Source organism: Roseicella sp. DB1501, from assembly GCF_013112485.1.
Lineage (GTDB): Bacteria > Pseudomonadota > Alphaproteobacteria > Acetobacterales > Acetobacteraceae > Paracraurococcus.
Window position 1 is genome coordinate 1 of record NZ_JABFHG010000017.1, and the last position, 82,148, is coordinate 82,148.

The following is an 82,148-nucleotide window of genomic DNA, read 5'->3' on the forward strand; positions in this document are numbered from 1 at the left end:
ATCGTGCCCTTCCGACCGTCATAAGAACCCGCTCCGAGCGGTTCCGCCACGTCAGCTTCGTCCGTCATGCCCGCTATCTCGGCAGGCAAGCCCGGGCATCTCAAGGCCACTGATGGCTGACGCTTACAGGGAAGGCGTCCGCTTTCGAGAAGCTCGAAATCTGCGTAACCTACGGCGCGCAATCGCTCCCTCAACTGGCGATTCTCTTCGCTGATGACCGCCAGACGCTCTCGCAGGCGCTGGATTTCCCGGTCCCGTTCCATGTCGCCCGGCTCGCGGTATCCAGCTGCCCGGCGCTCGAGCGCTTCGTCCCTGGCGGACCTGCCTGACCCTCTACGCGCAAGCAAGGCGATCAGGTGATCGTCAACCATCCCCGCGAGAGATGCCGGGGGAGCACCTCCCTCCAGCACTGCCAGTATGGCACGGACCTTGGGATTTTGCTGGAAAGTGGAGCGTGAGAAGGCGAGTTGCTCTGAGACCCGGGTGCGGCTGAGTTTCCCGCTCTCCAATTCTAATGTGCCCGTCTCAAGGCCGGTGCGGAGGTAGTCGGCGAACCTTCGGGCGTTCACATCACCAAGTTGTGCCCTGCTGAGCCCCCTCGGTACGTCGCCCATCCCACAGCTTCCAATGCTGAATGAGGCGCAGCTTATCGGACGAGCTACCCACGGACACAGAACCCATTCGTGCGAAATGAGGCCCCGATATTTCTACCATTTGGCGGTGGGATGCCGCAGCACCCGTTGGTGCCCGGGTGCCGGAAGGCGAGCCCAAGCTGGGCGTGCGGAAGCACGGCATCCTTTGCCGGAGCTGGCATCAAGTCTTGTCGCCCAGCTCCGCCGCGAGCGGAGTCCGATTGCGGGGCTGGGCTACGCGCTCTGCTTCCTCTTCGTCTGCCCATATCGATCACCGGAATGGAGTAGACGTAGGTGAGTCAGGTGGTTGCATGTCCCTCGTGGCCGTTCGTAAAGCCGAAGCCGATGTTGCACGCCTTCAGCGCGTCCTGCGCATCCTCGACCTTGTTCCTGGCGCGGATAGAAACTACCTCGGCCCCGAGGTTGAAGCCTCACAGTTCCCATTACGTGCTGCGTCACGGTTCTTGTGGAGGCGTGTCACAGGTCGCGGCGCGCCATGCGTCACAGTGCCCGACCTGTTCACGTCACAGGTCGTCGGCCAAGCCAACGCCACGGTTCGCAGCTTCCACCTCCCGGTGCGATGGGCAGGTTGGCGCATCGCCCGGCTCGGATCACGCCCCGGGAACGGGGCTCTCGCGTGGCTGTCCCGGCCAGGTACGGCATCTCGCAGGCGCCGGAAACCTAGCCTTCGTCGGGCCTTTTCCCTGCCTCCGTTCCCGGCGAGCTTCGTAGCAAGTACAGCGCGATCCGTAGGGGAATAGATCTGCAACCCCTTCGAACCACAGGCCAACTCGGGTCCGAATTATGGAAGATTACAAGGGCTTCTGGCGACCGGCTTCGGACCGGCTACGCGCGGGAGGCGAACCAAAACGTCCGTGCCGCCGCGACCGCAGCTGACCGACCAGCCCCAGCCGTCAGACCGCCCGGCCACCCCGGAAGCGCATGAACACGCGGCGCCCATCGCCGCCGTCGAAGGCGACGACGTCGTAGGTGTCGTCCGGCTCGCCCGGCACCTCCATTCCCGGCGAGCCGGTCGGCATGGCTGGGACAGCGAGGCCGCGCACGCCAGCCGGGCGCTCGGCCAGCAGGCGCCGCACCGCCTGGGCTGGCACGTGGCCCTCCAGCGCGTAGCCGTCCACCGTGGCCGCGTGGCAGGAGAGCAGGTCCGGCGGGATGCCGAGCATCCGGCGGACGGGGGCAGGGGAGGCGACGAGGTTGTCCTCGACGTGGAACCCGGCCGCCCTCATGTGGTCCACCCAACCGGTGCAGCAGCCGCAGCTCGGGTCGCGCCAGACCTGCAGCAGGGGCTGCGCGGATTGCTCTGGCTGGGCGGAGGCGCCGCCCGCGGAGCCGGTCGCGGCCAGCGCCGCCAGGAGAAGCCGTCGTCTCATCCGTGTTTCCTTGTTCGTGCGGCCGGGTCGGCGCGGGGCAGGGGATGTCCCCACGGTCAGGAAGATGGGAATGCACCGCGCGAGTTCGAGCCGGTCGCGCGGTGTGTCGGAGGTGGACGCGACCGCGCGGGCAACGCCTCCGCAGGCTCCGACCACCTTGCAGGCGAACCACCGGGCCGTTCATCATCTCCGGCTAGAGCGGGGGCCGGACCCGGCGCCCCAGGGACCAAGACATGCAGATCTCGACAGCCGCCCCGATCTCCGGCGGAGCGGGGGCCAGCGCGCCCGATCCCATAACCTCGCTGCTACTCCGCTGGCGGGACGACCCCGGCGGCACCTACCGCACGTGGTTCCTCTGGGATGAGCGGGTCAAGAACTTCCGCTCCATCCGCCGCGGCATCCAGCAGGTCGTCGCCGAAATCAGGGCTGGCACCTTCGGCGTCACCTACCGCAACTCCTCGTTGGAGACCGTCGTCCACTCCGTCGCCGAGCAGCGCCAGATCTTCAAGGGCGCCGACCACGCCTTCCTGTGGAAGCCCAAGCTCCGCATCCCGGACATCTACGAGAGTCCGGAGAATCAGCGCGCCTTCGGCCGCCTGCTCGACACCTGCGTGTGGTGCATGACGGAGCACCAGGTCCTCGCGGCCATCCGCGAGATCGACGCCAAGGCCATCAAGGGCCTCGGCCCGGCCGTCGCCAACCTCCTGTACTTCCTGCACCCGACCATCGCGCCGCCGTTCAACACCGCCATCGTCAACGGCTACAACGCGTTGACCGGCGCCCGCGTGAAGCTCGGCCGCTGGGACGAGTACATCGCCATGCGCCAGGGCATCCTCGCCTTGAACGCCAAGCACCGCGGCCTGCTCTCGAACGACCTCGGCGCCGTCGGCGGCCTTCTGTTCGACGTCGGCAGCGGTCGCTACCCGGCGCCGCCACGCGAGGACGACACGGGCGCACGGGCCGCGTGGGAGGCGGACCTCGCCCGCGTCCGGGACGAGGGTGCCAAGGCAGCCAAGGCGCTGGCCGCGGCCCGCGAGGAGGACGAGACCCACACCGCCGTCCAGGGATGGCTGCGCGACCTCGGACTGTCGCTCGGCTACGACGTCTGGGTGGCCGCCAACGACCGCAACCGCCCGCTCGGCGGCGGCAAGCTTGGCGATGGCTGCCTCGCCACGCTGCCGGGCTTCGACACTGGCGCGGGCGCCGACGCCGTCCGGCTCATCGACGTGCTGTGGCTCGATAGGGACTCGAAGCGCATTGTCGCCGCTTACGAGGTGGAGCACACCACTTCCATCTACTCCGGCATCGTGCGGATGCTCGACCTCGCACTCGGACCCGAGGCGCATGCGCTCGAGGGGATGTTCCTCGTCGCGCCGGATGGCCGCGAGGGCGAGGTGCGCGAGCAGCTGGCGCGGCCCGCCTTCAGCCGGGTGGCCGACCTCAAGGTGCGCTACCTACCCTACGGCGAGCTCAAGGCGAACCGGGAGACTATCGCCAGGTTCGGCCACGGCATGAAGCCGATCCGGGCCATCTCGCGGGAGCTCGCCTAGGCCCCCCACGCGAGCCGGATCCAGCGGTTGGCGCGGCCGCCGGGCCGCGCCCCGATGGCTCGCTAGTACGGGCCGGAGCGGCCGCGTTGGGCGCCCATGGTGTGGTCCATGTGCTGGCAGTAGGTCGCCATCCGCTGCATGTCGGGCGACATCTGCGCGCCCTGCCTCATCTGCTGCCGCATCTCCGCGCAGTGGGCCATCATCGCCTGGTGGTCACCCGGGGCCGGAGCCGTCGCCGCGGTGCTGGCGGGAGCAGGCGCCGCGGCCACCGGGGGCGCGGCCTGCTGCTGCGGCGCGCAGGCGGAGAGGCCCGCCGCCAGGACCACCGCCAGGCCCATCCCGGCATTCTTCAATACCCTCATGCGGTTCTCCTCTCTCCGAAGCGGTTGCCCCGAGGCAACCCATGCCACCGCCGCGCGGTGTCGAAATCGGGCACGTTCCATCCTGCCGGACGCGCGCCGATGCGGCCTTGAGCGAGATCAATCGCGTGCTCCGCCCTGTCCGGCACATGCGGCCGCGCGGGCGAGACGTGCCTCGTCCACCGAGGGCGGCTTCGGACAGGCGCAGCGCATAAAGCTCTCAGATGGGCAGGTGACACAGGCGGCGAGCAGCAGCGCGGCCAGCGCCCGCCGCGCCCGGTGGTGCCTCACGTGCAGCGCGTTCGGCAGGATGCCGAGCTCCGCGGCCACGACCTCCCGTGGCTCGCCGCGCAGGTCGAGGCGTCGGATCAGCGCCGCCTGATCCGGCCGCAGCGCGCCCAGCAGCGGCTCGATGCAATCGCAGGCCCACTGGGCAGGCTCCGGCTCCGGGGCAACCAGCGTCTCCGCGAACTCCCGCGGGTCCTCGAGGCACTCACGTCGGCGCGCGAGCTCGCGCCCGTGGTCGGCGAGGGTGGAGGACAGCACGCGGCCCAGCCAGCCGTGAACCCGCGCCGGGTCGCGCAGCTCCCCGGCGCGCTCCAGCGCACGCAGCGCGAAACGCTGCAGGACGTCGTCGGCGCCGTGTCGGTCGCCGTTCAGGTGCCGGAGGACAACGCCGCGCAGCCTGGCTTGCGCCTCGCCGATGGCGCCTCGCACTGCGGCTTCGGCGCACAGGAAAGGACCGTCATGGTCGCGCATGGGTGCTCCCCGCCAAGCGTTCGGCGGCGAGGCGGCACGACATCCCACCGGCCACCCGCCGACCCGGCGGCAGCCAGGCCCGTGCCGGACAGGGCGAGCCAGGACCGCCGCAACCGACTTAGGAGACGGCCGTAGGCGAGGCCACCGTTTCGCGCGCCCGCGAGACGCCGAGCAATGTTTTGTCGCAGACCTGCGGCCAACGAGGCAGATGAGGCGTGGGCCGAGTTCCCGCGGTCTGGCACCCAAAGCTCCTGGCATCGGCCTCTCCGGTTGGGCTGCGTCGGACTCATGGAGGCGACCGTGCCATGCAAGGACGCTCGTGACGGTGAAGCCTTACAGATCCCGGCCGACAGCCAGTCCCGCGCTCCCGCTGTAAGGCTGGTTCACCTTCAGCGTCTCACACGAGACGCGGGTCGCACGGCGTGCCAGCGCCCGGCGCCGCCAGCAGGGGGAGGACCACCAGCATGTCGAGACTTCAGCCAACGCTCGCCGCCGCCGCGCTCGCAGCCATCTTGCCGCTCCTCCCGCCAGGGGCAGTGGCGGCGGACCGCGATGCGCCCGTCCTGCTCGCCATGATGGACATGATGCCGATGGGCGGCACGCCTCAGCAGGCATCGCCGATGCCGGGCATGCCAGGCCCGCAGGCGGGGACGCCAGCGCCGGGCGGCATGATGGACGACGATACGATGGGGATGGGCGGTGCCCCGGGAAGCGGCCACGCGCAGTCCCAGACGCCGATGGGCGGCGCGCCCGGGCAGGCACAATCCCAGATGCCGATGGGCCAAGCGCGGCAGCCGATGCCCGGGTGCGACATGATGGCGATGATGCGGGACATGATGATGCGTCGGGGTGCCATGTCGCAGGGGATGCAGCAGGGCGGCGCCGCGCCCGGCACGGGTTCGATGGGCGGCGACCAGCCGATGGGTAGCTCCGCGGCACGCCTCGAGGGGCGTATCGCCTTCCTCCGCACGGAGCTGCGCATCACGGACGCTCAGGCGCCCGCCTGGGACACCTTCGCCAACACGCTCCGCGCCGGGCGCGAGCACCTCGACGCCGCCCGCGCCGCGCTGCAGGACAGCGGCCGGGCGGCCGACCCCATGGCCCGCCTCGCGTCCTTCGAGAGCCACCTGCGGGAGCGCACCGAGGCCATCCACATGACGCGGATGGCGTTCGACACGCTCTACCGCCAGCTCGACGACGCCCAGAAGCGCACGGCGACCGCCACCATGCTGCCCTTCATCGGAGCGTTCTGAAGGCGTGCGGCGGAGCCTGAAGCGCACTGGTCGGTTCGCGGCGCTTGTTGGTGTGGCCCTGATCGGGACCGCGGTCGCGCAGACCGACCCTGGGGACCACAGCGCGCACCACCCCGGGCAGGCATCCGGAGCCGCTGCACCAGCGGCGCCTCCGGCGAGCGTCCCCGCGATGCGGTCGATGCCCGGTGCCATGCCCGCTCCGCAGGCGGGGGCAGGGTGCGGCGGCATGATGGGCTGCATGGGCGGCCCGGGGCGCCCGTTCTACGCATCGCTGCTGGACATGCCAGCGCTCACGGCCGAGGCGCGCCGCGCCATTGAGGCCGAGGCCGAGCGGCGCATCGGCTGGGGCACCCAGGCGATCACCTCTGGCCAGGCGCGGCTCCATCACGCGCTCGCCGCGAACGACCCAGTGGCCGTGCAGCAGGCCGCGGCAGGCGTCCGCGAGGGGCTGCTGCTGCTCGAGAGCGGGACGGCGGCGCTGCGCGCCGTCGACGCTGGAATGCCGCCGCGGCAACTCGCGCTGACCTGGTTCAGGGACCAGCTCGGCCTCCCGCCCGCCGAGGCGGCGCCGATGGCGATAGACGGCGGTCCCTGGGGCCTCTCCTGGTACCACCTGACCTCGATGGCGTTCCTGGTCACGTTCCTGGTCGGAACTCTGCTGATCCAGCACGCGCGCATGCGGCGTATCAACGCGCTCGTCGGGCGGCTCTCGGCCGCCCCCGCAGGTGGGCCCGCCCCTGGCCCGGCGCCCGCGCCCGGCAAGCCATCTGAGCCGCCCACCGACGGTCCCTCCGGTTCCCCGGCGAGGGTGGTGGGCACGGCCCCGGTCACACCAGCGCCCGCCAGCGCCGCGCCGTCGCCCGCCGCGGCCACGGCGGCCGCGCGGCGGCCGTGGTCGGGCGCGCTGCGGGTCGCGGCCACCTTCCGCGAGACGCCCACGGTGAAGACCTTCCGGCTGGTGGAGCCCGGCGGCGGGGACGTCCCCTTCACCTTCATGCCGGGCCAGTTCCTCACCGTCTCTGCCGAGCTCGACGGCCGGACGGCCAGGCGCTCCTACACCATCGCCTCCTCGCCGACCCGACGGAGCTACGTCGAGGTCACCGTCAAGCGCGAGGAGCAGGGGCTCATCTCGCGGCACCTGCACGACCGCGTCGCGGTCGGAGACTCCGTGGAGGTGTCGGCGCCCCTGGGCGTCTTCACATTCATGGGTGAGGAGACCAGCATCGTGCTCATCGCGGGCGGCGTCGGCATCACGCCCATGATGAGCGTCGCCCGCTACCTCACCGACCGCTCCTATCCTTGCGAGATCTTCTTCCTCTACGGGGCGCGCAGCCCCGAGGAGTTCGTCTTCCGCGAGGAACTCGAGTACCTGCAGAAGCGGCACGCGAACCTACACGTGGCGGCGACGATGTCCCGCGCCGAGGGAACCGCCTGGATGGGCGCCACCGGGCCCATCTCGAAGGAGTTCATTGCGCGCTCCGTCCCCGAGATCGCCAAGCGCCGGGTCCACCTCTGCGGCCCGCCGCCGATGATGGAGGCGGTCAGGGCAGCGCTCGCCGAGCTCGGGGTGCCGAAGGGGCAGGTCAAGACCGAGGCGTTCGGCCCAGCCAGGGGCGTGGCCCCCGGAACCCCGGCGCCCTTGCCGACATCCGCTCCAGCGCCGTCCCCCGGACCGGCTCCCGCAGGCGATGCCATCCCGCGGGTCGCCACGGCGGAGGTGCGGTTCACGAAGTCGGGCAGGACCGGGGCGCTGGCGCCGGACCAAACCGTCCTGGAGGCGGCCGAGGCCATTGGGGTCGAGATCGACTACTCCTGCCGTGTCGGCATCTGCGGCGCCTGCAAGGTGCCCCTCGTCCAGGGCGCGGTGACGATGGAGGTCGAGGAAGGGCTGCCGCCGGAGGAGAAGGCGCGCGGCGTCATCCTGGCCTGCCAGGCGAAGTCCGTCGGCAACCTCGTGGTCGAGGCGTGACTCGTGAATCCTCGTGAGCGGCTCGCGGTCAGCCTGCTGGTGGCGATGGTGGCCCTTTTCGCGCCGGGTTTCCTGCTCCACGCGGCGCCGCGCTTCCCGGGGAGCCTGGCCGGAGGAATCCTTGGGATTAGCGGCGCCGTGGGCATGCTCCTGCTGCTCGCCTACACGCTGGCGAAACGCGTCCCCTGGCTGCGGCGCCGCGCCGCACTGGGGGCGATGCTCTCCTTCCACGTCTACGCGGGCGCGGTCGGCGCCGCGCTCGGGATGCTCCACACCGGGCACCAATACCGGAGCCCGCTCGGCATCGCGCTGGTCTCGGTCATGCTGGTCGTCGTGCTGAGCGGCTTCGTCGGCAGATACTACCTGGCGCAACTCGGGACCGATGTCCGCGACCAGCGACAGGAACTCGGGGCGCTCCGGGCCCGCTACGACCGGCTCGCCGCCGAGGGCGCCGCTGGTTCCCTCGCGCTCTTGGGGCCTCCGGACCTGTCCGTGCGCGCGCTGGTGTCGGGCATCGCCGACCTGGAGCACGCGATCGGGCGACGCGAGGCCCTGAGGCGTGCCCTTTCGCGCTGGACGGTGCTGCACGTCGCGGCGGCGATCGCGCTCTGCCCACTGCTCGCCCTGCATATCTGGAGCGGGATCTACTACGGCCTGAGGTGGCTGCGGTGAGGCCAGCGACCTTGCTCTACGCCGCGCTGGCGGTGGTCGGCATCGCGGCGGTCGTGGCGGTGCCGGTGGCGGTGCATCGCGCCGGGTCTGAGGGCGTGCCGCTCTGGGTGGCCGCAGCCAGCCCGGGGCGCCTCTCCGCCGCCCACGAGTTCCTTGGGGGCCAGTGTGAATCCTGCCACGTGCCGACCCGCGGGGTCGAGGCGGCGCTCTGCCTTACCTGCCACGTCACGGCGGCGCCCGACCTGGTGACGAAGCCCTCGACGGCATTCCACGCCACGGTCGGCGAGTGCGGCGGCTGCCACGTCGAGCACCAAGGGCGCGGGCGCCGCCCTGTCAACATGGACCACGCGGCGCTGGTCGCGGCTGGCCACGTCGGGGCCGCGTTGCGGGGTGGGGGCGCAGGCGGAGAAGGATTCACACACAGCATGGCGCGGCTGCGGGCGCTGCTCGGTGTCAGCGGCGCGGATCTGATCGGCTCGACGCTTGCGCCGCACCCGCTTCCCGCGAGGGAGGCGAACCAGCTCGACTGCGGGGGATGTCACGCCAACCGCGACCCGCACCGTACGCTGTTCGGGCGTGACTGCGGGGGCTGCCACAGCACCGCGGCCTGGGCGGTGAGCGGCTTTCGGCACCCGTCGCCACGCTCGCGCGACTGCGTCCAGTGCCACCAGGCGCCGCCCAGCCACTACATGATGCACTTCGAGATGATGGACCGAACCATCACCGGGCAGGAGCACGCCAACGTGGGCCAGTGCTTCCTGTGTCACCAGACCGACGCGTGGAACAACATCCGCGGCGTCGGCTGGTACAAGCACCACTGAGTGCCGCGCCCGCCGGGGTCGGCGAGCGCGACGCCCGTTCGGCTACCGCCGTTGCGCGGGAGCTGGCGCGGGGGCGGACGTGCGGCCGTGCTGCACGTCGGGACCGCTGCCGGGGTTGCCGGTGATCGTGCCGCCCGACGGGCCGCCCATGTTGCCACCGCCCATGCGGCTGTGGTCCATCTCGGCGTTGCCGCTGCCGCCCTGTGGCGTGAGCGTGGGTGCCGGTCCACCCGGCCGCTGACCCTGACCCTGGCCGCCCATCCGGCTGTGGTCCATCTCGGGACCGGCGCTGCCGCCCTGCGGCGACAGGGTGGGCTGCGCCAGCGCGGTGCCAGCGGCAAGCGTGGCGGCCAGTGCGCCGATGGCGGCGAGCCGTGCGATCTTCAGAGCCATGGTGACATTCACTCCTTCAGTCAGCCGCATCCGCGTAGCGCCGGGTTCGGCGCCACGAACGCGGCTCTCGAGATGACGCGGAAGGGCAGGGCGCCTTACAGGCCGTTCCGCAGCCGGGGTGGCTATGCCTGACGCACGCCAGGGGGCGTCACCGGCGGGGGGGTGCGCTCGCCGACGCCTCCCACGCCGTCGCGCCCGGTCGCGTGCGGGTGCGGCAGTCGCACGGTCGCCACCAACCCGCCCCCCGGGCGGTTGGCCAGGGCAACGCTGCCGCCGTGGGCGGTCACCACCTGACGGGCGATGGCGAGGCCGAGCCCGGTGCCGCCGGTGCCCCGGTTGCGGGAAGCGTCGAGGCGCTGGAACGGCTCGAACACGGTCTCCAGCGCCGCCTCCGGGATGCCGGGGCCGTCGTCCTCGACCCGCACCGTGACGCATCCCGGTCTCTCCTCGAGGGTAACGCGCGCCCCGCCCCCGTGCTTGACCGCGTTGTCGACGAGGTTCGCCAGGGCGCGCTTGATGGCGACCGGCCGCAGCCGCATCGGGAGCCGGTCCGGCCCGGCGTAGGTGGCTGCGGCGCCCCGGTCGGAGGCGTCGTCGACGAGCGTGGCCAGGATGGCCGCGAGGTCGGCCTGGCGCGGCTCCTCGCTCTCCGTCTCGCCCCGCAGGTAGGCGAGGGTCGACTCGATCATGCGCTCCATCTCGTCGAGGTCGCCATCGATCGCCCGCTGCGCCTCCAGGTCGTCGAGGAATCCGGCGCGCAGGCGCAGGCGCTGGATGGGGCTGCGCAGGTCGTGGCTGACGGCCGCCAGAGCCTGCGTGCGGTCGGCGACGAGCCGGTGAATCCTTGCCTGCATCGCGTTGAAGGTCCGCGCCGCCTCCTGGACCTCGCGTGGCCCGTCCTCCGGCATGGGCACAGGCGCCGCGCCCTTGCCGAAGTCCTCCGCCGCCCTGGCCAGGCGCCGCAGCGGCTTGGTGATCCAGTGCACCACGAGCAGCGAGGCGAGCACGATGCCGAGCGCCATCGCGCTGTGCGAGGCCAGCGAGGCGTGGGCGGGCACCGAGGCCACCTCCAGCCCCGTGGCGGAGAACGCCACCCAGGTCCCGTCGGCGAGCCGCACGCTGCCCTTGATGAGCCGCGGCTCTCCCTGGGCGTTCGGGTCGTACCCGATGCGCATTCCCGCCAGCTCCGGCGCCCGCTCCTCCAGTCGCTCCCGCAGCGGGGCCAGGGGCGCCTCGTCCAGGGTTTCCGCAGGCTCCGAGCGCTCCCAGGTGACCTCGAAGCCGCGGGCGGAGAACGCCTTCGCGGCGCGCTCGCGCGCCTCCTCGGGCAGCGCGGCGACGACGCGCGCGGCCGCGGAGATGTGCTCGGCCGCCTGTATCTCGCGGCCCTCCTCCATCGCCCCGTGCACGCCCTCCTGGAGGAGCCACACGCTCCCGAAGTGGAACACCAAGAGCCCGGCCAGCAGGATCAGGGTGGTCCTGCCCGCCAGGCTCGAGGGCCAGAGCCAGCCGAGCCCGCGCCTCAACCCACGCGCTCCACGGCGGGCAGGAACATGTAGCCCGCGCCGCGCACCGTCTTGATCATCGCCGTCCCGCCCTCCTCGCCCTCGAGCTTGCGACGCAGCCTGCTGACCAGCACGTCAACGCTCCGGTCGTTCGGGTCCGCGAGGCGGCCGCGCGACAGCTCGAGGATCTGGTTCCGCGCCAGCACCCGGTGCGGGTGCTCGAGGAACGCCAGCAGCAGGTCATACTCGGCGCCGGAGAGGTCAACGACCGTGCCCCCGGGCGACAGCACCTCGCGCCGCGCCAGGTCCACGGTCCAGCCATCGAAGCGAAGCTGGTGGACGGTGGCCCGGGCGGCGGGATCCGCGGGCGCCGCAGCCGCCGGACGGGCGCGGCGCAGCACCGCGCGGACCCGCGCCAGCAGCTCCCGCCGCCCGAACGGCTTCGGCAGGTAGTCGTCCGCGCCGAGGTCGAGGCCGAGCACGCGGTCGGCCTCGGATCCCTTGGCGGTCACCATGACAACCGGGAGAGCGCCCCGTTCGGCCCGCAGCTCGCGGAGGAGCTCGATGCCGGAATCGCCAGGCAGCATGACGTCGAGCAGCACCAGGTCCACCTCGGTGTTCCGGAGCGTTTCCCACATCTCCCGACCGTCGCGGACGCCGGTGGAGCGAAACCCGTTCTCGCGCAACAGGCGGGCGATGAGGTGACGCATCGAGGCGTCGTCCTCGACGACCAGGACGTGCGCCTCCGGGTCGAGGCCGCGACGGCCCGGCGGCTCGCCGGGCGGGCCGCCGCCGCGGACCGCGCTCATCCGGGGCCTCGCGCGGGTGCCGGGCCGATCATCAGGTGGCGAGCCTCTCGCCCTCGAACCCGGCCTCGCGCAGTGCCCGAGACAGGACGGCCGCGTCCGCCGCCGCCTCTACCGTGACCTCGCGGCGTCCCAGGTCAACCCGGACCTCGGCCGCCGGGTCCACGCCGCGCAGGGCGGACGTGACCGACCGGGCGCAGCCGCCGCATCTCATGTTCGCAACCCTGAAGACCACCATGTCACCCTCCTGAAACTCGGGGAGGCACCCCAAATGGGGTCTCCCAGGATGGGAGGGTCAAGCCCGGTCAAGGCAAGGCTGACGCGGGAAATGGCCTTGACCTTCCCACGATGGGAAACCCCATCTTGGCCATCAGACCCCGCACAGGGGGGGCGGTCGGGAACGGAGGCAAGCATGAACATCGGGCAGGCGTCGGCGGCCTCGGGCGTGTCGGCCAAGATGCTCCGCTACTACGAGGAGATCGGTCTCCTGCCGAAGGCGGCTCGGACCGAGGCGGGCTACCGGGTCTACTCGGCCAAGGACGTGAACACGCTCTGCTTCATCCGGCGCGCGCGCGACCTCGGGCTGTCCATCGAGCGCATCAAGCTGCTGGTCGGCCTGTGGCAGGACCGGGAGCGGTCGAGCGCCGACGTGAAGCGCGTCGCCCAGGAGCACGTGGCCGAGCTCGACGCCAAGATCCTCGAGCTCACGGCCATGCGGGACACCCTGCAGGAGCTGGCCGACGCCTGCCACGGCGACCACCGGCCCGACTGCCCCATCCTGCACGACCTCGAGGGCGGCCGCCCCTCGCCGTCGCGCCGGAGCATCGTGACAAATGATGTCGGCCGCGGGGAAGTCACCGCCGCCGGGCTCCCGGCCCAGTGCCACGCGAACTAAGTTAAAGACGCCGAGCGCGCTCAACCATGAACGGCAGGAACCAGGGATGACTTGGGGCATGGGTGCATTCAGGAGGGTCGTCGCGGGCTTGCTCGCGCTGGTCCTGCTTGCCCTGCCGGGTCCCGCCATGCGGCACGCCTCGGCGGCCACACCCGTCCAGCAGGCGGCCGCCGAGCACTGCGGCGCTCACATCGACGCCGCTGCGCTGATGCAGGCCGCGCCCATGCACACGGCCTCGGGGCACACGGCCTCGGGACACGCGTCCGTCTCCGCTGAGGAGCTGGGCCAGCCTTGCGGCCGGTCGGGTGGAGAGCAGGGCTTGCCCTGCTGCGTGGCCGCCCAGTGCGCGTCCGCCGTCGACGCCCTGCCGCACGCCCAGGCCGGTCCGCTCCCGTCGCCCGGCGCCGTCGTCCGCGACCTCGCCCCGGCGCACGCCCGCTTCGGCATCGAGATCCCCCCGTCGCTCCCGCCGCCCCGACAGGTGGCCTGACCGGCGCCTGCGCGCCCGGTCGCGCCCGCGGACGACCCGGCGTCGTCCCGGCGCTCCACCACACCGAAACCAAGGAATCACGGCCCCTCCGGGGGCGCCGCGATCGACGTTGCCAGACGCACGCGGTCGCGGGGACAGCGACAGGACCAAGCACATGTCTTCGACGAACCAGACCGGCGCCAGCATGCGCCTCACGCTCCGCCTGACCCTCGCCGCCGCCGTCGCCGCGACTGCGCTCGCGGTCGGTTCACCCGCGCGGGCCATGGTGGGTGAGCAGTACGAGCCGGGCACCTCGCCGGTGACCACGACCTCCTACTCCGTCATGTCCCCGGAGGCTCTCGCGGCCGCGGTCAAGGCCGACCGTGACTACGTGACCGGCATGCGGGCGCACCACGCGGGCGCGCTCTCGATGTCCGAGGAGTACCTGGCCGACCCGAACGCCAGCAGCCCGGCCCTCAAGGAGCTGGCGCAGGCCATCGTCCACAACCAGAAGTTTGAGATCGGGCTTCTCGACGAGGTGGCGCGGAACCTCGCCAGGCCCGCGCGGGTGGTGAACCTCGGCTTCGCCCGGCTCGCCTTCCAGCCTGGCGCGACGGAAGGGTTGGGCCAGCGGGATCGCTTCATGAAGTACCCGATCCCCGGCCCGCTGGCGGCCGTGTTCTCGGAAGGCGCGCCGGTCACCGAGCGCGACGTCCAGTTCGCCAAGGCCATGACGATCCACCACCAGGGCGCGCTCGACATGGCGCGCGCCTACCAGGCGGACCAGAACGGCCGGAACACCTTCCTCGGCCTGCTGAACGTCGACATCGTCACCGACCAGACCCAGGAGATCGCGCTGATGCGTCGGGTCATCGCCGCCTACGCGGGCGACGCCGACGCCGTGCAGGTGCCCGCCTCCATGGTCCACGGTATGGAGGGCATGTCGCACGCTGGGCACGGCGCCACCGGGGCCACCCAGGTGTCGACCGCCGACGCCCATGCGGGCCACGGCGCCCCGGCCGCTCCGGCTCCCGCCCAGCGGCCTTCCGCGTCCGCGGGGCACGCCGGTCACGGCGCCGCGCCCTCGCCGCAGGCCCAGGGCGGCCACACGCACCACGGCCACTGAGTGATCGGCCCGGCGGCGGCGCCCTCTGCCGCCGGGCCATTCATGCTAAGGGCATCGAGGAATAAATGATTGCGATGAGCGGCGCCCCCAGATGGGTCGCTACTCTAATGCCCGCTTTGCGCCCATGCCGGTCATGGGCTGGGCGCGGCCGATTTCCAGAAAGCGGACAAAGCATTCGCAGCTCGGATCGAGCGAGAAGGGCGCGAAGCGGACTCTGCAAGTCTCCAAACGGCCGAGTTCTTCGGGTTAAGACGGATCAGAGCGCCAGTGTAGACAGCGACTAGGGGCCGCTTGGGCTTCCATCCAAGGCCGGGGACACGATTGAGGCGATCGGGCAGCCATCGATGGTTCCGCAGCAGGGCGCGGCGCGGGCGAACGCCTTGTGGAACTCCGCCTCAAGCTGCTCCTGGCCGGAAAGCGCAAGGACGAGCAGGCGGGCTGCTTGTGCGTGACTGCCGCATGCTTTGAGGACAGCTGGCGTCACCGCCGTTGTGCACGGGCAAGACCGACGGAGGTTCGCGACGGATTCGCTGCCGTCCTTCAGAGCGAAGAGGCGCTGCCTGGCCCTGTCTAGGCGGATGGAGCGCCCTACCCGGCGGGTGGTCAGCCGACCGGCGCGTAGATCGGCTAGCAACCATGGCCCAAAGAGGCTTGCCAGCCACTCGGCATAGAACTGGAGCAGGGCGGCGTCGTGCCCGTGCGCCCTCTCCCTGCCCTTGGGCCAAGCCCGCCGTACCTCAGCATACCGCTGATACCCGAGGAAGACGAGGAGCGTCGTCCACCACTCCCGGGCGCCTGCAACATCGGTCACGGCGGACGGATCCTCCGTGTCCCAGCCGAGGCAAAAAGTTCCCCCCGGGTTGATGTGCCGCGTCGGGCAGGCAGCGGGTAATCGACGCGCCGCCGGGTCCTCCCGGACCGATACGCGTCCCCCCTCCTCACCGATGATCAGACGGAAGTCGTCGCGGCCGCCCCCGTGGACGTGCGGCGAGACGACAGCCACCGCCGCGCCGGGGCGCCGCTCGGCCACGACGGCGCCGAAGTCATCCGCGACGGCGATGATGGCGTCGAGCCCGACGAGGTGGCTGACGCCCGGGGTTGCAGAAACCTGGACGTCAGACACGGAGGAAGGGTCGGCGCTCCTGACCAAAGGTCGCAGCCACGGCCGGAGCCGCCCACACCTTTTCGGCTGCCTCCGCCTCCCTCGCGGTCGCATCCCCATCCGTGGTCAAGACAACCATCGCGGCGGCGTAGTCGAGATGCTGCGCGATCCGTTCCTTCCCGAACAGATTGCGAACGGCGGGGGTGGCCTTGTCGTACGCGTTCTCGCCGATGGCAGTCTGCCGACCCGAGCACCGCGACTGCTCGGCCTCCGAGGCGAGCACGCCTCGGCTGACCGAGCACCGCGTTCTGCTGCCCTTGAGGCCGAGGCGGGTGGCCGTCATCGGCCCGAACTCCAGCCCGACCGCGAGGCCGAGTCCCGCGGTGTCCACGCCCTCCTCTCCGAGTAGCTCTAGGCAGAGCCTAAAGCTGCTCCGCAGCCCCCCCGCGCAGAGCACCGCGTCGGAGATCGTGGCCTCGGCGTCCGTCGTCTGCGCCGTACCCTCGGCCATCAGCCCGTGGACGCAGTCGCCAATGAACCGGATGCGCCTGCCCTCGAATTCGGTGGAGAGCACCGCCTCCAGCTCAGAGCGGATGATGTGCATTGCCCGGACCACGTCCTCAGGCTCGTCGTCGATGTGCCTCCCAACGTAGGCGGTGAAGCCGTCGAGGTCGGCGTAGAGAGACAGGGCGTCCTGACGCCGGGAGTTGCCCGGGGTCAGCGCCGTGAAGTCGAGGTTCCGCATCGGCGGGGTGTGTGACGAGAAGGAGAATGCGCCGATCGGGTTTTTCTCCAGGTCCTCCCGCCACTGCCTGACGATCGTGTCCTTCGACACGCCGAGTTCGGCTTTCTCCTGCGAGGCCGCCACCTCCTCCGACGTGAGCGGGGTCGCGTCGAGCTCCGAGGCCTTCAGCTGCTTCAAGCCAATGGCCGCCCGCGCCTCGTTCGTCAAGAAGATCCCCGCATCCTTCCCGCCCGCAGCCCGCTTGGCCGCGTGGTTGGCTGCGGGGCCGAGGAAGAGGGGCTCGCGGTTGCCGCTGCGCCCGTTGTTCACCGCGAGGGTCTTGCTCGTGTCAATGCCCACCCGCACCACCGCGTCGGGGATATGCTCGTCGTCATCGCCGGTTTCGGCCAGGGCGTCGGTCACAAGCTGGGCGACGGCGACCGCGCGGTGCACCCGCATTGCCTCGTCGTCGTAGGGCTTCGTGACCAGCGCATGAAGACGCTGGTTTGCGAAGTCCACCCGGCGGAGGTCACACTCGTTCAGAATGCGGTCCACTGCGCGGTAGTGCAGATTGAGGAAACGCAGTGTGCGCCTGTGGCAGGTCTCACCTTCCAGCTGCGTGCAGTTCAGCATCTCCTCGAGATTGAGGATGTCCGCGTAGAGGTGGACGCCGTCGACGCGGTAGGCCTTGTTACGGGGAATATTCTCAAGAGAGAGATCCCGCGTCCAGTCGACGATCTCGACGGTCTTCACCTCGTCAAGGCGCGCCCTGATCCGCTTCCGCGCCCTGGCCTCGTTCCAAGTGTGGACCATGGGGCTTCCTACTCGGGCTTGCGGTGGATGAAAGTGACAAGATCGGTCTTCACCTTGACCGTCGCCCTGTCAGGCAGTGCGGAGAGGTGCCGATCGTCCAGGAGCTTGGCAAGTTCCGCGCTAGCCCGAAGGTGCCCATAGGCATCCGCCTCGCCCTCAGGCGGCTTCGCGCTCTCGATCCGAGCGGCCAAGTTTACAGGCTGCCCGATGAGCGTCACTGCCCACCGGCGGTCGGAGCCGAAATTGCCATAGTGAGCCTGCCCGATGTGGAGCCCGATGCGCACCCTTAGCGGCTGGCCCGTCAACGGGTGGGACACTGCCGCGACCCGGCCTGCGGCAGCGACCGCGGCATCCAGCGCCGCATTGGCTACGCGCCGACGTTCACCGGGGGCGTCGGACTCCGGCAGCCAGTACGCCATCAGGCCGTCGCCCATCATCTTGTCCACGAAGCCGCCGTGCTCCTCGACGACGTCGGCCTGGGCGGACATCGCGGCCCGGATCGAGTCGGCGACCTCCTCGGGCGAGGCCTTTTCCGCCATTGCGCTGAAGCCGACGAGGTCAGAGAACAGGATGACGGCCTCGCGCCGTTCATAACCCCCTTGCCCATCCGCACGGATCCGGCCAAGGGCGTCCTCGTTAACGAAGCGGCGAAGCAGCGCCTCGCGCTCCTCGCCCATGAGGAGGGCGCTTGTGCGGGCGGGCACGGTGGCGGCCAGCTTCCCGGCAACGTGGACGGCGAGCCCCTGCCAGATCCCGAGGCGGTCCTCACACTGCAGAGCCTCAATCGCCCTCATGCTGAAGCAGTAAGCCTCAGTCTGATGGTCGAGAGCCCTCACGGTAGCGCTCCGACGCGAGCCGAGCCGCATTGCCGCCAACTCACCAATGAGGTCGCCGGGCCCACGCCGCTCGACGAAAACGCCCCGGTCTGGGGTCTGGCCTGTGACCGCCACCTGCCCTCGAGTGAGCAGCCAGAACGTCGTGGCAGCTTCCCCCTCTTTGCACAGCGCCTCACCATGCATCAGTTCTCTGCGGCGAAGATGAAGAGCATCCAGCACGACCTGCCAGCGATCCGCGGCGACCCTCGCCAGAAGTCCCGACTGATTCAATGCATGATCCAGCCGCTCTGCGGCCCCACTGGCATCCAGTCGCGCCAGATCGCCCATTCGCCCAACCTCTTGTCCAAGCCGCCGCGCGAGGCGCGAGAATCGCTGACCATTCGCCCGCAATGATTGCCTCAGATCCCAGCGCCCTGTCAACAGTTGAAGCTGTTTCCATTAGAAACATGTGGTCAGAACTATGCTCAGTGCCTTATGTTTCCCTCGTTGACGCGGGCGGGCTTAGGTGATTCCCTACGCGTGGGATTGGGATTGAGAAATGCCAAAGCGGCGAGAAGGGAGGGCTGGGAGCCTCTACGAAGCGGTCGGTGCGGAGTTGCGAGCACACCGTGCGGCATGCGGTCTGAGGCAAGAGGAGCTCGCGTTGCGCGTTGGCATCTCCCGGGCATCCGTTGCGAACATTGAGGGCGGTCGGCAAACTATTTCCCTCCACCACCTCACCGACCTGGCCGAGGCACTAGAGACGACCGCTTCATCGTTGCTACGGGCAGTGGAGGCGCACCAGAACAAGCAAGCCAGCATACCAGCTGACCTGCCCCCAGCCGTGCAAACCTTTCTGAAAACCAAGATTAGGCTCGTGCCATGAAGGCTTCGAGGCCGCGCTTTTCCTTTATCATTCGCCTCACAGAGCGGCTGCTGGCAGACCACGCGGTGACGGCACCGCCCGTCCCGGTCGAGTCGATTGCGAAGGCAATGGGCTGCAGAGTCGTATTCGGTTCCCTGCAGGATGTCTCGGGCATCCTCGTGCGTTCAGCCGAAGGGGCGACGATTGGGGTGAACGAGCGGCAGCCGCCGGTCCGCAGGCGGTTCACGATCGCCCACGAGCTCGGCCATCTCCTCCTTCACCAAGGCAACCAGATCACCTACGACCACGAGTTCAGGGTGAACCTTCGGTCCGTCGAGTCGTCGGAGGGGCAGGACGTGGAGGAGATCGAGGCCAACTTCTTCGCAGCCTCCATACTCATGCCGGACGCCTTCCTCGAGGCCGATCCGAGGACGGCATTCATCCACCTCGATGATGATGCCGCTGTCAGTGCACTTGCGAGGACATTCAAAGTCAGCCAGCAGGCGATGACCCTGCGGCTCGCCCGCCTCCTCGGCCGGAAAGCTTGAGCTCGACGCGGTTGTCGAAGAAGCGCACCTAGCGGCCCTGGCCTGAGCTGCAGCACCGCAGTTCAGGCCAGGGCCGGAAGCCCTCGTCGGTGGAGGCTAATGTCTACTTTCGGCCACGACCTGCCCTTAGGCAGCCAACGGTAAAGTCCGGCAGTCTGCAAAATCCTGCAAAGGATCGCGGTCGGGCATTCTTCAGGGCGGTTAGCATCACGCTGCCCATCCCTCATCCACATTTCGAATGTTTGCTGGCGCCGTCCGCGCGGTTCCGCGCCGACCCGGGAACGTGCGATGGGATCCGCCCACGTCCGGACCGCGTCGTCCGATGCCGTAACCGCAAAGCACCCGAGGTTCGACATGACCGCTTTGTTTCTCCAGCGCCGCTCCCTCCTGGGCGCCGCCATCGTCCTTGGCCTTGCTACGGCGGGTCCGGCCCTTGCGCACTCGGATCTCCACCACGCCGAGCCCGCCGACGGCGCCGTGCTTCGGAACTCCCCATCCACCGTCTCCCTGATGTTCGCGACGCGTGTGCGGGTGATGACCTTGAAGCTGCTGGACGAGACCGGACGCGAAAGGAAGCTGGCCCGCGAGGGCGATCGCGCCGCCACCGTCGAACAGGTGCGGGCGACCGTGCAGGAGACGCTGCCGCCCGGTGCCTACCGCGTCGAGTGGCGTGGCGCCTCGGCGGACGGCCATGTCGGCGGCGGCGCACTGGCCTTCCGGGTCGAGCGCGCCGCCCGGTGATCCTGGCCCTGCTCCAGGGCGACGAGCTGGGCTGGGGCGCCGCCGCCGTCGTGCTGCGCGCCGCCTACTACGCGGGCAGCCTCGGTGGCGCGGGGCTCGCCTTCTTCGCGCTCCTGTTCGGCGCCCGGCTGGACGAGGGCGACGCCCGGCGGCTGCGGCACTGGGCGACCGGCGCCAGCCTGCTCGCCATCGTCGCCGCCCTCGGCGCCCTGACCGCCCATGTCGGCGTCCTGATGGGTGGCGATACCCTCACGGACCCCGACGGCTGGAGCGTCGTGCTCATGTCCCCGGCAGGTGCCTCTTATGGGCTGGGTGGAGGCGGCGCGCTGCTCGTGGCGACGCTGGCCCTTGGCCTGTCCTGGGCGCCGACTGCGGCGGCGGGTGGCCTCATCGTCTGCGCCAGCTACGCGCTGCTCGGGCACACGACATCGCTCGCTCCCCGGCCGCTGCTGGCGGGTCTGTTGCTGGTCCACCTCGTGGTGGCAGCCTATTGGATCGGCAGCCTGCCGCCACTCGCCTGGGTCTCGCGGCGCGACGGCCCGCATGCCGCCCGCCTCGTCGAGGACTGGGCCCGCGTCGCGGCGGCCGCCGTGCCGGTTCTCGTGGCGGCGGGCTCGGTGCTTGCCTGGTGGATTGTCGGCGACCTCGGGCAGCTCCTCGGCTCCTGGTACGGCTGGGCGCTCATGGCCAAGGCGGCCTTGGTCGCGGTCCTGCTGGGCTTCGCGGCCTGGCACCGCTTCCGCCTGACACCGGCGCTGGCGGCGCGCACCCCCGGCGCCGGAGCCAGGCTGGCCCGTTCGGTGACTGTGGAGGCTGTTGTCGCCCTGCTGGTGCTCTGGGCGGCCGCCGAGATGGTTTCGACCTCACCCCCGGGCCTCACACACCGGATGCACTGAGGTACATGCCCTCGAGGCAGTAGCGGCGTTAGGAGCACCATGCATCAGCACACGATGGACACTTGGCGGCACGGCCACACCTTCGGCCAGGACCGGCCCCGCGCGGGCGAGCGGCGGACGCTGCTCGTCCTCCTGCTCACGGCGGTCACGATGGTCGTCGAGATCGGTGCCGGGCTGGCCTTCGGCTCCGTCGCGCTGCTCGCGGACGGGCTGCACATGGGCTCGCACGCGGCGGCCCTCGGCATCAGCGCGTTCGCATACGCCTACGCCCGGCGCCGTGCCGCCGACCCACGCTTCGCCTTCGGGACCGGCAAGGTCAATGCGCTCGCTGGTTACACCGGGGCCGTTCTGCTCGCCGCCTTCGCCCTGGCGATGGTATGGGAGAGCATCACCCGGCTGGTGAACCCGGTGCCCATCACCTTCGGATGGGCCATCGCGGTCGCGGTGGTGGGCCTCGCCGTCAACGCGGCCTCGGTGCTGATCCTCGGCATCCATGACCACGGCCACCACCACCACGGCCACGAGGCGCACGACCATGGCCACCATCACGGCCATGACGACCACGAGCATGGGCATCATGACCACGACCACGAACACCATGGTCACGGGCACGACCTGAACCTGCGCGCGGCCTATCTCCACGTCATGGCCGACGCCTTGACCTCGGTGCTGGCCATCGCGGCGCTGTTGGCGGGCCTGTTCCTGGGCGCGTGGTGGATGGACCCGCTGATGGGTCTGGTCGGCGCCGCGCTCGTCACGCACTGGTCCTGGGGCCTGCTCCGGGACACCAGCCGCATCCTGCTCGACCACCAGGCGCCGGAGCCGGTCCTGCGGGCGGTGCGCGAGGCCATCGAAGGCGTGGCCGACAACCGGCTTTACGACCTGCATGTCTGGTCGGTGGCGCCCGGGGTCTACGCGGCCGCCCTGGGCGTCGTCACCCACACCCCCCGTCCGCCCGAGCACTACAAGGCGCTCATCCCGGAGGGCCTCGGAGTCGCCCATGTCACGGTCGAGGTGCAGGAGTGCCGGGAGGCGCCCGTCCTGCATGGGCAGGCGGCTTAGGGAAAGGAGGCCCGGACGCTGCTGTTCCGCGAAAGCGGATTCGGCAGAGGGGGGCGCTTTGGAAACCTGCCGGAATTCGCGGGGCGGCTGTAGAGGTTGGCACGCAGTTCGGCCGCTTGGCGGCCGGGCTACCTGCGGGGACTGCCGATGACATCCGGCTAGCCGGGTGCCTGCCGCGTGCCTCCGGACGGGGGCGTCGCCCATCTCCATCCCCGGCAGGCCCAGGCCAGGGACGCCGTCGGGATCACCAGCCACTGGGCCACGGGGGATAGCCCGGTCCCCAGCCATGGCAGCGTCGGCATCAGCTCCGAGTAGGCCCAGGCTCCGCGGGCGAGGTTCGCTGCCTCGCTGTAGACGGTGTAGCCGAGGCCGATGGCTATGGCCGCGGCGGCGACGGGCACGAAGCGGCGCCGGGGCCAATCCGGTGACCCAAGGAACAGCAGGGCGGCGACGAGCGAGCACGCCGCGATGAGGACGTCGCCGAAGGTGCAGTGCAGGGCCGCGAAGGCGATCTCGCCCGGCGTGCCGGTCCGCCACAGCGTGTAGAGCGGCAGGTGCGCGAACTCCCAGGCTAGGTTCCCGGCGGCTACCGCGCCCAGGTGTCGCCGGAGCGCCGCGAGCCAGTCCGGTGTCCCGAGGGTGGGCTCGTCCGCCGTCACCGGCCCGCGGACGCGTCCGGCCGCCCAGCCGGACCCGCGCGGTGGTCGTGGTGCCCGTGGTGCATGAACAGGTGCATCAGCGGGCAGGCGAGCAGGAGCAGGTAGGGCAGGGCGCCGAGAGCGTGCGCGTAGTGCTCCCGCAGGATATAGAAGGCGGCGACGAGGGCGAACCCGATCAGGGCGATGCCGCCTTTGCTCCGCCACCAGGGTGCTTGCGTCCGCTCGTGCATCTCAAACCTCCGTCGGCGGCACTGTACGCGCCTCCTGCCGCCGCCGCGTTGCGCTGGATCAACCGGCTGCTCAGTGATGCCGATGCTCCGGGGCCGGGGCCGGGGCCGGGGCCGGTGCCGCGCCGGTCGCGCCCGCGGCCCCGCCGATGCCTGCGCCGGTGGCATGCGCGGGCGGCGCCGCCCGCTGCATCCCGGCGGGCGCCGTAGCGCAGGCGGCCAGCAGGGCGGCCGCCGCAAGGAAAAGCCCCGTCCTCTCCAACATTGGTCCTCCGTTCACCGAGGCGAGCCCCGGAAGGCGCCTGCAGCTAGGCGCGGGACGGCGCGCGGATGTCGCGCCCGCCCGCCAGAAAGGTGTAGAGCCCCGGCGAGGCGGCCGCGATCGACCTCGCCGCGCCGAAGGACAGAAGCACGGTCACGGCCACGCTCGCGGCGTAGTGCGCCAGCAGCCACGCGTCCGTCTCCGCTGGCACCAGTTGCCACAGCGCGAGCTTCACCGCCGCGATCAGCGGGTAGTGCGTCGCGTGCAGGAAGAAGGCGAAGTTGCCGTGGCGCGCGACGGCGCCGCTCCAAGGCGCGGCCGCGACACTCAGGCAGACGCCCCAGCAGGCCAGCACGCCCACCGGCCGCATGGCGCGGGTGGCGAGATCGAGCAGCCACTCCGCCCCCGGCGCGTCCAAGTCGACCAGCAGCGGCGCGGACGCGCGGAGCAGGACGAGCGCGACGTAGAGGGCAACCACTGCCGACGTCGCCCCGCGGCCCGGCCTCGGCAGGTAGCCGCGGAGCCGCGCGAGCGCGCCGAGGTAGAAGAAAAAGGGGACGTCGGCCCGGAAGAACACGACCAGGTTCCAATCCATGACCCAGGCGCCGCCGAGCGCGATGGCGCCCAGCCAGGGGGCGTGGCGCAGCGACAGCCAGAACACGGGGCTCAGCAGCACGGTCAGGAAAAGGTCCCGCACGAACCAGAACTGGAACGCCACCGGGTGGCCCGTAAGCCCCAGCACCGCGTTCACGTAGGCCATGGCGCCCGCGTGGTCGAAGTCGAGGTTCATCTGCCGGGTCAGCGAGGCGCCTTCCCCGGTGGCACGGAGCGCGAGCAGGGCCAGCAGGAAGAGCGCGTTCCAGACGACCAGGGGCGCGTAGAGCGAGCGCACGCGCGCCCGCATGCGACGCCGCAGTGCGGGCCAGGGGTGGTCCTCGCCGAACCTGAAGAACAGCCAGCCCGAGATCGTCGAGAGCAGCGGCACCGCGCTGAAGAAGAAGAACAGGACGGCGCTGTTGACGAAGGACGCGACCCGGTGGGGCGAGTCCGGGTCGACGCCTCGGAACGGCGACACCCAGCCGGGAGGGATGGCGCCGTAGTGCAGGAAGACGAGGCCGATGACGAGGAGGACGCGGGCGACCTCGATGGTGCGCGAGAGGTCGGCGGCGTTCGGGGCGTGCCCGAGCGGGCCGCCGCCAGCCCGGTGCGCCCGATCCCCCTCGTCGTAGGCGAGGCGGCGCAGCGTGGCTTCATTGTCACGGGACGGCGCGGCCGCTCCCGGATGCTTCGGCATCCTTGTCATTTTGCGCTTCCCCGGAGCTTGGGCTGGCCGTCAGAAGAAGATGCGGATGCCCGCCACGACCGTGGACTGCGAGGGCTGCTGGCCCAGGCGCCGGTTCAGCCCGCTCGCGCCGCCGTTGAAGCTCTCGAAGGAGTAGCCGATGTATGGCGCGAACTCGCGGGTGATCTCGTAGCGCAGCCGCAGCCCAACCTCGGTGCGGTAGATGCCGGGCGCGATGAGCGCGTCGCGGTCCCAGCCGGTCGAGAAGTTGAGTTCCGCCTCGGGCTGGAGGACGAGCCGGTTGGTGATGAGCAGGTCGTAGGACGCGGCGGCGCGGGCGAGGAACACGCCATTGCCGCCGACGAATCCTTGCAGCTGCACCTCGAAGAAGCCGGGCGCCAATCCTTGCAGGCCGAATACGCCGTATGTCCGCGATGGCGTGCCCTCGCTCGGGTTGATGCGGAAGTCGTGGCGCACGCCCGCCTGGATGTCCCAGTAGTACCCGATGAGGCGCGAGTAGAGCACTTGCGCTTCGGCCCGCTCGAGGCCGCCGCGTTCACGGCTCGTCTCACCGCGGGTGTTGACCCAGACACGGTGGTAGTCGGTGCCGTAGAAGGCCGAGCCCTCCCAGGCGTAGATCGGGCTGCCGCGCTCGTTGCTTCGCATCTCGTTCTGGTCCAGCAGCACGGCGCCGAAGTAGATGGGCGAGTGGCCGGTGTGCTCCTCGGCGCCGGTTGCCGGTGCCGCCCCGGTGCTCTGGACGGCGGAAGGATTCGCGGCGGCGGTCCCGTGCGCCGAGTGGTCGGCGCCGGACTGGGCCATGGCCGCGGTGGAGCAGAGCGCCGCGGCCAGCAGGCCAGCCGCCACGCTCTTCTGCATCGAGGAGGTCATGCTGCGCTCCCGCGGCATCAGTGACGGTGACCGGCGGGCATGGCGACCGGCGTGGGCTGCGCGGCTGAGGTCACCGGGGCGCCGTCGCGGGTGACACGGAAGATCCGCATCATGCCGGACTCCATGTGGTAGAGAAGGTGGCAATGGAAGGCCCAGTCGCCCTCGGCATCCACGATGACATCGACGTCGAGCGAGGTGCCGGGCTTGATGTTGACCACGTGCTTGCGCGGGTTGAAGGCGCCGTTGCCAAGGTCCGGCACCATCCACATGCCGTGCAGGTGCATCGGGTGGTTCATCATGGTCTCGTTGGTGAAGCGGATACGGAGCCGCTCGCCGAGCCGGGCGACGATGGGCTGGGCACGCCAGAACTCGTTGCCGTTCATCGACCAGATGTAGCGCTCCATGTTCCCGGTCAGGCGCACCTCGATGATGCGGTCGTAGGGCCGCCATTCCGGGTCGGGGCGCAGCGGGCGCAGGTCGCGGTAGGACAGCACGCGTGCGCCGGGCGGCGACCCGGTGTCCTGCACGACTGGGTCGGCCATCGCCATGCCGCCTTGACCGGCGTGCGCCTCCGTGCCGCCTGCCGTGGTCGTGGCCGGGGTGCCCGGTCCCTGCGCGCCGAACCGCGCCGGGGCGCCGTGGCCCATGGTTGCGTGGTCCATTGCCGGGGCTGCGGCCTGTCCACCGCCCATGCCCGGCATCCCGGCCATGGCGCCATGCCCCATGGCGGCGTGGTCCATGGTGCCCATCGGCATGCCGCCGTAACCCATGGCCGCGTGGTCCATGGCTGGGGCGGCCGCCTGGGCCTGCGGCTGCCCGGCACCCGTGCTTGCCATCGAGCCGTGGTCCATGCCGCCCATGGGCGCCACGTGGCCAGGCTGGTCCTGCTCGGGTCGCGGCGTGCCCCGGTCGAGGCCCGTGGGGCCAGGGTTCATCATCATGTCCGCCATGGTCAGGACCGGCCGCGGACGGTGCGGCGGCAGCGGCTCGACGGGGGCGTCCATGCGGGTCGCCAGCCGGGCCCGGGACCAGCCGGTGCGGTCCATGGTCTCGGCGAGGATCTGGTACTGCCGGTCCTCGCGTGGCTCGACGATGACGTCGTAGGTCTCGGCGACCGCGATGCGCAGCTCGTCCACGACGACGGGCCGGATGTTGTTCCCGTCCGCCTGCACCACGGTCATCCTCAGGCCCGGGATGCGGACGTCGAAGTAGGTCATGGCGCCGGAGTTGATGAAACGCAGGCGCACCCGTTCGCCCGGCCGGAACAGCAGGGTCGCGGGCGCCTCGGGCCGGAAGCCGTTCACGAGGTAGCGGTAGGTGGCTCCGGTGACGTCGGCGATGTCGGTGGGGTCCATCCGCATGTTGCCCCACTCGACGCGGTTGCGGACGATGGCCCGGCGGGCCTCGCCGTCCGGCGCCCGGTTCAGGTCCCGCACGAGGTCGACCAGCGTGCGCCGGTTCCAGTTGTAGTAGCTCGGGTCGCGCTTGAGGTTCTGGAGCACCCGCAGCGGCCGCTCGTCCGTCCACTCGGACAGCTGGACGACGTGGTCGCGGTCGTAGCGGAAGGGCTCGGGCTCGCGCCTGTCGATGACGATGGGGGCGTAGAGGCCGCGCTGCTCGTGGTCGAGGTTGTGCGCGTGGTACCAGTAGGTGCCCGACTGCACGACGGGGAAGCGGTACTCGAAGGTCTCGCCGGGCGCGATGCCCCGCACGAAGCCGGTGCTGAAGCCGGGCGCGCCGTCCATGGAGGCGGGCAGGATGAGGCCGTGCCAGTGGATGCTGCTGGCTTTGTCCATCCGGTTCGTCACCCGGATAACCGCCTCCTCGCCCTCGCGCAGGCGCAGCAGTGGGCCTGGGAATTGGCCGTTGACCGTGACGGCCGGGCGATCGGTGCCGTTGATGTTGACCGTGCGCTCCTCGAGCGTCAGGTCGTAGCGCTGCGCCAGCGCGGGCGCGGCCAGGACCAGCAGCGCCACCGCGGCGAGGGCAAGGCGCCGCAGCGCGGCTCCCAGGTCGAAGCTCTTCGTCATCCCGGCACCTCCGTCCCTCGGTGGCGGCATCGCCGTCCCGAGGGCTCCACTTCGATGCCGGACGCTGCCGTCCACGCCCGCCGTCCGCAACGCGAAAAGGGCGCCTGGACATACTTCGTCATGCAGGCCCGCAGCTCCGGCCGTGACGGCAACGGTCCGGGCCCGACACGCTGACACACTACGTCATGGATGCGGGGCCAACCCATGCCGAGTGCGCCGTGTTCTCCGGGTGCCGCGCGCCCGGGTCTGCATCGCCGTCCCATCGCGCGGCCACAGCATGGGATGGAGGATCGCGCCGTGGCGAGAGAACTGTTGGACTTGGTGCAGGGGCTGCTCGGGAACGGGAGCGGGACCGAAACCGCGCCCCCCGAGCGAACGGAGCGGGAGCAGGTCTCCCTGACCATCCCCGGCATGCCCGAGCACCAGCTCGCGGTGGGCGGAGCCGGGGCGGACAGCTTCGGCGGCACCGAGGCGGCCGACCACTATTGGGGGCTCGGTGGCGCGGACAAGCTCGGCGGCGGCCCCGAGGGTGACGTCCTGACGGGCGGCGAGGGGCCGGACCTGCTCTCGGGCGGCCCGGGCATGGATCACCTGCATGGCGGCGGGGGCAACGACACCCTCTACGGCGCCGGGGACGCGGATGCCCTGATGGGCGGCTCCGGCAACGACTACCTGGACGAGGGCCCCGGCCACAGCAGCATGGACGGCGAGGCGGGCAACGACACCCTCGTGGGCGGCACGGGGCCGGACGCCTTCATCGTGCGCCAAGGCTCGGGCGACGACGTCGTCCGCGACTTCACCGCCGGACCCGGCGTCGGCGACCACATCGCCCTCGAGGACATCCGCTGGGAAGACCTGACCGTCAACGACACCGCCGCCGGGGTGAAGATCAGCTGGGACGGCGGATCCGTGCTGCTCGAGGGTGTGCAGAAGTCCGAGCTCTCGCAGGACGACTTCATGTTCTACAACGAGCCGGACCTGCCGCCGGGCGCCCGCGCCCCGGACGGGCCCGTCGAGGAAGCTCCGAGCCCGAGCGTGTCCGGGCCGGAAATCGCTGGCTCCCTTCCGGCGGCCGACAAGAGCCTGGTTCCCGGTTCCGGTGACCCCGCCCACACCATCGCCTTCGACATGTACGCGGCCATCATCGGGACCGAGAAGGGCGACCGGCTGGTCGGCAGCGGCGACTGGGACCAGATCTTCGGTCGCGCTGGCGCCGACGTCCTGCTCGGCAAGGGCGGGGACGACGTCCTCGACGGCGGCCCGGGCCGGGACCTGCTCCTGGGCGGGGACGGTCCGGACCAGCTCGAGGGCGGCGCTGGCAGGGACACCCTGATCGGTGGCGCCGCGAACGACGAGCTGGTGGGTGGCGACGGCTCGGACTGGCTCGCCGAAGGCCCTGGCCACGGCATGCTCAATGGCGGCAAGGGTGACGACGTCTACTTGGGCGGCGCGGGCTCGGACGCCTTCATGGTCTCGCGGGACAGCGGCGACGACGTGGTGCTCGACTTCCGGGCGACCGGGCTGGCCCAGGGCCTGTTCGACCACATCGCCTTCATGGACATCGACGCCAAGGACGTGAAGGTCGAGGACACCGATCTCGGCGCCAAGGTCTCGTGGGAGGTCGGCGGGGAGGACGGCTCCATCCTGCTCCTCGGGGTAGCCAAGGACGAGTTGCGGCAGAGCGACTTCATGTTCAACACGCCCCAGTTCGTCGAGGGCATCAGCGACGTCGGGTCCTGGTACATTTTCGGGTAGCCGCGGGAGGCGTCGGTCCGGCGTGGCCGGACCGGCGCCGATCGTCCCGGCGGCCTCCGGGTAGGGGCGCGTGGTGGGCCGCGTCTCCGTTGGTTTTTGACAGCGCGGCCGTTTCCGATCCGGCGCGGAGGCGCTGTACCGTTGTCGCGTCCCATGATCGGCTTCCACGCGGCGCGGGATGTTTCAACGGGAGCGCCACAATGGATTCCGCTGCGCCCAGTCACCTTCCGTTTTGGTTGCCTGGTCCCGATGGGTCCGACCCAATCCTGGTGGGCACGGGCATCGCCCTCGCCGTCGGGGTGCTGGCCTTCGGCCTCCTCATGCTGCGTATCCACATGCTGCCCGACCACATCGCCCATGGCGGCCGCAAGGTGCAGCTCGAGGTCGTGGCCGTGCTCGGGTTGCTTTCCATGTTCTCCGGCATTCACGGGTTCTGGGTGGCCGCCCTCATACTGGCGCTCATCGACATTCCAGACTTCACCGGACCTTTGCGGCGCATCGCGGGATCGACGGAGAGGATAGCCGGGCTGGGGCCGGGCGAGGGCGACACGAGCGCCGACCAGCCGCCCACGCACGACGAGGCGGACAGGCGTCGCCGCGCACCGGAGACGGCGCTTGGGGGAGTGCCAACGCGCCACCCAGCCGATGAGCGCCTCGACGCCTGAGAGCGAAAAAGCGAAACCTCCTGCAGGTTAGACGAACCAACGGTTTAGACCTGAAGGCGGTCGGCTTTAATACCAACCCCGGATGATATTGACCCATCCCGACCGGGCGGAAGCCCGCCCTTTTCTGAGCCTTGGCCTAGCTGGAGAAGGTCAGCCTCTTCCCGGATTGGTATAAGAAGCGCTCCAAGTCCTGCGTCCCCACCTCGACGGACGGCCCCGGCGGCGCGCCATTGCGACAAAACATGTCTGCCGCCGTCCGGCTGGTTCCCGGGTTGACCCTCCCACGATGGGAAGCACCACGTTGCATCCGTCAGACCAGAACCGGCCCGCCGAGGCGGACCATCGCGGAGACGGCAGCATGAGCGGTCAGCAGCGCGGACACGGGCACCACGGGGGGCACGGGCACCAGTACGGCCCGGGATGTAGCCATGACCACGGCGGTGGGCATCACGACCATGGCCACGCCCACCATGGCCACGGGGACGCGGCGGTGGCCGACGCCGCCCTAGTCACCGACCCGGTCTGCGGCATGAAGGTGGACCCGGCGACCTCGAAGCATCGGCTGGAGCACGGCGGGACCACGTTCCACTTCTGCTCGGCTGGGTGCCGGACAAAGTTCGAGGCGGACCCGAATAAGTATCTGAAGCCCGAGAAGGCGGCCGCACCGACAGCCGCCCAGAAGGCCGCCATCTACACCTGCCCGATGCACCCGGAGATCCGGCAGCAGGGACCAGGCAACTGCCCGATCTGCGGCATGGCGCTGGAGCCGCTGGAGGTGACCGCCGAGGCCGCACCGAACCACGAGCTCATCGACATGACGCGCCGGTTCTGGATTGGGCTGGCGCTGACCTTGCCTGTCGTCATCCTGGAGATGGGCGGCCACGTCCCCGGCCTCGGCCTGCACCACCTGGTGCCTCCCAGGATCTCGGTCTGGATCCAGTTCCTGCTCGGGACGCCGGTGGTGCTCTGGGCAGGTTGGCCGTTCTTCGTCCGCGGCTGGCAGTCGGTAGTGAACCGCAGCCTGAACATGTTCAGCCTGATCGCGCTCGGGACCGGCGCCGCCTACCTCTACAGTGTTGTCGCCACCTTCTTGCCCGGCATCTTCCCCGAAGGCTTCCGGAGCGCGGACGGCACGGTTGCCGTCTACTTTGAGGCGGCCGCAGTCATCACCGTGCTCGTCCTGCTCGGCCAGGTGCTGGAGCTCCGGGCACGCGAGGCGACCGGCGGCGCCATCCGAGCCCTGCTGAACATGGCGCCCAAGACGGCGCGCCGGATCCGGCCTGACGGCTCCGATGAGGAGATCCCGCTGGCGGACGTGCAGGTCGGCGACCGGCTGCGGGTGCGGCCGGGCGACAGCGTGCCGGTGGACGGCGAGGTGCTGGAGGGCGGCGGCGCAGTGGACGAGTCCATGGTGACCGGCGAATCCTTGCCCGTGGAGAAGGCGCCCGGCGCCAAGGTCATCGGCGGCACGGTCAACGGCACCGGCTCGCTGGTCATGCGGGCGGACAAGGTCGGCTCGGACACCATGCTGTCCCGCATCGTCGCGATGGTCGCCGAGGCCCAACGCAGCCGGGCACCCATCCAGCGCATGGCCGACACTGTGGCGGGCTGGTTCGTCCCGGCCGTCATCGCTGTAGCCGTCCTGGCCTTCGTCGCCTGGGCCGTCTGGGGACCAAGCCCGGCGCTGTCCTACGCCCTGATCGCCGCCGTCTCCGTGCTCATCATCGCCTGCCCCTGCGCACTGGGCTTGGCCACGCCCATGAGCATCATGGTCGGCGTCGGCAAGGGCGCCGGTGCCGGGGTGCTGATCAAGTCCGCCGAGGCGCTCGAGCACATGGAGAAGATCGACACCCTGGTCGTGGACAAGACCGGCACCCTCACTGAGGGCAAGCCCAAGGTCGTGGCCGTGGTCCCGGCGCCGGGCCTGACCGAGGCCGAGGTCTTGCCGTTGGCGGCCAGCCTGGAGCGGTCGAGCGAGCACCCGCTCGCCGCCGCCATCGTCGCCGCGGCCAGGGAGCGCGGGGTGGCCTTCGGGGAACCGGCCGACTTCGCCTCGGTCACCGGCAAGGGTGTGACCGGGACCGTGGATGGGCGCCGGATCGCGCTGGGCAACGCGCGGCTGATGCAGGAACTCGGGGTGGACCTGGGCGAGCTGGCGGCCAAAGCCGACGAGCTACGGCGCGAGGGCGGCACGGCTCTGTTCCTGGCCGTGGACGGCGGGCCGGGTGGCGTCATTGCGGTGGCCGACCCCGTCAAGGCGACGACGCCCGCCGCGCTGGCGAGCCTCCGCGCCGAGGGCATCCACATCGTCATGCTGACCGGCGACAACAGGACGACGGCGGAGGCGGTCGCGCGGAAGCTCGGCATCGACGAGTTCCAGGGAGACGTCTTGCCCGAGGACAAGCACCGCATCGTCCGGGAGCTTCGGGCGAAGGGGAGGGTGGTCGCCATGGCGGGCGACGGCGTCAATGACGCTCCCGCCTTGGCCGAGGCCGATGTCGGCGTCGCCATGGGGACCGGGACGGACGTCGCCATGCAGAGCGCGGGCGTGACGCTGGTGAAGGGCGATCTCGCGGGCATCGCCCGCGCCCGGACCCTGTCGCGCGCGGTCATGCGGAACATCCGGCAGAACCTGTTCTTCGCGTTCGTTTACAACGCGGCCGGAATCCCGCTGGCCGCGGGCGTGCTCTACCCATTCACCGGCCTCCTGCTCAGCCCCATCGTCGCCGCCCTGGCCATGGCGCTGAGTTCGGTGTCCGTCATTGGCAACTCGCTGCGGCTGCGGGCGGTGCGGCTGTAGCATGGTCTCGGGGAGCGGACCCGGTCCGCTCCCCGCAGTCCGTCAGTGCCTGTGTTGGGTCGCGCCGCCGGACGCGGCGCCCGCCGTGCCCTGCTGCATCTGGTCGCAGTGCGCCATCATCGCCTGCATGTCGGGGCTCATGCTCGCGCCCTGGCGCATCTGCTGACGCATCTGGGCGCAGTGGGCCATCATCTGCTGCATGTTCATCCCGCGCATGTCGTGACCCTGCATGCCGGACATCCCGGACATGCTGTGGCCCGCCATGCCCTGCGAGCCCATGCCTGACATGCCGCCGGTCTGCTGGGCAGGCGGCGGGCTCTGCTGCTGTGCGCAGGCCGCGAGCGACAGGCCCACCACCAGCGCGAGGCCGGTGTGGCGGAGCGTCTTGGTATCGATCATCCCGGCGTGTCTCCTTGGTTGCCGTGTCCGCGGTCGTCGGCTGGCCGTGGCGCGAGCAGGCGCCGACGGCCCGCCTCGTTGCGGGGAACGTCACCGTATCCAGAAAGATGCTGCTCGCCTCCATCCAGCCCCCCCAAGCTGTGTGACAAAGTATGAAAGCGCCCCTTGACCCTCCCACGGCGGCAAGCCCCACCTTCGCGGATGCCCACCGTCGGCCAGGAAGGAGGTATGCATGCCGGATCGACCAGATCTCGAGGACCAAATCCTGACGGCGCTCGAGCAGGCCCTGGCCGAGGACCGGTTGGAGGTGGCCGAGCACCTGCTGCGTGGCCTGGAGGCGCTCTGTGGGGACGCGCCACCCGGTTCGGTGCTGGCTACCGCCTACCTCCTTGTGGCTCGGGATCTGGTGCCGTAGCGGCCATCACTCGGCTGCCCTCGGAAGCGGCTCCGCGGGCGGCGCGGTCAGCCCCGCCGCCCACGCGACGCCGAAGGCTAGCATCAGGGCGAGCGGCGCCGCCGGAACACGCGGCAACCACATCAGGCCGAGCAGGAAGGAGAGCGCCACGGCGCCGAGCCAAGGCGTCTCGGCCGCGAGTTTGACGCCGAGCCATGCCATGGACAGGCCGAGGCCGAGCTGCAGCCCGGCCGCCACCGACTTCGGCACTGCCCGGGCGACGTGCCCGATCGCGCCCGTCGCCCCAAGCGCGAGCAGGACCACGCCGGTGACCAGGCCAGTAGCCACGAGTTCCCCGGCGCCGAGGCCGCCGGTCAGCAGGGCGGCCGAGACCGCCTTCATCGGCTGCACGGCGAGCGGCACGCCGAAGGCCAGCCCCGCCGCAACGAGGAACGCGCCGAACCCGAACAGCACGCCTGCGGGCGCGAGGCCAGCCACCGTCATGGCCCCGACGACCAGGGGCACGAAGGTGCCAAGGTCGCCGCAGGCGCCACCCAACTCGCCGGACCAGGAAGCGGTACCCGTTTTCGTCTTCGGCTCCTTCCCGTCCGCTGGGCCCATCAGCCGCCCTGCTGCCGCTCGGCGGCGCTCCCGTAGCCGCGCAACTCGCCGTAACGGCGGACCTGCTCCGGCGTGAGCAAGTCCATCATCGCTAGGTGGTATCGGAGGTGCGCCGCGCGGAGCCTGGCCTGGGTCTGGCCGATGGCGGAGGTCGCGGCCTCCAGCGAGGTCGGGGTCACGGTGCGGGCGGCGAACCCCCGGTCGAGCGCGGCCTCCTCGACGATCAGCCGCTTGCCGAGCGGCACCGCCTCAGCCGTCATCGCCTCGCGCAGCGCCCGCACACGGTCGCGCTGCTCCGGCGTCAGCCCCAGCGCATCGGCCAGTTCCAGGACGTGGACCGGACCCGGGTAGCCGTTCAGCTCCGCCGGGAGCGCCATGCCCATGCCGCGCCCGGCGCGCAGGTCGGACAGCTGCTGGTCGGACAGGGACTTCACCGGGCGGACCTGCAACCCGGCGTAGGGGGGAGTCGCTGGCTGGCCGTGGCCGCCGTGGTGATGCTGGGCGGCGGCGGGCCCTGCGGAGAGGGCGGCGGCGAGGGGGAGGACGAGGAGGCCGGAGCGCAGCGTCATGGGTAGATCCCGGGTTCGGGGGGCGACATCCCTGGGACGCTACGAGATCTCGACCCGGGTTTCCACGTGGCCTGGATGGGGACCGTCGTTGCGCAGCGGCTGCAGCAGCATGCGGTCGAGCCGCAGCTCACGCGGGTCGCGGAAGGCGGGGATGCCGATGGTCATGCTCTCCTGCCCCGCCTCGGGCTGGGCCCGGTAGGTGCCGAACAGGCGGTCCCACCAGGGCAGGTTGAAGCCGAAGTTGCTGTCGGTCTCCCGGCGCAGAATGGAGTGGTGGACGCGGTGCATCTCCGGCGTCACCACCAGCCAGCGCAGGATGCGGTCCATCCATCCGGGAAGGCGGACGTTGCCGTGGTTGAACATCGAGGTGGCGTTCAGCAACACCTCGAAGACGAGCACGGCCAGCGGCGGGGCGCCGAGCGCGACCACCACGGCCGACTTGATGAGCATGGAGAGCACGATCTCGACGGGATGGAAGCGTACGCCCGTGGTGACGTCGAACTCGAGGTCGGCGTGGTGCATCCGGTGCAGCCGCCAGAGCACCGGCACGTGGTGGAACGCGACGTGCTTGGCATAGATTGCGAGGTCGAGCAGGAGCACCGACACTGGCACGGCGACCCAGCCGGGCGCCCGCAGGACGTTCAGCAGTCCCCAGCCCTGCGCCTGCGCGAGCATGGCCACGCCCACGGCGCCCGCTGGAAAGAGGACGCGCACGAGGAGCGTGTCCGCGACGACCACGCCCAGGTTGTTTGGCCAGCGCCACCGGCGGCCGATAGCCTGTGGCCTGCGTGGGGCCAGGACCTCCCAAAGGGCCATCAGGACGAAGACTCCGGCGAACGCTCCGAGCCGGACCAGAGGCTCGGCGGGAAGCCCCGTCAGCGGCATGGTTTCCTCCTGCGGCTCATCCGGCGCTCCGGCCGCCCGCGCGGCTGTTATCGGGCCGCGTTCCGGCGGCTGTCCAGGCGTTCCGGATCCCTTTGACATGCCTCCCGGCAGTGGTCTGGAATCACGCCCGCCGGGACACCGGCTTGCGGCGTCCCGGCCATAAGGAGGACGCCATGAGCGACATGGAACGGAGGTCCGCCTTCGCGCTGGGCCTGGCGGCGGTTGCTTTCGCGACACCGCGGGCCGCCGAGGCCCAGGCAGACAACCAGGGCCGCGAGATCGGCCCCGGGGTCCGGCAGGTGGACCTCGGCGAGCGGGAGTCCGTGCTCCCCGCCTACAAGCGGCTGCGCATGCGCGACGTCGTCATCCAGCCCGGTGCGGCCACGCCAGACCGCGCCAAGATGAACGACATGCTCTGCCACATGACCGAGGGCGAACTGGCTGTCCGGCAGAACGACAACCACTTCACCGTCCGGAAGGGGGACGTGTGGGCCTGCGCCAAGGGCAACACGACGGAGGGCACGAAGAACAACGGCGGCACCGTCGCGGTGATGCGGATCATCGACCTGCTGCCCGGCTGACGGCGCGGGGCGGCCGCTCCCGCCTATCCCCCGGGGCGGCCGCCCGGCATGTGCTCGCCGTGCCCGCCGCCGCCCGCGGCGGGACGGCGCGCTCCCGCGGCCTCCACGGCCATCTCCACCCGCAGGTCACCGGCCCGCTCGAATGTCAGCGTGAGGGACACGCGGTCGCCGCGGGCGAAGGCGTGCCGCGGGCCGACTAGCATCAAGTGGACGCCGCCGCCGTCCGGCTCCAGGCGCACGACCCCGCCGGGCGGAATCGCGACGCCGTCCTGGACCGGGCGCATGCGCATGACGCCGCCCTCCATGGTGGTCTCGTGCATTTCGACCACGCGCGCGTCGGGGGACGCGGCGGACACGAGCCGGTCCGGCGCGGTGCCGCGGTTCCGGATCGCCAGGTAGGCGACCGCCGTCTGCGCGCTCGGGCCGGTGGCGCGCGTCCAGGCGCGTTCGACCTCGATTGCGGGTCCGCTCGGCTGCTGGGCGGCCGCGGGCCGGAGCACCGCAAGGATTGGGAGCAGCACCGCCGTGGCCAGCAGGAGGCGACGGCGGGGCGGCGTGCGGATCATGTGTGAGCCTCCGTCGGGGTGCGTGCCTCTGGGCGCCAGCGGAGCAGCCGGAGCGCGTTGAGCGTGACCAGCACCGTGGCGCCGGTGTCGGCCAGGACGGCAGGCCAAAGGCCGGTGATGCCGACCACCGTTGTGACCAGGAAGACTGCCTTGAGACCGAGGGCGATGATGACGTTCTGGTGGATGTTCGCCAGCGTCGCCCGGGAGAGTCGCACGAGGGCGGCGACGTCGAGGACGCGGCTACCCAGCACGGCTGCGTCCGCCGTCTCGAGCGCGACGTCGGTCCCGCCGCCCATGGCGACGCCGACCGAGGCCGCCGCGAGCGCGGGCGCGTCGTTGATGCCGTCGCCCACCATGGCCACGGGCGCCTTTTCCTTCAGGGCGCCGATCTCGCGCAGCTTGTCCTCCGGCAGCAGGCCCGCCTTCACCTTGAGGCCGAGCGCCCCGGCGATGGCCTGACCGGTGCGGATGTTGTCGCCGGTCAGCATGACGGCCTCGACGCCGAGGGCGTCGAGCGCCCGGATGCCTGCGGCCGCATCAGGCCGCGGCTCGTCGCGCACCGCGATGAGACCGGTGGGCGCGCCGTCTACGGAGACGACGACCACCGTCTTTCCTTGGCCCTCCCACTCGGCGACCGCCCGCTCCGCGTCGGCCGGGAGCGGCGCCTGCTCGGCGGCATGGGAGGGCGAGCCGACCGTCACGCGCTTGCCGGTGACGACCGCCTCGGCGGCCTTGCCGGGGATGGCGTGCAAATCCTTGGCCGGGCGCAGCGGGATGCCGTCCGCCGCCGCCCGCTCCAGGATGGCGCGGCCGAGCGGGTGGCTGGAGCCGTTCTCCACGGCGGCGGCGAGGCCGAGCAGGGTGCGCTCGGAGCCGGTCAGGGCGAGGACGTCGGTGACGCGCGGGCGCCCCTCGGTCAGGGTGCCGGTCTTGTCGAAGGCCACCGTGCGGACGCGGCCGATGGTCTCCAGGGCGCCGCCGCCTTTGACCAGCAGGCCACGCCTGGTCCCGACCGCCAGCCCCGAGGCGATGGCCGCGGGCGTCGAGAGCACGAGGGCGCAGGGACAGGCGACCAGCAGCAGCGCCAGGCCGCGGTAGATCCAGGTGCCCCAGTCCGCACCAAGGAAAAGCGGCGGCGCGACAGCGACCAGGGCCGCCACGGCAACCGCGATCGGCGTGTAGACGGCCGAGAACCGCTCGATGAAGCGCGCGGTCGGCGCCTTGGCCTCTTGCGCCTCATCAACCATCCGGATGATGCGGGCGATGGTGTTGTCCGAGGCGGGCCGGGTCACCCGGACCTGCAGCGCGCCGGAGGCGTTGATGCTGCCCGCGAAGACGGAGGCGCCCTCGGCCTTGGGGACCGGGGCGGACTCGCCGGTCACCGGGCTCTCGTCCACTTCGGACTCGCCCTCGACCACCTCGCCATCGGCCGAGACGCGGTCTCCCGGCCGGACCAGGACGAGGTCGCCGACCTTCAGGCTGGCGGCGGGCACCTCGCGCGCCGTCCCGCCATCGACGAGCAGCGCGGTCCTCGGCACCAAGGCGCCCAGCGCCTCGATGCCCGCCCGCGCCCGCCCGGCGGCGACGCCCTCGAGCAGCTCGCCGACGGTGAAGAGGAACACGACGACCGCCGCCTCGCTGGTCGCGCCGATGGCGATGGCGCCAACGGTGGCGATCGACATCAGCATCTCGATGGAGAAGGGCGACCCGGCGCGCGCCGCGGCGATGGCCTTGCGTCCGAAGAAGGCGAGGCCGAGCAGGGCGGCGGGCAGGTAGGCCCAGTGCTCCAGGGTGGGGGCGGCGAGCGAGGCGACGAACCCGGCCGCGGTCAGGCCACCGAGCACGGCGGCCAGCTTGGTCTTGGCGCCCTTCCACCAGGGCTGACGGACATGGCTGCGGACTTCAGACCCGGCGGTGCCCCGTTCACCCTCAACCACCCGTGGCGCCTCGACCGGCGCGATGCCGTAGCCGAGCTTGCGGACCTGGTCCTCAACGGCGGCCCGGGGGGTGGTGGCCTCGTCCAGCCGGAAGGCCAGGATCTGGGTGCCGTAGTTGACCCGGATGTCCTCGGCACCCCGCACGCGACCAACGGCCGTCTCGATCTTGGACGCGCAGCTCGGGCAATCCATGCCCTCGACCTGGTACCGCAGGGCCGCTCGGGCCTTCGCACCCACCTCAGCCACGTCGCTGTGCGCCATAGCCGCCATCCCGTTCTCGGGCTGCCCCTGTGTTGCGCCAGGGGAGCACGGCACCTCACATGGAACCTGTAGTCGCTTCAGGGTCAAGGGCATGGCATCTGCGAACGCCCTCAGCATCGGAGCCTTGTCGAAGGCGACCGGGACCACGGTGGAGACCATTCGCTGGTACGAGCGGGTTGGCGTGCTGCCCGCGCCCGCACGGACCACGGGGAACTACCGGAGCTACTGGGCGGAGCACCTCGAGCGGCTTAGCTTCGTCCGACGGGCACGCGACCTCGGGTTCTTGCTCGGCCAAGTGCGCGATCTGCTGCAGCTCGCCGACGACCGGGACCAATCCTGCGACGCGATGGACCGTGCGCCCGCGAGCACTTGGAGGAAGTCGAGCGCAAGCTCGCCGATCCCGAGGCGCTCCGCCGCGAGCTGAAGGACCTCATCGGACAGTGCCGCCATGGCACCGTCGCCGAGTGCCGGATCGTGCAGGCGCTGTCACCGCAGTTGGGCCCGGTGGGCACCTCCCAGGAAGCGTGACGCAGCCTGCTTGGAGGCGGGTAGGCTCCGTCCCGAGGCGATGACGGCGATGGCCGCTTTCCCGGCTTCATGCCGATGGCGGTCGCCATCAGGCTGGGCGGCGCGGCCGTCACAAGGGCTCGTGGCCTCAGTGATGGTGGCCGCCGCCCTGGTGATGACCACCATGGCCGTGCCCGCCGCGGTGATGCTGGCCACCATGATGGTGGCGGTGATGCGGCCGGTGGTGGTGCCAGGGCGCCACGTGGTGATGGCGGTGGTGACCGCCGCCCCAGTAGCGCGGACCGGCCACGTACGGCGCGGGACCGTAGGCTGGGTAGGTGGGCGGCCCGCCGTAATAGGGCTGAGCGCAGGCGGGAACGGCAGCCAGTAGGCCCAGCGCGACGAAGAGTTTGGCCCGGCGCATGTGGGTTTCTCCCATTCTGACGCCTGGAACTTGAAAGGCCGGTGTGTCGTGTTCGCGGCAAACGATCGACATCATCGGGGCAATGCGCGTTCTCATCGGTGCCGGAGGCCGTGGAGGGGCACTCGGTAACTCGACTTCGGGCGCAATCCGAACGGACCTGGCGATCGGCTCGCGCTTCCGCCGACCCAGATTGCCTCCATTATTCCAGTTTCATGGAAGTGTCGCGGAACGGAAATCCGCCTGTCCTCTTCCCCTCCGTAGGTTCCGGCGGGCCGGTAGCCGGACTGCATGTCCGCACCGGCCGATACGCCAGGAGGAGGAAACATGCGGTTCAGGTCCCTCGCGCTCTCCGCGGTCGTCGCCTCCTGCTTGGCGTTAGCGACACCGAGCGCCGTGGCGCAGCAGGTCTCCGGGGCGGGTTCGACCTTCGTCAATCCGGTAATGTCGCGGTGGTCCGCCGAATACGGCGCCCGGACCGGTGTCCAGGTGACCTACCAGCCCGTCGGCTCCGCGCAGGGCGTCACCCAGGTCAGGGCGGGCACCGTGGACTTCGGCGCCTCCGAAGCCCCGCTGCCGCCCGCGGAGCTCCGCAAGTCCGGCCTGGTCCAGTTCCCGCTGGTCATCGGCGGTATCGTCCCGGTCGTGAACCTGCCCGGCGTCAGGCCAGGGGAGATGCGTTTGACCGGAGAGCTCCTGGCCGACATCTACCTCGGCAAGGTCCGGAGGTGGAGCGACCCGGCCATCCGGTCCCTGAACCCGAACCTCGAGCTGCCCGACACCGCGATCTCGGTGATCCATCGATCCGACGGCTCCGGCACGACCTACAACTGGGTCGACTACCTGTCGAAGGTCAGCCCCGAGTGGCGGGCCAAGGTCGGCGAGGGCACCTCCGTGTCCTGGCCGACCGGCGTCGGCGGCAAGGGCAACGAGGGCGTCGCCTTCCAGGTCGGTCGAGTGCCGGGTGCCATCGGCTACGTCGAGTACGCCTTCGTCACCCAGCACCGGCTGACCCACGCCTTGGTGCGGAACGCCGCGGGCCGCTTCGTCCCGCCGGGGCCGGAGAGCTTCCAGGAGGCCGCCGCGAGCGCGGACTGGGCCCAAGCCGAGGACTTCAGCCTGCTGATGACGAACGCGCCCGGCGAGGGCGCCTATCCGATCACCGCGACGACCTTCATCCTGATGCCGCGCCAGCCCAGCGTCCGAGGGCGCAGCAAGGCAGCCACCGACTTCTTCGCGTGGTCGCTCCGGAGCGGCCAGGAAAGCGCCCGAGACCTCGGCTACGTGGCGCTGCCGCCAAGCCTCGTCACCCGCGTCGAGGCCTATGTCGCGGCGGCGATCCCGGGGCGATGATGACCCAGTGCCGGTTGTCAGGCGGCGATGACGTCGGCCAGCGCCTCGAGGCGCTCCTGGGCCGCGCGGCGGCTGAGGTTGCCGAAGGGCAGGCCGACGAACGCCTCGATGCGCCGCCGGAGGCTGGCGTACAGCTCGTTGACGAGCAGGACGCGCTGCGGACCGGCCTCGAACCGCGCCGGGTCCGGCAGCGGCCACTGGGCGGTCAGGGCCACGCCGCCGAAGTCCGGGCAGGGCTGGCCCTCGGGGACGTCGCAGAGGGCGATGACGAAGTCCATCGGCGGCGCCCCCTCGCGTGTGAACGCGTCCAGGGACTTGCTGCGCAGCCCGGAGACGTCATGGCCGAGGACGGACAAGCGCTCCAGCACCTCGGGCAGTGGGGCGGGTGCCGGGTCCGCGCCCGCCGAGTAGGCGCGGAAGCGGCCGCCGCCCACCCGGCTCAGGATCGCCTCGGCCATGATGGACCGGGCGGAGTTCCGCGAGCACAGGAACAGCACGTGGAAGGCGGGCCGCACCGCGTCCGGCGCCGGTTCCGGGAGGAGGCGGGCGAGGTCGCCACACAGCTCGGGGCGGCCGCCGCAGCAGTCCTTGGTCAGGAAGGCGAGGAGGCCGCGCAGCCCCGGCTCGCGCACGGCGTGGATGACGTTCCGTCCCTGGCGCGTGGCGGTTGTCAGGCCCGCCCGCTCGAGGGCACCGAGGTGGAAGGAGAGGGTCGAGGCCGGAATGCCGATCGCCGCCGCCAGGTCACCTGCCGCCATGCCGGACGGCCCCCGTTTGATGAGCAGCCGGAGCAGGTCCAGCCTCGTCTCCTGCGCGAGTGCTCCGAGCGACTCTGCGGCCTCTTTGATTTCCATGGTCCCGATATAGGCGAAGCAAACCGGTTTGGCGTGAAGCTTCCTTTACGGGCTCCCGGGGGAAGCGGGAGTGAACCCAGCCCGACCGCCACTTTCAGGCAAGACGCGCCTGCCAACGGCACCGCGACCGGTCTTGGACGCGGACGCCGCATAGCCTCGTGTCAACACATCCATTAGATTGGAAACATGGAAGCAACCGACGCCGCCCAGGTCTTCGCCGCCCTCTCGCAGGAGACGCGCCTCGCGGTCCTGCGCCTCCTCCTCGCCGCTGGCCCGAACGGCCTCCCCGCGGGCGAGGTCGCGGAGCGGCTCGGCATCCCGGCCTCGACAACCTCCTTCCACCTCGGCGCCCTCGAGCGGGCGGGCCTTACCCAGTCCACCCGGCAAAGCCGCCAGATCCGCCACGCCGTCCGCATCGCCGCGCTCCGCGAGCTGCTGGCCTTCCTGACCGAGACCTGCTGCTCCGGCCGCCCGGAGCTCTGTGGCGGCCTCGGCGACCTGTTGCCCACCGCCCCCGAGGAGAGGGACACGATGACCCCAGCCTTCAACGTGCTGTTCCTGTGCACCAAGAATTCCGCGCGCTCGATCATGGCCGAGGCGATCCTGGAGAAGGTGGGCGCCGGGCGCTTCCGGGCCTACTCCGCCGGTGCGGACCCGGCGCCGCAGCCGTTGGAGGGCGTCCTCAGCGTCCTCGAACGCTTCGGCCATGACGTCTCGAAGCTCCACAGCAAGTCCTGGGACCGCTTCTGCGGCCCGGACGCCCCGCAGATGGACTTCGTCATCGCGCTCTGCGACGTGCTCGACAACCAGGTCTGCCCGGACCTTGGCGACATGGCGGTCACGGGGACCTGGCCGCTGCCCGACCCGAACGAGTTCCGCGGCAACGAGGTGGAGCGGGCGCTGCTCCTGAGCGAGCTCTATGGGAGCCTGAAGCGCCGGATCGAGATTTTCGTCTCGCTGCCCTTCGCCTCGCTGGACCGGATGGCGCTGAAGGCGCGGCTGGACGAGCTCGGAGGCACCCTGGCTCTGACCGGGGGACGCTGACATGCGCGTCGGCATCAACGGCATGGGCCGCATCGGCAGGCTCGCGCTGCGCGCCGCCCTGGGCGGCGTCTTCCGGGAGGGCGACGACCCGCGGGCGGGCAACCGGCTCGACATCGTCCACGTGAACGAGGTCAAGGGCGGCGCGGAGGCCACCGCCCACCTCCTCGAGTTCGACAGCATCCACGGCCGCTGGCGCGAGCGGATCGGCGCCGAGGGCGACCGGGCCATTGGCATCGGCGATCGGCGCATCGGCTTCACGGCGGAGGCCAGCCCGGCCGAGGTGCCCTGGGGCGACCTCGGCTGCGACGTCGTCCTGGAGTGCACGGGCAAGTTCCTGAAGCAGGAGCAGCTCCAGGGCTACCTCGACCGGGGCGTGAAGCGGGTCATCGTCGCGGCGCCGGTCAAGGACGGCTCCGCCCTGAACGTCGTGGTCGGGGTCAACCACGACCGCTACGACCCGAGGGAGCACCGGCTGCTCACGGCGGCCTCCTGCACCACCAACTGCCTAGCGCCGGTGGTGAAGGTGGTCCACGAGGCCATCGGCATCCGGCACGGCCAGATCACCACCATCCACGACCCGACCAACACCAATGTGGTCGTCGACGCGCCGCACAAGGACCTCCGGCGCGCCCGCTCGGCGATGCTGTCCCTCCAGCCAACCACGACGGGCAGCGCTACGGCCATCGCCCTCATCTACCCGGAGCTCAAGGGCCGCCTGAACGGGCACGCCGTCCGGGCGCCGGTGCTGAACGCCTCCCTGACCGACTGCGTCTTCGAGCTGGACCGCCCGACCACCGAGACCGAGGTAAACGAGCTGTTCCGCTCGGCGGCCGCCGGGCCGCTCGCGGGCATCCTGGGCTACGAGACCCGGCCGCTGGTCTCGGCCGACTACGCGAACGACACGCGCAGCGCCATCGTGGACGGCCCGAGCACCATGGTGACGGACGGGACGCTGCTGAAGGTCTACGCCTGGTACGACAACGAGATGGGCTACGCCTGCCGGATGGTGGATCTGGCCTGCATCGTCGGGGAGCGAGGGGCATGACGTCCGCGGCCCGCAACTACCTCATCGTCACCGGCGCCTACTGGGGGTTCACCCTCACCGACGGCGCGCTGCGGATGCTGGTGCTGCTGCACTTCTACCAGCTCGGCTACACCCCCTTCACCCTCGCCTTCCTGTTCCTGCTCTACGAGGCGGCCGGGATCTTCGCCAACTTCGGCGGCGGCTGGCTGGCGGCGCGCTTCGGCATCCCGCGCATGCTCGCCACCGGCCTGACGCTGCAGATCGGCGGCCTGCTGATGCTCTCGGCGCTGGATCCGGGCTGGGGCGCGGCGGCGTCGGTCGCCTGGGTCGTGGCGGCGCAAGGCATCGCGGGCGTCGCCAAGGACCTGACGAAGACCGCGTCCAAGTCGGCCATCAAGGCGTCCTCGAAGGAGGGCGCCGGGCAGCTCTTCCGCTGGGTGGCGTGGTTCACCGGCTCCAAGAACGCGATGAAGGGCTTCGGCTTCTTCGTCGGCGGCTTCCTGCTCCAGGTCGCCGGGTTCCGCCCGGCGCTCTGGATGATGGCCGCCATGCTCGCCGTCATCCTGGCGGGGGTGGCGCTGAGCCTGCCGCGCGAGCTGGGCAAGGCCAAGGCGTCGAAGAGCTTCAAGGAGCTCCTCGCCAAGAATCGCGGCGTCAACCTGCTGGCCTCGGCCCGCATCTTCATGTTCGGCTCGCGCGACGTCTGGTTTGTCGTCGGCCTGCCGGTGTTCCTCTACAGCCAGGGCTGGCACTACATCGGCGTGGCGACCTTCGTCGCCGCATGGACCATCGGCTACGGCGGCGTGCAGGCGCTGGCGCCGCAGGTGATCCGCCGCAGCGCGGACGGCCTGTCGCGCGAAGTGCCCGAGGCGCGGCTCTGGGGGCTGGCCCTAGCCATCGTCCCCGTCGCCCTCGGCCTGCTGCTCGCCTCAGGCACGGTGGGTCGACCGGACCTCGCCGTCGTCATCGGCTTGGCCGTCTTCGGCTTCGCCTTCGCCGTGAACTCCTCGCTGCACTCCTACCTCATCCTCGCCTACGCGGGGTCGGAGAAGGCTGCCGAGGACGTCGGCTACTACTACGCGGCGAACGCAGCCGGGCGCCTCATGGGCATCCTGCTGTCGGGCGCGCTGACGCAGTGGGCCGGGCTGCAGGGCTGCCTGTGGGGTTCGGCGGCCATGCTGGCCGCCTGCGCGGCACTGACATTCATGCTGCCGACCGAGGCCGAGGCACGGCGGGCCATGGTCTGAACGGGCCGCCGGGGTTAGATCAGTCCTGTCCTACCTGGGAGGCACCGCATGGCCGAGACAATCCGCGTTGGACCATTGGAGCTGCGCTTCCTGCGCACAAAGCACGACACCGGCGGCAGTCTCGACCTTTTCGAGATGACGGTGCCTCCCTCCGGGCGGATGCCGGTGCCGCACCACCACCGCGACTGGGACGAGACCATCTACGGCCTCACCGGCACTGTCACCTTCACGGTGAACGGCGCGCCGCAGCCGGTCGGGCCGGGCGAGAGCCTTTTCATCCCACGGGGTGTCGTGCACGGTTTCGACAACCGGAGCGGAGCGGTGGCGACCTGCCTCTGCGTGCTGACACCGGGGGTGCTCGGCCCGGAGTATTTCCGCGAGATCGCGGCGCTCGCCGCCGCCGGGCCGCCGGACGCGGCCAAGCTCCGCGAGACCATGCTGCGCCACGGGCTCGTTCCCGCATGATGCGCTGCGCTGCGGGCTCTGCGGCAGGCGCGCTGGCGGCCTTCATCTTCCTTGGCATGGCGGCGGCGAGCGCCACCAATCCAGATGCGCTCTGGGCCATGCTCGACCATGACCGTGCTTCGGTGGGGGCGCGCTGAACGCGGTCGTCCCCCTGCCGCAGGCGCCGCCCGGACTACCCGGGCGGCGCGCTTGCTTCAGGACGCCTGGTACTCCTGCGCCTTGAAGGACAGCTTCCTGGTTGCCTCGGGTGCGTCGGCGAGCTTCCGGATGTTGCCCCAGCTCTGCTTGTAGTTCGGGATGACGAACTCGTTCACACCCTTCGAGACGACGTTGCCGACCGCCCCCGAGGGGAAGGCGAACAGCATGAAGGTCTCGTTCCGCCGGGCCGACAGCGTCGGCCAGACCATGGCCTGGGTGCTGCCGCTGTCGTTGTAGACCTCGACGAGGTCGCCCTCCTTCAGCCCGAGCTCGGCCATGTCCGCCGGGTTCACCTGCAGGTAGGGAAACGGGAAGCGGTCGCGGACGAACTCGTTGTGCTGGTCGAGGTAGACCGACTGCCAGACGTGGTTGGCGCGGCCGTTGTTGACGAGGAACCGGAACTTGTCCTTCTCCGCCTGCTTGCCCTCGGCCTGGAGGCCCCGCCACTGCGCGGCGGCGAACTTGGCCTTGCCGTCCGACGTGTTGAACTTGCCGTCGGCGTAGAGCCGCTTGGTGCCGATGATCCGCTCGGTGCCGCCGGTCTGCGGCGCGGCCGCCGACGGACCGGTGTTCGCCCCGGCTTGCTGCGCGACCTCCTTGCCCCGCGTCGCCTCCGTCGCCGGACCCTGGACCACCATGCCCGGCGTCCCGCCAGTGGTGGTCCCGGCCGCCACCGGCCCCGCGCCCTCGAGGCCCGTCGCCGGTTCCTGGAAGCCGTTGGTGCCCATCGCTCGGAGGCGGGCGTAGGTCACGAACTGCCCGCCCTTCTCGTGCTGGCGGTAGCCGTCGTTGAAGGCGTCCTCCTCGGTCCGCCAGTCGTAGCCCTTGAAGCGGTCGGCGACGTCCGCCTTCCCAGCGGCGCGCCAGCTTCGCTCGAGCGCCTGCGCGAGGCGGGCGGCGATGAGGCAGTCGGGAAGCGCGCTGCCGGGCGGGTCCATGTAGCGCTCGGTCAGCCGCATCCGGCGCTCGCCGTTCATGCTGGTCAGGTTCATCTCGCCGGAGGTCGCGGCGGGCAGCACGACGTGGGCGCAGCTGCCAATCTGGGTCGGCACGATGTCGACGTTGACGACGAACAGGCCGCCCTGCCGGATAGCCTCCATGATGGCCCTGACCTGGGCCTCGCGGTCACTCGCCGGGACGGAGTCCATCGCCGCCTTCACGAGGTCGGTCCGGCGCTTGTAGGCCCGCTTGAACTCGGCGGCGTTCAGCGTCGTCTTGAAGTGGTCGCACCCCCAGACGTGGTGCACGCCGCCCTGGCCGCCGATGAGCAGCTGGTCCACGTACGGCGCCGGGCGCCCGCCCGGGTAGTCCGGCCGCGAGTAGCCCTCCTGGTGGCCGCCGAGGCGCACGCAGCCGCCGCCGGGCCTGCCGACGTTGCCGGTGGCGAGCGCGACGTTCACCAGGGCCTGGTTGGTCCGGTAGTTGTCGTTGCCCCAGATGAGGCCCTTCTCGTAGGCGAACATCGTCCGCCGCCGGGCACCTCCCTGCTTCGGCTCGGCGATCCAGGCCGCGGCCTTCCGGATGTCCTCGGGCGACAGGCCGGTGAGGCGCGCCGCCTCCTCGATGGAGGTCTGGTTCGCCCGGACGGCCTCGTCGAAGCCGGTCGTGCTGGCGCCGATGAAGGCGCGGTCCAGCCAGCCCTTGGCCGCAATCTCGGTGAAGATCGCGTTGAACAGGGCGAGGTCGGTCCCGGAGTTGATGGCCAGGTGCAGGACGTTTTCCTTGCCCGCCTCCACCTCGCAAGCGGCGATGGTCGGCGTGCGGCGGGGATCGACGACGACAATGCGCCCCGGCGCCACCGGCTCGTTCCCGAACTCCGCCTTCTTCTTGTCGAGGCTCGTGCCGCGCAGGTTCGGCACCCAGTGATTCAGGAAGTAGTTGGTCTGCGTCTCGAGCGGGTTGGCGCCTACGACGAAGATGGTGTCGGCGAGCTCGGCGTCCTCGTAGCAGTTGTTCAGCTCGCCCACGCCCATGTCGCGGGTGCCGTGGACCTCGCTGTTGTAGGCGGGGCGGTTGTGGATCCGGATGTTCTTGACCTTCATGCTCTCGAAGTAGAGCTTGCCGGTCGCCCAGGTGTTCTCGTAGCCGCCGCCCGCGCCACCGTGGTCGTACGCCGAGACGATGAGCCCGTCCTCGCCCTGCGCCTCGACGACCCGCCGCGTGACCTCGGCGGCAAGGCCGATGGCGTCGTCCCAGGAGGTCGGCGTCGGCACGCCGTAACGCCACACCATGGGCTCGGTGAGGCGGTCACGCAGGGTTCCGGTGACCGCGGAGTGGGAGAGCTCGCCGATGCGGGCGCCGCGGATCGAGCCGAGGCCCGAGTTCACCACGCAGTCCTTGTCGGGCATGACGACCAGGTGGACGTCGCGGCCGTCCTGCTTAACGACGTTGTACATGGAGGGGCTGAACCAGGCCCCGGCATCTGCGCCCTGCTGCTGCCCCAGGTCCTCGCCGAACAGGTTCTGATCCGGGCGGGGCCCGCCCTGGCGATCGACCGGCCAGGAGACGGCGTGGTAGCCGCAGCCGACGATGCAGAAGTGGCAGACAACGTTCTGGACCTTGGCGTCCCGGGGCGGGATGGGAAGGCGGTCGATGTTGCGCTTGTAAGCCATGGTGCCCTCCCTCAGCCCTGCAGCACGTTGGAGAGGCGGCCGTAGATCAGCTCGTCCACGGCCACGGCGTGGACGTCGCCCGCCTCGTCCACCCGGAGCCTGAACTGCGCGAGGTTCTGGGTCGCGTGGCCCCAGATCTCAAGCCCGCCCCGTTCGCAGTCGAAGCGGCTGTAGTGGCCCGGGCAGTTGAGGGTCTTGTCCCCGGCCGAGTAGTTGAGGGGGTAGCCCTTGTGCGGGCAGAGGGTGCTGAAGGCGACCACGTCGCCGTCCGGCCCGGCGCCGCCCTCGACCCGGGTGCCGAGCTTCAGAAGCACGCCCGGGCTTTGGTCGTCCGGGTAGCCGATGTCGAGCGGCTCGTTGACCTTGAGGTCCCGGAGGTTGGCCAGCTTCCTGGTGGGGTACTCGATCAGCGCGAGGGCGGGTGCTGCTTTGGCAGGCTCCCCGGCGACCGTCGTCGCGGCGGCGGCTCCGGCGGCCACCGCTGCCGTCCGCGCGAAAAACGATCTGCGTCCGGCGTCGACGAGCGCGTCACATCTCTTCATGGCCGTCCTCCCCTATCCCTGCCCACAAACCATTCCAGGCTTCCGGAAGGACCGTAGCGTATAGCCTGGGACGGTTTGAACCGGAATCGTGGAGATGGACTACACCGCTGCCGCTTAAACGGCGCGACATTTCCATGAAACTCGTAGCGACCCTTGACCATCGGCACCACAAGGCATATTTCGAGTTTCCTTGAAGGGTGGAGCCGTCATGGACATCGTCTCGGCCGTCGCCGCCATGTCCGCCCTGGCGAACGAGCACCGGCTTGCCGCCTATCGCCTCCTGGTCGAGGCAGGGCCGGACGGGCTGCCAGCGGGCGCCATTGCCGAGCGGCTCGGCCTGCCGCCGTCGAGCCTGACCTTCCACCTCCAGGCGCTGTTGCACGCGGGGTTGGTCAGCCAGCGCCGGGTCAGCCGCCAGATCATCTACGCCATGGTCCCGGCGGCCATGAATGCGCTGGTGGCCTACCTGACCGAGCACTGCTGTGGCGGCCACGCCGACTGCGGCCCCGCCTGCCATCCTGCCGCCGCCAGCGCGCCCGTGGGCGCCTCCGCCGCCTGAGACCCCGACCACGTCCGGAGACCGCCGTGACCGTCACCATCTACCACAACCCCGATTGCGGGACCTCCCGCAACGTCCTCGGCCTCATCCGCAACAGCGGCGAGGAGCCGGTCGTCATCGAATACCTGAAGACGCCGCCCTCGCGAACGGAGCTGGCCGACCTCATCCGGCGCATGGGCATCCCGGTGCGCGGCGTCCTGCGGCAGAAGGGCACGCCCCATGACGAGCTTGGCCTGGGCGACCCGTCGCTGACGGACGACCAGTTGCTGGACGCCATGATGGCGCACCCCATCCTCATCAACCGGCCCATCGTGGCGACGCCACTCGGCGTGAGGCTCTGCAGGCCGTCCGAGACGGTGCTCGACATCCTGCCGAACCCGCAGCGCGGCGCATTCGCCAAGGAGGACGGCGAGCCTGTCGTGGACGAGCGAGGTCTTCGCGTGCTGAAGGGAGTGGCGGCATGAGCGCGTCGGCGCAGGCGGAAGCCGCCATCCAGGGCCGCAAGGCGGCGATGGGCACCTTCGAGCGCTACCTGACCCTCTGGGTGGCGCTGTGCATCGTCGCGGGCATCGCCCTCGGTGCCGTCATGCCGGGCTTCTTCCACGCCCTCGGCGGGTTGGAGGTGGCGCAGGTCAACATCCCGGTCGCCGCGCTCATCTGGCTGATGATCGTGCCCATGCTGCTCCGCGTGGACTTCGCCGCCATGGGGCAGGTGACGCGGCACTGGCGCGGCATCGCCGTCACGCTCGGGGTGAACTGGCTGGTGAAACCCTTCTCCATGGCGCTGCACGGCTGGCTGTTCATCGGATGGCTGTTCCGGCCGTGGCTCCCCGCCGGACAGATCGACAGCTACATCGCCGGGCTCATCCTGCTCGCGGCCGCGCCCTGCACCGCCATGGTCTTCGTCTGGTCGCGGCTGACGGATGGCGAGCCGAACTTCACCCTGTCCCAGGTCGCGTTGAACGACGCCATCATGGTTGTCGCCTTCGCGCCCGTGGTCGGGCTGCTGCTCGGCCTGTCGGCCATCACGGTCCCCTGGGACACGCTGCTGCTCTCGGTGGGCCTCTACATCATCGTGCCCCTTGTCGCGGCGCAGATCTGGCGTCGCTCGCTGCTCGCCTCCGGTGGCGAGGCGGCCCTCCAGCGCACGCTCAAGTCGCTGAACCCGGTCTCGCTTGTGGCCCTATTGACCACCCTGGTGCTGCTGTTCGGCTTTCAGGGACAGCAGATCCTGGCGCAGCCGCTGGTGATCCTGCTGCTCGCGGTGCCCATCCTCATTCAGGTCTATGCCAATGCGGGGCTGGCCTACCTGCTGAACCGGCAGTGCGGCTCGGCGCACAGCGTAGCCGGGCCTTCTGCCCTGATTGGCGCTAGCAACTTCTTCGAGCTCGCGGTCGCAGCCGCCATCAGCCTGTTCGGGTTCGAGAGCGGTGCCGCGCTGGCAACCGTGGTCGGCGTGCTGGTCGAGGTGCCCGTCATGCTGTCGGTGGTCCACATCGTCATGCGGACCCGCCGCTGGTACGACCGAGGAGCTGGCCGAGCTGCGGCTCGCTAGGCCCGGGATGCAGGAAAGCCGGAATCGACAGGTCATCGTCATCGGCGGCGGGCAGTCTGGCCTCGCAGTCGGCTACTTCCTGCGCCGGACGGGGCTGGACTTCGAGATCCTGGACGCCAACGAGAGACCGGGCGGCGCCTGGCCCTCGGCCTGGGACTCCCTTCACCTGTTCTCCCCGGCCCAATGGAGCTCGCTGCCGGGCTGGCCCATGCCGCCCGTCCAGGGTGGGGGGTATCCCGGCCGGGACCACGTGGCCGCCTATCTGGCGGCGTACGAGGAGAGATACCAGCTGCCGGTCCGGCGCCCGGTCCGGGTCGAGGCGCTCGAGCGCGCGGGGGACCGGCTGCTGGTCCGGGCCGATGCGGGAAGCTGGACGGCCTCCGCCGTGGTCAGCGCGACCGGCGGCGCCAGCCGCCCCTTCGTCCCGGATTGCCCGGGAGCGGAGGTTTTCCGCGGACGCCAACTGCACTCCTCGTCCTACCGCTCGCCGCAAGAATTCGCGGGCCAGCGAGTCCTTGTGGTGGGCGGCGGCAACTCCGGCGCCCAGATCCTCGCCGAGCTGTCGCTCGTGGCCGAGGTGACCTGGGTCACGACGGAGGCGCCGACCTTCCTGCCCGACGACGTGGACGGCCGCGTGCTGTTCGAACGCGCGACGGAACGCGTGCGGGCGCAGCAGGAAGGCCGCGACCCCGGCCCGCCTCGGGGCGGCCTGGGCGACATCGTCATGGTCCCGCCGGTCCGGGAGGCCCGCGACCGCGGCGCGCTGCGCAGCGTCCGGCCCTTCCTCCGCCTCGAGCCGGACGGCGTCGTCTGGCGGGACGGCAGCCGCAGCCCGGTGGACGCGGTCATCTGGTGCACGGGCTTCCGCCCGGCCCTGGAACACCTGGCACCGCTCGGCGTGCTGGAGCCGGACGGGCGCGTCGCGGTCCGGGGTGGTCGCTCCGTCCGCGAGCCGCGCCTCTGGCTGGTCGGCTACGGCGACTGGACCGGGGTCGCCTCCGCCACGCTGGCCGGGGTGACGCGGGCGGCTCGAAGCGCCGCCCATGAGATACGAGACGCATTGGCGGGCATGCCGACCTTGCCCGCCACCTGTTTGGAGGCCTGAATGCCTGACGTGAACCTTCCGGACCTCTCGCTGCCCAATGTCTCGGAAGCGCAGCTCGACATCCCGACCGTCGGAACGCTCGGCATCCCCGGCGCCAGCACGCACCCGCCGCGGATTCTGCTGCTCTACGGGTCGCTCCGGGAGCGGTCCTACAGCCGGTTCCTGACACTCGAGGCCGAGCGCATCCTGAGGCGGTTCGGCGCCGAGACGCGGGTCTTCGACCCTCGCAACCTGCCAGTGGTGGACAGCGTGCCCGCCGACCACCCCACGGTCGCCGAGCTCAGGGAGCTTTCCTTGTGGTCGGAGGGACAGGTCTGGTGCAGCCCGGAGCGGCACGGCGCCGTCACCGGCATCCTCAAAAACCAGATCGACTGGCTCCCTCTCGAGAGCCGCGGTGTCCGTCCAACCCAGGGCCGGACGCTGGCGGTGATGCAGGTCTCCGGCGGCTCGCAGAGCTTCAACGCGGTGAACACGCTGCGCCTGCTCGGCCGGTGGCTGCGGATGTTCACCATCCCCAACCAGTCCTCGGTGCCCAAGGCGTACGAGCAGTTCGACGAGGCGGGCCGGATGCTGCCGGGGCCGCTCTACGACCGGGTAGTGGACGTCATGGAGGAGCTGGTGAAGTTCACCCTGCTGCTGCGCGACCGCTCGGACTACCTGACCGACCGCTACAGCGAGCGGAGGGAGCGGGCGGAGAAGCAGGCGAAGGCGGACCTTGCCGTCTTGTCCGGTGCCGCCAGCGGCAGCTGACGAGGTCGGCGCCACTCGCGTTGGGTGTCTCTTCCGGGCAGCTGGGCCTGGGTGCCTTCGAGGGGCTCCTGCGGCCCCGGCAGTGTTCTAACCTCCCGGCCGAGCCTGCGTGGCCGATGGCGGAGGAACAACAATGGTGGAGATGCAGCGTGAGCCGCCGCCGAGCACGACCGTGGACCGGATGGGTCGGCGTCCGAACTGGCCACCCTTTCCGATGATGCTCGAAGAGGACAGCGGCAGCCCGCTCGGCCCCAGGATGCGTCGGGTGCCTCACAACCTGGAGCTCCTTGCGCTGACCCGCATCGCCATCGCGCTCGGCAACCCCAAGGCGGGCTGAGCGGCTTGAGAGGCCCGTTCCCGTCCAGCAGTTGGTTCACCACGGCCGGTTTGGGTGCTGCCTTCGTTGCAGACGCCGCGGTCCCAAACCACATCGCCGCCACTTATCCCGGACGGGCTCCCGCGACCTTCAGAGCCCCCAGCAACCGTCCAAGGCCCCGGTCGACGACCTTCTCCTTGCGAACCACGACTGCGAGCTGCCGCGCGAGGGCCGGACGCAAAGGCCGCACCACCGCGCCCGCGACGTCGCCACCGAGTGCCAGCGCGGGCAGTACCGAGCAGCCGCGCCCGCCCGCGACCAGAACCTTGATGGCCTCGACACTGCCCAACTCCATGATCGGTCGGGGGACAAGCCCCGCTCGACGGAACCAGGTGTCGATGATGGCTCGGGTATTCGCGCCCGCCTCGTACAGGATGAGAGGCAGTCCTTCGAAGTCGGCCGCAGCTAATGCGGGGCGCTTCGCGGGCGCCATGCCCTCCGGGAGGAGTGCCACCAAGGCGTCGGTGGCGATCCGGGTCGCGGCGAGCGAACGCCCGAGCGACGCCGGGAGCGTCACCAGCGCCGCGTCGAGATCGCCCTCCTCGACGCGGCGGAGGATGTCCGGCGTGTTCCCGGTGGCGATGATGACCTCGAGGCCCGGCATCCGCTCGTTCAGCTCCGCCAGCACCGGCGGCAGGAGGTGGATGCAGGCCGTGGCACCGGTGCCCAGGCGGACGCGCCCCACCTCGCCAAGCCGGTGGGTGGTGGCGGCAGCCACCGCGTCCGCGACGGCCGCCTGAGCCCTCCGCGCGGGTTCGATGAGGGCCCGTCCCGCGGCGGTCGGGACCGAGCGTCCCGAGACCCGCTCGAGCAGGCGGACGCCCATGATGCGCTCCAGTTCGCGGAGTTGCTGGCTGGCCGCGGGCTGGGTCAGGCCGAGCGCCTGCGCGGCGGCGGTGACGCCGCCGGTCTCGACAACGGAAAGAAAGGTCCGCAGCTGGCGGAGGCTTGGGTCGGGCATGCGGAAAACTTATCCTGATGCCGCGGATCAGATAAATTTCCTTCCGGCTCCGGGCGGGCGGCCGCAGTCTTGCGGGCATGAACACACAGGATCTCGCCCCCAGAGCAGGGCAACTCGACAGCATCCGCGTAAGGCCATCGGCGGAGGCCGACATCGGCTCCATCGCCGCGATTTACGGCCATCACGTCCTGCACGGGACCGGGTCGTTCGAAACCGAGCCGCCGGATGCCGAGGAGATGCGGAGGCGTCGGGCGGACGTCCTCGCCCGCGGGCTGCCCTACCTGGTCGCGGAGGGCCACGACGGCGCCATCCTCGGTTACGCCTATGCCGGTGCATACCGGCCGCGCGCCGCCTACAGGAACACGGTCGAGAACTCCGTCTACGTGCGCCACGACGTCAACGGCCGCGGCATCGGCCGCCTGCTGCTCCAGGAGCTGCTCACGCAGTGTGAAGCGCTCGGGGTGCGGCAGATGGTGGCGGTGGTCGGGGACAGCGCGAACCTGGCCTCGGTGCGCCTGCACGAAACCTTCGGGTTTCGCCTTGTCGGCACCCTCCGCTCGGTCGGCCGCAAGCACGGCCGATGGCTCGACACGGTCCTCCTGCAGCGCGCGCTCGGCGAGGGGGACGACACAGACCCGAACGAAGGCGGCTGACGCCGGGAAGGGAGGACCGCGCACGGCAGGCCATCGCCTTCGCATCTCGCGGCAGCGTCGTTACGTTGCCTCGTCCACGCCGAGGTGCTCGATGCCGCCAGCCACCGCAAGCCAGACAGCGCACCCCTTCGGGGACGGCGACGCGGCTGCTCCATGAGGGCGATTGGGCGAGCCACCCTTGCTCCGGGCAGCCGTGGCTTCGTCGCCGCCATCGTCGTGGCGCAGGTGCTGACCCAGATCGGCGCCTTCACCCTCCCGGCCCTGCTGCCCGCCTATATTGAGCGGTGGGGCCTGTCCAAGACCGAGGCCGGGTGGCTGGTCGGCGTCTTCTTCGCCGCATACGTGCCCGCCGTCCCGGTGCTCCTGGCCCTGACCGACCGCGTCCCGGTGCGCCGCGTCTACCTCATCGGCACCGGCCTGACCGCGCTCTCGCACCTCGGATTCGCCTTCCTGGCGGACGGGTTCTGGTCCGGCATGCTGATGCGGGCCTTGGCGGGCGTCGGCTGGGCGGGCGCCTACATGGTCGGCCTCAAAGCACTCGCCGACCCTCTGGAGGGCGCGGCGCAGTCGCGTGCGGTCTCCTGGCACGCCGCCGGGGTCGGCATCGCGGGCGCCGCCTCCTTCGCCGCCGCCAGCCTGTTCGACGCCGTGGGCGGGCCGACGGCCGCCTTCGCCTTCGGCGGCGTCGCCGCAGCGGCCGCCTTCGCCATCGCGGCCGCGGTGATGCCGCGCACCCTGCCGCCGCGGCCGGGTGTGGCGCCGCGCGGAGCGCTCCTCGACTTCCGCCCGGTCTTCCGGAACCGACGGGCAATGGCGTGGATCGTCGGCTACACGGTGCACACCTGGGAGATGGCCGCGCTGCGCGGGTGGGCTGTCGCCTTCCTGGCCGCGACGATGGCCCGGCTCGGCGCGCCCGGTTGGATGCCGTCGCCCGCCGTCCTGTTCACCGCGGCGGGCCTCGCGGGGGTCGCGGTCTCCGTCACCGGGAACGAGACCGCGCAGAAGTACGGGCGGGCGCGAGTGGTGCTGTGGGCGATGACGGCGGCCGCCGCGCTGTCGCTGGCGACGGGGTGGACGACCGGCGTCTCCGTCGCGCTCGCCGCCGCCGCCGTGGTGTTTTGGAACGTCGCCATCTACCTCGACAGCTCGGCGCTGACCGCCGGGACCGTGCAGGCCGCCGACAAGCAGCTGCGCGGCGCCACCATGGGGCTGCACTCGATGGCGGGCTACGCGGGCGGGTTCCTGGGTCCGCTCGGGGTCGGGTTTTTCCTCGAACTCGCGGGCGGCGACGGGGTTCTTGGCCGGGGGCTGGCCTTCGGGCACCTCGCGGTGGTGACTCTCGTTGGGCTGCAGGCTCTCCGCTGGCTCAGTCGGGACGGCTGACTGGGCGCCGTGGTCCCGCCGTGCTTTGCTCCCGGCATGACCAAGTCGCCACCAGAGCGGCCGCTCGGACTCCAGCTGCGCGTCCTGCTGCCTGATCCGCCGGGCGGCCCTCCCGCCATGGGGCCAGGCAAGGCGGAACTGCTCGAGGGCATCCGTGACACCGGCTCGATCGCCGCAGCGGGGCGGCGGATGGGCATGAGTTACAAGCGGGCTTGGTTCCTCGTCGAGGCCATGAACGGCACTTTCCGCGGCGCCCTCGTCGAGGCGTCGAAAGGGGGAACGGGTGGTGGCCGGGCTGCGCTGACCCCACTGGGCGCCACCATCCTCGCCGCCTACCGCCGCCTGGAACAGCTCGCGGCCGAGGCGGGTGCTGCGGAGCTCGCGGTGATGCGGGAAGCACTCGCCCCCGAGCGCGAGGGGCAGCCCGCCGATGCCACCCAAACCAGCCAACCGAAACCAGCGGCGTCCTGAGGCGCCCTGCTGGCCCTTGAGCGGCCCGAAAGGGTCGATATAGTCGTCCGGGAATATCGGGCGGAGCGTTGCCATGGCACCCCACCGGATGAGCATGGCGGCATCGGGCGACATCGCTCGCAGCCCGCTCGCAGCGTTCGGAGGCGGCACCCTGATTGGCACCCTGGGCGGCCTGATCGGGCTCGGCGGGGCCGAGTTCCGGCTGCCGCTCCTGATCGGCACGTTCCGCTTCGCGGCCCTCGAGGCGGTCGTGGTCAACAAGGCCACCAGCCTCGTCGTGGTCGCCTCCGCGTTGCCCTTCCGGGCGGGGACCGTGCCCCTCGCCGAGGTGGCCGCGAACTGGCCGGTCATCCTGAACCTCCTCGCGGGCAGCCTGCTCGGCGCCTGGCTCGGGGCGGGTTGGGCCACGCGGCTCCGCTCTGAGGCCCTCTACCGGGTCATCGCCGTCCTGCTCGTGGCCATTGCAGCCGTTCTGCTCGTCGGCCATGACGCCACGGCGGGCACGGCGGCATTCACCGGGACCGCGCAGGCTGTGGCGGGCGTCCTCGCCGGGTTCGGGATCGGGGTGGTGGCGGCCATCCTCGGCGTCGCCGGGGGCGAGTTGCTCATCCCGACGCTGGTCCTGCTCTACGGGGTGGACATCAAGCTCGCCGGGAGCCTCTCCCTCGCGGTGAGCCTGCCGACGATGCTGATGGGGTTCGCCCGCTACAGCCGAGACCAGAGCTTCGCGGTGCTCGGGCGCAACCGCGCCTTCGTGCTGGTCATGGCGGCGGGGTCGATCGCCGGGACCGTCGTTGGCGGGCAGCTCCTCGGCCTCGTGCCGGGGGCCGTCCTCCTCCCGACGCTTGCGGGCATCCTCCTCGTATCCGCGGCCAAGGTCTGGTGCCACCGATAGAAGGCCGGAGCGGTCCCTCTGCCTCCCGTCCGCGTTTCGGCCCCGCGGCCTACGGGGTGCCTTGTGGCCCCTCGCAATTGCCTTGGCGCTGCATCAGCCTGAGGAAGACCGCCTCCAGGTCCGGCTGGCGGGTCGTGACGCCGACCACGCTCAGGCCAGCTGAGCGAACGGCGCCGAGTATCCGGTCCACGGCGTCGCCGCCCTGCGCGTAGCGGAACACCAGGCGCCGGGGCGTGGTCAGGTCCGGACCGAAGGCGCGAAGCTCGTCCGGCACCGCGGCAAGAGGCGAGGCCACCTCGACGACCAGCTCCTGGTCTTCCACGCCCCGCAGGAGAGCGTCGGTCGTGTCGTTCGCTACGATCTGCCCGTCGGCCATGATGGCGATGCGGTCGCACAGCGCCTCGGCCTCTTGGAGGTAGTGCGTCGTCAGGAGGATCGTGGTGCCGCGGCGGTTGAGCTGCCGGACGTAATCCCAGAGCTGCTGCCGAAGCGCCACGTCGACGCCCGCCGTCGGCTCGTCGAGGACAAGGACGGGCGGGCTGTGGACCAGCGCCTTACCGACCATCAGGCGCCGTCGCATGCCCCCGGAGAGGCTGCGGGCGGGAGCCGTCGCCTTGTCCGCCAGCCCGAGAACCTCGAGCAACTCGTCCGTGCGCCGGGCCGCCTTGGGGATGCCGAACAGTCCGGCCTGCAGCTCGAGCGCGGCGCGCGCCGGGAAGTAGGGGTCGAGCGTGAGCTCCTGCGGGACGACGCCGATCGCCGCGCGTGCCGCCCGTGGGTGCTCGTCGATGTCGATGCCCCAGACCCGCGCTTTCCCGCCCGACTTACGCACCAGCCCGGCGAGGATGTTGATGAGAGTCGACTTCCCGGCGCCGTTCGGTCCCAGGAGGCCGAAGATGCTGCCGCGAGGGATGGCGAGACTCACCTCCTTGAGGGCGCGCTTGGCCGTCCGGCCACTGGTTCCCGGATAGACCTTCTCGAGCCCCTCGACCTCAATGGCGGCCGAGGATTCGTCAACTGCCAGCCCGGCATGGCGCCCGTTCGGATTGCGGGGCGCAAGAGGCGCGATGTTGTTCAAAGTCGTGTCCATCCGGGTCACTGCCGCAGGCGCCAGCCGGACGCGAGCAGCCGGTGGCAGAGGACGCCGAGCAGGGCATTGGCGACGAGGACAAAGAGAACTCCGGTCAGGGGCGGCGCCTCCGATACGCCAGTGACGCCGTGTCGGAAGCCGTCCACGATGTAGAAGACCGGGTCGATGTAGGCGATGGAGCGGAACGGCTCGGCCAGCGTGCTCACGGCGTAGAAGGTGCCCGAGAGCAGCGTCAGGGGCGCGATGACGAAATTCGTGACCGCCGCCTGGTGGTCCATCTTCTGTGCCCAAAGCCCGCCGACGACGCCAAGCAGCGCGAACATGAGGGCGCCGCCGACGGCGTAGAACAGGCAGAGCGCCGGGTTCACAAGCGGCAAAGGCACGAAGAGGGAGGCCGCGAGTGCCGTCAGGGCGCCGACGATGAGGCCGCGCGTGACGCCTCCGAGCGCCAGCCCGGCTAGGAACTCGCCAGGTCCGAGCGGCGCCAGCAGCAGGTCGACGATGTTGCCTTGGACCTTGGCCACCAGCAGGGAGGACGAGGTGTTGGCGAAGGCGTTCTGAAGGATCGCCATCATGACCAAGCCAGGGACGATGAAGACGAGGTAGGGCACGCCGCCCGGCGCCGGGGTGTGGCGGCCGAGCGCGACGCCGAAGACCGCGAGGAAGAGCAGCGTGCTCACCACCGGGCCACCGACAGTCTGCGCGGCCACGGCGAGGAACCGCTGGACCTCGCGTCGGTAGAGGGTGCTCACGCCGATCCAGTTTACGCCGTCGAAGAATGGTCGCGCGGTCATCGGTTCAGTCTCCCGCGTCATGCCCGGAAGCCGGACAGGCCGAGCCAGATTGACCAAGCGCCGAGGATGACGAGCAACAGGCCCGTCCAGAAAGGCAGGCGCCGCGACAGCCCAGCAAGCCGATCGAGCATCCGGCGGGCAGGTTCGAAGAGCACGGCCAGCACCAGTGGCAGCGACAGCGCAAGGCCGAAGAGGGCCAGTGACACGAAGCCTCTGGCGAGCGTCGCCCCGGACGCACCGCCCGCGGCGGCGGCGCCAAGCAGGGCGACCAGCAGCGGGCCAGCGCAGGCAGGGATGTTGAACCCAAGAGCGAGGCCAAGGGCCGCGGAGCCGCGCAGGCCGGACAGGCGTGCGGCGCTTGGCCCCAGGGAAACCCTCAAGACCCGCGATTTGCCCGAGAGGTAGGTGATGCCGATCAGCACGTAGACGGTCCCAAGCACGACCCACGCAGTTCGTTGGAAGTCGAGGAAGGCGGCCCCCAGCACCGCCGCGAGCACGCCCAACAGGCCGATGAACAGCGCGCGGGTTCCGGCGAAGGCACCGACCTGGGCGACCTTGCTGGCGGCGCTCCGGCCTTCCATGTGCTTGACGGCCAGCAAGGTCGAGCCGATGGAGCAGGGCTCGACGAAGCCAAGCAGGCCGAGGCTCACCGGGAGCAGCACCAGGCTGGTTAGGTTGGCCCCGGCTGTCACTTGCCCTCGGCTTGGCGACAGTGACCCGAGTGGGATGTCAGCGCCTCCATAACCGGGCACTCTTGCAGCCCGACATTCCCAGGGCAGGCCGCGACCAGCCGTTCCAGAGTGGCGCCGATGTTCTGGAGTCGCTGGATCTTCCGGTTGATCTCGTCGAGCTTCGCCGCCGCCAGGCTCCGGACATCGGAGCATTCAGCGGAGGGGTTGGCCCGCAGCTTCAAGAGGTCCTGGGCCTCGCGCAGGGAAAAGCCAAGCTCCTGCGCCTCCTTGATGAAGCGGACTTGCTCGACCGTGGATGCGGGGTAGAGGCGTACGCCCGCCCCTTCCGGTTTGGGCGGCTGCGGGACCAGGCCGCTCCGCTCGTAGAACCGGATCGTCTCGACGCCGACACCTGCCTCACGGGCGGCAGCGCCGATGGTCAACCCTCGCTTCATCCGTCACCTCCCGCCCAATATGGCGGCCGTACTGACGTACGGAGTCAATGTTCGGAAGCGCCGACGCAGGCGCCCTGAGGTTGTGCGCCAGAACCGGCCCTCTTGGAGGCGTTCCTGTTCCTGGTAGTGCTGGTCCCTGGCACTGACGTGATCCTGACACTCAGACCTTCTGACGTCCTCGAAGCGCCATCGGTACCAAGGGCACCACCAAGGCCAGGTTCACGACGGAGGCTCCGAACAGCGCAGCCAGCGTCCCGGTTGGCCCGCCCCACTCGAGGAGCCAGGCGCCAACCATGGGCGCCGCCGCCGTGGCGAAGAGCGACGGCATGGCGAGGCGTCCCATGAGGATGGCGTAGCCCTCCTTTCCAAACATCGCCAGCGGCACGGTCCCGCGCGCGATGGAGCGGATGCCGCTGCCCATGCCGTAGAGGACGATGCAGGCAGCGGCGAAGCCGGTCATGGAGATGAGCAGGCCAAGGCCGACCGCAACCAGCGCCGAAGATGCCAGCAGGCTCCAGACGGGGTGCTGACGCGTCCCGAACATCATCTCGAGGATGCGGCCCCCGACCTGCGAGGGGCCGATCAGCGCGCCCAGGCCGACCGCGGCGGCCAGCGCCAGACCCTGCGCCTGGAGCAGCGTCAGGAGGTGGACGGCGATGACCGTCATGATGAGGTAGGCCAGCGTGAAGCCAGCCGCGAGCAGTAGGAAGGCGGCACGCTGGTCCGGCCGCACGTGGCCGGGCGGCGGCGCGTCGGCCGTGGTGGGCTTTGGTGGCCGCTCCGCCTCCTTCGGCAGGGCGAGCAGGTAGAGGGGCAGCACGATGGCGAGGTGGATGGCCGCGTAGGCTAGGCAGGCGCCGCGCCAGCCGAGGTGCGAGGCCAGGAACGCCGTGAACGGCCAGCACACCGTGCTGGCGAAGCCGCCGAACAGGGTCACGTGGGTGATGGAGGCACGCGCCGTCTCGCCGTAGAGCCGCCCGAGCGCGGAGAAGGCAGGGTCGTAGAGGCCCGCACCCATGCCGAACCCGATGAGTACCCAGGCGGCGACGAAGACCGGCAGGCTGGGCGCGAGGGCGAGGCCGAGCAGCCCGAGGGCGAGCAGGACCGCGCTCGCGGCCAGCACCGGACGGCCGCCATGCCGTTCGATGATGTGGCCGACGCGCGGCGAGACGAGGCCGGACACGAGCAGGCCGACGGACAGGGCGCCCACGACCCAGCCAAGCGGCCAGCCGGTGTCGGCCGCGATCGGCCCGGCCAGCACGGCGGGTAGGTAGTAGCTGCTGCCCCAGGCGAGGATCTGCGCGACGCCGACCGCCGAGACGACCACCAGCCGAGGACGGCTGGCAGCCGGACTCGCCGGGGCGGCGTCCCCGGCGGCGGTGACCTGGCTCATTCGGCGGGTTCGACCAGGACGGCGTCCTTGCGAGCCGCACTGCCGCAGCAGGGCGCGTCCTCGGCCAGCTCCGGCTTCGGCGCGCAGCAACTGCCCTCAGGTGTCACCGGCGTGCAGCAGGAGGGCTCGGCTTCCGCCGTGCCGGGCAGCACGCGGTTCGACGAGCACACGCCGGTCTGCGGCAGGTCGAGCTCGACCCGGCGCGCCGCCTCGACGTCGCCCGCGATGAAGGCGGCGATGGAGCGCACCTGCTCGTAGCCGGTCGCCAGCAGGAAGGTCGGCGCCCGGCCGTAGCTGGTCATGCCCGCAAGGAAAAGTCCCGCGTCGGGCTGTGCCAGTTCCTCGGCGCCGTGCGGCCGGACCGTGCCGCATGAGTGCAGGTTGGGGTCGATGAGCGGCGCCAGCACGCGCGGGCATTCCAGGGTCGGGTCGAGGTCGAGCCTGACCTCACGAAGGATTCCGAGGTCGGGCCGGAGGCCGGTCGCGACCACCATCTCGTCGACCTCGACCGCGCGCCCTTCGGCGCTCAGCACCGTCAAGGATTCGCCATGCCCGCGCCGGATCTCGTCGACGGAGAAGGGCGCGAGCAGCTCGATGGCGCCGGTCTCGACGAGGCACCGCAGCCGCTGTCCCAAGGCGCCGCGCTCCGGCAGCTGGTCGGCCGAGCCGCCCCCGTAGGCCCGTGTCAGGTCGGTGCTCCGCGCGGCCCAGAGGACGGAGGTGCCCGGCGCCTGACCGGCGAGGGAGGCGAGGTCTATGAGGGTGCCGATGGCGGAGTGGCCGGAGCCGACGACAAGGACTCGCTTCCCGGCGTAGCGGCCGCGGTCGGCGCCGAGGACGTCTGGCATTCCGTAGCGGATCCGGTCGCCCGCCTGGCGCTCGCCGATGGCGGGCAGGCCGGAGGAACCAGCGGGGCTCGGGTTGCCCCAGGTGCCCGAGGCGACGATGACCGCGCTGGCAAGGATACGACCCTGCTTACCTCGGGCATCCTCGAACCTCACCTCGAAGGGCTGGGCCTCGCGCCCGGTGTCGCGGACCTTGCCCGCGCGGAGGCGGGCGACGCCGGTCACGCGGGTGCCCAGCCGCAGTCGGTCAGCAATCGCGGGCACGGCGGCGAGCGGTGCGAGGTAACGCTCGACGAGGTCGCGGCCGGTCGGGAAGGTGTCGGCGTCCGGTGCCGTCCAGCCGTGCCGCTCGAGCAGGCTCCGGGCTGCCCGGTCTATGTTGTAGCGCCAGGGCGAGAACATGGGGACGTGGCCCCAGGCCAGTGGCGCCGTGCCGACCGAGGGACCGGCCTCAAGGACGACTGGCTCCAAACCACGCTCGAGCAGGTGCGCGGCTGCCGCCAGGCCGACCGGACCGCCGCCGATGACGGCGACCGGGAGCGATGCGGGGCTCTGGCGGGCGGCTTCCCCGGACTCGGAGCGCCGGTTGGCGGAGCAGCAGGAGCTCATCTTGGTTCCTCCTTCCTAATGCCTCGTTGGGCGATGTATTCGGACAAACGAAGGCTCAGCATCTGCAGCCATCCCCAGCGTTCCTGCGGGCCTTGGCGGCCCGGCCGGTCTCGGTGAGGGCGGCGGTGGCGTCCATCCAGGCACCCAGGCCGACCTGGAAGGCTTCCCGGCCCTTGTCGGTCAGCGTGTAGACGCGGCGCTCGCGGCCGGAGACGACCTCGGTCTCGGAGGTGACGTAGCCGCCCTGCTCGAACTCGCGCAGGGTCGGGTAGAGGGCGCCCTCGGAGGGCGAGCAGCAGCCGTTGGTCGTCCGCTCGACGGCGCGCGCGATGTCGTAGCCGTGGGCCGGGCCGTCGTGGAGCACCTGCAGGACGAAGAACCGGCTGAGCGCCATCTTGATGGTCCCCGCCCAATAGGCGCGGTCCGTGAAGTCCGGCGAGGGGCGGGCAACGGCGCGGAGGGCGGGCTGCTTGGACATGTCGGAAGGCTATGCCTCGAAGGGCGATGCGTCAAGCGGAAGGTGGCCCGCTGGCGCGTGGGAGGCCCGGCACCGAGCCGCGGGAAGCGCTCGGCGCGCGGCTACTCATCCTTGCCGCCGCCGCCACCAGCCAGGAATTGGCGCCCTTCGCCTTTGAGCCAGCGGTTGAAGTCCTCCGCCGCCCCACGGTTGCGCTCGCGCGACCTGTTGTCGCGCCTGCGCCTCAGGTCCTTGTCGAGCAGGTTCGCGACCGTGCGCGAGGGGTATGGCCAGCCGTCCGGGCCATGGTGCCCTCGCTCGGCCAGCAACTCGGCGATCCGGCCGAGGTCGCGGTCTAGGTCCTCGGCGGCGAGGCGCCGGGCCTCGGCCTGGACGACGGGGTCGGGAGGGTAGGGGGGCATGGGGTATCCTCCTGCGGCCGCGAGCCTAGCCCGGAGTTCCGGCAAGATGGGCCTTTGGAACGGGTTCCCGGCACACCCTGTGCGCCGTCTGAGATTTTGAAGCCGGTGCTGCTACGGGCGCCAGACGATCCACCGGAGCAGTGACGAGGCCGCCCAACGGCGGGTCTCTGCTCTCAGTATTGCTTCTGTACAATCTCTTGCAGTGAGATGTCCTCCGGGCCGCGTAGCTGGCGGTGCTGGACGAGCGTGCGAGAAGTATACGGCAACATCGCTCGAGCCTAACCTCTTTGCAGTCGGAACGGTCGAGGTTATCATCTTCACCGATGCTATTCAAAGCCGATAGTCTCGACGATGCACTTGGGGACGTTACGCGTCGTCTCCTTCGGAATGGCTCTCCTATCCGGGCGGGAAAGGGGCGGGCGCGCGAATTCATTGGAGCGCTTGTGGAGTTGTCGGATCCAAGAGCCCGGTTCAGTCGCACCGAGGACCGAGGAGCGCTCATCAGCTTCCTCGGCGAGACGTTGTGGTACCTTTCAGGCTCCGACAGCCTGACGCAGATCGAGTACTACATCCCCGCCTATCGCACCTTCATCAATGCATCCCAACACGCCACGCGGGCGCCCGGGGCCTATGGTCCCCGCCTCTTCGGTGGCGGGGAAAGCAGCCAAATGTCGAAGCTGCTGAAGACAATGGTGGAGAAGCGGGGCAAGTCCGATACGCGGCAGGCTGTTGCACAGATCTTCGATCGCAAGGACCTGAAGCCGGGGAATGGGGATGTTCCCTGCACCACCACTCTGCAGTTCCTACCGCGGCGGGGCAAGCTGCACTTGTCTGTCACCATGCGCTCGAACGACATTTACCGCGGCTTCCCAGGCGACGTTTTCGCCTTCACCTTCATCCAGGAGTTAGCCGCCAAGCAGCTCGGCCTCGAGTTGGGGACCTATAGCCACTACGTCGGCAGCTTGCATCTCTACGACGACGACCAGGAAAGAGCTCGTGACTACCTCGCCGAGGGTATGCAGACACCGATGAGCATGCCAGCAATGCCTGCGGAAGATCCCAAACCTTCGGTCGCTTGGCTGCTGAAGATGGAGAAGGCTATCCGTTGCGGCCTTCCGAAACCCGATGCCACCGGCATCGACGGATATTGGCTGGATCTCGCACGACTCCTGCAGGTCAAGGTGCTCTACAGACAAAAGGACCTACGGCAACTTGTCCATCTGAAAGGCCAGATGGCTAGCCCCGTCTACGACGCGTACATGCGCGGCCGCCAACTCAGCCTGCAGCAGAAGCTAGATGTCCAGCCGGTCCTGCCTGGCATTCCCCCTGCGGCAGCAGCCTAGGAAATATGGAGTTTGATGAGCCCTCGCGACAAAGCGCGTGCGCAGGTTCTGGCGCAGGCCGTTGCTCGATACCAAGCCAAGGCTGGAATGCTTCCGGGCCTGACCAGCCCCGCCCACCTCGACGTCATGGTGGCGCAGTTCATCGACAGCCTCCGCAGGGTCGAATTCGCTAATCATATTCGCGATGCCAAGCACGATCCGGCGCGGATGGATCCAGCGTCTGAACTTTTTGACCCGCTCCGTGCTGCGGTGCTGCGAAACCGCCGTGGCGAAAATGATGAGGCATGGTGGCTTGTCTTCCTGGGAACCCACTTCGGCAAGCATGCCGTCGACGGTTGGCGCCTGACGCGAGACATCTACGGTAGGCTTGGTCAGGGAGGGCGCTGGGACTGGGGTGCCGTCTCCAGCAGCCCATCAACATTTCACACCTGGCTCGCGGCCAACGAGGCTATCCTGAGGGGGGCGGACGGCGTGAGGCGCCGCTTCAGCAATCACCGGAAATACGAGAGCCTGAAGGCGGCTTCGAAGAAGGGCACCTCTGCCATCATCGCCTCGTACGTGGCTTGGGTCAGCCCACCCAGGACGCATGCAGAACTTGTTCGCGAACTCCACAAGACCGTGGGGCAGAACCCGCAGGAGGTCTTCGCTGCCCTTTACCACTCCATGGACGCGGTTCAGCGTTTCGGCCGCCTCGGCAAGTTCGACTTTCTGGCCATGCTCGGCAAGCTGGGCATCGCGCCGATCGACCCCGGCTCGACTTTTCTGAAGGACGCAACCGGGCCTCTGGCAGGGGCCCGGTTGCTGTTCGGCGGGGCAGGCGGCGCAAAGCTGTCGGCAGTTGACTTGGAGCGACGGCTCGCTGAATTCGGACAGGCAACTGGGCTCGGACCCCAGGTTCTCGAGGACGCCTTGTGCAACTGGCAGAAAAGTCCGGCGGTTTATGAACTCTTCAAGGGATGAGCCGGTCAGGAGCAATCTGGTCCCAGTCGTATCGGCGTTTCAAGCCATTCAGGCGGTCAGGAGTTATCCGCTTCCGATGCTGTAGCTGGCCGACGACGAGTCCAGGCGCTACTCCAGCCCGTCGCGCGAAATGCATAATCGAGTCCTTGTCCAGGGGCAGACGATCCAGTTCCGCCATGCAGGCTGGCGATAGGATTAGCGCCTGCGCAAATTCGTTCGCCTCGCGCTCCTCGTCGGAAGTCGTCTCGCCGCCATCTTCAAGAAAGAGCGCGTCGTGGCCATGGAGGAGCAGGTGTCCGGCCTCGTGGAAAAAGGTGAACCAGAACTGGTCATCCGTGCGGTACCGAAAACTCAGCACCATCATCGCCTTGCTGGTAGACAGAAAGCGGGTTGCCCCACTTGCCGGACAGCCCCTCGGCGTCCGGGCCACTACGACGGCAACTCCCACCTCGGCGCAAAGACGCCGAAGCGCTGGAAGGAAGACTGTTGGGTCCTTCTTCCAGGAGAGTCGCCTTGCCGCCCCTAGCCGCTCCCGGAAGCCATCCGGGTCCCAAGAGTCGCACGGAGTGCGCTCAGCGACGATCTCGGCCCAACGAAGCCAAGCGCTCACAGCACCTGGATCTCTTCTAACCGAGCCTGACATGCGGAACGCGGCAGCCGCCGCCGCTCCCCCGTAGCGGGCTTTCCAGGTCGCCACGTCGGGCACCCCGAAGAGCTTCAGGCACTCGTCGGCTGCGGCCATGGCCGACCGGAAATCCGGTATCCAGCCAAGTGACACCATCTCACGCACGGGGAACTGCTTAGCCCATGCGACACGGTCTTCAGCTTCCTGCTGGTGGCGCAGGCGCTCCGAGTCAGCCCGGAATTGAGCCTCGCGAGCGACCCAAAATGCCCGGGACGAGCCCAAGCAGCGGGACAGTCGCTCCGCCAAGCTGTGGTCCACCGCCTCCAACCCAAGCAGCAGGCGCTGAACGGTCTCGACGCTTTCTCCAATTGCGCCAGCGAAGCTCTCCCGGGAGAGCGACCGCGCTGCCAGCAGTGCGGCAATGGTGGCGCCAGGGGGCACAGCCCAGTCGGGTTCGAAAACCTCAGGAGACGTGGGATCAGGCATCAATTTTCTCAACGCGTTGAATGAGGATGCGTTGAACGCTGGGCCAGTCGATGCTGCCATCCGCCAACGTCGGCGGCCTCTTATGGTTCGCCTTGACGACGAGCCTCAGGTTACTCCCTAGATCGAGGGTGGCACCGTCGGCGATGCCATTCGTCAAAAGAAGCAGTGTCACGAGTGGCACGTCGCAAAGGCTCTCGGCGGCCCGGATGTCCGCCAAACGCCCTTTCAGCGTCGCTGCACTCGCAGCTCCATACTGCTCGACCATCTTCTCCCCGCTTAGGCACACGGCCCGCAGAGCCTTCGTCCGGAAGGCAATTTCCATTTTGCTGGGCGCGCCACCATCCAACGTTCGCGGGATGATAGCACAGCCATGGACTTGGCGCTGCCCCCGAGAATGGTGCCTATTCCTCAGCTTAGCTCACGATCGCTGATGACGCCTGACATCATTGGCTCCCATGCAGCGGAGCCCTCGACCTCGCCTTTTGCGGGGTGCACGGGCGCCCTCGGGTTGTCCGTCCAAGCCGAGCGAAGCCGAGGCAAGTGCCTATGATTATCCCTAACTTGGTCTGGTGGTAGACAAGGTCATCTGCCCTATGCTGAAGCGTGATCACGACGCACCGGTCATCGCGCGTTGCCTACCTGCGGCCGCCACACCCACTCCGGCACTCCCTGATCTTGACGCAGCCGAGTCCGCTGCAACGCCATTGCAACCTGCACCTCAGGACCGCTGACTACATCGGCGCCGTTGAGCCCCGGAAGGCTAGCTCGCGCCTCGGACGCGAATTTCACCGGCAGCACCCGGTCCTCAGGCCGCAAGTAGGCTGCCGACCACCAGTCTATAATTGCTGGTCCAGCCTGCTGGAGTGCCTCCGCTGAGGGCATTCGCTCGCGCTTGATGTGCTGATTTACGCGCCGGTAGGCAGGCATAAGGTTCCAAAGGTCGCCACAGGGCCATGCCGACCAGGGGAGGCAATGGTCGACATCCAACGTGTCCGGCGCCAATCGCTTGCCGCTCCAAACGCAGTGGACTGCGGTTCCATCCTCCATGAGTGACAATGCCCTGGCGCGAGGTAGGGCGACGTCGCGGACGGGATCGGACCATGTCATCGCGGCGGCCATGGCACCGACGTTGATCGGCCTGCCCTGAGTGGCAGCGTAGCCTTGCATGAGCCGGATCCACTCGGAGATGAGCGCAGGTTCGACCCAGACCGCGAAGCGCTGCATCGCCGTCCACAGGTGACGCGGCACCCGCATGCTGCCGAAAGCGGACAGGAAGGCGCCGTCCACAACCAGGGAGCCTGAAGGGCGCACCACTGGCGCGCGGGCGGCCTCAAGGATTCGTCCGCCACCCGGGAAAGTTAAGTAGTTCGCGGGCATGCGGATGATGTGCTCGGCCGCCTCACGGAGCGCCTCGTGAAGAGCACGGGCAGCCGTCTCGCCGAGCACGGCGCCGACGCGCAAATCGAGGAACGACAGGGCACCGGCCTCGAGAGCTTGCCAGCCAGGACCCACGAAGCCCAATCCTTGGGCTCCGCGCCGGTTGCCGGGCGCCTGCGGCAGGTCGGCCTTTGCCAAAGGCAAGTAGAGCCTGAGCCAGTTCAGGGCGACCAAGCCCAACGGCACCCGGATATGATCGTCGCCATCCTCCTGGGCCAAGCCCGCTGAGCCATCTGCCGCTCGGCACAGGGCCCGGAGCAGGCCCAGCTTGTAGGTCGCGCTCTTGGCGTCCATCAGAATGAGGTGGCGGAGCAGTGGCAAGGCGCCGGTTCCATCGTCCGGCAGGCGGAGGACGACGGCTGTCCAGGAGATCTCCGGCCGACCTTGGAGGTCAGGCGACGGCACGGCTCGGACCACCTGCATGCCATGGCTCCGGGCGAGTGCCTCGACTTCGGCAATGCTGACTGGATAGCCGCCGCGTCCGTCGTCGGGACCGTGGCGGAGAGTCATCACCAGCAGGCCGCCTGACCGGAGTAGGGCTACCAGTTTCCGGAAGGCCCGAGGCCGGTCCGCCGGTGGGACGTGCTGCCAGACCGCGCTCAAGGATACGACGTCGGCTGTGACGCCCGATCGGGTGGTCGTCACCAAGCCGGGCAGGCTGTCGGAAAGCCAGCGAATCCTTGGCGACTGGTGCAGCCGTTCGGCCTGGGCTCGCATGCCGGACGAGGGCTCGACGGCGATAACTTCGTAGCCTGCGGCGGCGTAGGCGCCCGCGTCACGGCCGGTACCAGCGCCGACGTCAATGACCACGGCGGGCGGGCGAGGGAGGAGGTCGGCGAACCAGTCGCGAGTGTTCGTCGGCGAGACCGCCTCATAGGCAACCGCTAGCCGGGAAGCATTCGCATCGTACCAGGAGATTACAGGAGGCTGCACTCGAGCATCGTAGCAAGGATAGGAACTGCTCGGTCCATAGGAAGCGTGATCCCGAGTAGGCAAGAGGTGCATTGCCTTCTACCAGCCGCGGCACATCAGCCCGGCGGCACAAGGCGCAAGGTCCCGCCTTTAGAAGCACCCAGACCGCCTCCTCCGGGCAGGGCTCCTCCTCAAGGCGGGCCAGCTCCCGCTCGAGCTCCCCCGAGTTGTTGAGGTAGGTCTACCAGAGGTCGATGGCGAACAGGTAGAGCGTGCCTGCGGGACGCTCGCTCCGGATGAGGACGCTGCTGCCTCGCATCGGCAGGCTCTGCCCGAGCGGCGCCAACTGGTTCAGCAAGAGCCTGGGGTCGCGCTTGAGCAGGTAGGCGAAGGCTAAGCGGAGCGGCAGTTCACGCAAGGGCCACCGCCGCGGCCCGGCAATCGTGGCGCAAAGAGTCATCCAGGGCGCGCTCCGGACACGCCTGCGCCAGCGCGCTCGCCACCGTGGATCCCCAGGCCGCTCCCCCGCCACGTTGCCTGTTCGGGACGGATACCATCTTCATCACGGGCGCGGGCAACTTGGAACGGCAGGGTCGGGGCAAATCCACCGCAGATGTTGTGGCGTCTCAAGTCATCACGATGTCAGCGATTTTGCCTTGCAAGCCGTGGCCCCAGCATCACTCAGCTCTGCCCGAAGCGAGAGGGCGCAACCTGAGAAGTGCAGAAGGTGCGCTCACAATCAGGATCACGTCGAAGATCTTCTTTGGCTTGCGACACGGCATGGTATCCTCGGTGTAGGAGCACACCTGAGAGACAGGAAGCATCATGAACGGCACCCCCAAGTACGCGAAGGTGGCCCTGAAGATCAGCGAGACAGACAGCAACGCGTTCGGCGTCGTCAATGCGGCACGCAAGGCGTTGCAAGAGGCAGGTGCTCCGCCAGCGGAGATCGAGACCTTCATGAAGGAAGCGCTGTCCGGCGACTACAATCACGTGCTGAACACGACTGCGAGCTGGATCGGGTTCAAGCACTGAACTCGGTTTGGCCTGAGACCAACAAGGGGGCGGCAGCTGATTGTCGCTGTCGCTCCTTCCAACTGCCGCGGCGCGGAGTACACGATCACTAGGGTCAGTCGGTATCGTGTGAAAGCGGGCTCTGCCACTCTCCTCTGAGCAGTTCCCCTGCATAACCTCGACAGCGATGGCGTGGGCCGGAAGGCACGCCGTCCTAAGGGGACCGAAAGCTCCATCAGGGTCATGAAGCCCTCCCGGCCCGCAGCATCCAGCATCGGCCCGTCGGACGGAGACTAGGAGGACGCACGATACCACCTCATGGTCAGCCTCTTGCCGGAGGACGACGGATGCGCACCTGTGCCCAGAAACGCCGTGCGATACCCTTTCCGCTCAGCTCGGCGGGCATGTGGTTGAGAAAGAAGTTGAACAACGCCAGTTCGACCACCTCCTGGACCGTGCGGGCACCACTGAGCCAGAGCACCCTTTCGACGAGGTCTACGGGAAGCGTGATGCGCAGCGTCACCATCCGCCGTCGGCTCAGCAGGCCTGCGGCCCGGCCCCGCTTCCTCAACTCCGTCGCCCGTGGCTCGAGGCTTGGCGGCTCCTGCCCGGCGGCCCGCGCCTCGGCACGGCGGCGCCGAACTCGCCGAAGCGCCGCCCGCAGATCCGAGTTGACGGTAGGGCCCCGGCGTTGCTGTGGCACGAGACGCCTCGGCCGCCCGCGTTCTCTCCGCACCCGAAGCATGTCCACCACCCCTCCTCGCTGCCCTCGTTGCGCCGCGCTGCTGCGCCCGCTAGGCGACCTCGCCGCCGGTGGAGCCACGCCCCAATGCGAGGGCGCCTGAGAGTAATCGGGAGCCAGCCGCTCCGGCCGCCGTAGAGGCGCTCGTGTCCCCGCCACGCTCCGATCGCGCGAGGCGCGACGCCGCGGACGACACCAACGGTCCACGCAGCGGCCGCAACAGGTGATGGGGAGCCACACCTTCCCTGGCCGTCATTGGCGGCTCGCCTCAAGCGCGGCGAAGCGCTCGGCTTCCCGCAGGAGGCTGTCGCCTCTGCAACCGACGAGGAATGGCGCTTTGTCCTGGTCATAGCCGGTGCAGCCCGGCCACCCCGCTTCCAGCAGCCGCAGCACCCTGACGAGGCCGCTCCAATCCTTTAAGACTACATGCAGCGGCGTGTCGCCGAGTTCGTCATGCGGACGTTCGAGCCAGTGGTGACCCGCATCCATGTCGCCGCCATGGGCGACCATGGCGGCAAGCCTCGCGCGCATGCCCCGGCAGGTGGCCTGGCGGGCGTCCGGGAGGCGGACCGGTTGCCCGTTGATCAGCTCGTGCAAATCGGGCTCACCGCGCTCCCAATGACGGAACTCTTCGACCGTCAGGCCCTTCGAACCGGGCACCGGGATGCCGTCCCGGTCAATACTCGCCAGCAGTTCCGCGCTGATCTGCGCGCGGTCGGCGGGCAGGCCGAGCGGCGAGACGGAGAATTCCTTGGCATGGAATTGGGCGGCGGGCAGACGCAGGCGTCGGCCCTCACGGTCGAGGTCGAAGCCTTCGATGAAAAGCGCGACGTCCCAGTCGCCGCCTGGCCCGCCGTCCCCGCGCACCCGCGGCCCGAAAATGACCATCGCCTGGAGGCGGCCCGGAAAGGCGCCCTCGACGGTGGCGCGGAACTGCCGGAGCGTCTCGGCGCCAGCTTCGCCGACCAACGACGGAAGGCGGTCCCAACGTGCGTTCATGGGCCGCCATCGTCTGTTTCCTCACGGTCAGCCTTGGCAAGCAGCTCCGGGCTGACTCCACGCCGGTCGTCAGCAGGCAGGCCGATGGGCGCCATGGCAAAGTCCTCGTGGTTGAAGGATGCCGCGAGCAGGCTCAGACGGCGTCCCTCCCGGTTGCAGTCGAGCCGCTCGATGAAAACGGCCACCTTCCACTCACGGCTCGCCTCGTGTTCGCGGCGGGGACGCGGGCCGAACAGGACCAGCGATCGCAGGCGGCGGGCGAGGCGCTCTCGACCGCGCGGCGGAACCGGCGGAGGGCATCGACTTCGGTCAGGCCGACGATGGCGGACGCCGGAACGGACCAAGCCCGTGTCATCGCGGGTCCGCCCTTTCCTTGCAGCGCCGGTGGTCGCCCCACCAGAGTTCGGCAAACCCGAGCCCATAGAAAGCGATGCCACCGGCGCCGAGCGCGGTGGTCGCAATCCCGATCGCCGACATGGCAAGGATGACCAGCAGCTCCACTCCCGACACCCTGCCGTTCCCGAGCGAGGACGCCGCTTGCCGCATGGCGGCGGCGCCCGCCCCGAGGCCCGTGAGGATAGCAGCGAGCATGCGGAGCTTCATCGGGTACATGGCCTGCGCCGGAAGCCCGGCGCGGCGCCGAGCCACTTTCGCGGCCTCACCTGCGTTCCCTCCGGGTCGGTCGGGAGCCGGTACAGCGCACCGGGTTTCCGGCTCATCAGGATGGCCTCCGGCCTGATCGCAAGAGGGCGTAGGACTCGATGTTGCTGGTAATAAATCTCGCCACCGCCGCCGGGTCGCTCAGCGGTGGCGCATCGAGGCCCAGATGCCTCGCCACCTTGCATGCTGCGACCCACGCCGCTGCCGCAGCGGGATCGCCGTCGACCGGCGGCCCCGCATCCGGGTCTGCGAGATGGGGGCCCACAAGTAGGGCGAACGCGATCCTGGCCTCCTCCGTCGGCAGGTCCGCCATGGTGGTGCGGCGGCCCAACGCATAGCGGCGCCCGCTTGCCGTCCTGGCCCGACCGGCGGTCTCGTCGAGCCAGACGACGGCCGTGCTGCGGACCCAGGAAAGGCCACCGGTGCGCGCGTGCTCGACAGCGAAGCCGAACAGAACCTCGTCGCCGTCGCCGAGTTCGACGAGACACCAGGGATCCATGGTCGCGTCCGGACGCCGATCGTCGCACACATTCATGCGTTCCTCGCTCGGTTGCCTGCTACACGTGCTGTCGGGTGCAACTACTGCGGAGCCTGCAGATCGTGTCCAGCAATCGCGCAGTGTGTTCAAGCGGATCTCTAGCCGGGCGCAGCGCACATGAACGATCGTCGAATTTCACTCATGCCTTTCCAGAACTGCGCTGCGAGCGTAGTGGTGCAGAGGCGGCGTCCTGATGCCTGCGTAACTCGAGGGGATGTACGAGGGCTGCCGCCGACCTGGTGGGTTTCGGCGAGCCGTGGGCCTCCACGCTGTCTGCAATTATACGCAGCAATTCGGCGGAGCACTCGGCGGATCCGGCAGCGCTACTGCTGTGATACTGGTACCGTGACACGGCCTCCCAGGCCATCTGGTAGTCCCAATAATCGACTTCGCTGGGACAAAAGGCCTGCTCCAGGCGACGGATGGTGACGCGGACTCCCGTGTATCCGGCTGCTTTCAGCAGCGCCGCGAACCATCGGTTCGCGTTCTCCGCGCATCTCGAGTAGAGCCGCAGGCCCTTCGTGTGGGCCAGGACTTCTTTTGCGACGCAGCGGGGTGACAGGCCGCCGCCGAGGCCCAGCGCAGGGACGGCCGCTGTCCCGCCATGTTGCTCAGTCCCGGGAAGTGGCCAATCCACCTTGGGCGCGACGAAGTACGCAAGCGATCTCCGATTCCCGTCGACGAATGCCACAGCGAGTTGGCGGGCGAAGGGGAGGTCTCGCTGGCGAAGGCCTGCATCGAGCTCGACAACGGCCGAGGCTCGCAGCCTCGGAACGATCGCTGGTGTCAAATGGCGGCTCAGTGGCGAGATGGCCTCCTCCAGATCAGGCGAGGGTTCACGCGGCACGTATGGTTCCTAACTCGACGCCGAGTCGCGGGCGCTGGGACCGGCGCGACGCAAGGAGCGTGGCTTGCTCGAGCTCTGCAGTCAAGCTTGGAGCGGTATTAAACGTCGCTGGCGAAGCAATTTAGTTCGCCTAAGGATTCGTGTGAGTTACGGAAAAATTCAGGCGGTGGGCTCGTCTGAGGCGTGCATAGAAAGCCCTCGAATCCTTCCGTTGGTGCTCGCCTCCGATGCTCGATGCACGTCAACTCATAGCTGCACGCGCCCTCGCCGGGTGGAGCCAGGAGAACTTGGCCGCCGCCGCCGGGGTCAGCCTGAGCACGGTGCAAGGCCTTGAGGGCGGCGTCCGGGACACAAAGTTTTCGAGAGTCGTAGCGATCGTCGAGGCACTACGCCGCCACGGCGTTGAGTTCGCCCAGAGCTCGGAACGGTTCATCGGGGGAGCACTGGTAGTACGCGGGAGCGCGTCCGACTGGTTGCAAGCTCGGCCGGAAGGTGATCACTCGCCGGAGCCTGCGGAAGCCAGTGAGCACGAAGGCGCCCCAGATGGCCCCAACACAAATGGCACTGCCTCAAATGGCGCGCCGCCCGCCGATCCGAAGGAACAAGCGAAGGCGTCCGGGCGACAGCGTGGCAGGAAACTGAAGAGCTGAGGGACAGCTTTGCCGGGAGGCATACCACTTCTTGGCCTGACTGCTTCCTGGCCTGGAATCGGTTGTGATTCTCATCGGCCTGGTTGATCGAAGAATGGAGCAACTGGAAGCCGGACGGCCGTCGAGCCGCAACGGCGCGGACTGCGCTACGAGACCGGCGTGAGAGATGTGGGAGTGGGCGCTGGTCCCGCCGTCGATCCGGCCTGCGGAACGCGGCGGACGAGTGGCCTGCTTACGCCTCACAAAGCCATGGCACTGCAAGGAAGCCTATGAGGCAGCATCTCCAACTTAGGAGCGCTGCGGCCGATGCCGCTTCGGCTCGGTAATTTGCACCGGTGGTGCTGGGTCCCGCCAAGTGCTAGCCCTTCCAATTACTTCAAGTGGACCGGTCAGGGGAAGCGAGCATGGCGAAGCATAAGATCGCGGTCATAGCCGGAGACGGCATCGGTAAGGAGGTTGTGCCGGAGGGCATCCGCGTGCTGGAAGCCGCTGGCGCCAAGTTTGGTATCGAGTACGAGTGGGACGAGCTGCCCTGGAGCTGTGACTACTACCTCCAGCACGGCAAGATGATGCCCGATGACGGCCTGGACCGCATTCGTCACCACGACGCCATCTTCCTCGGTGCCGTGGGCTTCCCGACTGTGCCCGATCACGTCTCCCTGTGGGGACTGCTCATCAAGCTTCGCCGCGGGTTCCAGCAGTACGCTAACATCCGCCCCGTTCGCCTGATGCCCGGGATCCAGTCGCCCCTGCGCGACCGCGAGCCCGGCTCCATCGATTTCATCGTCGTCCGTGAGAATAACGAAGGCGAGTATTCGTCTCTCGGTGGGCACAGCTTTGAGGGCAGCGACGACGAGGTCGTCCTGCAGACGAGCATCTTCACTCGTCGCGGTGTCGATCGCATCCTGAAGTTCGCGTTCGAGTTGGCGCAGACGAGGAGCGCGAAGCATGTGACCTCGGCCACTAAGTCGAACGGCATCTCCATCTCCATGCCGTTCTGGGATGCGCGCTTCGAGGCGATGTCGGCGAAGTACCCGGAGATCCGGACAGACCAGTACCACATCGACATCCTCAGCGCGCACTTCGTACAGAACCCGGACCGCTTCGACGTGGTAGTCGGCAGCAACCTGTTCGGCGACATCCTCTCTGACCTCGGACCAGCTTGCACCGGAACCATTGCGATCGCGCCTTCCGCGAACCTGAACCCGGAACGCGAGTTCCCCTCGATGTTCGAGCCCGTCCACGGCTCAGCCCCGGACATCGCTGGGCGGAACATCGCCAACCCGATCGGCCAAATCTGGTCCGGAGCGATGATGCTCGAGCACCTCGGTCACAAGCAGGCCGCGGATGCTGTTGTCGCAGCCATCGAGACTGTGCTCCGCGCCGGTCCGCGGACTCGGGACATCGGCGGCCAAGCGAGCACGCAGGAGCTCGGAGCGGCGATCGCCGCCGCAATCTAAATCGCCAGACGCTGCTAAGGCTCAGCTTGCGGTGCGGGCGCGGCTCGCTTGAACCGCTAAGTGCCATGAGCCGACTCCCATCCCGAGACCATGCAAGCAGGGCACTCCCTGTTTTCACATTTTTGAGGGCAATCTGCCCCGACCCGGAAGCAAGAGGGGCCGCTGTCCCGGCTGCGCAAGCGTGCCACGGTGCTCGGCCGCGTCCAGGCCGCCCTTCGGGCGCCGCCTTCGGCGGTGCTTCGCAGCCTTGACCCGGCCTGCGCGCCGCGGCCCGTTGAACGCGTCGGGACGAAGGGCGTCTTCAGATAGTTCGCCGCCGCGGGCGTCGAACAAAGGGCTGGCGAAAGCGAGCGGAAGCTGCGGCTGCGCTTTTAAGCAAACACGTTAGGTATTTGCCAACCTCAAGTATGTTTTCTGGACCCTGAACGGAGAGTTCTTGCCGCAGCGGCAGACCGCCTTCGGCGGGCGCGCGTGCTTCGAATACGGATTCTCCGATATGCGGAAAACCATGCCCTATTGGGATGAGCGCTTCGCCGCCATGGCGAAGAACTATCCGAGCGTCACCACCGACCAGTTTCATATCGACATCCTCTGCGCGCATTTCGTGCAGCATCCGGACTGGTTCGACGTGGTCGTCGGCTCCAACCTCTTCGGCGACATCCTCTCCGATCTCGGCCCCGCGGTGGCCGGCTCCATCGGCATCGCGCCCTCGGCCAACATCAATCCGGAGAAGGCTTTCCCGAGCATGTTCGAGCCGGTGCACGGCTCGGCGCCGGACATCGCCGGCCGCGGCATCTGCGACCCGATCGGCCAGATCTGGTCGGGCGCGATGATGCTCGAGCACATCGGCGAGAAGGCGGCGGCGGACGCGATCGTGACCGCGATCGAGCGGCACCTGGCTGAGGGCGGGCCGCGCACCCGCGACATGGGCGGCAATGCCGGCACCGTCGATGTCGGCAAGGCGCTGGCCGAGGCGGTCGGCCGCGGCTGAGGCGCGACCCGCGGCCTCGTCTGGGGTCGCGGGCCGGCCAGAGGACCAGTCCCTTGGCATGAAAGGGGGGTGCGGGCGCCATTGTTAGCAGGTGGGAAACTTGAACCCCTGTTCAGGTGTCGTTAGGATTGACTGTGGTTGCGAGTGAATCTCAACTGGCTCGCAGCCGGAGGGGTTTGGAAAATGGGTCAGGCAGAGATGCCCGTCGGTGCCATCCTTCGACGCTGCGAACGCGCCGTGGTCACCGCGTATCGCGAGCTGCGCGGCACGGGAGCGGATGACCTCTCGGCCTTCCGCGCCTGCACCACGCTCTACCGCGTCCACCACCCGGAGGCCTCGGTGCAGGAGGCGCGGCGCCTGGTGGCCGAGTGGATCGACCACCACATCGTCCGCGGCGATTCCGGCCCGACCCCCGGCTGCGACTGCGACTGACGCCGACCTGACCCCGGTTCCGGCCTGACCCCGGACCCGGTGGCTCCGCCTCTCCCGAGAGAGGCCCTCCATCCCCGAAGGCCGCCCGCGGTCGCCCCGGCCGGGACACGATCCCCAGCCCGACGCCATTCGACGGCCCGTCGTAAGGCCGGCGGTAGGCTGATGCCGATTGGCCCTGGAGCAATTTCCGCTCACCTGCGTTCGCGGCAAATGCTCCAGCCTGTTGTTTTCAGAGCATCTTCACCCGTCCGAGTGTTTCCACTCGAACGGGATCTGCCCTAGCCTCGCGCCCAGCCGATCGCCGCGCGCGCCAGGGCGTCGATCGTGTCCACCACCGGGAAGGGCAGGGCCGGCCCGGCCGCGATGCCGAGGGGGATTTCCGTGCATCCCAGCACCACCGCGCCGGCCCCCCGCCGGGCGAGCAGGCCCGCCGCCTCGGCCAGCGGCGCATGCGCCTCGGCGACGCGGTTCGCCTTCACCAGGGCGATGCCGGGCGTGACCAGCCGCGCCATCTCCTCCGGCGAGGGGGTCAGGCAGTCCCAGCCCAGCCCGGCCAGGTGGTCCTGGTAGAGCCGCATGGCGAGGGTCGCGGCGGTGCCCATGAGGCCGATCCGGCCCGGGGCGACGCCGAGCCGCCGCAACTCCACGGCCGCCGCCTCGACGATATGCAGGATCGGCAGGCGGGTCGCCGCCTGCATCGCCGCGTACCAGCCATGCGCCGTGTTGCAGGGGATGGCGATGGCGCCGCAGCCGGCGGCCTCGAGCCCCCGGATGCCGCGCAGCAGCGCCGGTAGCGGGTCCTCGCCGGTCCCGAGCCGGGCCGCCGTGCGGTCCGGCACCCGGGGATCGGACCAGAGGATGGCCGGCACATGGTCCTGGTCGCGCTCCGCCGGGGTGAGCAGCGTCAGCCGAAGCATGAATTGCGCGCTGGCGAGCGGCCCCATGCCGCCGAGCACCCCGAGCATCTTCTCCACCACGCCACAACCCTCCACCGCGGCGGCGCAGTCTGCCCGATCAGGGCAGGCGCATGAAATTGGCGCTGGCCGAGGCGCGCGACATCAGCGCCTGCATCTCAGGGTCCTCATGCCCGTCCTCGGCGGTCAGTGCCTCCATCGGGCAGAAGAACTCGTGCGGATGCGCCACCTGATGCCGCACGAAGCCATCGTAGTGGCGGCTCTTCAGGCCGAACACCACCCGGATGTCGCGCACCGGCAGGGTCAGGGGCTCGAACGGCTCGGTCTTCAGCATCCGGATCAGTCGCCAGCGCGGCGTCGGATCCGGGTCCTGCACCGGGGAGAGCAGCCAGGGCACCGGGCAGACCGCGAGCAGGGAGTTGGTCGAGGGGGCGAAGCGCGAGCGCTTGTCGAGCAGGTTCTGCAGCGAGGAGCAGGCCTCGATGCAGAGGATGTCCGGCCTTATGGCGCTGTGACACCTAACCTAATCGTTAATCGTTGACCTTATGGCCTGCGATTCCCAGGGGGAGTTCTCGTTCTCGGCGATTTGAGCTAGAGTCTAATTCGAAACAGAGGGCGAGTCTCCGATGGCCGACGCCACCTACAACCTGAACGGCGGCTTCAAGCCTACGATCAAGCGCCTCGCGGATCTCGATGGCCCGGACTTCTACCCAACGCCTGCCTGGGCCACCCACGCGCTGATGGAGAGTGAGAAGTTCGCTGGGGAGATATGGGAGCCGGCTTGTGGCGATGGCGCCATGTCGAACGTGCTGGCTGAGGCGAGCAACCCCGTGGTCAGTTCGGACCTCTACGACCGGGGCTTCGGTGAGGTTGGGCACGACTTCCTGACGACGGAGCGGCGCCATGACAACATCATCACGAACCCGCCCTATAACGCAGCCGAGGGGTTCGTTGCATCGGGTTTACGGTGTGCGGGGCACAAGTTTGCGCTCCTGCTTCGCTTGGCCTTCCTAGAAGGCGCAAACCGCGCGAACACAATCTTCCATAAGGCGCCGCCCAGCCGAGTGTGGGTGTTTAGCGAACGCATCACCTTCTACATGAAGGGCGCGCAAGTCGCGGGCAGTGGCACGACGGCTTACGCGTGGTTCGTGTGGAACAAGGACCACGCCGGGCCGACCGAGCTTGCCTGGATCAAACCGGGCTTCAAGGCGAAGTATTCTGGCATCACGACCCGGAAGAGGCGCGTTTCCGACCTGCTTCTGTGATCCGGAGGCCCCGGCGCTTGCCATCGTACTCTGCTAGTCCGTCACAGAGGATGTTGCCGGGTACCTCGCGGTGAGAAACGATATTGCGGACGATCTGAGAAAACCTAGTGTCGGAACGCCCCGTGAGGATTTCGGCGTCCGCACCTTCGGGAGCAAAGTGGTTCTCCAAGGCTTTGATCAGGTCTGAGGTGCGCAGAAAGCCGCCGTCCGCCGCGTTCAGGATTTGCAGCGCAGGTAGGTAAACATCCTGCTCTCTAATCCGGTATTTTGCTCTGATACCAGCAACCTCACCGCAGCTTTCAAAAAATGTCACCTCAGCGTCGGCAAACGCCCTTTCCAGGGCTTCGATATTGTTAGCTATCGGGACTCGCCGCCCCTTCTCAAAATCTCTGACCGTGCTGAGGGCGACGGACGCCCTGTTGGCTAAATCCTCTTGGCTCCAGTCGAGCCAAGCGCGTGCGGACCGGCATTGTTCGGGTGTGATCATGACCAGGGATGTAAGTTAGCGCTGACTTAAGGTCAACATTTTCTGTTGACCTAATGGGACTAACCACGCATCATGCCTTCAGCGTTTTTCGTTGAGGTAATCTGTGGCTCAACATTTCCTTCTCTCCGCCGCCGCCCGGACGCTGAGCCTCAAGGGCATCATGCAGATGAGTGACGACGAAGCGCACGCGGCCTTCGCGGCGATCCGCTTCGCGGGCAATGGCGGCGAGGCGTTTTGTCCCCGCTGCGGCTGTGCCGCTGTGTATGCCTACACAGTCCGCCGCATTTGGAAGTGCCAGGGGTGCCGGCGCCAGTTCTCAGTCACCTCGGGCACCATCTTCGCCAACCGCAAACTTCCGATTCGGGACTATTTGGCAGCCATCGCTCTGTTCGTGAATGCAGCCAAAGGCATCTCGGCGCTCCAGCTCGGGCGCGACCTTGAGGTGAGTTACAAGGTTGCCTTCGTGCTGGCGCACAAACTGCGGGAGGCCATCGGCGCCGAGCAGATCAAGGGCCGCCTATCCGGTGTAGTTGAGGTCGATGGCGCCTACGTTGGCGGCCATCTCCGGCAGGAGAATGAGGCAAAGGACCGCAAGGACCGTAAGCGCGGCGACGAGGCCCATCTTCCGAGGTGAGGCCTGAATGTGCTGGGTCGGCCTGGAGCGAGGAGCTTCAGGTCGACGTTATGGATAGCGTTAACGACGACGCGAAGGGTGTCGGGTATCG

At 69.6% G+C, this 82,148-nt stretch carries 87 protein-coding genes and 3 pseudogenes; 44 read left to right on the forward strand and 46 right to left on the reverse strand.

Features of this window, described 5'->3' with window-relative positions; all coding sequences use genetic code 11:
• Both HJG45_RS28495 and HJG45_RS24805 read right to left on the reverse strand, forming a co-directional pair.
• Positions 1-614, reverse strand: a 614-nt coding sequence (locus HJG45_RS28495) for a hypothetical protein (protein WP_217363034.1), incomplete at its 3' end; no start/stop codon positions are given.
• Positions 615-1,546: 932 nt separating this feature from the next.
• Positions 1,547-2,023 carry a DUF411 domain-containing protein gene (locus HJG45_RS24805; RefSeq protein WP_171616123.1) on the reverse strand — a complete coding sequence of 159 codons (477 nt, stop codon included), beginning with the start codon at positions 2,021-2,023 and terminating at the stop codon, positions 1,547-1,549.
• Positions 2,024-2,256: 233 nt separating this feature from the next.
• On the opposite strand from HJG45_RS24805, the gene HJG45_RS24810 reads away from it, so the two are divergent.
• Positions 2,257-3,573, forward strand: a complete 1,317-nt coding sequence (locus tag HJG45_RS24810; RefSeq protein ID WP_254452774.1) for a type II restriction endonuclease — start codon at positions 2,257-2,259, stop codon at positions 3,571-3,573.
• A 62-nt stretch (positions 3,574-3,635) separates the two neighbouring features.
• Here the strand turns inward: HJG45_RS24810 and HJG45_RS24815 are convergent, their stop codons facing one another.
• Both HJG45_RS24815 and HJG45_RS24820 read right to left on the reverse strand, forming a co-directional pair.
• Positions 3,636-3,935 carry a hypothetical protein gene (locus HJG45_RS24815; protein WP_171616126.1) on the reverse strand — a complete coding sequence of 100 codons (300 nt, stop codon included), beginning with the start codon at positions 3,933-3,935 and terminating at the stop codon, positions 3,636-3,638.
• Positions 3,936-4,052: 117 nt separating this feature from the next.
• On the reverse strand, positions 4,053-4,691 hold the full coding sequence (locus HJG45_RS24820) for an RNA polymerase sigma factor (protein ID WP_171616128.1): 639 nt from the start codon (positions 4,689-4,691) through the stop codon (positions 4,053-4,055).
• 422 nt (positions 4,692-5,113) lie between these two features.
• On the opposite strand from HJG45_RS24820, the gene HJG45_RS29540 reads away from it, so the two are divergent.
• The 4 genes from HJG45_RS29540 to HJG45_RS24840 all read left to right on the forward strand — a co-directional run bounded on the left by HJG45_RS29540 (position 5,114) and on the right by HJG45_RS24840 (position 9,406).
• Positions 5,114-5,944, forward strand: coding sequence for a Spy/CpxP family protein refolding chaperone (locus HJG45_RS29540; protein WP_171616130.1), 831 nt, complete (start codon positions 5,114-5,116; stop codon positions 5,942-5,944).
• 280 nt (positions 5,945-6,224) lie between these two features.
• The gene (locus HJG45_RS24830) at positions 6,225-7,913 is read left to right on the forward strand and encodes a 2Fe-2S iron-sulfur cluster-binding protein (protein ID WP_217363035.1); all 1,689 of its coding nucleotides are present in this window, start codon (positions 6,225-6,227) and stop codon (positions 7,911-7,913) included.
• A gap of 3 nt (positions 7,914-7,916) precedes the next feature.
• Positions 7,917-8,585, forward strand: coding sequence for an iron reductase (locus tag HJG45_RS24835; RefSeq protein WP_171616134.1), 669 nt, complete (start codon positions 7,917-7,919; stop codon positions 8,583-8,585).
• 11 nt (positions 8,586-8,596) lie between these two features.
• Positions 8,597-9,406, forward strand: a complete 810-nt coding sequence (locus tag HJG45_RS24840; protein ID WP_174890564.1) for a cytochrome c3 family protein — start codon at positions 8,597-8,599, stop codon at positions 9,404-9,406.
• A 42-nt stretch (positions 9,407-9,448) separates the two neighbouring features.
• Here the strand turns inward: HJG45_RS24840 and HJG45_RS24845 are convergent, their stop codons facing one another.
• The 4 genes from HJG45_RS24845 to HJG45_RS24860 form a co-directional block, all read right to left on the reverse strand.
• Positions 9,449-9,799 (reverse strand): hypothetical protein, encoded by a 351-nt coding sequence (locus HJG45_RS24845; protein ID WP_171616138.1) that lies wholly within the window; start codon positions 9,797-9,799, stop codon positions 9,449-9,451.
• A 122-nt stretch (positions 9,800-9,921) separates the two neighbouring features.
• A complete protein-coding gene (locus HJG45_RS24850; RefSeq protein ID WP_171616140.1) occupies positions 9,922-11,325 on the reverse strand; it encodes an ATP-binding protein in 1,404 nt (467 codons plus the stop codon).
• Positions 11,322-12,113 (reverse strand): response regulator transcription factor, encoded by a 792-nt coding sequence (locus HJG45_RS24855; RefSeq protein ID WP_171616142.1) that lies wholly within the window; start codon positions 12,111-12,113, stop codon positions 11,322-11,324. Before HJG45_RS24855 ends, HJG45_RS24850 begins: the two co-directional genes overlap by 4 nt.
• A gap of 31 nt (positions 12,114-12,144) precedes the next feature.
• On the reverse strand, positions 12,145-12,348 hold the full coding sequence (locus HJG45_RS24860) for a heavy-metal-associated domain-containing protein (RefSeq protein ID WP_171616145.1): 204 nt from the start codon (positions 12,346-12,348) through the stop codon (positions 12,145-12,147).
• A 174-nt stretch (positions 12,349-12,522) separates the two neighbouring features.
• Here HJG45_RS24860 and cueR point away from each other — a divergent pair, with 174 nt between their 5' ends.
• From cueR to HJG45_RS24875, 3 genes are all read left to right on the forward strand, one after another.
• Positions 12,523-13,005 (forward strand): Cu(I)-responsive transcriptional regulator, encoded by a 483-nt coding sequence (gene cueR, locus HJG45_RS24865; RefSeq protein WP_171616147.1) that lies wholly within the window; start codon positions 12,523-12,525, stop codon positions 13,003-13,005.
• An 88-nt stretch (positions 13,006-13,093) separates the two neighbouring features.
• Complete coding sequence (locus tag HJG45_RS24870; RefSeq protein WP_171616149.1) at positions 13,094-13,495, forward strand: hypothetical protein; 402 nt, start codon at positions 13,094-13,096, stop codon at positions 13,493-13,495.
• Between the two features lie 154 nt (positions 13,496-13,649).
• The gene (locus HJG45_RS24875; RefSeq protein WP_171616151.1) at positions 13,650-14,600 is read left to right on the forward strand and encodes a DUF305 domain-containing protein; all 951 of its coding nucleotides are present in this window, start codon (positions 13,650-13,652) and stop codon (positions 14,598-14,600) included.
• Positions 14,601-14,880: 280 nt separating this feature from the next.
• Here the strand turns inward: HJG45_RS24875 and HJG45_RS24880 are convergent, their stop codons facing one another.
• The 3 genes from HJG45_RS24880 to HJG45_RS24890 are packed head-to-tail and all read right to left on the reverse strand — an operon-like array spanning position 14,881 to position 18,402.
• Positions 14,881-15,723, reverse strand: coding sequence for an E2 domain-containing protein (locus tag HJG45_RS24880; RefSeq protein WP_171616153.1), 843 nt, complete (start codon positions 15,721-15,723; stop codon positions 14,881-14,883).
• Positions 15,716-17,239, reverse strand: a complete 1,524-nt coding sequence (locus HJG45_RS24885; protein WP_171616155.1) for an adenylate/guanylate cyclase domain-containing protein — start codon at positions 17,237-17,239, stop codon at positions 15,716-15,718. Before HJG45_RS24885 ends, HJG45_RS24880 begins: the two co-directional genes overlap by 8 nt.
• A gap of 8 nt (positions 17,240-17,247) precedes the next feature.
• Complete coding sequence (locus HJG45_RS24890; RefSeq protein ID WP_171616157.1) at positions 17,248-18,402, reverse strand: adenylate/guanylate cyclase domain-containing protein; 1,155 nt, start codon at positions 18,400-18,402, stop codon at positions 17,248-17,250.
• A 211-nt stretch (positions 18,403-18,613) separates the two neighbouring features.
• On the opposite strand from HJG45_RS24890, the gene HJG45_RS29545 reads away from it, so the two are divergent.
• From HJG45_RS29545 to dmeF, 5 genes are all read left to right on the forward strand, one after another.
• Positions 18,614-18,940: a helix-turn-helix transcriptional regulator gene (locus tag HJG45_RS29545; protein ID WP_171616159.1), complete on the forward strand. Its 327-nt coding sequence runs from the start codon at positions 18,614-18,616 to the stop codon at positions 18,938-18,940.
• Entirely contained in the window at positions 18,937-19,467 is a 531-nt protein-coding gene (locus HJG45_RS24900; protein WP_171616160.1) for an ImmA/IrrE family metallo-endopeptidase, read from the forward strand. The genes HJG45_RS29545 and HJG45_RS24900 overlap by 4 nt, the downstream gene beginning before the upstream one ends.
• A 354-nt stretch (positions 19,468-19,821) precedes the next feature.
• Positions 19,822-20,208: a copper resistance protein CopC gene (locus HJG45_RS24905; protein WP_171616162.1), complete on the forward strand. Its 387-nt coding sequence runs from the start codon at positions 19,822-19,824 to the stop codon at positions 20,206-20,208.
• Entirely contained in the window at positions 20,205-21,104 is a 900-nt protein-coding gene (locus HJG45_RS24910; RefSeq protein WP_171616164.1) for a CopD family protein, read from the forward strand. The genes HJG45_RS24905 and HJG45_RS24910 overlap by 4 nt, the downstream gene beginning before the upstream one ends.
• A 39-nt stretch (positions 21,105-21,143) precedes the next feature.
• A complete protein-coding gene (dmeF, locus tag HJG45_RS24915) occupies positions 21,144-22,166 on the forward strand; it encodes a CDF family Co(II)/Ni(II) efflux transporter DmeF (RefSeq protein WP_171616166.1) in 1,023 nt (340 codons plus the stop codon).
• Between the two features lie 158 nt (positions 22,167-22,324).
• On the opposite strand, the gene HJG45_RS24920 is transcribed toward dmeF, so the two are convergent.
• From HJG45_RS24920 to HJG45_RS24940, 5 genes are all read right to left on the reverse strand, one after another.
• Positions 22,325-22,825 (reverse strand): hypothetical protein, encoded by a 501-nt coding sequence (locus HJG45_RS24920; protein ID WP_171616168.1) that lies wholly within the window; start codon positions 22,823-22,825, stop codon positions 22,325-22,327.
• Positions 22,822-23,055, reverse strand: a complete 234-nt coding sequence (locus HJG45_RS24925; RefSeq protein WP_171616169.1) for a DUF2933 domain-containing protein — start codon at positions 23,053-23,055, stop codon at positions 22,822-22,824. Before HJG45_RS24925 ends, HJG45_RS24920 begins: the two co-directional genes overlap by 4 nt.
• A 305-nt stretch (positions 23,056-23,360) precedes the next feature.
• Positions 23,361-24,608 carry an acyltransferase family protein gene (locus HJG45_RS24930; protein ID WP_171616171.1) on the reverse strand — a complete coding sequence of 416 codons (1,248 nt, stop codon included), beginning with the start codon at positions 24,606-24,608 and terminating at the stop codon, positions 23,361-23,363.
• Positions 24,609-24,647: 39 nt separating this feature from the next.
• Positions 24,648-25,487 (reverse strand): copper resistance protein B, encoded by an 840-nt coding sequence (locus tag HJG45_RS24935; RefSeq protein ID WP_171616173.1) that lies wholly within the window; start codon positions 25,485-25,487, stop codon positions 24,648-24,650.
• Positions 25,488-25,504: 17 nt separating this feature from the next.
• Positions 25,505-27,517 carry a multicopper oxidase domain-containing protein gene (locus HJG45_RS24940; RefSeq protein ID WP_171616175.1) on the reverse strand — a complete coding sequence of 671 codons (2,013 nt, stop codon included), beginning with the start codon at positions 27,515-27,517 and terminating at the stop codon, positions 25,505-25,507.
• A 297-nt stretch (positions 27,518-27,814) separates the two neighbouring features.
• Between HJG45_RS24940 and HJG45_RS24945 the strand changes: the two genes are divergently transcribed.
• The 3 genes from HJG45_RS24945 (at position 27,815) to HJG45_RS24955 (ending at position 32,737) form a co-directional block, all read left to right on the forward strand.
• Positions 27,815-29,272 carry a calcium-binding protein gene (locus HJG45_RS24945; RefSeq protein ID WP_171616177.1) on the forward strand — a complete coding sequence of 486 codons (1,458 nt, stop codon included), beginning with the start codon at positions 27,815-27,817 and terminating at the stop codon, positions 29,270-29,272.
• 200 nt (positions 29,273-29,472) lie between these two features.
• Complete coding sequence (locus HJG45_RS24950; RefSeq protein ID WP_171616179.1) at positions 29,473-29,937, forward strand: hypothetical protein; 465 nt, start codon at positions 29,473-29,475, stop codon at positions 29,935-29,937.
• A gap of 358 nt (positions 29,938-30,295) precedes the next feature.
• Positions 30,296-32,737, forward strand: coding sequence for a heavy metal translocating P-type ATPase (locus tag HJG45_RS24955; protein ID WP_171616181.1), 2,442 nt, complete (start codon positions 30,296-30,298; stop codon positions 32,735-32,737).
• A 42-nt stretch (positions 32,738-32,779) separates the two neighbouring features.
• On the opposite strand, the gene HJG45_RS24960 is transcribed toward HJG45_RS24955, so the two are convergent.
• Positions 32,780-33,136 (reverse strand): hypothetical protein, encoded by a 357-nt coding sequence (locus HJG45_RS24960; protein ID WP_174890565.1) that lies wholly within the window; start codon positions 33,134-33,136, stop codon positions 32,780-32,782.
• A gap of 232 nt (positions 33,137-33,368) precedes the next feature.
• Here HJG45_RS24960 and HJG45_RS24965 point away from each other — a divergent pair, with 232 nt between their 5' ends.
• Positions 33,369-33,551, forward strand: a complete 183-nt coding sequence (locus HJG45_RS24965; RefSeq protein ID WP_171616183.1) for a hypothetical protein — start codon at positions 33,369-33,371, stop codon at positions 33,549-33,551.
• A gap of 6 nt (positions 33,552-33,557) precedes the next feature.
• Here HJG45_RS24965 and HJG45_RS24970 read toward each other — a convergent pair whose 3' ends face one another.
• The 3 genes from HJG45_RS24970 to HJG45_RS24980 are packed head-to-tail and all read right to left on the reverse strand — an operon-like array spanning position 33,558 to position 35,605.
• On the reverse strand, positions 33,558-34,151 hold the full coding sequence (locus tag HJG45_RS24970; RefSeq protein WP_171616185.1) for a putative sulfate/molybdate transporter: 594 nt from the start codon (positions 34,149-34,151) through the stop codon (positions 33,558-33,560).
• Positions 34,151-34,720 carry a Spy/CpxP family protein refolding chaperone gene (locus tag HJG45_RS24975; RefSeq protein WP_171616187.1) on the reverse strand — a complete coding sequence of 190 codons (570 nt, stop codon included), beginning with the start codon at positions 34,718-34,720 and terminating at the stop codon, positions 34,151-34,153. The genes HJG45_RS24970 and HJG45_RS24975 overlap by 1 nt, the downstream gene beginning before the upstream one ends.
• Before the next feature lie 39 nt (positions 34,721-34,759).
• Positions 34,760-35,605 (reverse strand): sterol desaturase family protein, encoded by an 846-nt coding sequence (locus tag HJG45_RS24980; protein WP_171616189.1) that lies wholly within the window; start codon positions 35,603-35,605, stop codon positions 34,760-34,762.
• A 173-nt stretch (positions 35,606-35,778) separates the two neighbouring features.
• Between HJG45_RS24980 and HJG45_RS24985 the strand changes: the two genes are divergently transcribed.
• Positions 35,779-36,186: a hypothetical protein gene (locus tag HJG45_RS24985; protein ID WP_171616191.1), complete on the forward strand. Its 408-nt coding sequence runs from the start codon at positions 35,779-35,781 to the stop codon at positions 36,184-36,186.
• 23 nt (positions 36,187-36,209) lie between these two features.
• Here HJG45_RS24985 and HJG45_RS24990 read toward each other — a convergent pair whose 3' ends face one another.
• Both HJG45_RS24990 and HJG45_RS24995 read right to left on the reverse strand, forming a co-directional pair.
• Positions 36,210-36,752, reverse strand: coding sequence for a copper chaperone PCu(A)C (locus HJG45_RS24990; RefSeq protein WP_171616193.1), 543 nt, complete (start codon positions 36,750-36,752; stop codon positions 36,210-36,212).
• Positions 36,749-38,959 (reverse strand): heavy metal translocating P-type ATPase, encoded by a 2,211-nt coding sequence (locus HJG45_RS24995; RefSeq protein ID WP_408902035.1) that lies wholly within the window; start codon positions 38,957-38,959, stop codon positions 36,749-36,751. The genes HJG45_RS24990 and HJG45_RS24995 overlap by 4 nt, the downstream gene beginning before the upstream one ends.
• Before the next feature lie 82 nt (positions 38,960-39,041).
• Between HJG45_RS24995 and HJG45_RS25000 the strand changes: the two are divergent.
• From HJG45_RS25000 to pstS, 3 genes and pseudogenes are all read left to right on the forward strand, one after another.
• Positions 39,042-39,478 (forward strand): annotated as a pseudogene (locus HJG45_RS25000) (MerR family transcriptional regulator).
• Between the two features lie 121 nt (positions 39,479-39,599).
• On the forward strand, positions 39,600-39,848 hold the full coding sequence (locus HJG45_RS25005; RefSeq protein WP_171616195.1) for a hypothetical protein: 249 nt from the start codon (positions 39,600-39,602) through the stop codon (positions 39,846-39,848).
• Positions 39,849-40,205: 357 nt separating this feature from the next.
• Positions 40,206-41,231, forward strand: coding sequence for a phosphate ABC transporter substrate-binding protein PstS (pstS, locus tag HJG45_RS25010; RefSeq protein ID WP_171616196.1), 1,026 nt, complete (start codon positions 40,206-40,208; stop codon positions 41,229-41,231).
• Between the two features lie 17 nt (positions 41,232-41,248).
• Here the strand turns inward: pstS and HJG45_RS25015 are convergent, their stop codons facing one another.
• A complete protein-coding gene (locus HJG45_RS25015) occupies positions 41,249-42,085 on the reverse strand; it encodes a metalloregulator ArsR/SmtB family transcription factor (protein WP_171616199.1) in 837 nt (278 codons plus the stop codon).
• 186 nt (positions 42,086-42,271) lie between these two features.
• Here HJG45_RS25015 and HJG45_RS25020 point away from each other — a divergent pair, with 186 nt between their 5' ends.
• From HJG45_RS25020 to HJG45_RS25035, 4 genes are read left to right on the forward strand one after another with little or no spacing between them, the layout of a single operon-like run.
• Positions 42,272-43,129 carry a metalloregulator ArsR/SmtB family transcription factor gene (locus HJG45_RS25020; protein WP_171616201.1) on the forward strand — a complete coding sequence of 286 codons (858 nt, stop codon included), beginning with the start codon at positions 42,272-42,274 and terminating at the stop codon, positions 43,127-43,129.
• Position 43,130: 1 nt separating this feature from the next.
• Entirely contained in the window at positions 43,131-44,174 is a 1,044-nt protein-coding gene (locus tag HJG45_RS25025; protein WP_171616203.1) for an ArsJ-associated glyceraldehyde-3-phosphate dehydrogenase, read from the forward strand.
• Complete coding sequence (gene arsJ, locus HJG45_RS25030) at positions 44,171-45,400, forward strand: organoarsenical effux MFS transporter ArsJ (protein WP_171616205.1); 1,230 nt, start codon at positions 44,171-44,173, stop codon at positions 45,398-45,400. Before HJG45_RS25025 ends, arsJ begins: the two co-directional genes overlap by 4 nt.
• Positions 45,401-45,448: 48 nt before the next feature.
• Positions 45,449-45,865, forward strand: coding sequence for a cupin domain-containing protein (locus tag HJG45_RS25035; protein WP_171616207.1), 417 nt, complete (start codon positions 45,449-45,451; stop codon positions 45,863-45,865).
• A gap of 194 nt (positions 45,866-46,059) precedes the next feature.
• On the opposite strand, the gene HJG45_RS25040 is transcribed toward HJG45_RS25035, so the two are convergent.
• Positions 46,060-48,675, reverse strand: coding sequence for an arsenate reductase (azurin) large subunit (locus tag HJG45_RS25040; RefSeq protein ID WP_171616208.1), 2,616 nt, complete (start codon positions 48,673-48,675; stop codon positions 46,060-46,062).
• Positions 48,676-48,686: 11 nt separating this feature from the next.
• Positions 48,687-49,217: an arsenate reductase (azurin) small subunit gene (locus tag HJG45_RS25045; RefSeq protein ID WP_171616210.1), complete on the reverse strand. Its 531-nt coding sequence runs from the start codon at positions 49,215-49,217 to the stop codon at positions 48,687-48,689.
• Positions 49,218-49,425: 208 nt separating this feature from the next.
• Here HJG45_RS25045 and HJG45_RS25050 point away from each other — a divergent pair, with 208 nt between their 5' ends.
• The 6 genes from HJG45_RS25050 (at position 49,426) to HJG45_RS25075 (ending at position 53,523) form a co-directional block, all read left to right on the forward strand.
• Positions 49,426-49,776, forward strand: a complete 351-nt coding sequence (locus HJG45_RS25050; protein WP_171616213.1) for a helix-turn-helix transcriptional regulator — start codon at positions 49,426-49,428, stop codon at positions 49,774-49,776.
• Between the two features lie 26 nt (positions 49,777-49,802).
• The gene (gene arsC, locus HJG45_RS25055; RefSeq protein WP_171616215.1) at positions 49,803-50,240 is read left to right on the forward strand and encodes an arsenate reductase (glutaredoxin); all 438 of its coding nucleotides are present in this window, start codon (positions 49,803-49,805) and stop codon (positions 50,238-50,240) included.
• Positions 50,237-51,331, forward strand: a complete 1,095-nt coding sequence (gene arsB / locus HJG45_RS25060) for an ACR3 family arsenite efflux transporter (protein ID WP_217363036.1) — start codon at positions 50,237-50,239, stop codon at positions 51,329-51,331. The genes arsC and arsB overlap by 4 nt, the downstream gene beginning before the upstream one ends.
• 7 nt (positions 51,332-51,338) lie before the next feature.
• Positions 51,339-52,436 (forward strand): ArsO family NAD(P)H-dependent flavin-containing monooxygenase, encoded by a 1,098-nt coding sequence (locus HJG45_RS25065; protein ID WP_171616217.1) that lies wholly within the window; start codon positions 51,339-51,341, stop codon positions 52,434-52,436.
• Positions 52,437-53,186, forward strand: a complete 750-nt coding sequence (gene arsH, locus HJG45_RS25070) for an arsenical resistance protein ArsH (protein WP_171616219.1) — start codon at positions 52,437-52,439, stop codon at positions 53,184-53,186.
• Between the two features lie 133 nt (positions 53,187-53,319).
• Positions 53,320-53,523: a hypothetical protein gene (locus tag HJG45_RS25075; RefSeq protein ID WP_171616221.1), complete on the forward strand. Its 204-nt coding sequence runs from the start codon at positions 53,320-53,322 to the stop codon at positions 53,521-53,523.
• Positions 53,524-53,626: 103 nt separating this feature from the next.
• Here HJG45_RS25075 and HJG45_RS25080 read toward each other — a convergent pair whose 3' ends face one another.
• Complete coding sequence (locus HJG45_RS25080; RefSeq protein ID WP_171616223.1) at positions 53,627-54,523, reverse strand: LysR family transcriptional regulator; 897 nt, start codon at positions 54,521-54,523, stop codon at positions 53,627-53,629.
• Between the two features lie 77 nt (positions 54,524-54,600).
• Here HJG45_RS25080 and HJG45_RS25085 point away from each other — a divergent pair, with 77 nt between their 5' ends.
• The 4 genes from HJG45_RS25085 (at position 54,601) to HJG45_RS25100 (ending at position 57,925) form a co-directional block, all read left to right on the forward strand.
• Positions 54,601-55,176, forward strand: a complete 576-nt coding sequence (locus HJG45_RS25085; protein WP_171616225.1) for a GNAT family N-acetyltransferase — start codon at positions 54,601-54,603, stop codon at positions 55,174-55,176.
• A 216-nt stretch (positions 55,177-55,392) separates the two neighbouring features.
• The gene (locus tag HJG45_RS25090; RefSeq protein WP_171616227.1) at positions 55,393-56,559 is read left to right on the forward strand and encodes an MFS transporter; all 1,167 of its coding nucleotides are present in this window, start codon (positions 55,393-55,395) and stop codon (positions 56,557-56,559) included.
• A gap of 36 nt (positions 56,560-56,595) precedes the next feature.
• Positions 56,596-57,030: a winged helix-turn-helix domain-containing protein gene (locus HJG45_RS25095; protein WP_171616229.1), complete on the forward strand. Its 435-nt coding sequence runs from the start codon at positions 56,596-56,598 to the stop codon at positions 57,028-57,030.
• Between the two features lie 73 nt (positions 57,031-57,103).
• Positions 57,104-57,925, forward strand: coding sequence for a sulfite exporter TauE/SafE family protein (locus HJG45_RS25100; RefSeq protein WP_254452776.1), 822 nt, complete (start codon positions 57,104-57,106; stop codon positions 57,923-57,925).
• Between the two features lie 49 nt (positions 57,926-57,974).
• Here the strand turns inward: HJG45_RS25100 and HJG45_RS25105 are convergent, their stop codons facing one another.
• The 8 genes from HJG45_RS25105 to HJG45_RS25140 form a co-directional block, all read right to left on the reverse strand.
• Positions 57,975-59,015 (reverse strand): ABC transporter ATP-binding protein, encoded by a 1,041-nt coding sequence (locus HJG45_RS25105; protein WP_171616231.1) that lies wholly within the window; start codon positions 59,013-59,015, stop codon positions 57,975-57,977.
• 5 nt (positions 59,016-59,020) lie between these two features.
• Complete coding sequence (locus tag HJG45_RS25110; protein ID WP_171616232.1) at positions 59,021-59,809, reverse strand: ABC transporter permease; 789 nt, start codon at positions 59,807-59,809, stop codon at positions 59,021-59,023.
• A gap of 17 nt (positions 59,810-59,826) precedes the next feature.
• On the reverse strand, positions 59,827-60,459 hold the full coding sequence (locus HJG45_RS25115; RefSeq protein ID WP_368040678.1) for a cytochrome c biogenesis protein CcdA: 633 nt from the start codon (positions 60,457-60,459) through the stop codon (positions 59,827-59,829).
• A 38-nt stretch (positions 60,460-60,497) separates the two neighbouring features.
• The gene (locus tag HJG45_RS25120; RefSeq protein WP_254452777.1) at positions 60,498-60,923 is read right to left on the reverse strand and encodes a MerR family transcriptional regulator; all 426 of its coding nucleotides are present in this window, start codon (positions 60,921-60,923) and stop codon (positions 60,498-60,500) included.
• A 172-nt stretch (positions 60,924-61,095) separates the two neighbouring features.
• Positions 61,096-62,328 carry an MFS transporter gene (locus tag HJG45_RS25125; RefSeq protein ID WP_171616235.1) on the reverse strand — a complete coding sequence of 411 codons (1,233 nt, stop codon included), beginning with the start codon at positions 62,326-62,328 and terminating at the stop codon, positions 61,096-61,098.
• Positions 62,325-63,782, reverse strand: a complete 1,458-nt coding sequence (locus HJG45_RS25130) for an FAD-dependent oxidoreductase (RefSeq protein WP_171616236.1) — start codon at positions 63,780-63,782, stop codon at positions 62,325-62,327. Before HJG45_RS25130 ends, HJG45_RS25125 begins: the two co-directional genes overlap by 4 nt.
• A gap of 55 nt (positions 63,783-63,837) precedes the next feature.
• Positions 63,838-64,260: a PadR family transcriptional regulator gene (locus HJG45_RS25135; RefSeq protein ID WP_171616237.1), complete on the reverse strand. Its 423-nt coding sequence runs from the start codon at positions 64,258-64,260 to the stop codon at positions 63,838-63,840.
• A 101-nt stretch (positions 64,261-64,361) separates the two neighbouring features.
• Positions 64,362-64,661 carry a hypothetical protein gene (locus tag HJG45_RS25140; RefSeq protein WP_171616238.1) on the reverse strand — a complete coding sequence of 100 codons (300 nt, stop codon included), beginning with the start codon at positions 64,659-64,661 and terminating at the stop codon, positions 64,362-64,364.
• Between the two features lie 443 nt (positions 64,662-65,104).
• Here HJG45_RS25140 and HJG45_RS25145 point away from each other — a divergent pair, with 443 nt between their 5' ends.
• Positions 65,105-66,004, forward strand: coding sequence for a thymidylate synthase (locus HJG45_RS25145; protein WP_171616240.1), 900 nt, complete (start codon positions 65,105-65,107; stop codon positions 66,002-66,004).
• Between the two features lie 15 nt (positions 66,005-66,019).
• Positions 66,020-66,964, forward strand: a complete 945-nt coding sequence (locus HJG45_RS25150; protein ID WP_171616242.1) for a hypothetical protein — start codon at positions 66,020-66,022, stop codon at positions 66,962-66,964.
• Here HJG45_RS25150 and HJG45_RS25155 read toward each other — a convergent pair.
• From HJG45_RS25155 to HJG45_RS25170, 4 genes are all read right to left on the reverse strand, one after another.
• The gene (locus HJG45_RS25155) at positions 66,954-68,075 is read right to left on the reverse strand and encodes an ImmA/IrrE family metallo-endopeptidase (protein ID WP_171616244.1); all 1,122 of its coding nucleotides are present in this window, start codon (positions 68,073-68,075) and stop codon (positions 66,954-66,956) included. The genes HJG45_RS25150 and HJG45_RS25155 overlap by 11 nt on opposite strands.
• Complete coding sequence (locus HJG45_RS25160; RefSeq protein WP_171616246.1) at positions 68,068-68,340, reverse strand: hypothetical protein; 273 nt, start codon at positions 68,338-68,340, stop codon at positions 68,068-68,070. The genes HJG45_RS25155 and HJG45_RS25160 overlap by 8 nt, the downstream gene beginning before the upstream one ends.
• Positions 68,341-68,696: 356 nt before the next feature.
• Entirely contained in the window at positions 68,697-70,517 is a 1,821-nt protein-coding gene (locus HJG45_RS25165) for a class I SAM-dependent methyltransferase (RefSeq protein ID WP_254452778.1), read from the reverse strand.
• Between the two features lie 148 nt (positions 70,518-70,665).
• Positions 70,666-70,842, reverse strand: coding sequence for a hypothetical protein (locus tag HJG45_RS25170; RefSeq protein WP_171616249.1), 177 nt, complete (start codon positions 70,840-70,842; stop codon positions 70,666-70,668).
• A gap of 407 nt (positions 70,843-71,249) precedes the next feature.
• Between HJG45_RS25170 and HJG45_RS25175 the strand changes: the two genes are divergently transcribed.
• Positions 71,250-71,459, forward strand: coding sequence for a hypothetical protein (locus HJG45_RS25175; RefSeq protein ID WP_171616251.1), 210 nt, complete (start codon positions 71,250-71,252; stop codon positions 71,457-71,459).
• A 301-nt stretch (positions 71,460-71,760) separates the two neighbouring features.
• On the opposite strand, the gene HJG45_RS25180 is transcribed toward HJG45_RS25175, so the two are convergent.
• The 5 genes from HJG45_RS25180 to HJG45_RS25200 all read right to left on the reverse strand — a co-directional run bounded on the left by HJG45_RS25180 (position 71,761) and on the right by HJG45_RS25200 (position 74,374).
• The gene (locus tag HJG45_RS25180) at positions 71,761-71,964 is read right to left on the reverse strand and encodes a hypothetical protein (protein ID WP_171616253.1); all 204 of its coding nucleotides are present in this window, start codon (positions 71,962-71,964) and stop codon (positions 71,761-71,763) included.
• Positions 71,965-72,432: 468 nt separating this feature from the next.
• On the reverse strand, positions 72,433-73,179 hold the full coding sequence (locus HJG45_RS25185; RefSeq protein WP_171616255.1) for an antitoxin Xre/MbcA/ParS toxin-binding domain-containing protein: 747 nt from the start codon (positions 73,177-73,179) through the stop codon (positions 72,433-72,435).
• Positions 73,176-73,364, reverse strand: coding sequence for a hypothetical protein (locus HJG45_RS25190; protein ID WP_171616257.1), 189 nt, complete (start codon positions 73,362-73,364; stop codon positions 73,176-73,178). Before HJG45_RS25190 ends, HJG45_RS25185 begins: the two co-directional genes overlap by 4 nt.
• A gap of 166 nt (positions 73,365-73,530) precedes the next feature.
• A complete protein-coding gene (locus tag HJG45_RS25195; protein WP_171616259.1) occupies positions 73,531-73,782 on the reverse strand; it encodes a hypothetical protein in 252 nt (83 codons plus the stop codon).
• A gap of 115 nt (positions 73,783-73,897) precedes the next feature.
• A complete protein-coding gene (locus HJG45_RS25200) occupies positions 73,898-74,374 on the reverse strand; it encodes a hypothetical protein (protein ID WP_171616261.1) in 477 nt (158 codons plus the stop codon).
• Between the two features lie 1,077 nt (positions 74,375-75,451).
• On the opposite strand from HJG45_RS25200, the gene HJG45_RS29550 reads away from it, so the two are divergent.
• From HJG45_RS29550 to HJG45_RS25220, 4 genes and pseudogenes are all read left to right on the forward strand, one after another.
• On the forward strand, positions 75,452-75,874 hold the full coding sequence (locus HJG45_RS29550) for a helix-turn-helix transcriptional regulator (protein ID WP_171616263.1): 423 nt from the start codon (positions 75,452-75,454) through the stop codon (positions 75,872-75,874).
• Positions 75,875-76,278: 404 nt separating this feature from the next.
• Positions 76,279-77,334, forward strand: coding sequence for a tartrate dehydrogenase (locus HJG45_RS25210; RefSeq protein WP_171616265.1), 1,056 nt, complete (start codon positions 76,279-76,281; stop codon positions 77,332-77,334).
• Between the two features lie 505 nt (positions 77,335-77,839).
• Positions 77,840-78,325, forward strand: a pseudogene (locus tag HJG45_RS25215) (isocitrate/isopropylmalate family dehydrogenase); the annotation flags it as partial.
• A gap of 198 nt (positions 78,326-78,523) precedes the next feature.
• Complete coding sequence (locus tag HJG45_RS25220) at positions 78,524-78,757, forward strand: hypothetical protein (RefSeq protein ID WP_171616267.1); 234 nt, start codon at positions 78,524-78,526, stop codon at positions 78,755-78,757.
• A gap of 278 nt (positions 78,758-79,035) precedes the next feature.
• Here HJG45_RS25220 and HJG45_RS25225 read toward each other — a convergent pair whose 3' ends face one another.
• Positions 79,036-79,734, reverse strand: coding sequence for an aspartate/glutamate racemase family protein (locus HJG45_RS25225; RefSeq protein ID WP_368040680.1), 699 nt, complete (start codon positions 79,732-79,734; stop codon positions 79,036-79,038).
• 37 nt (positions 79,735-79,771) lie between these two features.
• Complete coding sequence (locus tag HJG45_RS25230; protein ID WP_171616269.1) at positions 79,772-80,068, reverse strand: hypothetical protein; 297 nt, start codon at positions 80,066-80,068, stop codon at positions 79,772-79,774.
• Between the two features lie 229 nt (positions 80,069-80,297).
• On the opposite strand from HJG45_RS25230, the gene HJG45_RS25235 reads away from it, so the two are divergent.
• Positions 80,298-80,936 (forward strand): hypothetical protein, encoded by a 639-nt coding sequence (locus HJG45_RS25235; protein ID WP_171616271.1) that lies wholly within the window; start codon positions 80,298-80,300, stop codon positions 80,934-80,936.
• On the opposite strand, the gene HJG45_RS28500 is transcribed toward HJG45_RS25235, so the two are convergent.
• Positions 80,896-81,423 (reverse strand): helix-turn-helix transcriptional regulator, encoded by a 528-nt coding sequence (locus HJG45_RS28500; RefSeq protein ID WP_217363037.1) that lies wholly within the window; start codon positions 81,421-81,423, stop codon positions 80,896-80,898. The two genes, HJG45_RS25235 and HJG45_RS28500, sit on opposite strands and share 41 nt — an antisense overlap.
• Before the next feature lie 103 nt (positions 81,424-81,526).
• Here HJG45_RS28500 and HJG45_RS25245 point away from each other — a divergent pair.
• Positions 81,527-82,030 (forward strand): annotated as a pseudogene (locus tag HJG45_RS25245) (transposase); the annotation flags it as partial.
• Positions 82,031-82,148 lie beyond the last annotated feature (118 nt).

Excerpts from the sequence above, each read along its gene's own strand:
- HJG45_RS25085 (WP_171616225.1), top strand. The coding sequence starts at position 54,601 with ATGAACACACAGGATCTCGCCCCCAGAGCAGGGCAACTCGACAGCATC.
- HJG45_RS25105 (WP_171616231.1), bottom strand. The coding sequence starts at position 59,015 with ATGGACACGACTTTGAACAACATCGCGCCTCTTGCGCCCCGCAATCCG.
- HJG45_RS24830 (WP_217363035.1), top strand. The coding sequence starts at position 6,225 with ATGCCAGCGCTCACGGCCGAGGCGCGCCGCGCCATTGAGGCCGAGGCC.
- HJG45_RS24955 (WP_171616181.1), top strand. The coding sequence starts at position 30,296 with ATGAGCGGTCAGCAGCGCGGACACGGGCACCACGGGGGGCACGGGCAC.
- HJG45_RS25175 (WP_171616251.1), top strand. The coding sequence starts at position 71,250 with ATGAACGGCACCCCCAAGTACGCGAAGGTGGCCCTGAAGATCAGCGAG.
- HJG45_RS24875 (WP_171616151.1), top strand. The coding sequence starts at position 13,650 with ATGTCTTCGACGAACCAGACCGGCGCCAGCATGCGCCTCACGCTCCGC.
- HJG45_RS25220 (WP_171616267.1), top strand. The coding sequence starts at position 78,524 with ATGCCCGTCGGTGCCATCCTTCGACGCTGCGAACGCGCCGTGGTCACC.
- HJG45_RS25200 (WP_171616261.1), bottom strand. The coding sequence starts at position 74,374 with ATGAATGTGTGCGACGATCGGCGTCCGGACGCGACCATGGATCCCTGG.
- HJG45_RS24950 (WP_171616179.1), top strand. The coding sequence starts at position 29,473 with ATGGATTCCGCTGCGCCCAGTCACCTTCCGTTTTGGTTGCCTGGTCCC.
- HJG45_RS24810 (WP_254452774.1), top strand. The coding sequence starts at position 2,257 with ATGCAGATCTCGACAGCCGCCCCGATCTCCGGCGGAGCGGGGGCCAGC.
- HJG45_RS24970 (WP_171616185.1), bottom strand. The coding sequence starts at position 34,151 with ATGGGCCCAGCGGACGGGAAGGAGCCGAAGACGAAAACGGGTACCGCT.
- HJG45_RS25195 (WP_171616259.1), bottom strand. The coding sequence starts at position 73,782 with ATGAAGCTCCGCATGCTCGCTGCTATCCTCACGGGCCTCGGGGCGGGC.
- cueR (WP_171616147.1), top strand. The coding sequence starts at position 12,523 with ATGAACATCGGGCAGGCGTCGGCGGCCTCGGGCGTGTCGGCCAAGATG.
- HJG45_RS25150 (WP_171616242.1), top strand. The coding sequence starts at position 66,020 with ATGAGCCCTCGCGACAAAGCGCGTGCGCAGGTTCTGGCGCAGGCCGTT.
- HJG45_RS24985 (WP_171616191.1), top strand. The coding sequence starts at position 35,779 with ATGAGCGACATGGAACGGAGGTCCGCCTTCGCGCTGGGCCTGGCGGCG.
- HJG45_RS24905 (WP_171616162.1), top strand. The coding sequence starts at position 19,822 with ATGACCGCTTTGTTTCTCCAGCGCCGCTCCCTCCTGGGCGCCGCCATC.
- HJG45_RS24930 (WP_171616171.1), bottom strand. The coding sequence starts at position 24,608 with ATGCCGAAGCATCCGGGAGCGGCCGCGCCGTCCCGTGACAATGAAGCC.
- HJG45_RS25110 (WP_171616232.1), bottom strand. The coding sequence starts at position 59,809 with ATGACCGCGCGACCATTCTTCGACGGCGTAAACTGGATCGGCGTGAGC.
- HJG45_RS24975 (WP_171616187.1), bottom strand. The coding sequence starts at position 34,720 with ATGACGCTGCGCTCCGGCCTCCTCGTCCTCCCCCTCGCCGCCGCCCTC.
- HJG45_RS24900 (WP_171616160.1), top strand. The coding sequence starts at position 18,937 with ATGAAGGCTTCGAGGCCGCGCTTTTCCTTTATCATTCGCCTCACAGAG.
- HJG45_RS25040 (WP_171616208.1), bottom strand. The coding sequence starts at position 48,675 with ATGGCTTACAAGCGCAACATCGACCGCCTTCCCATCCCGCCCCGGGAC.
- HJG45_RS24855 (WP_171616142.1), bottom strand. The coding sequence starts at position 12,113 with ATGAGCGCGGTCCGCGGCGGCGGCCCGCCCGGCGAGCCGCCGGGCCGT.
- HJG45_RS24995 (WP_408902035.1), bottom strand. The coding sequence starts at position 38,959 with ATGGCGGCTATGGCGCACAGCGACGTGGCTGAGGTGGGTGCGAAGGCC.
- HJG45_RS25185 (WP_171616255.1), bottom strand. The coding sequence starts at position 73,179 with ATGAACGCACGTTGGGACCGCCTTCCGTCGTTGGTCGGCGAAGCTGGC.
- HJG45_RS25140 (WP_171616238.1), bottom strand. The coding sequence starts at position 64,661 with ATGCCCCCCTACCCTCCCGACCCCGTCGTCCAGGCCGAGGCCCGGCGC.
- HJG45_RS29550 (WP_171616263.1), top strand. The coding sequence starts at position 75,452 with ATGCTCGATGCACGTCAACTCATAGCTGCACGCGCCCTCGCCGGGTGG.
- HJG45_RS25155 (WP_171616244.1), bottom strand. The coding sequence starts at position 68,075 with ATGCCTGATCCCACGTCTCCTGAGGTTTTCGAACCCGACTGGGCTGTG.
- arsJ (WP_171616205.1), top strand. The coding sequence starts at position 44,171 with ATGACGTCCGCGGCCCGCAACTACCTCATCGTCACCGGCGCCTACTGG.
- HJG45_RS25095 (WP_171616229.1), top strand. The coding sequence starts at position 56,596 with ATGACCAAGTCGCCACCAGAGCGGCCGCTCGGACTCCAGCTGCGCGTC.
- HJG45_RS25015 (WP_171616199.1), bottom strand. The coding sequence starts at position 42,085 with ATGGAAATCAAAGAGGCCGCAGAGTCGCTCGGAGCACTCGCGCAGGAG.
- HJG45_RS25075 (WP_171616221.1), top strand. The coding sequence starts at position 53,320 with ATGGTGGAGATGCAGCGTGAGCCGCCGCCGAGCACGACCGTGGACCGG.
- HJG45_RS24980 (WP_171616189.1), bottom strand. The coding sequence starts at position 35,605 with ATGCCGCTGACGGGGCTTCCCGCCGAGCCTCTGGTCCGGCTCGGAGCG.
- HJG45_RS25100 (WP_254452776.1), top strand. The coding sequence starts at position 57,104 with ATGGCACCCCACCGGATGAGCATGGCGGCATCGGGCGACATCGCTCGC.
- HJG45_RS24990 (WP_171616193.1), bottom strand. The coding sequence starts at position 36,752 with ATGATCCGCACGCCGCCCCGCCGTCGCCTCCTGCTGGCCACGGCGGTG.
- HJG45_RS25045 (WP_171616210.1), bottom strand. The coding sequence starts at position 49,217 with ATGAAGAGATGTGACGCGCTCGTCGACGCCGGACGCAGATCGTTTTTC.
- HJG45_RS25210 (WP_171616265.1), top strand. The coding sequence starts at position 76,279 with ATGGCGAAGCATAAGATCGCGGTCATAGCCGGAGACGGCATCGGTAAG.
- HJG45_RS25020 (WP_171616201.1), top strand. The coding sequence starts at position 42,272 with ATGGAAGCAACCGACGCCGCCCAGGTCTTCGCCGCCCTCTCGCAGGAG.
- HJG45_RS24940 (WP_171616175.1), bottom strand. The coding sequence starts at position 27,517 with ATGACGAAGAGCTTCGACCTGGGAGCCGCGCTGCGGCGCCTTGCCCTC.
- HJG45_RS25135 (WP_171616237.1), bottom strand. The coding sequence starts at position 64,260 with ATGTCCAAGCAGCCCGCCCTCCGCGCCGTTGCCCGCCCCTCGCCGGAC.
- HJG45_RS24960 (WP_174890565.1), bottom strand. The coding sequence starts at position 33,136 with ATGATCGATACCAAGACGCTCCGCCACACCGGCCTCGCGCTGGTGGTG.
- HJG45_RS24815 (WP_171616126.1), bottom strand. The coding sequence starts at position 3,935 with ATGAGGGTATTGAAGAATGCCGGGATGGGCCTGGCGGTGGTCCTGGCG.
- HJG45_RS25050 (WP_171616213.1), top strand. The coding sequence starts at position 49,426 with ATGGACATCGTCTCGGCCGTCGCCGCCATGTCCGCCCTGGCGAACGAG.
- HJG45_RS25080 (WP_171616223.1), bottom strand. The coding sequence starts at position 54,523 with ATGCCCGACCCAAGCCTCCGCCAGCTGCGGACCTTTCTTTCCGTTGTC.
- HJG45_RS24925 (WP_171616169.1), bottom strand. The coding sequence starts at position 23,055 with ATGCACGAGCGGACGCAAGCACCCTGGTGGCGGAGCAAAGGCGGCATC.
- HJG45_RS28500 (WP_217363037.1), bottom strand. The coding sequence starts at position 81,423 with ATGATCACACCCGAACAATGCCGGTCCGCACGCGCTTGGCTCGACTGG.
- HJG45_RS25035 (WP_171616207.1), top strand. The coding sequence starts at position 45,449 with ATGGCCGAGACAATCCGCGTTGGACCATTGGAGCTGCGCTTCCTGCGC.
- HJG45_RS24935 (WP_171616173.1), bottom strand. The coding sequence starts at position 25,487 with ATGACCTCCTCGATGCAGAAGAGCGTGGCGGCTGGCCTGCTGGCCGCG.
- arsH (WP_171616219.1), top strand. The coding sequence starts at position 52,437 with ATGCCTGACGTGAACCTTCCGGACCTCTCGCTGCCCAATGTCTCGGAA.
- dmeF (WP_171616166.1), top strand. The coding sequence starts at position 21,144 with ATGCATCAGCACACGATGGACACTTGGCGGCACGGCCACACCTTCGGC.
- HJG45_RS24885 (WP_171616155.1), bottom strand. The coding sequence starts at position 17,239 with ATGGTCCACACTTGGAACGAGGCCAGGGCGCGGAAGCGGATCAGGGCG.
- HJG45_RS24965 (WP_171616183.1), top strand. The coding sequence starts at position 33,369 with ATGCCGGATCGACCAGATCTCGAGGACCAAATCCTGACGGCGCTCGAG.
- HJG45_RS25235 (WP_171616271.1), top strand. The coding sequence starts at position 80,298 with ATGGCCGACGCCACCTACAACCTGAACGGCGGCTTCAAGCCTACGATC.
- HJG45_RS29545 (WP_171616159.1), top strand. The coding sequence starts at position 18,614 with ATGCCAAAGCGGCGAGAAGGGAGGGCTGGGAGCCTCTACGAAGCGGTC.
- HJG45_RS25065 (WP_171616217.1), top strand. The coding sequence starts at position 51,339 with ATGCAGGAAAGCCGGAATCGACAGGTCATCGTCATCGGCGGCGGGCAG.
- HJG45_RS24860 (WP_171616145.1), bottom strand. The coding sequence starts at position 12,348 with ATGGTGGTCTTCAGGGTTGCGAACATGAGATGCGGCGGCTGCGCCCGG.
- HJG45_RS24890 (WP_171616157.1), bottom strand. The coding sequence starts at position 18,402 with ATGGGCGATCTGGCGCGACTGGATGCCAGTGGGGCCGCAGAGCGGCTG.
- HJG45_RS25130 (WP_171616236.1), bottom strand. The coding sequence starts at position 63,782 with ATGAGCTCCTGCTGCTCCGCCAACCGGCGCTCCGAGTCCGGGGAAGCC.
- HJG45_RS25125 (WP_171616235.1), bottom strand. The coding sequence starts at position 62,328 with ATGAGCCAGGTCACCGCCGCCGGGGACGCCGCCCCGGCGAGTCCGGCT.
- HJG45_RS24805 (WP_171616123.1), bottom strand. The coding sequence starts at position 2,023 with ATGAGACGACGGCTTCTCCTGGCGGCGCTGGCCGCGACCGGCTCCGCG.
- HJG45_RS25165 (WP_254452778.1), bottom strand. The coding sequence starts at position 70,517 with ATGCACCTCTTGCCTACTCGGGATCACGCTTCCTATGGACCGAGCAGT.
- arsB (WP_217363036.1), top strand. The coding sequence starts at position 50,237 with ATGAGCGCGTCGGCGCAGGCGGAAGCCGCCATCCAGGGCCGCAAGGCG.
- HJG45_RS25160 (WP_171616246.1), bottom strand. The coding sequence starts at position 68,340 with ATGGTCGAGCAGTATGGAGCTGCGAGTGCAGCGACGCTGAAAGGGCGT.
- pstS (WP_171616196.1), top strand. The coding sequence starts at position 40,206 with ATGCGGTTCAGGTCCCTCGCGCTCTCCGCGGTCGTCGCCTCCTGCTTG.
- HJG45_RS24845 (WP_171616138.1), bottom strand. The coding sequence starts at position 9,799 with ATGGCTCTGAAGATCGCACGGCTCGCCGCCATCGGCGCACTGGCCGCC.
- HJG45_RS25180 (WP_171616253.1), bottom strand. The coding sequence starts at position 71,964 with ATGGTGACGCTGCGCATCACGCTTCCCGTAGACCTCGTCGAAAGGGTG.
- HJG45_RS24820 (WP_171616128.1), bottom strand. The coding sequence starts at position 4,691 with ATGCGCGACCATGACGGTCCTTTCCTGTGCGCCGAAGCCGCAGTGCGA.
- HJG45_RS25025 (WP_171616203.1), top strand. The coding sequence starts at position 43,131 with ATGCGCGTCGGCATCAACGGCATGGGCCGCATCGGCAGGCTCGCGCTG.